This window comes from Streptomyces sp. BBFR25, assembly GCF_044590125.1.
Lineage (GTDB): Bacteria > Actinomycetota > Actinomycetes > Streptomycetales > Streptomycetaceae > Streptomyces > Streptomyces canus_D.
This window is the reverse complement of record NZ_CP172447.1, coordinates 1,657,501-1,771,750: the sequence shown is the minus strand read 5'-3', so window position 1 is coordinate 1,771,750 and position 114,250 is coordinate 1,657,501. Positions and strand designations below refer to the sequence as shown.

At 72.8% G+C, this 114,250-nt stretch carries 100 protein-coding genes, 2 pseudogenes and 1 riboswitch (2 of these 103 running past the window's edge); of the genes and pseudogenes, 75 read left to right on the top strand and 27 right to left on the bottom strand.

Translation table 11 applies throughout. The features are described from left to right. The 12 genes from alaS to nusB all read left to right on the top strand — a co-directional run. A protein-coding gene (gene alaS, locus ACGH52_RS07940) for an alanine--tRNA ligase (protein ID WP_059299532.1) crosses the window boundary here: on the top strand, positions 1-1,154 show its end. It extends 1,519 nt beyond the left edge of the window; 1,154 of the gene's 2,673 nt are visible here — the last part of the coding sequence; its start codon lies beyond the left edge, outside the window; the stop codon is at positions 1,152-1,154. A gap of 35 nt (positions 1,155-1,189) precedes the next feature. Next, positions 1,190-1,654, top strand: coding sequence for a Holliday junction resolvase RuvX (gene ruvX, locus ACGH52_RS07935; protein ID WP_046247773.1), 465 nt, complete (start codon positions 1,190-1,192; stop codon positions 1,652-1,654). A gap of 128 nt (positions 1,655-1,782) precedes the next feature. After that, positions 1,783-3,537: an endolytic transglycosylase MltG gene (gene mltG / locus ACGH52_RS07930; RefSeq protein WP_210976484.1), complete on the top strand. Its 1,755-nt coding sequence runs from the start codon at positions 1,783-1,785 to the stop codon at positions 3,535-3,537. Continuing rightward, positions 3,518-4,357: a shikimate dehydrogenase gene (locus tag ACGH52_RS07925; RefSeq protein WP_121702516.1), complete on the top strand. Its 840-nt coding sequence runs from the start codon at positions 3,518-3,520 to the stop codon at positions 4,355-4,357. Before mltG ends, ACGH52_RS07925 begins: the two co-directional genes overlap by 20 nt. Positions 4,358-4,404: 47 nt before the next feature. Further along, complete coding sequence (locus tag ACGH52_RS07920; RefSeq protein ID WP_076973489.1) at positions 4,405-4,776, top strand: hypothetical protein; 372 nt, start codon at positions 4,405-4,407, stop codon at positions 4,774-4,776. A gap of 197 nt (positions 4,777-4,973) precedes the next feature. Further along, on the top strand, positions 4,974-6,158 hold the full coding sequence (aroC, locus tag ACGH52_RS07915; RefSeq protein WP_059299528.1) for a chorismate synthase: 1,185 nt from the start codon (positions 4,974-4,976) through the stop codon (positions 6,156-6,158). Further along, the gene (locus tag ACGH52_RS07910) at positions 6,155-6,670 is read left to right on the top strand and encodes a shikimate kinase (RefSeq protein ID WP_059299527.1); all 516 of its coding nucleotides are present in this window, start codon (positions 6,155-6,157) and stop codon (positions 6,668-6,670) included. Before aroC ends, ACGH52_RS07910 begins: the two co-directional genes overlap by 4 nt. Continuing rightward, on the top strand, positions 6,667-7,758 hold the full coding sequence (gene aroB, locus ACGH52_RS07905) for a 3-dehydroquinate synthase (RefSeq protein ID WP_059299526.1): 1,092 nt from the start codon (positions 6,667-6,669) through the stop codon (positions 7,756-7,758). Before ACGH52_RS07910 ends, aroB begins: the two co-directional genes overlap by 4 nt. A 167-nt stretch (positions 7,759-7,925) precedes the next feature. Then, the gene (locus tag ACGH52_RS07900; RefSeq protein WP_210976485.1) at positions 7,926-8,822 is read left to right on the top strand and encodes a Pro-rich N-terminal domain-containing protein; all 897 of its coding nucleotides are present in this window, start codon (positions 7,926-7,928) and stop codon (positions 8,820-8,822) included. 190 nt (positions 8,823-9,012) lie between these two features. After that, positions 9,013-10,119 (top strand): aminopeptidase P family protein, encoded by a 1,107-nt coding sequence (locus tag ACGH52_RS07895; protein WP_059299524.1) that lies wholly within the window; start codon positions 9,013-9,015, stop codon positions 10,117-10,119. Between the two features lie 63 nt (positions 10,120-10,182). Continuing rightward, positions 10,183-10,749: an elongation factor P gene (gene efp, locus ACGH52_RS07890; RefSeq protein WP_059299523.1), complete on the top strand. Its 567-nt coding sequence runs from the start codon at positions 10,183-10,185 to the stop codon at positions 10,747-10,749. A gap of 2 nt (positions 10,750-10,751) precedes the next feature. Next, positions 10,752-11,180 carry a transcription antitermination factor NusB gene (gene nusB / locus ACGH52_RS07885; RefSeq protein WP_121702350.1) on the top strand — a complete coding sequence of 143 codons (429 nt, stop codon included), beginning with the start codon at positions 10,752-10,754 and terminating at the stop codon, positions 11,178-11,180. Between the two features lie 108 nt (positions 11,181-11,288). Here the strand turns inward: nusB and bldD are convergent, their stop codons facing one another. Continuing rightward, a complete protein-coding gene (gene bldD / locus ACGH52_RS07880) occupies positions 11,289-11,792 on the bottom strand; it encodes a transcriptional regulator BldD (RefSeq protein ID WP_007447547.1) in 504 nt (167 codons plus the stop codon). Between the two features lie 297 nt (positions 11,793-12,089). On the opposite strand from bldD, the gene pyrR reads away from it, so the two are divergent. The 14 genes from pyrR (at position 12,090) to ACGH52_RS07810 (ending at position 28,707) form a co-directional block, all read left to right on the top strand. Next, on the top strand, positions 12,090-12,659 hold the full coding sequence (gene pyrR, locus ACGH52_RS07875) for a bifunctional pyr operon transcriptional regulator/uracil phosphoribosyltransferase PyrR (protein ID WP_059299521.1): 570 nt from the start codon (positions 12,090-12,092) through the stop codon (positions 12,657-12,659). A 113-nt stretch (positions 12,660-12,772) separates the two neighbouring features. Then, positions 12,773-13,753, top strand: a complete 981-nt coding sequence (locus ACGH52_RS07870; RefSeq protein WP_121702351.1) for an aspartate carbamoyltransferase catalytic subunit — start codon at positions 12,773-12,775, stop codon at positions 13,751-13,753. A gap of 4 nt (positions 13,754-13,757) precedes the next feature. Beyond that, positions 13,758-15,044, top strand: coding sequence for a dihydroorotase (locus ACGH52_RS07865; RefSeq protein ID WP_121702352.1), 1,287 nt, complete (start codon positions 13,758-13,760; stop codon positions 15,042-15,044). Further along, positions 15,041-15,616 (top strand): hypothetical protein, encoded by a 576-nt coding sequence (locus ACGH52_RS07860; RefSeq protein WP_399938342.1) that lies wholly within the window; start codon positions 15,041-15,043, stop codon positions 15,614-15,616. The genes ACGH52_RS07865 and ACGH52_RS07860 overlap by 4 nt, the downstream gene beginning before the upstream one ends. Continuing rightward, complete coding sequence (gene carA / locus ACGH52_RS07855) at positions 15,613-16,755, top strand: glutamine-hydrolyzing carbamoyl-phosphate synthase small subunit (RefSeq protein ID WP_121702354.1); 1,143 nt, start codon at positions 15,613-15,615, stop codon at positions 16,753-16,755. Before ACGH52_RS07860 ends, carA begins: the two co-directional genes overlap by 4 nt. After that, entirely contained in the window at positions 16,748-20,056 is a 3,309-nt protein-coding gene (gene carB / locus ACGH52_RS07850; RefSeq protein WP_399938340.1) for a carbamoyl-phosphate synthase large subunit, read from the top strand. Before carA ends, carB begins: the two co-directional genes overlap by 8 nt. 78 nt (positions 20,057-20,134) lie before the next feature. Continuing rightward, positions 20,135-21,241 carry a quinone-dependent dihydroorotate dehydrogenase gene (locus tag ACGH52_RS07845; RefSeq protein ID WP_059299515.1) on the top strand — a complete coding sequence of 369 codons (1,107 nt, stop codon included), beginning with the start codon at positions 20,135-20,137 and terminating at the stop codon, positions 21,239-21,241. Then, entirely contained in the window at positions 21,238-22,083 is an 846-nt protein-coding gene (gene pyrF / locus ACGH52_RS07840) for an orotidine-5'-phosphate decarboxylase (RefSeq protein WP_399938338.1), read from the top strand. The genes ACGH52_RS07845 and pyrF overlap by 4 nt, the downstream gene beginning before the upstream one ends. Positions 22,084-22,306: 223 nt before the next feature. Continuing rightward, entirely contained in the window at positions 22,307-22,630 is a 324-nt protein-coding gene (locus ACGH52_RS07835) for an integration host factor (RefSeq protein WP_003977346.1), read from the top strand. 37 nt (positions 22,631-22,667) lie between these two features. Then, complete coding sequence (gene gmk, locus ACGH52_RS07830) at positions 22,668-23,261, top strand: guanylate kinase (protein WP_076973482.1); 594 nt, start codon at positions 22,668-22,670, stop codon at positions 23,259-23,261. A 62-nt stretch (positions 23,262-23,323) separates the two neighbouring features. Beyond that, complete coding sequence (gene rpoZ, locus ACGH52_RS07825; RefSeq protein WP_003977348.1) at positions 23,324-23,596, top strand: DNA-directed RNA polymerase subunit omega; 273 nt, start codon at positions 23,324-23,326, stop codon at positions 23,594-23,596. Positions 23,597-23,780: 184 nt separating this feature from the next. Further along, positions 23,781-24,983: a bifunctional phosphopantothenoylcysteine decarboxylase/phosphopantothenate--cysteine ligase CoaBC gene (coaBC, locus tag ACGH52_RS07820; protein WP_059299512.1), complete on the top strand. Its 1,203-nt coding sequence runs from the start codon at positions 23,781-23,783 to the stop codon at positions 24,981-24,983. A 239-nt stretch (positions 24,984-25,222) separates the two neighbouring features. Continuing rightward, entirely contained in the window at positions 25,223-26,431 is a 1,209-nt protein-coding gene (gene metK / locus ACGH52_RS07815; protein WP_059299511.1) for a methionine adenosyltransferase, read from the top strand. A gap of 125 nt (positions 26,432-26,556) precedes the next feature. Further along, a complete protein-coding gene (locus ACGH52_RS07810; protein WP_399938335.1) occupies positions 26,557-28,707 on the top strand; it encodes a primosomal protein N' in 2,151 nt (716 codons plus the stop codon). A gap of 192 nt (positions 28,708-28,899) precedes the next feature. Here ACGH52_RS07810 and ACGH52_RS07805 read toward each other — a convergent pair whose 3' ends face one another. After that, entirely contained in the window at positions 28,900-29,451 is a 552-nt protein-coding gene (locus ACGH52_RS07805) for a hypothetical protein (protein ID WP_210976489.1), read from the bottom strand. 316 nt (positions 29,452-29,767) lie between these two features. Here ACGH52_RS07805 and fmt point away from each other — a divergent pair, with 316 nt between their 5' ends. The 12 genes from fmt (at position 29,768) to ACGH52_RS07745 (ending at position 42,967) form a co-directional block, all read left to right on the top strand. After that, entirely contained in the window at positions 29,768-30,700 is a 933-nt protein-coding gene (fmt, locus tag ACGH52_RS07800; protein WP_399938333.1) for a methionyl-tRNA formyltransferase, read from the top strand. 80 nt (positions 30,701-30,780) lie between these two features. Beyond that, a complete protein-coding gene (locus tag ACGH52_RS07795; protein WP_076973478.1) occupies positions 30,781-32,208 on the top strand; it encodes an RsmB/NOP family class I SAM-dependent RNA methyltransferase in 1,428 nt (475 codons plus the stop codon). Positions 32,209-32,346: 138 nt separating this feature from the next. Then, the gene (rpe, locus tag ACGH52_RS07790; protein ID WP_059299506.1) at positions 32,347-33,033 is read left to right on the top strand and encodes a ribulose-phosphate 3-epimerase; all 687 of its coding nucleotides are present in this window, start codon (positions 32,347-32,349) and stop codon (positions 33,031-33,033) included. A 77-nt stretch (positions 33,034-33,110) separates the two neighbouring features. After that, positions 33,111-34,154, top strand: coding sequence for a sugar-binding transcriptional regulator (locus tag ACGH52_RS07785; protein ID WP_059299505.1), 1,044 nt, complete (start codon positions 33,111-33,113; stop codon positions 34,152-34,154). Positions 34,155-34,193: 39 nt separating this feature from the next. Continuing rightward, positions 34,194-34,547, top strand: coding sequence for a barstar family protein (locus ACGH52_RS07780; protein WP_210976491.1), 354 nt, complete (start codon positions 34,194-34,196; stop codon positions 34,545-34,547). Between the two features lie 108 nt (positions 34,548-34,655). Continuing rightward, the gene (locus tag ACGH52_RS07775) at positions 34,656-36,098 is read left to right on the top strand and encodes a GuaB1 family IMP dehydrogenase-related protein (RefSeq protein ID WP_059299785.1); all 1,443 of its coding nucleotides are present in this window, start codon (positions 34,656-34,658) and stop codon (positions 36,096-36,098) included. A 72-nt stretch (positions 36,099-36,170) separates the two neighbouring features. Then, positions 36,171-36,566 (top strand): hypothetical protein, encoded by a 396-nt coding sequence (locus tag ACGH52_RS07770; protein WP_076973475.1) that lies wholly within the window; start codon positions 36,171-36,173, stop codon positions 36,564-36,566. Positions 36,567-36,919: 353 nt separating this feature from the next. After that, entirely contained in the window at positions 36,920-38,410 is a 1,491-nt protein-coding gene (locus ACGH52_RS07765; RefSeq protein WP_399938329.1) for an amino acid permease, read from the top strand. A 15-nt stretch (positions 38,411-38,425) separates the two neighbouring features. Continuing rightward, positions 38,426-38,878 (top strand): Lrp/AsnC family transcriptional regulator, encoded by a 453-nt coding sequence (locus ACGH52_RS07760; protein ID WP_003977367.1) that lies wholly within the window; start codon positions 38,426-38,428, stop codon positions 38,876-38,878. Positions 38,879-39,072: 194 nt separating this feature from the next. Then, complete coding sequence (locus tag ACGH52_RS07755) at positions 39,073-40,269, top strand: MFS transporter (RefSeq protein WP_399938327.1); 1,197 nt, start codon at positions 39,073-39,075, stop codon at positions 40,267-40,269. A gap of 157 nt (positions 40,270-40,426) precedes the next feature. Then, positions 40,427-41,215, top strand: a complete 789-nt coding sequence (locus tag ACGH52_RS07750; RefSeq protein ID WP_399938325.1) for a carbon-nitrogen hydrolase family protein — start codon at positions 40,427-40,429, stop codon at positions 41,213-41,215. Between the two features lie 54 nt (positions 41,216-41,269). Continuing rightward, a complete protein-coding gene (locus ACGH52_RS07745) occupies positions 41,270-42,967 on the top strand; it encodes a flavin monoamine oxidase family protein (protein ID WP_399938323.1) in 1,698 nt (565 codons plus the stop codon). A gap of 18 nt (positions 42,968-42,985) precedes the next feature. Here the strand turns inward: ACGH52_RS07745 and ACGH52_RS07740 are convergent, their stop codons facing one another. Beyond that, positions 42,986-43,918 carry an LLM class F420-dependent oxidoreductase gene (locus ACGH52_RS07740; protein WP_210976496.1) on the bottom strand — a complete coding sequence of 311 codons (933 nt, stop codon included), beginning with the start codon at positions 43,916-43,918 and terminating at the stop codon, positions 42,986-42,988. A 136-nt stretch (positions 43,919-44,054) separates the two neighbouring features. Beyond that, a complete protein-coding gene (locus ACGH52_RS07735; protein ID WP_210976497.1) occupies positions 44,055-44,750 on the bottom strand; it encodes a DUF5995 family protein in 696 nt (231 codons plus the stop codon). A 173-nt stretch (positions 44,751-44,923) separates the two neighbouring features. Between ACGH52_RS07735 and ACGH52_RS07730 the strand changes: the two genes are divergently transcribed. Then, a complete protein-coding gene (locus ACGH52_RS07730; protein WP_399946670.1) occupies positions 44,924-46,066 on the top strand; it encodes a glycoside hydrolase family 6 protein in 1,143 nt (380 codons plus the stop codon). Here the strand turns inward: ACGH52_RS07730 and ACGH52_RS07725 are convergent. Further along, positions 46,048-47,481, bottom strand: a complete 1,434-nt coding sequence (locus ACGH52_RS07725; RefSeq protein ID WP_121703032.1) for a uracil-xanthine permease family protein — start codon at positions 47,479-47,481, stop codon at positions 46,048-46,050. The genes ACGH52_RS07730 and ACGH52_RS07725 overlap by 19 nt on opposite strands. A gap of 177 nt (positions 47,482-47,658) precedes the next feature. On the opposite strand from ACGH52_RS07725, the gene ACGH52_RS07720 reads away from it, so the two are divergent. Continuing rightward, positions 47,659-48,126 carry a thioesterase family protein gene (locus tag ACGH52_RS07720; RefSeq protein ID WP_121703033.1) on the top strand — a complete coding sequence of 156 codons (468 nt, stop codon included), beginning with the start codon at positions 47,659-47,661 and terminating at the stop codon, positions 48,124-48,126. On the opposite strand, the gene ACGH52_RS07715 is transcribed toward ACGH52_RS07720, so the two are convergent. Then, positions 48,086-49,297, bottom strand: a complete 1,212-nt coding sequence (locus tag ACGH52_RS07715) for an MFS transporter (RefSeq protein WP_076973466.1) — start codon at positions 49,295-49,297, stop codon at positions 48,086-48,088. The two genes, ACGH52_RS07720 and ACGH52_RS07715, sit on opposite strands and share 41 nt — an antisense overlap. Positions 49,298-49,409: 112 nt before the next feature. Between ACGH52_RS07715 and ACGH52_RS07710 the strand changes: the two genes are divergently transcribed. Further along, complete coding sequence (locus tag ACGH52_RS07710) at positions 49,410-50,609, top strand: ROK family transcriptional regulator (protein WP_210976499.1); 1,200 nt, start codon at positions 49,410-49,412, stop codon at positions 50,607-50,609. Here the strand turns inward: ACGH52_RS07710 and ACGH52_RS07705 are convergent. Both ACGH52_RS07705 and ACGH52_RS07700 read right to left on the bottom strand, forming a co-directional pair. Then, entirely contained in the window at positions 50,606-51,040 is a 435-nt protein-coding gene (locus tag ACGH52_RS07705; RefSeq protein ID WP_238696872.1) for a hypothetical protein, read from the bottom strand. The genes ACGH52_RS07710 and ACGH52_RS07705 overlap by 4 nt on opposite strands. Before the next feature lie 221 nt (positions 51,041-51,261). Then, positions 51,262-53,637 (bottom strand): chitinase C-terminal domain-containing protein, encoded by a 2,376-nt coding sequence (locus tag ACGH52_RS07700; RefSeq protein WP_399938319.1) that lies wholly within the window; start codon positions 53,635-53,637, stop codon positions 51,262-51,264. Between the two features lie 215 nt (positions 53,638-53,852). After that, a riboswitch (FMN riboswitch) is annotated at positions 53,853-53,983 on the top strand. Between the two features lie 147 nt (positions 53,984-54,130). Between ACGH52_RS07700 and ACGH52_RS07695 the strand changes: the two genes are divergently transcribed. The 9 genes from ACGH52_RS07695 (at position 54,131) to ACGH52_RS07655 (ending at position 61,463) form a co-directional block, all read left to right on the top strand. After that, positions 54,131-54,733, top strand: coding sequence for a riboflavin synthase (locus ACGH52_RS07695; protein ID WP_399938317.1), 603 nt, complete (start codon positions 54,131-54,133; stop codon positions 54,731-54,733). Then, positions 54,730-55,374: a nicotinamide mononucleotide transporter family protein gene (locus tag ACGH52_RS07690; RefSeq protein ID WP_210976501.1), complete on the top strand. Its 645-nt coding sequence runs from the start codon at positions 54,730-54,732 to the stop codon at positions 55,372-55,374. The genes ACGH52_RS07695 and ACGH52_RS07690 overlap by 4 nt, the downstream gene beginning before the upstream one ends. Beyond that, positions 55,371-56,660, top strand: coding sequence for a bifunctional 3,4-dihydroxy-2-butanone-4-phosphate synthase/GTP cyclohydrolase II (locus ACGH52_RS07685; protein ID WP_076973462.1), 1,290 nt, complete (start codon positions 55,371-55,373; stop codon positions 56,658-56,660). Before ACGH52_RS07690 ends, ACGH52_RS07685 begins: the two co-directional genes overlap by 4 nt. Positions 56,661-56,681: 21 nt before the next feature. Continuing rightward, positions 56,682-57,167 carry a 6,7-dimethyl-8-ribityllumazine synthase gene (gene ribH / locus ACGH52_RS07680; RefSeq protein WP_399938315.1) on the top strand — a complete coding sequence of 162 codons (486 nt, stop codon included), beginning with the start codon at positions 56,682-56,684 and terminating at the stop codon, positions 57,165-57,167. A 34-nt stretch (positions 57,168-57,201) separates the two neighbouring features. After that, on the top strand, positions 57,202-57,474 hold the full coding sequence (locus ACGH52_RS07675; RefSeq protein ID WP_059299784.1) for a phosphoribosyl-ATP diphosphatase: 273 nt from the start codon (positions 57,202-57,204) through the stop codon (positions 57,472-57,474). 50 nt (positions 57,475-57,524) lie between these two features. Beyond that, positions 57,525-58,382: an ATP phosphoribosyltransferase gene (gene hisG, locus ACGH52_RS07670; RefSeq protein WP_399938313.1), complete on the top strand. Its 858-nt coding sequence runs from the start codon at positions 57,525-57,527 to the stop codon at positions 58,380-58,382. Between the two features lie 41 nt (positions 58,383-58,423). Continuing rightward, positions 58,424-58,894, top strand: coding sequence for a PH domain-containing protein (locus ACGH52_RS07665; RefSeq protein ID WP_076973461.1), 471 nt, complete (start codon positions 58,424-58,426; stop codon positions 58,892-58,894). A gap of 203 nt (positions 58,895-59,097) precedes the next feature. Then, positions 59,098-60,429: a hemolysin family protein gene (locus tag ACGH52_RS07660; protein WP_121703036.1), complete on the top strand. Its 1,332-nt coding sequence runs from the start codon at positions 59,098-59,100 to the stop codon at positions 60,427-60,429. Beyond that, the gene (locus ACGH52_RS07655; protein WP_399938310.1) at positions 60,426-61,463 is read left to right on the top strand and encodes a hemolysin family protein; all 1,038 of its coding nucleotides are present in this window, start codon (positions 60,426-60,428) and stop codon (positions 61,461-61,463) included. Before ACGH52_RS07660 ends, ACGH52_RS07655 begins: the two co-directional genes overlap by 4 nt. A gap of 256 nt (positions 61,464-61,719) precedes the next feature. Here ACGH52_RS07655 and ACGH52_RS07650 read toward each other — a convergent pair whose 3' ends face one another. Together ACGH52_RS07650 and ACGH52_RS07645 are read right to left on the bottom strand one after the other, a co-directional pair. Then, positions 61,720-63,573 carry an AAA family ATPase gene (locus ACGH52_RS07650; protein WP_076973458.1) on the bottom strand — a complete coding sequence of 618 codons (1,854 nt, stop codon included), beginning with the start codon at positions 63,571-63,573 and terminating at the stop codon, positions 61,720-61,722. A gap of 429 nt (positions 63,574-64,002) precedes the next feature. Beyond that, positions 64,003-64,623, bottom strand: a complete 621-nt coding sequence (locus tag ACGH52_RS07645) for a uridine kinase (protein ID WP_171987088.1) — start codon at positions 64,621-64,623, stop codon at positions 64,003-64,005. 183 nt (positions 64,624-64,806) lie between these two features. On the opposite strand from ACGH52_RS07645, the gene ACGH52_RS07640 reads away from it, so the two are divergent. The 3 genes from ACGH52_RS07640 to ACGH52_RS07630 all read left to right on the top strand — a co-directional run bounded on the left by ACGH52_RS07640 (position 64,807) and on the right by ACGH52_RS07630 (position 67,202). Further along, positions 64,807-66,198 carry a peptidase C39 family protein gene (locus tag ACGH52_RS07640; RefSeq protein ID WP_399938308.1) on the top strand — a complete coding sequence of 464 codons (1,392 nt, stop codon included), beginning with the start codon at positions 64,807-64,809 and terminating at the stop codon, positions 66,196-66,198. Positions 66,199-66,316: 118 nt separating this feature from the next. Continuing rightward, positions 66,317-66,457, top strand: coding sequence for an SCO1431 family membrane protein (locus ACGH52_RS07635; RefSeq protein ID WP_107487783.1), 141 nt, complete (start codon positions 66,317-66,319; stop codon positions 66,455-66,457). A gap of 82 nt (positions 66,458-66,539) precedes the next feature. Beyond that, on the top strand, positions 66,540-67,202 hold the full coding sequence (locus ACGH52_RS07630) for a TetR/AcrR family transcriptional regulator (protein WP_076973454.1): 663 nt from the start codon (positions 66,540-66,542) through the stop codon (positions 67,200-67,202). An 89-nt stretch (positions 67,203-67,291) separates the two neighbouring features. Here the strand turns inward: ACGH52_RS07630 and ACGH52_RS07625 are convergent, their stop codons facing one another. Beyond that, positions 67,292-68,545 (bottom strand): glycoside hydrolase family 18 protein, encoded by a 1,254-nt coding sequence (locus ACGH52_RS07625; protein ID WP_210976504.1) that lies wholly within the window; start codon positions 68,543-68,545, stop codon positions 67,292-67,294. Between the two features lie 379 nt (positions 68,546-68,924). On the opposite strand from ACGH52_RS07625, the gene ACGH52_RS07620 reads away from it, so the two are divergent. Then, on the top strand, positions 68,925-70,100 hold the full coding sequence (locus ACGH52_RS07620; RefSeq protein WP_076973452.1) for an acyl-CoA dehydrogenase family protein: 1,176 nt from the start codon (positions 68,925-68,927) through the stop codon (positions 70,098-70,100). Here the strand turns inward: ACGH52_RS07620 and ACGH52_RS07615 are convergent. Together ACGH52_RS07615 and ACGH52_RS07610 are read right to left on the bottom strand one after the other, a co-directional pair. Then, positions 70,063-70,380, bottom strand: a complete 318-nt coding sequence (locus ACGH52_RS07615) for a hypothetical protein (RefSeq protein ID WP_076973451.1) — start codon at positions 70,378-70,380, stop codon at positions 70,063-70,065. The two genes, ACGH52_RS07620 and ACGH52_RS07615, sit on opposite strands and share 38 nt — an antisense overlap. Before the next feature lie 164 nt (positions 70,381-70,544). Next, positions 70,545-70,982 (bottom strand): hypothetical protein, encoded by a 438-nt coding sequence (locus ACGH52_RS07610; RefSeq protein ID WP_076973450.1) that lies wholly within the window; start codon positions 70,980-70,982, stop codon positions 70,545-70,547. A gap of 267 nt (positions 70,983-71,249) precedes the next feature. On the opposite strand from ACGH52_RS07610, the gene ACGH52_RS07605 reads away from it, so the two are divergent. From ACGH52_RS07605 to fxsA, 4 genes are all read left to right on the top strand, one after another. Continuing rightward, positions 71,250-71,690 carry an Lrp/AsnC family transcriptional regulator gene (locus ACGH52_RS07605; protein WP_019983923.1) on the top strand — a complete coding sequence of 147 codons (441 nt, stop codon included), beginning with the start codon at positions 71,250-71,252 and terminating at the stop codon, positions 71,688-71,690. 88 nt (positions 71,691-71,778) lie between these two features. Further along, positions 71,779-73,383 carry an amidohydrolase gene (locus ACGH52_RS07600; protein ID WP_399938305.1) on the top strand — a complete coding sequence of 535 codons (1,605 nt, stop codon included), beginning with the start codon at positions 71,779-71,781 and terminating at the stop codon, positions 73,381-73,383. Between the two features lie 525 nt (positions 73,384-73,908). After that, positions 73,909-74,874, top strand: coding sequence for a polyprenol monophosphomannose synthase (locus tag ACGH52_RS07595; RefSeq protein ID WP_076973683.1), 966 nt, complete (start codon positions 73,909-73,911; stop codon positions 74,872-74,874). A 46-nt stretch (positions 74,875-74,920) separates the two neighbouring features. Continuing rightward, positions 74,921-75,508, top strand: a complete 588-nt coding sequence (gene fxsA, locus ACGH52_RS07590) for an FxsA family membrane protein (RefSeq protein WP_121700988.1) — start codon at positions 74,921-74,923, stop codon at positions 75,506-75,508. A 111-nt stretch (positions 75,509-75,619) separates the two neighbouring features. On the opposite strand, the gene ACGH52_RS07585 is transcribed toward fxsA, so the two are convergent. From ACGH52_RS07585 to ACGH52_RS07570, 4 genes are all read right to left on the bottom strand, one after another. Further along, positions 75,620-75,994 (bottom strand): RNA polymerase-binding protein RbpA, encoded by a 375-nt coding sequence (locus tag ACGH52_RS07585; RefSeq protein WP_003977404.1) that lies wholly within the window; start codon positions 75,992-75,994, stop codon positions 75,620-75,622. Positions 75,995-76,271: 277 nt separating this feature from the next. Further along, a complete protein-coding gene (locus ACGH52_RS07580) occupies positions 76,272-77,627 on the bottom strand; it encodes an MFS transporter (protein ID WP_210976507.1) in 1,356 nt (451 codons plus the stop codon). 53 nt (positions 77,628-77,680) lie between these two features. Further along, positions 77,681-78,448 (bottom strand): glycerophosphodiester phosphodiesterase, encoded by a 768-nt coding sequence (locus ACGH52_RS07575; protein ID WP_121701763.1) that lies wholly within the window; start codon positions 78,446-78,448, stop codon positions 77,681-77,683. Then, a complete protein-coding gene (locus ACGH52_RS07570; protein WP_399938303.1) occupies positions 78,445-79,164 on the bottom strand; it encodes a YitT family protein in 720 nt (239 codons plus the stop codon). The genes ACGH52_RS07575 and ACGH52_RS07570 overlap by 4 nt, the downstream gene beginning before the upstream one ends. 102 nt (positions 79,165-79,266) lie before the next feature. On the opposite strand from ACGH52_RS07570, the gene ACGH52_RS07565 reads away from it, so the two are divergent. Further along, on the top strand, positions 79,267-80,769 hold the full coding sequence (locus tag ACGH52_RS07565; RefSeq protein ID WP_076973445.1) for a PLP-dependent aminotransferase family protein: 1,503 nt from the start codon (positions 79,267-79,269) through the stop codon (positions 80,767-80,769). Positions 80,770-80,893: 124 nt separating this feature from the next. On the opposite strand, the gene ACGH52_RS07560 is transcribed toward ACGH52_RS07565, so the two are convergent. Together ACGH52_RS07560 and ACGH52_RS07555 are read right to left on the bottom strand one after the other, a co-directional pair. Next, positions 80,894-82,654 (bottom strand): hypothetical protein, encoded by a 1,761-nt coding sequence (locus ACGH52_RS07560; protein WP_399938301.1) that lies wholly within the window; start codon positions 82,652-82,654, stop codon positions 80,894-80,896. Positions 82,655-82,707: 53 nt separating this feature from the next. Further along, entirely contained in the window at positions 82,708-82,902 is a 195-nt protein-coding gene (locus tag ACGH52_RS07555; RefSeq protein ID WP_003977410.1) for a hypothetical protein, read from the bottom strand. A gap of 201 nt (positions 82,903-83,103) precedes the next feature. Between ACGH52_RS07555 and ACGH52_RS07550 the strand changes: the two genes are divergently transcribed. The 4 genes from ACGH52_RS07550 to ACGH52_RS07535 all read left to right on the top strand — a co-directional run bounded on the left by ACGH52_RS07550 (position 83,104) and on the right by ACGH52_RS07535 (position 87,744). Further along, positions 83,104-83,496, top strand: a complete 393-nt coding sequence (locus ACGH52_RS07550; RefSeq protein ID WP_076973443.1) for an ankyrin repeat domain-containing protein — start codon at positions 83,104-83,106, stop codon at positions 83,494-83,496. A gap of 335 nt (positions 83,497-83,831) precedes the next feature. Then, entirely contained in the window at positions 83,832-85,250 is a 1,419-nt protein-coding gene (locus ACGH52_RS07545; protein WP_399938299.1) for a HEAT repeat domain-containing protein, read from the top strand. Positions 85,251-85,462: 212 nt separating this feature from the next. After that, positions 85,463-86,590, top strand: a complete 1,128-nt coding sequence (locus tag ACGH52_RS07540) for a glycosyltransferase family 4 protein (RefSeq protein WP_399938297.1) — start codon at positions 85,463-85,465, stop codon at positions 86,588-86,590. Beyond that, entirely contained in the window at positions 86,587-87,744 is a 1,158-nt protein-coding gene (locus tag ACGH52_RS07535) for a glycosyltransferase (protein ID WP_399938295.1), read from the top strand. The genes ACGH52_RS07540 and ACGH52_RS07535 overlap by 4 nt, the downstream gene beginning before the upstream one ends. Positions 87,745-87,809: 65 nt before the next feature. On the opposite strand, the pseudogene ACGH52_RS07530 reads toward ACGH52_RS07535, so the two are convergent. The 3 genes and pseudogenes from ACGH52_RS07530 to ACGH52_RS07520 form a co-directional block, all read right to left on the bottom strand. Continuing rightward, positions 87,810-87,893 (bottom strand): annotated as a pseudogene (locus ACGH52_RS07530) (hypothetical protein); the annotation flags it as partial. Positions 87,894-88,065: 172 nt separating this feature from the next. Then, the gene (locus tag ACGH52_RS07525; RefSeq protein ID WP_399938293.1) at positions 88,066-88,899 is read right to left on the bottom strand and encodes a putative hydro-lyase; all 834 of its coding nucleotides are present in this window, start codon (positions 88,897-88,899) and stop codon (positions 88,066-88,068) included. After that, a complete protein-coding gene (locus ACGH52_RS07520; RefSeq protein ID WP_399938291.1) occupies positions 88,896-90,218 on the bottom strand; it encodes an MFS transporter in 1,323 nt (440 codons plus the stop codon). The genes ACGH52_RS07525 and ACGH52_RS07520 overlap by 4 nt, the downstream gene beginning before the upstream one ends. Positions 90,219-90,347: 129 nt before the next feature. On the opposite strand from ACGH52_RS07520, the gene ACGH52_RS07515 reads away from it, so the two are divergent. The 4 genes from ACGH52_RS07515 to ACGH52_RS07500 all read left to right on the top strand — a co-directional run bounded on the left by ACGH52_RS07515 (position 90,348) and on the right by ACGH52_RS07500 (position 98,401). After that, complete coding sequence (locus ACGH52_RS07515) at positions 90,348-91,043, top strand: GntR family transcriptional regulator (protein ID WP_399938289.1); 696 nt, start codon at positions 90,348-90,350, stop codon at positions 91,041-91,043. Between the two features lie 139 nt (positions 91,044-91,182). Then, complete coding sequence (locus tag ACGH52_RS07510; RefSeq protein WP_399938287.1) at positions 91,183-92,709, top strand: hypothetical protein; 1,527 nt, start codon at positions 91,183-91,185, stop codon at positions 92,707-92,709. 88 nt (positions 92,710-92,797) lie between these two features. Continuing rightward, positions 92,798-93,679 carry a hypothetical protein gene (locus ACGH52_RS07505; protein ID WP_076973435.1) on the top strand — a complete coding sequence of 294 codons (882 nt, stop codon included), beginning with the start codon at positions 92,798-92,800 and terminating at the stop codon, positions 93,677-93,679. A 51-nt stretch (positions 93,680-93,730) separates the two neighbouring features. After that, a complete protein-coding gene (locus ACGH52_RS07500; RefSeq protein WP_399938285.1) occupies positions 93,731-98,401 on the top strand; it encodes a hypothetical protein in 4,671 nt (1,556 codons plus the stop codon). A gap of 26 nt (positions 98,402-98,427) precedes the next feature. Here the strand turns inward: ACGH52_RS07500 and ACGH52_RS07495 are convergent. Next, a pseudogene (locus ACGH52_RS07495) lies at positions 98,428-98,893 on the bottom strand (aromatic ring-hydroxylating dioxygenase subunit alpha); the annotation flags it as partial. 42 nt (positions 98,894-98,935) lie between these two features. Further along, a complete protein-coding gene (locus tag ACGH52_RS07490; protein ID WP_121701462.1) occupies positions 98,936-99,469 on the bottom strand; it encodes a hypothetical protein in 534 nt (177 codons plus the stop codon). Positions 99,470-99,888: 419 nt separating this feature from the next. Between ACGH52_RS07490 and ACGH52_RS07485 the strand changes: the two genes are divergently transcribed. Genes ACGH52_RS07485 through ACGH52_RS07470 form a run of 4 tightly spaced genes read left to right on the top strand, consistent with a single transcriptional unit; the run spans position 99,889 to position 104,101 of the window. Then, positions 99,889-102,609 carry a nitrate- and nitrite sensing domain-containing protein gene (locus tag ACGH52_RS07485; RefSeq protein ID WP_399938283.1) on the top strand — a complete coding sequence of 907 codons (2,721 nt, stop codon included), beginning with the start codon at positions 99,889-99,891 and terminating at the stop codon, positions 102,607-102,609. Next, positions 102,606-103,040, top strand: a complete 435-nt coding sequence (locus ACGH52_RS07480) for a roadblock/LC7 domain-containing protein (protein ID WP_399938281.1) — start codon at positions 102,606-102,608, stop codon at positions 103,038-103,040. Before ACGH52_RS07485 ends, ACGH52_RS07480 begins: the two co-directional genes overlap by 4 nt. A 10-nt stretch (positions 103,041-103,050) precedes the next feature. Beyond that, positions 103,051-103,446, top strand: a complete 396-nt coding sequence (locus ACGH52_RS07475; RefSeq protein WP_076973432.1) for a DUF742 domain-containing protein — start codon at positions 103,051-103,053, stop codon at positions 103,444-103,446. Positions 103,447-103,495: 49 nt separating this feature from the next. Then, the gene (locus tag ACGH52_RS07470; RefSeq protein WP_121700595.1) at positions 103,496-104,101 is read left to right on the top strand and encodes an ATP/GTP-binding protein; all 606 of its coding nucleotides are present in this window, start codon (positions 103,496-103,498) and stop codon (positions 104,099-104,101) included. A gap of 74 nt (positions 104,102-104,175) precedes the next feature. Here the strand turns inward: ACGH52_RS07470 and ACGH52_RS07465 are convergent, their stop codons facing one another. Next, on the bottom strand, positions 104,176-105,798 hold the full coding sequence (locus ACGH52_RS07465) for a GGDEF domain-containing protein (RefSeq protein ID WP_076973430.1): 1,623 nt from the start codon (positions 105,796-105,798) through the stop codon (positions 104,176-104,178). Positions 105,799-105,947: 149 nt separating this feature from the next. On the opposite strand from ACGH52_RS07465, the gene ACGH52_RS07460 reads away from it, so the two are divergent. Continuing rightward, entirely contained in the window at positions 105,948-106,772 is an 825-nt protein-coding gene (locus ACGH52_RS07460) for a M15 family metallopeptidase (RefSeq protein ID WP_076973429.1), read from the top strand. Between the two features lie 48 nt (positions 106,773-106,820). Beyond that, positions 106,821-107,357, top strand: a complete 537-nt coding sequence (locus tag ACGH52_RS07455) for an NUDIX domain-containing protein (protein ID WP_121700488.1) — start codon at positions 106,821-106,823, stop codon at positions 107,355-107,357. Here ACGH52_RS07455 and ACGH52_RS07450 read toward each other — a convergent pair. Beyond that, the gene (locus tag ACGH52_RS07450) at positions 107,348-109,726 is read right to left on the bottom strand and encodes a glycoside hydrolase family 31 protein (RefSeq protein ID WP_399938279.1); all 2,379 of its coding nucleotides are present in this window, start codon (positions 109,724-109,726) and stop codon (positions 107,348-107,350) included. The two genes, ACGH52_RS07455 and ACGH52_RS07450, sit on opposite strands and share 10 nt — an antisense overlap. Positions 109,727-109,939: 213 nt before the next feature. Between ACGH52_RS07450 and ACGH52_RS07445 the strand changes: the two genes are divergently transcribed. Then, positions 109,940-111,916, top strand: coding sequence for an acetoacetate--CoA ligase (locus ACGH52_RS07445; protein WP_399938277.1), 1,977 nt, complete (start codon positions 109,940-109,942; stop codon positions 111,914-111,916). Positions 111,917-112,037: 121 nt separating this feature from the next. Next, positions 112,038-112,940, top strand: coding sequence for a hypothetical protein (locus ACGH52_RS07440; protein WP_121700766.1), 903 nt, complete (start codon positions 112,038-112,040; stop codon positions 112,938-112,940). Positions 112,941-113,012: 72 nt separating this feature from the next. Here ACGH52_RS07440 and ptsP read toward each other — a convergent pair whose 3' ends face one another. Beyond that, positions 113,013-114,250, bottom strand: partial view of a phosphoenolpyruvate--protein phosphotransferase gene (gene ptsP, locus ACGH52_RS07435; protein WP_210976520.1) — the 3' portion only. It continues 433 nt past the right edge of the window; only the last 1,238 of its 1,671 coding nucleotides appear in the window; its start codon lies beyond the right edge, outside the window — the gene reads right to left on this strand; it ends in the stop codon at positions 113,013-113,015.

The following is a 114,250-nucleotide window of genomic DNA, read 5'->3' as shown; positions in this document are numbered from 1 at the left end:
CCGAGGGCGGCGGCCAGATCGGCGACACCGGCCGGATCCGGGTCGACACCGGCGCCGTGATCGAGGTCCGCGACTGCCAGAAGCCGGTCCCGGGCGTGTACGTCCACAAGGGCGTGGTCCAGGTCGGCGAGGTCACCGTCGGTGCCAAGGCCCAGGCCTCCATCGACGACCGCCGCCGCAAGGCCATCGCCCGCGCCCACTCGGCCACCCACCTCACCCACCAGGCCCTGCGCGACGCCCTCGGCCCGACGGCCGCGCAGGCCGGTTCCGAGAACCAGCCCGGCCGCTTCCGCTTCGACTTCGGCTCGCCGTCCGCCGTGCCGACGGCCGTGATGACCGACGTCGAGCAGAAGATCAACGAGGTGCTCGCCCGCGACCTCGACGTGCGCGCCGACGTCATGGGCATCGACGAGGCCAAGAAGCAGGGCGCCATCGCCGAGTTCGGCGAGAAGTACGGCGAGCGCGTGCGCGTCGTCACCATCGGCGACTTCTCCAAGGAGCTGTGCGGCGGCACCCACGTGCACAACACCGCCCAGCTCGGCCTGGTCAAGCTGCTCGGCGAGTCCTCCATCGGCTCCGGCGTGCGCCGCATCGAGGCCCTGGTCGGCGTGGACGCCTACAGCTTCCTCGCCCGCGAGCACACGGTCGTCGCCCAGCTCCAGGAGCTGATCAAGGGGCGTCCGGAGGAGCTGCCGGAGAAGGTCTCCGCCATGCTCGGCAAGCTCAAGGACGCCGAGAAGGAGATCGAGAAGTTCCGCGCCGAGAAGGTCCTCCAGGCCGCCGGCGGCCTCGCCGACTCCGCCAAGGACGTGCGCGGCGTGGCCCTGGTGACGGGGCAGGTCCCCGACGGCACCACCGCCGACGACCTGCGCAAGCTGGTCCTCGACGTGCGCGGCCGCATCCAGGGCGGCCGGGCCGCGGTCGTCGCCCTGTTCACGACGGTCAACGGCAAGCCCCTCACGGTCATCGCCACCAACGAGGCCGCCCGCGAGCGCGGCCTGAAGGCCGGTGACCTGGTGCGCACCGCCGCCAAGACCCTCGGCGGCGGCGGTGGCGGCAAGCCCGACGTCGCCCAGGGCGGCGGTCAGAACCCGGCCGCCATCGGCGACGCCGTCGACGCCGTCGAGCGCCTCGTGGCGGACACCGCCAAGTGAGCACGCCCGAGAACGGAGGGACGGACGGCCCGGCGATGCGCCGCGGCCGCCGTCTGGCCGTCGACGTCGGTGACGCCCGCATCGGGGTCGCGTCCTGCGACCCCGACGGCATCCTCGCCACCCCGGTGGAGACCGTCCCCGGCCGCGACGTCCCGGCTGCGCACCGGCGCCTGAGGCAACTGGTCGCGGAGTACGAGCCCATCGAGGTCGTCGTCGGTCTCCCTCGCTCCCTCAAGGGGGGCGAGGGCCCGGCCGCGGCCAAGGTCAGGCGCTTCACGCAGGAGCTGGCCAAGGGCATCGCGCCCGTCCCGGTCCGGCTGGTGGACGAACGCATGACGACGGTCACCGCCAGCCAGGGGCTGCGCGCCTCCGGAGTGAAGTCCAAGAAGGGCCGGTCCGTCATCGACCAGGCCGCCGCTGTGATCATCCTTCAGCAGGCCCTCGAATCCGAACGGGTGTCAGGCAGGCCACCCGGCGAGGGCGTCGAAGTGGTCATCTGATCGCGGTACGGTAACGTTCCGCGCGATGCGGAGGCATTCGAACAGCCACCGCACAGCAAGAGGCGGAACGGAAGCGAGCCCTTCGACACAGGTCGCGCCCCCCGTCGCCTCGCGGCTCTAGGGGATCGATGACTGAGTATGGCCGGGGCGGCCCAGGCTCCGAACCGTGGCATCCCGAGGACCCGTTGTACGGGGACGGAGGATGGGGCGGACAGCAGGCCCACGCGGGTCAGCAGTCCCCCTACGGCGGCCAGCCGCAGCAGTATCCGGAGCAGCAGCAGGCGCAGCAGGGTTACGGCGACTGGAGCAACGGCGGCCAGGCGCCGTACGAGGGCGGGCAGCCGCAGTACGACCAGTACGGCCACCAGCACCCCGAGCCGCAGTACGACCAGTACGGTCACCCGTACGACCAGCGGCAGTACGACCAGCACCAGTACGGTGAGCAGCAGTACGACCAGCAGTACGCGCCCCAGGCCCAGCCGCAGCAGGGTCACGACAACGGCTGGGGCGGCGGCACACACCCCCAGGCGCAGTACCCGGCCGACCCGTCCGACCCCTACGGACAGCAGGCCGGCGGCTACGGCGCCGAGCAGCCCGACTTCTACGGCACCCCCGAGGCGTATCCGCCGCCGGAGCCGCCCACCCGGCGGCGCGCCGAGCCCGAGCCGCAGCGCACCGACTGGGATCCCGGCCCCGACGAGGGGGAGCACGCCTTCTTCGCGGGCGGGGACACCGACGAGGACGACGACGCGCCGGGCGGCGGCCGCGAGGGGCGCAGGCCACGGGGTGGCGGCAAGCCCAAGAAACGCCGCAGCGGATGCGCCTGCCTGGTGGTGTGCCTGGTGCTCGGCGGCGGCGTGGCGGGGGTCGGATATTTCGGGTACCAGTTTTACCAGGATCGTTTCGGCACGGCCCCGGACTACGCGGGCGAGGGCAACGGCGAGCAGGTGACCGTCACCATCCCCAAGGGCGCGGGCGGTTCCACGATCGGCCAGGAGCTGAAGCGGCAGGGCGTGGTGAAGAGCGTCGACGCCTTCATCGCCGCACAGCAGAGCAACCCGCGCGGCAAGAGCATCCAGGACGGCGTGTACACGCTGCAGAAGGAGATGTCGGCCGAGAGCGCGGTCGTGCTCCTGCTCAACCCGAAGAGCCGCAGCAACCTGATCATCGCCGAGGGCAAGCGCAACGCCGCCGTCTACGAGCTGATCGACAAGCGCCTCGGAGTGAAGGCGGGCACCACCGCCGAGGTCGCCAAGTCCGACTACAAGGAACTCGGCCTGCCCGAGTGGGCGCTGAACCACAAGGGCGTCAAGGACCCCCTGGAAGGCTTCCTCTACCCGTCCAGCTACTCGGCGGCCAAGGGGCAGAAGCCCGCGGACGTGCTCAAGCAGATGGTGGCACGTGCCAGCGAGCAGTACGAGAAGATCGGCCTCGAACAGAAGGCGGAGGGCCTGGGCCTGGAGGGCCCGTGGGAGCTGCTCACCGCCGCCAGTCTGGTGCAGGCGGAGGGCAAGACGCACGACGACTTCCGCAAGATGGCCGAGGTCATCTACAACCGGCTCAAGGAGTCCAACACCGAGACGAACCAGAAGCTCCAGTTCGACTCGACGTTCAACTACCTGATGGGCCAGAGCAAGATCCACATCAGCGAGTCCGAGATCAACAGCAACATGGACCCGTACAACACCTACACCAACCGGGGTCTGCCCCCCGGGCCCATCGGCAACCCCGGCGACGAGGCCCTGCAGGCGGCGCTCAACCCCACCGAGGACGGGTGGATCTACTTCGTGGCCACCGACGGGGTGCAGAAGACCGAGTTCGCCAAGACGCACAGCGAGTTCCTGAAGCTGAAGGACAAGTTCGATGCCAGCTCCGGCAACTGACCGGCGCCGGGCCGCCGTACTCGGCTCCCCGATCGCCCACTCCCTCTCCCCGGTGCTGCACCGCGCCGCCTACACGGAGCTGGGCCTCGCGGACTGGACGTACGACCGCTTCGACGTCGACGAGGCGGCGCTTCCCGGCTTCTTCGAGGAGCTGGGGTCCGAGTGGGCGGGGCTGTCGCTGACCATGCCGCTCAAGCGGGCGGTGATCCCGCTGCTCGACTCGATCAGCGAGACCGCCGCCTCCGTGGACGCGGTGAACACCGTCGTCTTCGGTGAGGACGGCCGCAGGACCGGCGACAACACCGACATCCCCGGCATCGTCGCCGCCCTGCGCGAGCACGGCATCGAGAAGACCGAGACCGCCGCGGTCCTGGGCGCCGGGGCCACCGCGTCCTCCGCGCTGGCCGCGCTCGCCCGGATCTGCACCGGGGAGGTCGCCGTCTACGTGCGCAGCGCGGCCCGCGCCGACGAGATGCGCGGCTGGGCGCGGCGGCTGGACGTCGACGTGCGCATCGCGGACTGGGCCGACGCCGAGGAGGCGCTGCGCGCCCCGCTGGTCGTGGCCACCACGCCGGCCGGCGCCACCGACGCCCTCGCCGCCGCCGTCCCCGAAAGGCCCGCCACCCTCTTCGACGTGCTCTACGACCCCTGGCCCACCGCGCTGGCCGCCCGCTGGTCTGCCTACGGCGGTGCCGTCGTCAGCGGCCTCGACCTGCTGCTCCACCAGGCGGTGCTCCAGGTGGAGCAGATGACCGGCCGGGCTCCCGCACCGCTGGCCGCCATGCGAAAAGCGGGGGAGCGGGCGCTCGCGGATCGCTAGGATCCCTCGGGTTCCGCAGGGGGCGGAACGGGAGGGGAAGACGTTCCATGTACACAGGTGTGCCGCTGGCCTCGGCCAAGAGCCAGATCTTCGAGGCCGTCCTGGGCTTCCTGCCCGACTGGGTGCAGATCACGGTGCTCGCCCTGATCGTGCTCGCCGTCGTCGCGAGCTGGGTGGTCAAGGTGCGGCGCGGGATCGCCCGGCGGCGCGCGCGTCGCGCGGGCCAGGCGCTGCCCGGGGCGGCGCGGCCGGACCAGGGCACCGGCGCCGACCACCTCGGGCCCTACGCTCCGGCGCGGCAGGCGCAGAGCAGCGGGGCCGACTTCCTCGGCCCCTACGCTCCGGCGCGGCGGCAGGAGAGCGGGGCCGACTTCCTCGGTTCCTACGCCCCGCCGCAGCAGGGCAACCGACCCGTCTGACGCCGCCCGGGTGTGCCCGCGCGTCCGCGCCCGCGTCCGTCCGGGCGTCCGGCACATGGACCGGCGACCTGGTCCGGCGGCCGGACGTGGGAGGATCGGAGGCGGCGGACCGGGGCCGCGCACCCGGTCGGACCGTCGCGTACGCGGAGCAGACACGTACGCGGGGCATACCGGGGCGCGAGCATTGAGGAGCACCGTTGAGCAGGTTGCGCTGGCTGACCGCGGGGGAGTCCCACGGTCCCGCACTCGTCGCGACGCTGGAGGGACTGCCCGCCGGCGTGCCGATCACCACCGAGATGGTGGCGGACCACCTGGCGAGGCGGCGGCTCGGCTACGGACGCGGTGCGCGGATGAAGTTCGAGCGCGACGAGGTCACCTTCCTCGGCGGCGTCCGGCACGGTCTGACCATGGGCTCCCCGGTCGCCGTCATGGTCGGCAACACCGAGTGGCCCAAGTGGGAGCAGGTCATGGCGGCCGACCCGGTGGACCCGGAGGTGCTGGCCGGCCTCGCGCGCAACGCCCCGCTGACCCGGCCGCGCCCCGGCCACGCGGACCTCGCCGGCATGCAGAAGTACGGCTTCGACGAGGCCCGGCCGATCCTGGAGCGCGCCTCGGCCCGGGAGACGGCGGCCCGGGTCGCGCTGGGCGCGGTGGCTCGGTCGTACCTCAAGGAGACGACCGGCATCGAGATCGTCAGCCATGTCGTCGAGCTGGCCTCGGCGAAGGCGCCGCACGGGGTGTACCCGACGCCGGCCGACGTGGAGAGGCTGGACGCCGACCCGGTGCGCTGCCTGGACGCGGACGCGTCGAAGGCGATGGTCGCCGAGATCGACCAGGCCCACAAGGACGGCGACACGCTCGGCGGCGTCGTCGAGATCCTCGCCTACGACGTGCCGGTGGGCCTCGGCTCGCACGTCCACTGGGACCGCAAGCTCGACGCGCGGCTCGCGGGTGCCCTCATGGGCATCCAGGCGATCAAGGGCGTCGAGATCGGCGACGGCTTCGAGCTGGCCCGCGTGCCCGGTTCCCAGGCCCACGACGAGATCGTGAGCACGCCCGACGGCATCCGCCGGGTCTCCGGCCGCTCCGGCGGCACCGAGGGCGGCCTCACCACCGGTGAGCTGCTGCGGGTGCGCGCCGCGATGAAGCCGATCGCGACCGTGCCGCGCGCCCTGAAGACCGTGGACGTGACCACCGGCGAGGCCGCGCAGGCCCACCACCAGCGCTCCGACGTGTCCGCGGTCCCCGCCGCCGGAATCGTCGCCGAGGCCATGGTGGCCCTGGTCCTCGCCGACGCGGTGGCGGAGAAGTTCGGCGGCGACAGTGTGACCGAGACCCGCCGCAACGTCACCTCCTACCTCGACAACCTGGCCATCCGATGAGCGCGCCGCTGATCGTCCTGGTCGGACCGATGGGGGTCGGCAAGTCCACCGTCGGGCAGCTGCTCGCCGAGCGCCTGGGCGCGGGCTACCGGGACACGGACGAGGACATCGTCACCGCCCAGGGACGGACCATCGCCGAGATCTTCGTGGAGGAGGGCGAGGCCGCCTTCCGGGCCCTGGAGAAGGAGGCCGTGCGCAGCGCGCTCGCCGAGCACGACGGCGTTCTCGCCCTCGGCGGCGGCGCGATCCTCGACGCCGACACGCGGGCGCTGCTCACCGGACAGCGGGTCGTCTACCTCTCGATGGACGTCGAGGAGGCCGTCAAGCGCACCGGCCTGAACGCGGCGCGCCCGCTGCTCGCGGTCAACCCGCGCAAGCAGTGGCGCGAGCTGATGGAGGCCCGTCGGCATCTCTACGAGGAGGTCGCCACGGCCGTCGTGGCCACGGACGGCCGCACGCCGGAAGAAGTCACCCGAGCCGCCCTGGACGCAGTGGAGTGGAAAGAAGCATGAGCGAAGCAGTCACCCGGATCCAGGTCGGCGGCACCGCGGGGTCCGACCCCTACGAGGTCCTGGTGGGCCGTCAGCTCCTGGGCGAGCTGGGCGGCCTGATCGGTGCCAAGGCAAAGCGGGTCGCGGTGATCCACCCCGAGGCGCTCGCCGAGACCGGTGACGCGCTGCGCGCCGACCTCGCCGAGCAGGGCTACGAGGCGATCGCCATCCAGGTGCCCAACGCCGAGGAGGCCAAGACCGCCGAGGTCGCCGCCTACTGCTGGAAGGCGCTCGGCCAGTCCGGGTTCACGCGCACCGACGTCATCGTCGGGGTCGGCGGCGGTGCCAGCACCGACCTGGCCGGATTCGTGGCCGCGACCTGGCTGCGCGGGGTGCGCTGGATCGCCGTCCCCACCACCGTGCTGGCCATGGTGGACGCGGCCGTGGGCGGCAAGACCGGCATCAACACCGCCGAGGGCAAGAACCTCGTCGGCGCCTTCCACCCGCCGGCCGGTGTCCTGTGCGACCTCGCCGCCCTGGACTCCCTTCCGGTCAACGACTACGTCTCGGGCCTCGCCGAGGTCATCAAGGCCGGCTTCATCGCCGACCCCGCGATCCTGGACCTGATCGAGTCCGACCCGCAGGCCGCGCGCACCCCGGCCGGACCGCACACCGCCGAGCTGATCGTGCGTTCCATCAAGGTCAAGGCCGAGGTCGTCTCGTCCGACCTCAAGGAAGCGGGCCTCAGGGAGATCCTCAACTACGGCCACACCCTCGGCCACGCCATCGAGAAGAACGAGCGCTACAAGTGGCGCCACGGCGCCGCCGTCTCCGTCGGCATGCACTTCGCAGCCGAACTCGGCCGCCTCGCGGGCCGCCTGGACGACGCCACCGCCGACCGCCACCGCTCCATCCTCGAAGCGGTCGGCCTCCCGCTGCACTACCGCCACGACCAGTGGCCCAAGCTGGTCGAGAACATGAAGGTCGACAAGAAGTCGCGCGGCGACGTGCTGCGCTTCATCGTCCTGGACGGCCTCGCCAAGCCCACCGTCCTGGAGGGCCCCGACCCGGCCGTCCTCCTCGCCGCCTACGGCGAGGTGGGCGAGTAGTACCCCGGTGCGTCGTTCCGCCCGATTCGCCGTGCGGGACGGGCACTTCGAGCCGCCCCCGGCCGTTCACCAAACGACGGCCGGGGGCGGTACCGTTCGGTAGCAAGACGGCGGGCCCCCTTCCCGCCGTCAGCGCCCATCGCCTGTACGAGACGGAGTGGCACCGGATGCAGCACCCAGTGGGTTCTCCGCTGCCGCCGCCCCACCAGCCGGGGCACGGACCGGCCCTCGGCTGGTCCCCGGCCGCACACCACCCTGGCCCGCCCCAGGGACCCGCCCCCGTACCGCCTGCCGCGCCGGGGTACCCCACGGCGCCGCGGCAGGCGCCGGCCCCGCACCCGGGCCCCGGCCCGGCGCCGCACCCGCCGGCCCCCGCCCCGGCACCCCATCAGCCGGCTCCCGTGCCGCCCCCGCCGGACACCACCGGGCATGTGCCGCTGCCGCCCGGCGGTCCGGTGGCCGTGCCCAGCGTGCCCCACGCCACCGCCGCCGCGCCCGACCCCACCTCGGCCACCCTCGCGGTGCTGCTCATCGGCCCCGCGGGCGCGGGCAAGACCAGCGTGGCCAAGTACTGGGCGGACCACCGCCGGGTCCCCACCGCGCACATCAGCCTCGACGACGTGCGCGAATGGGTCCGCTCCGGCTTCGCCGACCCCCAGACCGGGTGGAACGAGCACTCGGAGGCGCAGTACCGCCTCGCCCGCCGCACCTGCGGCTTCTCCGCGCGCAACTTCCTCGCCAACGGCATCTCCTGCATCCTCGACGACGCGGTCTTCCCGGACCGCCCGGTCGTCGGCCTCGGCGGCTGGAAGCGGCACGTCGGCCCCGGCCTGCTCCCGGTCGTGCTCCTGCCGGGCCTGGACATCGTCCTGGAGCGCAACGCCGAGCGCAGCGGCAACCGACGCCTCACCGACGAGGAGGTCGCCCGCATCCACGGCCGCATGGCCGGCTGGTACGGCTCGGGCCTCCCCATCATCGACAACTCCCAACTGGACATCCCGGAAACCGCCCACCTCCTGGACGAGGTCCTCTCCCGCTCGATAGCCAGCCCACCCACCTGGTAAGCGCCCCGAAGGGGCGCGGGGCTGTATCGACATGCGGCTCCGCCGCGGGGGCGCGACCAGCCCCCACCGGCCGGTCACACGCCACACAACAGCAAGCCCCCACCCCACTTGGCGCACCCCGCGTCCCCCGGCCCCGCCCACTCGGCCCACCCAAGCGGCACACCACCCGGCGGAGCCATACGCTCGGCTCATGTCAGAGGTCTACGCGGCCCGCCGGACGCGCCTACGGGAACGCTGCAACGCGGGCGGCAGCGCGGCGGCGCTCGTCTCCCGGCCCGCCAACGTGCGCTATCTCGCGGGCGCCGCCCCGCACGGGGCCGTGCTCCTGCTCGGCAGGACCGAGGACCTGCTGGTCCGCCCGGGCCCACCGGACGACCGGCCGACCGAGGGCCGGCCCGACGAGTCGCTTCCGGTCCGCACCCTGCCCGGCCCCGGCGGTGATCCGGCCGTCACGGCCACCGGCCTCGCCGCGGACCAGGGCGCCGAGTCGCTCGCCACGGAGGACCACCACCTCACCGTGGTCCGGCACCGTGCCATGCGCTCGGTCGCGCCGACGCTGCGCCTGACCGACCTCGGACAGGCCGTCGAACAGCTCCGGGTGGTCAAGGACGAGGAGGAGATCTCCTGCCTGCGCATCGGCGCCGAGATCGCCGACCAGGCCCTCGGCGAGCTGCTGGAGTCCATCCTGGTCGGCCGCACCGAGCGGCACCTCGCCCTGGAGCTGGAACGCCGCCTCGTCGACCACGGCGCCGACGGCCCCGCCTTCCCCACCTCCGTCGGCACCGGACCGAACTCGGGACGCCGCGGCCACCGGCCCACCGACCGCCGGGTGGAGGAGGGCGACTTCCTCTCCGTGTGCCTGGGCGCGACGTACCGCGGATACCGCTGCGAGATCGGCCGCACGTTCGTCATCGGCACCTCTCCGGCCGACTGGCAGATCGAGCTGTACGACCTCGTCTTCGCCGCCCAGCGGGCCGGACGCGAGGCCCTCGCACCCGGCGCCGCCTGCCGTGACGTGGACCGCGCGGCCCGCCAGGCACTGGACTCGGCGGGGTACGCGGAGCACCTCCCGGCACTCACCGGGCACGGTGTCGGACTCGAAATCGACGAGGACCCTCAATTGGCCCCCGCGGCCATGGGTAAACTGGACGCTTGTGTGCCGGTCACCGTCGAACCGGGGGTCCACCTCCCGGGCCGGGGCGGGGTCCGGATCGATGACACGCTCGTCGTGCGCCCCGAGGCGGACGGCGGACCCGAGCTACTCACCATCACGACCAAGGAGCTGCTCGCGCTCTAGCCTCGCGCTGTGCGTACGCTCCCGGGTCGTCCACGTCAGTCCAGTCCAGGAGATTCCGCAACCGTGGCTTCCACGAACGACCTCAAGAACGGCCTGGTGCTCAAGCTCGAAGGCGGCCAGCTCTGGTCCGTCGTCGAGTTCCAGCACGTCAAGCCCGGCAAGGGCCCGGCCTTCGTGCGCACCAAGCTCAAGAACGTGCTTTCCGGCAAGGTGGTCGACAAGACCTTCAACGCCGGCGTCAAGGTCGAGACGGCCACTGTCGACAAGCGTGACATGCAGTTCTCGTACATGGACGGCGACTACTTCGTCTTCATGGACATGGAGACGTACGACCAGCTGATGGTCGACCGCAAGGTCGTCGGCGACGCCGCCAACTTCCTGATCGAGGGCTTCGAGGCCACCGTCGCGCAGCACGAGGGCGAGGTGCTCTTCGTCGAGCTGCCGGCCGCCGTCGAGCTGACCGTCCAGGAGACCGAGCCGGGCGTCCAGGGCGACCGCTCCACCGGCGGCACCAAGCCCGCCACCCTGGAGACCGGTCACCAGATCAACGTCCCGCTCTTCATCACCACCGGTGAGAAGATCAAGGTCGACACCCGCACGAGTGACTACCTCGGCCGGGTGAACAGCTAACCGTGGCTGCTCGCAACACGGCCCGCAAGCGCGCCTTCCAGATCCTCTTCGAGGGCGATCAGCGCGGCGCCGACGTCCTGACGGTGCTCGCCGACTGGGTCCGGCACTCCCGGTCCGACACCCGGCAGCCGCCGGTCAGCGAGTACACGATGGAGCTGGTCGAGGGCTACGCCGAGCGCGCCAGGCGCATCGACGAGCTGATCGCCCAGTACTCGGTCGACTGGACGCTGGACCGCATGCCGGTCGTCGACCGCAACATCCTGCGCCTGGGTGCGTACGAGCTGCTCTGGGTCGACGCGACCCCGGACGCCGTCGTCCTGGACGAGATGGTGCAGCTGGCGAAGGAGTTCTCCACCGACGAGTCGCCCGCGTTCATCAACGGGCTGCTCGGCCGGCTGAAGGAACTCAAGCCCTCGCTGCGCCGGGAGTAGCCACACGAGCCGTGCCCGCGCCGCACACACGCAAGAAACCGCCGGGGTGGCCGGAACCGAAAGGTTCCGGCCACCCCGGCGGCACGTTTCTGCTGAGGTGGGCGAGGCTCAGAGCTCCTCGTGGGACGCCACCGCGCGGCGCGCGTCCGCGTCCAGGACGCCCCAGCTGATCAGCTGCTCGGTGAGGACCGAGGGCGACTGGTCGTAGATGACGGCGAGTGTGCGCAGGTCGTCCTGGCGGATCGAGAGCACCTTGCCGTTGTAGTCACCGCGCTGCGACTGGATCGTGGCCGCGTACCGCTGGAGCGGGCCCGCCTTCTCGGCCGGCACGGTGGCCAGGCGCTCCAGGTCGAGGACCAGCTTCGGCGGCGGCTCGGCGGCCCCGCCCGGGGTGGTGCCCGGCAGCAGCTCCTGCACGGGAACGCCGTAGAAGTCCGCCAGCTCGGCGAGGCGCTGCACGGTCACGGCACGGTCGCCGCGCTCGTACGAACCGACCACGACGGCCTTCCAGCGGCCCTGGGACTTCTCCTCGACACCGTGGAGGGAAAGGCCCTGCTGGGTGCGGATGGCCCGGAGCTTGGCCCCGAGCTGTTTGGCGTATTCGCTGGACATATGGCTCCCCGGACAAGGTGTCGACGCGGCAGGCTGTGTTGTCGGCCGCGCGGCTGGTAACTCACTGTGAGGTTACGCAGCGTTACTCTGCTGCGTCAAGCCGAATGGTCCGCACCGACTCTTCCGTGGTATTCGCGATCCGTTACTCCGACCGGGTGATCGGGGTGCGGCAGAAGGGTGACGGGGGAGTGTCAGGGGGGCCTCCTGCGATGTTCTGTGGGCCTGCTACCGTAGGTGGCGCATATCCGACGTCCTTTAAAGTCCGTCCCGTGAGGCGGAGAAGGGGGTCCGTTTCGTATGGACAAGCAGCAGGATGCCCGGCCCGTCCTTGAAGGGCCCGACATCGCGCGGGTACTGACCCGCATCGCCCACGAGATCGTCGAACGCGCCAAGGGCGCCGACGACGTGGTGCTCCTCGGCATTCCGACCCGGGGCGTCTTCCTCGCCCGGCGGCTCGCCGACAAACTGGAGCAGATCACCGAGCGCAAAATGCCGGTCGGCTCGCTCGACATCACCATGTACCGCGACGACCTGCGCATGCACCCGCCGCGCGCCCTGGCCCGCACCGAGATCCCCGGCGACGGCATCGACGGCCGCCTGGTCGTGCTCGTCGACGACGTGCTCTTCTCCGGCCGCACCATCCGCGCCGCCCTCGACGCGCTCAACGACATCGGCCGCCCGCGCGCGGTGCAGCTCGCCGTCCTGGTCGACCGCGGCCACCGCGAACTGCCCATCCGCGCCGACTACGTCGGCAAGAACCTCCCGACGTCGCTGCGGGAGACGGTCAAGGTCCAGCTCGCCGAGGAGGACGGTCGCGACACCGTGCTGCTCGGTGCCAAGCCGGACGCCCCGGGCGCCCACCCCTAGCACCCGCGTACGCGCCCGTCCGTGCCGTACGCCTGCTCGGCGCGCCCCCGCACGCGCCCGGCCGCCCGAATTATCCCGCTCTTCCGCATGAATCGCCCTACGGAGCCTGACAGATGCAGCGTCATCTCATCTCGGCCGCCGACCTCACCCGCGACGACGCCGTCCTCATCCTCGACACCGCCGAGGAGATGGCCCGGGTCGCGGACCGGCCGATCAAGAAACTGCCCACCCTGCGCGGCCGTACCGTCGTGAACCTCTTCTTCGAGGACTCCACCCGGACCCGGATCTCCTTCGAGGCCGCCGAGAAGCGCCTGTCCGCGGACGTCATCAACTTCACCGCCAAGGGTTCCAGCGTCTCCAAGGGCGAGTCCCTCAAGGACACCGCCCAGACCCTGGAGGCGATGGGCGTCGACGCCGTCGTCATCCGGCACAGCGCCTCCGGCGCCCCCTACCGCCTGGCCACCTCCGGCTGGATCGACGCCGCCGTGGTCAACGCCGGGGACGGCACCCACCAGCACCCCACCCAGGCCCTGCTCGACGCCTTCACCATGCGCCGCCGCCTGGTCGGCCGCGACGCCGGGCTCGGCAAGGACCTGGACGGCCGCCGGATCACGCTCGTCGGCGACATCCTGCACAGCCGGGTCGCCCGCTCCAACGTCGACCTGCTGCACACCCTCGGCGCCGAGGTCACCCTCGTCGCCCCGCCCACCCTGCTGCCGGTCGGCGTCGAGACCTGGCCCTGCGAGGTCTCCTACGACCTCGACTCCACACTGCCCAAGTCCGACGCGGTGATGCTGCTGCGCGTGCAGCGCGAGCGGATGAACGCCGCGTTCTTCCCCACCGAGCGCGAGTACTCCCGCCGCTACGGCCTCGACGGCGACCGCATGGCGCGGATGCCCGACCACGCCATCGTGATGCACCCCGGCCCGATGGTGCGCGGCATGGAGATCACCGCCGAGGTCGCCGACTCCGACCGCTGCACCGTCGTCGAGCAGGTCACCAACGGCGTCTCCATCCGGATGGCCGTCCTCTACCTGCTGCTCGGCGGCAACGAGCCCGCCGTGTCCCACGCCCGCCCCACCGAGGAGAAGTAAGAAGATGAGCAAGACCCTGATCCGCGGTGCGAAGGTGCTCGGCGGCGAGCCGCAGGACGTGCTGATCGACGGCACTGTCATCGAGGCGGTCGGCCGGAATCTGTCCGACGAGGGCGCGGAGGTCGTCGAGGCGGACGGCAAGGTGCTGCTGCCCGGCCTGGTCGACCTGCACACCCACCTGCGCGAGCCCGGCCGCGAGGACTCCGAGACCGTGCTGACCGGCACCCGCGCGGCCGCGAGCGGCGGCTACACCAGCGTCTTCGCCATGGCCAACACCTTCCCCGTCGCCGACACCGCCGGCGTCGTCGAGCAGGTCTGGCGGCTCGGCCAGGAGTCCGGCTACTGCGACGTGCAGCCCATCGGCGCCGTCACCGTCGGCCTGGAGGGCGCCAAGCTCGCCGAGCTGGGCGCCATGCACGAGTCCGCGGCCGGTGTCACCGTCTTCTCCGACGACGGCAAGTGCGTGCACGACGCCGTGATCATGCGCCGCGCCCTGGAGTACGTGAAGGCCTTCGGCGGCGTCGTCGCCCAGCACGCCCAGGAGCCCCGGCTCACCGAGGGCGCCCAGATGAACGAGGGCGTCGTCTCCGCCGAGCTGGGCCTGGGCGGCTGGCCCGCCGTCGCCGAGGAGTCGATCATCGCCCGGGACGTGCTGCTCGCCGAGCACGTCGGCTCCCGCGTCCACATCTGCCACCTGTCGACCGCCGGGTCCGTCGAGATCGTCCGCTGGGCCAAGTCCCGCGGCATCGACGTCACCGCCGAGGTCACCCCGCACCACCTCCTCCTCACCGACGAGCTGGTCCGGTCGTACAACCCGGTCTACAAGGTCAACCCGCCGCTGCGCACCGAGCGCGACGTGATGGCCCTGCGCGAGGCGCTCGCCGACGGCACGATCGACATCGTCGCCACCGACCACGCCCCGCACCCGCACGAGGACAAGGACTGCGAGTGGGCCGCCGCCGCCATGGGGATGGTGGGCCTGGAGACCGCGCTGTCGGTGGTGCAGGCGACCATGGTGGACACGGGCCTGCTGGACTGGGCCGGCGTCGCCGACCGGATGTCCTTCAAGCCCGCGCAGATCGGACAGGCCACCGGCCACGGCCGTCCCGTCTCGGCTGGTGAGCCCGCCAACCTCACCCTCGTCGAGGAGGCATACCGTGGCCAGGTGGACCCCGCGGGCTTCGCCTCGCGCAGTCGCAACACCCCCTACGAGGGTCGTGAGCTGCCGGGCCGTGTGACGCACACGTGGCTGCGGGGCAAGGCCACGCTCGTCGACGGGAAGCTCACGTGACATCTGTAGCACCGGTAATCCTGCTGGCCGCCGAGAAGGAATCGGCGGAAGTGACCGACTGGGCCGCCCGCGTCGGCTGGGTCGTCGGCCTCGGCCTCTTCGTCGCGCTCGTCTACTGGCTGATGCGCGAGGGCTGGAAGTGGCGCGGCACGCTCCAGGGCGACCTCCCCGAGCTGCCCAGCGCGCCGGACGACCCGGGCGCGGCGAAACTGGTGCTGAGCGGCCGCTACCACGGTTCCACCACCGCCAGTCAGTGGCTGGACCGCATCGTCGCGCACGGCCTGGGCACCCGCAGCCGGGTCGAGCTGACCCTGACGGACGCGGGACTGGACGTCGTACGCCCCGGCGCCGCCGACTTCTTCGTCCCCGTCGCCGCGCTGCGCGAGGCCCGTCTCGACAAGGGCATCGCCGGCAAGGTCCTCACCGAGGGCGGCCTGCTGGTCGTCACCTGGGCCCACGGCGACAAGCTGATCGACTCCGGCTTCCGCTCCGACCACGCGGCCGAGCACAACACCTGGGTCGACACCCTGAACGACATGATCAACAAGACGGAAACGGAAGGCGCACGATGACGACCTCCAGCAGGGGAGCCCACCGGACTCCCGCCGTACTCGTCCTGGAGGACGGCCGGATCTTCCGCGGCCGTGCCTACGGGGCCGTGGGGGCCACCTTCGGCGAAGCCGTGTTCTCCACCGGCATGACCGGCTACCAGGAGACCCTCACCGACCCGTCGTACCACCGCCAGGTGGTCGTCATGACCGCCCCGCACGTCGGGAACACCGGGATCAACGACGAGGACATGGAGTCCAAGAAGATCTGGGTCTCCGGCTACGTCGTGCGCGACCCCGCGCGCGTGCCCTCCAACTGGCGCTCCACGCGCTCCCTCGACGAGGAGCTGGCCGCCCAGGGCGTCGTCGGCATCTCCGGCATCGACACCCGCGCCCTCACCCGCCACCTGCGCGAGCGCGGCGCCATGCGCGTCGGCATCTTCTCCGGCCAGGCACTCCCCGACGAGGGCACCATGCTCACCGAGGTCCGCCAGGCGCCCGAGATGAGCGGCGCCGACCTGTCCGCCGAGGTCGCCACCACCGAGGCCTACGTCGTCCCGGCGATCGGGGAGAAGAAGTTCACCGTCGCCGCCGTCGACCTCGGCATCAAGGGCATGACCCCGCACCGCATGGCCGAGCGCGGCATCGAGGTGCACGTCCTGCCCGCCACGGCGAGCGTCGACGACGTCTACGCCGTGGAGCCCGACGGCGTGTTCTTCTCCAACGGCCCCGGCGACCCCGCCACCGCCGACCACCCGGTCTCCGTCATGCGGGGCGTCCTGGAACGCGGCACCCCGCTCTTCGGCATCTGCTTCGGCAACCAGATCCTGGGCCGCGCGCTCGGATTCGGCACCTTCAAGCTGAAGTACGGCCACCGCGGCATCAACCAGCCCGTGCAGGACCGTACGACCGGCAAGGTCGAGGTCACCGCGCACAACCACGGATTCGCCGTCGACGCCCCGCTCGACCAGGTCTCCGACACCCCCTACGGCCGCGCCGAGGTCTCCCACGTCTGCCTCAACGACAACGTGGTGGAGGGGCTCCAGCTCCTCGACCGGCCGGCCTTCAGCGTCCAGTACCACCCCGAAGCGGCGGCCGGTCCGCACGACGCCGCCTACCTGTTCGACCGCTTCGTGAAGCTCATGGAGGGCCAGCGTGCCTAAGCGCACCGATATCCAGTCCGTCCTGGTCATCGGCTCCGGCCCGATCGTCATCGGCCAGGCCGCCGAGTTCGACTACTCCGGCACCCAGGCGTGCCGCGTGCTCAAGGCCGAGGGCCTGCGCGTCGTCCTGGTGAACTCCAACCCGGCGACGATCATGACCGACCCGGAGATCGCCGACGCCACCTACGTCGAGCCGATCACGCCCGAGTTCGTCGAGAAGATCATCGCCAAGGAGCGCCCCGACGCGCTCCTGCCCACCCTCGGCGGCCAGACCGCCCTGAACACCGCCATCTCGCTGCACGGCAACGGCGTCCTGGAGAAGTACGGCGTCGAACTGATCGGCGCCAACGTCGAGGCCATCAACAAGGGCGAGGACCGCGACCTGTTCAAGGAGGTCGTGGAGGAGGTCCGCAAGAAGATCGGCCACGGCGAGTCCGCCCGGTCCTACATCTGCCACTCCATGGACGACGTCCTCAAGGGCGTCGACGCGCTCGGCGGCTACCCCGTCGTCGTCCGCCCCTCCTTCACCATGGGCGGCGCCGGTTCCGGCTTCGCCCACGACGAGGAGGAGCTGCGCCGCATCGCCGGGCAGGGCCTCACCCTCTCGCCGACCACCGAGGTGCTCCTGGAGGAGTCCATCCTCGGCTGGAAGGAGTACGAGCTGGAGCTGATGCGCGACAAGAACGACAACGTCGTGGTCGTCTGCTCCATCGAGAACTTCGACCCGATGGGCGTGCACACCGGCGACTCGATCACCGTGGCGCCCGCCATGACGCTCACCGACCGCGAGTACCAGACTCTGCGCGACGTCGGCATCGCGATCATCCGCGAGGTCGGCGTCGACACCGGAGGCTGCAACATCCAGTTCGCGGTGAACCCGGCCGACGGCCGCGTCATCGTGATCGAGATGAACCCGCGCGTGTCCCGCTCCTCCGCGCTGGCCTCCAAGGCGACCGGCTTCCCCATCGCCAAGATCGCCGCCAAGCTCGCCGTGGGCTACACCCTCGACGAGATCCCGAACGACATCACGCAGGAGACCCCGGCCTCCTTCGAGCCGACCCTCGACTACGTGGTCGTCAAGGCCCCCCGGTTCGCCTTCGAGAAGTTCCCGAGCGCCGACTCCACCCTCACCACCACCATGAAGTCGGTCGGCGAGGCCATGGCCATCGGCCGCAACTTCACCGAGGCCTTCCAGAAGGCGCTGCGCTCGCTGGAGAAGAAGGGCAGCCAGTTCACCTTCGTCGGTGAGCCGGGCGACAAGAAGGCTCTGCTCGAAGAGGCCGTCCGGCCCACCGACGGCCGGATCAACGCCGTCATGCAGGCCATCCGCGCGGGCGCCACGCCCGAGGAGGTCTTCGAGTACACGAAGATCGACCCCTGGTTCGTCGACCAGCTCTTCCTGATCAAGGAGATCGCCGACGAGCTGGCCGCCGCGCCCGAGCTGACGAGTGAGCTGCTCGCGGAGGGCAAGCGGCACGGCTTCTCCGACCAGCAGGTCGGCGAGATCCGCGGGCTGCGCGAGGACGTCGTCCGCGAGGTCCGGCACGCGCTCGGCATCCGCCCGGTCTACAAGACGGTCGACACCTGCGCCGCCGAGTTCGCCGCGAAGACGCCGTACTTCTACTCCTCCTACGACGAGGAGAGCGAGGTCGCCCCGCGCGAGAAGCCCGCGGTGATCATCCTGGGCTCCGGTCCGAACCGCATCGGCCAGGGCATCGAGTTCGACTACTCCTGCGTCCACGCCTCCTTCGCGCTGTCGGACGCCGGGTACGAGACCGTGATGGTCAACTGCAACCCCGAGACCGTCTCCACCGACTACGACACCTCCGACCGGCTGTACTTCGAGCCGCTCACCCTGGAGGACGTCCTGGAGATCGTCCACGCGGAGCAGCAGGCGGGCCCGGTCGCGGGCGTGGTCGTCCAGCTCGGCGGCCAGACCCCGCTGGGCCTGTCCCAGGCGCTCAAGGACAACGGAGTGCCGGTCGTCGGCACCTCGCCCGAGGCCATCCACGCCGCCGAGGACCGCGGCGCCTTCGGCCGGGTCCTCGCGGAGGCCGGCCTGCCCGCCCCCAAGCACGGCACCGCCACCACCTTCGCCGGGGCCAAGGCCATCGCCGACGAGATCGGCTACCCGGTCCTGGTGCGGCCCTCCTACGTCCTCGGCGGACGCGGCATGGAGATCGTCTACGACGAGACCCGCCTGGAGGCGTACATCGCCGAGTCGACCGAGATCAGCCCGTCCCGGCCGGTCCTGGTCGACCGCTTCCTGGACGACGCGATCGAGATCGACGTCGACGCCCTGTACGACGGCGAGGAGCTGTACCTCGGCGGTGTCATGGAGCACATCGAGGAGGCCGGCATCCACTCCGGCGACTCGGCGTGCGCCCTGCCCCCGATCACGCTGGGCGGCTTCGACATCAAGCGGCTGCGCGCCTCCACCGAGGGCATCGCCAAGGGCGTCGGCGTGCGCGGCCTGATCAACATCCAGTTCGCGCTGGCCGGGGACATCCTCTACGTCCTGGAGGCCAACCCGCGCGCCTCGCGCACCGTCCCCTTCACCTCGAAGGCGACCGCGGTGCCGCTGGCCAAGGCCGCCGCCCGCATCTCGCTGGGCGCGACCATCGCCGAACTGCGGGCCGAGGGCCTGCTCCCGGCCACCGGCGACGGCGGCGAGCTGCCGCTGGACGCGCCGATCTCCGTCAAGGAGGCCGTGATGCCGTGGTCCCGCTTCCGGGACATCCACGGCCGCGGCGTCGACACCGTGCTCGGCCCGGAGATGCGCTCCACCGGCGAGGTCATGGGCATCGACTCCGTCTTCGGCACGGCGTACGCCAAGTCGCAGGCGGGCGCGTACGGGCCGCTGCCCACCAAGGGCCGCGCCTTCATCTCGGTCGCCAACCGCGACAAGCGCTCGATGATCTTCCCGGCCCGTGAGCTGGTCGCCCACGGTTTCGAGCTGATGGCCACCTCCGGCACCGCCGAGGTCCTGCGCCGCAACGGCATCAAAGCCACCGTCGTGCGCAAGCAGTCCGAGGGCACCGGCCCGAACGGCGAGAAGACCATCGTCCAGCTGATCCACGACGGCGAGGTCGACCTCATCGTCAACACCCCGTACGGCACCGGCGGCCGCCTCGACGGCTACGACATCCGTACGGCGGCCGTGGCCCGCTCCGTACCCTGCCTGACCACGGTCCAGGCGCTGGCGGCGGCGGTGCAGGGCATCGACGCCCTCAACCACGGCGACGTGGGAGTGCGCTCACTCCAGGAACACGCCGAATTCCTGATCGCCGCCCGCGACTAGCAGCCCCGAGGGGGACACCGGAAACGGTGTCCCCCTCTTCATGAGCCCCAGAGCACCGCAGAGGCTTCACGAGGACACATGTACAAGATCTTCTTCAAGCTCGTCTTCTCCCGCATGGACCCGGAGCAGGCCCACCACCTCGCCTTCCGCTGGATCCGCCTCGCCGTGCGCGTCCCCGTCCTGCGCACCTTCGTCGCCGCCGCGCTCGCGCCCCGGTACAAGGAGCTGCGCACCGAGGCCCTCGGCCTGCGCATGCACGGCCCCTTCGGACTCGCCGCGGGCTTCGACAAGAACGCGGTCGCGATCGACGGCATGGCGATGCTCGGCTTCGACCACGTCGAGATCGGCACCGTCACCGGCGAGCCCCAGCCCGGCAACCCGAAGAAGCGGCTGTTCCGCCTGGTGGGCGACCGGGCGCTGATCAACCGCATGGGCTTCAACAACGACGGCTCACTGGCCGTCGCGGCCCGGCTGGCGTCCCGTACGCCCGTCTTGCGGACCGTCGTCGGCGTCAACATCGGCAAGACGAAGGTCGTCCCGGAGGAGGAGGCCGTCGGCGACTACGTGAAGTCCGCCGAGCGGCTGGCCCCGCACGCCGACTACCTGGTCGTCAACGTCTCCTCGCCCAACACGCCCGGCCTGCGCAACCTCCAGGCCACCGAGGCGCTGCGCCCGCTGCTGAGCGCGGTCCGCGAGGCCGCCGACCGCGCGGTGACCGCCCGGCGTGTCCCGCTGCTGGTCAAGATCGCGCCGGACCTCGCCGACGAGGACGTGGACGCGGTCGCCGACCTGGCCGTGGAGCTGGGCCTGGACGGCATCATCGCCACCAACACCACCATCGCGCGCGAGGGCCTCGGACTGACCTCGTCGCCCGCCCTCGTCGGGGAGACGGGCGGACTGTCCGGTGCCCCCCTCAAGGCACGCTCCCTGGAGGTGCTGCGCCGCCTCTACGCGCGCGTGGGCGACCGGATCACCCTGGTGGGCGTCGGCGGCGTCGAGACCGCCGAGGACGCCTGGGAGCGCATCCTGGCCGGTGCCACGCTGGTCCAGGGCTACAGCGCGTTCATCTACGAGGGCCCCTTCTGGGGCCGAGCCATCCACAAGGGGCTCGCCGCGCGCCTGCGGCAGAGCCCGTACGCCACCCTCGCCGACGCGGTCGGCGCCGACGTGAGGAAGCACGCATGACGGTGATGGAGCCCTTCGGCGCCCGGCTGCGCCGCGCGATGGACGAGCGCGGTCCCCTGTGCGTCGGCATCGACCCGCACGCCTCGCTGCTCGCCGAGTGGGGCCTGAACGACGACGTGGCAGGGCTGGAGCGCTTCAGCCGCACCGTCGTGGAGGCGATGGCCGACCGGGTCGCCGTCCTCAAGCCGCAGAGCGCCTTCTTCGAGCGCTTCGGTTCGCGCGGCGTCGCCGTCCTGGAGAAGGCGGTCCAGGAGGCGCGGGCGGCCGGTGCGCTGATCGTCATGGACGCCAAGCGCGGCGACATCGGCTCGACCATGGCCGCGTACGCCGAGTCGTTCCTGCACAAGGACGCGCCGCTGTTCTCGGACGCGCTGACCGTCTCCCCCTACCTCGGCTACGGCTCCCTGAAGCCGGCCGTCGACCTGGCGCGCGAGAACGGCGCGGGGCTGTTCGTGCTGGCGCTGACCTCGAACCCGGAGGGCGGCGAGGTCCAGCACGCGGTGCGGGTCGACGGGCGCAGCGTCGGGGCGACCATGCTGGCGCACCTGGCCGCCGAGAACGCGGGGGAGGAGCCGCTGGGGTCCTTCGGCGCGGTGGTCGGTGCCACCCTCGGCGACCTGTCTTCGTACGACCTGCGCATCAACGGTCCGCTGCTGGCGCCGGGCATCGGCGCCCAGGGGGCCACGCCCGCGGACCTGCCGGGCGTGTTCGGCGCGGCGGTGCGCGACGTGGTGCCCAACGTCAGCCGGGGTGTCCTTCGTCACGGTCCCGATGTGGCCGCGTTGCGGAGGGCCGCGGACCGTTTCGCGGGGGAGATCCGGACCGCGGTCACGGCGTCCTGACTCTGGATACATCCTCAAATCAGAGGGAGTATGTCCTAAATGTCCGTCCTGACGGAGGCTGACCAGGACTTTTCCGCTGTTCTCGCTGACTCTGGCGGACTTGACCGCTAGTCTCCGTCGAGAGTCAACGGGCAAGCGTGTTGCTCGTGGCTCACCAGGTGAGGGGCGACTAGGTTCCTCACCGGTCCGTATCCGACAGTTCGACATCCGAGGTGACGTAGGCGTGGCTCTTCCGCCCCTTACCCCTGAACAGCGCGCAGCCGCGCTCGAAAAGGCCGCCGCGGCTCGCCGGGAGCGGGCCGAGGTCAAGAATCGACTCAAGCACTCCGGCGCCTCCCTCCACGAGGTCATCAAGCAGGGTCAGGAGAACGACGTCATCGGCAAGATGAAGGTCTCCGCCCTCCTCGAGTCCCTGCCGGGCGTGGGCAAAGTCCGCGCCAAGCAGATCATGGAGCGACTGGGCATCTCCGAGAGCCGCCGCGTGCGCGGTCTCGGTTCCAACCAGATCGCGTCCCTGGAGCGCGAGTTCGGCAGCACCGGCAGCTGAGTCCGGACCACTCCGGGATTGCTGGAATAATCGCTGCATGGCTGCAACACCCCGGGGGACGTCCCCCGTACCCCCGGACGCACGTCCGCGGCTGACCGTGCTCTCCGGCCCCTCGGGGGTCGGCAAGAGCACGGTCGTCGCCCATATGCGCAAGGAACACCCCGAGGTATGGCTGTCGGTCTCGGCGACGACCCGCAGCCCCCGCCCCGGCGAGCAGCACGGCGTCCACTACTTCTTCGTCAGTGACGAGGAGATGGACAAGCTGATCGCCAACGGCGAGCTGCTGGAGTGGGCCGAGTTCGCCGGCAACCGCTACGGCACGCCGCGCACGGCCGTGCTGGAGCGCCTGGAGGCCGGTGAGCCGGTCCTCCTGGAGATCGACCTCCAGGGAGCACGGCAGGTCCGCGAGTCCATGCCCGAGGCCCGGCTGGTGTTCCTGGCCCCGCCTTCCTGGGACGAGCTGGTGCGCAGGCTCACCGGCCGGGGCACCGAACCGCCCGAGGTGATCGAGCGCCGCCTCGCCGCGGCCAGGGTCGAGCTGGCGGCCGAGCCCGAGTTCGACCAGACCCTGGTGAACACCTCCGTCGAGGACGTGGCGCGCGAGCTGCTAGCCTTGACGAACGTCGTGTGATCGTCACTGGTCACCCTGGGGTCATCCCGACTGAATCTTTCCCATCCATCGGAAGGTAGAGCGTGTCCTCTTCCATCTCCGCGCCCGAGGGCATCATCAACCCGCCGATCGACGAGCTCCTCGAGGCCACGGACTCGAAGTACAGCCTCGTGATCTACGCGGCCAAGCGGGCCCGCCAGATCAACGCGTACTACTCGCAGCTCGGCGAGGGCCTCCTCGAGTACGTCGGTCCGCTCGTCGACACCCACGTCCACGAGAAGCCGCTCTCGATCGCCCTGCGCGAGATCAACGCGGGGCTGCTGACCTCCGAGGCCATCGAAGGCCCGGCGCAGTAGCACCAGCAGCATCGTCGGTCAGCGACATCGGCGGTAATATCTTCAGCCTTACGCTGACTTATCCACAGGCCCGGCAGTCCGACTGTCGGGCCTGTGGTGTGTGATGGGTCGTACACGCGGTCCGAGCGGCGGGTAGTCCGAGCGGCGCGTGGTCCGAGCGCGTTATCCGAACCGGGGAGAGACGGTGGACAAGCCCAAGGTCGTTCTGGGGGTCAGCGGCGGCATCGCCGCGTACAAGGCCTGTGAGCTGCTGCGCAGACTCACCGAGTCCGGGCACGAGGTCCGGGTCGTCCCCACCGCCTCCGCACTGCACTTCGTCGGTGCCGCCACCTGGTCCGCCCTGTCCGGCAACCCGGTGTCGACCGAGGTGTGGGACGACGTCCACGAGGTTCCGCACGTGCGGATCGGCCAGCACGCCGACCTGGTCGTCGTCGCCCCGGCCACCGCCGACATGCTCGCCAAGGCGGCCCACGGCCTGGCCGACGACCTGCTCACCAACACCCTGCTCACGGCCCGCTGCCCGGTCGTCTTCGCCCCTGCCATGCACACCGAGATGTGGGAGCACCCGGCCACCCAGGAGAACGTGGCGACGCTGCGCCGCCGTGGCGCCGTGGTGATCGAGCCCGCCGTCGGCCGCCTCACCGGCGTCGACACCGGCAAGGGCCGGCTGCCCGACCCGGGCGAGATCTTCGAGGTCTGCCGCCGGGTGCTCGCCCGCGGGGTGCGCGAGCCCGACCTCGCCGGACGGCACGTCGTGGTCAGCGCCGGCGGCACCCGGGAGCCCCTCGACCCGGTCCGCTTCCTCGGCAACCGCTCCTCCGGCAAGCAGGGCTACGCGCTCGCCCGCACCGCCGCCGCCCGCGGCGCCCGCGTCACCCTCGTCGCTGCGAACGCGTCGATGCCCGACCCGGCCGGCGTGGACGTGGTGCCGGTCGGTACGGCGGTGGAGCTGCGCGAGGCGATGCTGCGGGCCGCGGCGGACGCCGACGCCGTCGTCATGGCCGCGGCGGTGGCGGACTTCCGACCGGCGACGTACGCCACCGGGAAGATCAAGAAGAAGGACGACCAGGAGCCCGCGCCGATCACCCTGGTGCGGAATCCGGACATCCTCGCGGAGATCTCCACCACGCGGGCACGCTCCGGGCAGGTGGTCGTCGGCTTCGCCGCCGAGACCGACGACGTGCTGGCCAACGGCCGGGCCAAGCTGAAACGCAAGGGCTGCGACCTGCTCGTGGTGAACGAGGTGGGGGAGCGCAAGACCTTCGGCTCCGAGGAGAACGAGGCGGTGGTCCTGGGCGCCGACGGCAGCGAGACGCCGGTCGCCCACGGCCCGAAGGAAGCCCTGGCCGACACGGTCTGGGACCTCGTCGCCCGGCGGCTGGAGTAAATGACCCATTCGCTCGAAGGAGCCGCGAAGACGACGCATTCGAGCGTGGCGCCCCTGGCCAAGGACGCTTCCTTCTGGGCAGAATGCCCGTGCCGCAGGTCACAGGCCTCCCGAGAGCTGAGACAGGTGGGCCCGCGGCAGAGCGCGACCGATAAACTGTTCTCGGACGTCGCCGGGTGCAGCTCCCCGTGCCGTCCACAAATGATCAGCCAGCAGCCGCTGCAACCCCAGGGAGCGTTGTGTCCCGTCGCCTGTTCACCTCGGAGTCCGTGACCGAAGGTCACCCCGACAAGATCGCTGACCAGATCAGCGACACGATTCTCGACGCGCTTCTGCGTGAGGACCCGACGTCCCGGGTCGCCGTCGAAACCCTGATCACCACCGGCCTGGTGCACGTGGCCGGCGAGGTCACCACCAAGGCCTACGCGGACATCGCCAACCTGGTCCGCGGCAAGATCCTGGAGATCGGCTACGACTCCTCCAAGAAGGGCTTCGACGGCGCCTCCTGCGGCGTCTCGGTCTCCATCGGCGCCCAGTCCCCGGACATCGCGCAGGGCGTCGACACGGCGTACGAGAACCGCGTCGAGGGCGATGAGGACGAGCTGGACCGCCAGGGCGCCGGCGACCAGGGCCTGATGTTCGGCTACGCGTCCGACGAGACGCCGACGCTGATGCCGCTGCCGGTCTTCCTGGCGCACCGCCTGTCCAAGCGCCTGTCCGAGGTCCGCAAGAACGGCACGATCCCCTACCTGCGCCCGGACGGCAAGACCCAGGTCACCATCGAGTACGACGGCGACAAGGCGGTCCGCCTGGACACCGTCGTCGTCTCCTCCCAGCACGCGAGCGACATCGACCTGGAGTCGCTGCTGGCCCCGGACATCAAGGAGTTCGTCGTCGAGCCGGAGCTGAAGGCGCTCCTGGAGGACGGCATCAAGATCGACACGGAGAACTACCGTCTCCTGGTCAACCCGACCGGCCGCTTCGAGATCGGCGGCCCGATGGGCGACGCCGGTCTGACCGGCCGCAAGATCATCATCGACACCTACGGCGGCATGGCCCGGCACGGCGGCGGCGCCTTCTCCGGCAAGGACCCGTCGAAGGTCGACCGCTCCGCCGCGTACGCGATGCGCTGGGTCGCCAAGAACGTCGTGGCCGCGGGTCTCGCCGCGCGCTGCGAGGTCCAGGTCGCCTACGCCATCGGCAAGGCCGAGCCGGTCGGTCTGTTCGTGGAGACCTTCGGCACCGCCAAGGTCGAGCCCGAGAAGATCGAGAAGGCGATCGACGAGGTCTTCGACCTGCGCCCGGCCGCCATCATCCGCGACCTCGACCTGCTGCGCCCGATCTACGCCCAGACCGCGGCGTACGGGCACTTCGGCCGCGAGCTGCCCGACTTCACCTGGGAGCGCACCGACCGCGTGGACGCGCTGCGCGAGGCGGCGGGCCTGTAGGCACCCCGGGCGCGGTGCGCCCGACGGGCACGTGACGAGGCCCGGCGTCCCCGAGGGGGCGCCGGGCCTCGCCGCATGCTCCCGGCCCCGGCCGTGCTGTCAGTGGTCTTTGCGAGAATGCAGGCGTGAGCAGCGAGAACGGACCGGAGCAGGACGGCGCGCAGGACGCGCCGCCCGAGCAGCTCGCGCTCATCCGGGAGACCGTGCGCCAGGCGAAGACCCCGCGGGCCAAGCCGCGCACCTGGCGCGGGGCCGCGCTCGCCAAGGAGCTGCCGGTCGCCAGGGTCCTGGTCGACAAGGGCGTGCTCCACCTCGACCGGTACTTCGACTACGCCGTGCCGGAGGAGCTGGACGCCGACGCCCAGCCCGGCGTGCGGGTGCGGGTCCGCTTCGGCGCCGGACGGCACCGGGTGCGCGACGGGCGGCGCGAGGGCGGCGGGCTCATCGACGGCTTCCTCGTCGAGCGGCTCGCCGAGTCCGACTACGCGGGGCCCCTGGCCGCGCTCGCCCAGGTCGTCTCGCCCGAGCGCATCCTCGACGAGGAGCTGCTCGGCCTGGTCCGCGCGGTCGCCGACCGGTACGCGGGCAGCGTCGCGGACGTCCTCCAGCTCGCCGTACCACCGCGCAACGCGCGCGCCGAGAAGCGGGCCTCGCCGCAGCCGCTGCCCGCACCGCCCGTCCCCGAGCCGGGATCGTGGACGCGGTACGAGCAGGGGGCGGAGTTCGTGGCGGCCCTCGCGTTCGGCGGTGCGCCGCGCGCGGTGTGGAACGCGCTGCCGGGTCCGCAGTGGACCGAGGAGCTGGCGCGGGCCGTCGCGGCGACGCTGGCCTCGGGCCGGGGCGCCCTAGTGGTCCTGCCGGACGGCCGGGCGGTCGCCCGCGCCGATGCCGCGCTCACCGAGCTGCTCGGCGAGGGACGGCACGCGGTGCTCACCGCCGACGCCGGTCCCGAGAAGCGGTACGCGCAGTGGCTCGCGGTGCGCCGAGGTGCCGTACGGGCCGTGATCGGGACCCGCGCCGCCATGTTCGCGCCGGTGCGGGACCTCGGCCTGGTCGCCCTGTGGGACGACGGCGACGACAGCCACAGCGAACCGCACGCCCCGCAGCCGCACGCCCGCGAGGTGCTGCTGCTGCGCGCGGCCCAGGACCGGTGCGCCTTCCTGCTGGGCGGCTGGAGCTGCACCGTGGAGGCGGCCCAGCTCGTGGAGACCGGCTGGGCCCGCCCGCTGGTCGCCGCCCGGGAGCAGGTACGGGCCGCCGCGCCCCTGGTGCGGACCGTGGGGGACCAGGACCTGGCCCGGGACGAGGCAGCCCGCGCCGCCCGGCTGCCGACCCTCGCCTGGCAGGCCGTCAGGGACGGCTTGCGGCACGGACCGGTGCTCGTGCAGGTGCCCCGGCGGGGTTACGTACCGCGGATGGCCTGCGCGGCGTGCCGGACGCCCGCGCGGTGCCGGCACTGCGCGGGCCCGCTGGAGGGGCAGGAGGCCGGATCCGCGCTGCGGTGCGGCTGGTGCGGGCGCGAGGAGGGCGCCTGGCACTGCCCGGAGTGCGGGGCCTTCCGGCTGCGGGCGCAGGTCGTGGGTGCCCGGCGCACGGCGGAGGAGCTGGGGCGGGCCTTCCCGGCCGTGCCCGTGCGCACCTCCGGGCGGGAGCACGTGCTGGACACCGTGTCCGAGGCCCCGGCGCTGGTCGTGAGCACGCCGGGGGCCGAACCCGTGGCCGAGGGCGGTTACGCGGCGGCACTGCTGCTCGACGGCTGGGCGATGCTCGGCCGCCCCGATCTGCGCGCGGGGGAGGACGCGCTGCGGCGCTGGCTGGCCGCCGCCGCCCTGGTGCGTCCGCAGGGCGCCGGGGGCACCGTCGTCGCGGTCGCCGAGCCGACGCTGCGGCCGGTGCAGGCGCTGGTGCGCTGGGACCCCGTCGGCCACGCGCTGCGCGAGCTGGCCGAACGGGCCGAGCTGGGCTTCCCGCCGGTGTCGCGGATGGCGGCCGTGGCGGGGCCGCCGGAGGCGGTGACCGGCTTCCTCGACGCGGTCGACCTGCCGCGCGAGGCGGAGGTGCTCGGCCCGGTCCCCCTGCCGGTCACGGCACCGGGGCGGCCGCGGCGGGTGGGGGCGCCACCGCCCGGGGAGCACTGGGAGCGCGCGCTGGTCCGGGTGCCGCCGGGGCGCGGGGCGGCCCTGGCCGGTGCGCTGAAGGCCGCCCAGGCGGCGCGGACGGCACGCGGGAGCGACGCGGCGGTGTGGGTGCGGATCGATCCGCCCGACATCGGGTGAGGGGCGCACACGCCGCGGCCCTCCGTCTCCCGGGGGCAGGGAGGGCGGAGGGCCGGTGCGGGGTCGCGGCTCGGCCGGTGCGGCGGCCGGTGCGGATCAGTCCGTTCAGATCAGTTCGTGCAGATCAGTCAGTGCGGGTGAGTCCGCGGGTGGTTCCGTGCGGGTCGGGCAGTGCGGGTCGGGCAGTACGGGTCAGCCGTTGCGCGGGCCGGGGAAGGCGGTCGGGCGGACCTCGTCGCGCAGGGACGGGCTGCCCGACGTCGGCTGGGTCGGCATGGAGCGGGCCGCCGGGACCGTGGGTACCGGGGGGAGTCCCGAGCCCACGTTGACCGGGCGCGTGCCCGTCGGCTCCGGGGTGTGCTCGGTGGTCTCGGCGGCGGGCGCCGTCTGGGCCGTGGCGCGCCGGGAGCCGTAGCGCCGGTGCACCGCCTGCTTGGTGACGCCGAGCGCCGAGCCCACCGCGTCCCACGAGAAGCCGAGCGAACGGTCGAAGTCCACCGCCGCCGTGACCAGGGTCTCGACACTGTCCCGCAGTTCCTGGGCGAGACGGACCGTCGGGGCGGGGGCGCGTCCGTAGACGACGAAGCCCGTGGAGGGGCCGGAGCGGCGCGGGCGGTAGACGTTGCCCAACTGGGCGGTGAGGGTGCGCAGTGCGTCCACCTGCCGGCGGACCCGCTCGATGTCCCGCACCAGCAAGTGCAGGCTGGCCCGAGCCTGGGCGTCGTGGGTTGCGTGGTCGGCCATGAACAAGCCTCTCGAACCGGCGTTGAAAGGAATCGGGCCGCGCGGGCGGCCCGGTCAACTCTTCCTTGACCAACGTGTGGGTGCGGGCTTGGTCACGGGTGGGGGCGTGGGCGGTGAGTTGTGCGCCCCCTCGGCCTTCGGCCTCGGGGGTCTCCCACCCGCGCTCCACCCGTTTCCAGTGGGTCGAGAGGCTGAGCTCTCCCGTGGGGGTGTCGCGCCGTGGGGTGTCGCGCTGTCGGCGGCTTTCCGTGATCTGAGGGCTCGTAGACTGGTGCGTCGCCCGCCCACGTCCCCGCCCGAGAGGCCCGTCCCACCCATGAAGCTCGTCTTCGCCGGTACCCCCGAGGTCGCCGTCCCCGCCCTGGACGCCCTGATCGCCTCCGAGCGTCACGAGGTGGCCGCCGTCGTCACCCGGCCCGACGCACCGGCCGGGCGCGGGCGCCGACTGGTCGCCTCGCCCGTGGCCGAGCGGGCCGAGGAGGCGGGCATCGAGGTGCTCAAGCCCGCGAAGCCGCGCGACCCCGATTTCCTGGACCGGCTGCGCGAGATCGCCCCCGACTGCTGCCCCGTCGTCGCCTACGGCGCCCTGCTGCCCCGCGTCGCCCTGGACGTGCCCGCCCGGGGCTGGGTCAACCTGCACTTCTCGCTGCTGCCCGCCTGGCGCGGCGCGGCCCCCGTGCAGCACGCGCTGATGGCGGGCGACGAGATCACCGGCGCCTCCACCTTCCTGATCGAGGAGGGCCTGGACTCCGGCCCCGTGTACGGGACGGTCACCGAGACCATCCGTCCCACCGACACCAGCGGCGACCTGCTGACCCGGCTGGCCTTCGCCGGTTCCGGGCTGCTCGCGGCCACCATGGACGGCATCGAGGACGCCAGCCTGAAGGCGGTACCGCAGCCGGACGACGGCGTCACCCTGGCCCCGAAGATCACCGTCGAGGACGCCCGGGTCGACTGGACCGCCCCGGCGCTGCGCGTGGACCGGGTGGTGCGCGGCTGCACCCCGGCCCCCGGAGCCTGGACCACCTTCCGGGGCGAGCGGCTCAAGCTCGTGCAGGCCGTGCCCCTGCCCGACCGCACCGACCTCGCCCCGGGGCAGCTCGCCGCCGGGAAGAACAACGTGTACGTCGGCACCGGCTCGCACGCCGTCGAGCTGCTGTGGGTGCAGGCGCAGGGCAAGAAGCCGATGCGCGCCGCGGACTGGGCGCGCGGGGCGCGGATCACCGAGGGCGAGCGGGTCGGCGACTGACCGGCGCCCTCGCCACACCGTTCACCGGCCCGGCGTACGCTGGTGGGCGCACTTCATCCCACACCCGGAGCACCTTTTTCGTGAGCGAGCAGCCCCGCCGTCCCCGCAAGCCCGGCAAGCCGTACCGCAGGCCCCAGAAGGACCCCGTCCGCATCCTCGCCTTCGAGGCGCTCCGGGCCGTCGACGAGCGGGACGCGTACGCCAACCTCGTCCTGCCGCCGCTGCTGCGCAAGGCGCGGGAGAAGGAGGGCCCCGAGAAGTTCGACGCCCGGGACGCGGCGCTCGCGACCGAGCTGGTGTACGGGACGCTGCGCCGGCAGGGGACGTACGACGCGATCATCGCGGACTGCGTGGACCGGCCGCTGCGCGAGGTCGACCCGCCGGTCCTCGACGTCCTCAGCCTGGGCGTGCACCAACTGCTGGGGACGCGGATCCCGAGCCACGCCGCCGTCTCCGCCTCCGTGGAGCTGGCGCGGGTCGTGCTCGGGGACGGGCGGGCCAAGTTCGTCAACGCCGTGCTGCGCAAGGTGGCCCGGGACGACCTCGACGGCTGGCTGGAGCGCGTCGCCCCGCCCTACGACGAGGACCCCGAGGACCACTTGGCCGTCGTGCACTCGCACCCGCGCTGGGTCGTCTCCGCGCTGTGGGACTCGCTGGGCGGCGGCCGCACCGGCATCGAGGAACTGCTGGCCGCCGACAACGAACGCCCCGAGGTCACCCTCGTCGCGCGGCCGGGCCGGGCCACCCGCGAGGAGCTGCTCGGCGAGGAGGCCGCCGTGCCGGGGCGCTGGTCGCCGTACGCCGTGCGGCTCAGCGAGGGCGGCGAACCCGGGGCCGTCGAGGCCGTGCGGGAGGGGCGCGCCGGTGTGCAGGACGAGGGCAGTCAGCTGGTCGCCCTGGCGCTCGCCAACGCGCCCCTGGACGGGCCGGACCGCCGCTGGCTCGACGGGTGCGCGGGGCCCGGCGGCAAGGCCGCGCTCCTCGGTGCGCTCGCCGCCGAGCGGGGCGCCTTCCTACTCGCCTCCGAGAAGCAGCCGCACCGCGCCGGACTGGTGGCCAAGGCGCTGGACGGCAACCTCGGCCCCTACCAGGTGATCGCCGCCGACGGGACCCGCCCCGCGTGGCGGCCCGGGAGCTTCGACCGCGTCCTGGTCGACGTGCCGTGCACGGGACTCGGTGCCCTGCGGCGCCGCCCCGAGGCGCGCTGGCGGCGCCGCCCCGAGGACCTGGACGGCTTCGCCCCGCTCCAACGCGGGCTGCTGCGCGGCGCCCTGGAGGCCGTACGGGTCGGGGGCGTCGTCGCCTACGCGACCTGCTCGCCGCACCTCGCGGAGACCCGTGCCGTCGTCACGGACGTCCTCAAGCAGTTCCCCGACACCGAACTCGTCGACGCCCGTCCGCTTCTCCCGGGCGTCGACGACCTCGGCGAGGGTCCCGACCTCCAGCTCTGGCCCCACCTGCACGGCACCGACGCGATGTACCTGTCCCTGATCCGCCGCACCGCGTAAACGCAGGCCCACGCCGGCGCTCCGCAGGGGCGCAGGGAACTGCGCGACCAGCCATACACCGCCCGCGGCCGAAGAGCAACCGCGTCCCCTGGGGACCCATCCCGCCCCACCCCCGGAGGGCATGGCACGCTTAGGAGCATGGCCGCGCAGATCAACCCCAGCATCCTGTCCGCCGACTTCGCCCGCCTCGCGGACGAGGCCGAGGCGGTCGGAGGAGCCGACTGGCTCCACGTCGACGTCATGGACAACCATTTCGTCCCGAACCTCACGCTCGGCGTGCCGGTCGTCGAGTCCCTGGCCCGCGCGACCGACACCCCGCTGGACTGCCACCTCATGATCGAGGCCCCCGACCGCTGGGCGCCGCAGTACGTCGAGGCGGGCGCCGGTTCCGTCACCTTCCACGTCGAGGCGGCCGCGGCGCCGGTGCGGCTGGCCCGGGAGATCCGGGCCAAGGGCGCCCGCGCGTCCATGGCGCTGAAGCCCGCGACGCCCATCGAGCCCTACGAGGACCTGCTCCCCGAACTCGACATGCTGCTGATCATGACGGTTGAACCGGGCTTCGGGGGGCAGGCGTTCCTCGACATCATGCTTCCCAAGATCCGGCGCACCCGTGAGCTGATCAAGAAGCACGGTCTGGAGCTGTGGCTCCAGGTGGACGGCGGGGTTTCGGCGTCGACGATCGAGCGGTGCGCCGACGCCGGCGCCGACGTCTTCGTCGCGGGTTCGGCCGTGTACGGGGCGTCCGACCCGGCCGAGGCGGTACGTGCACTGCGCACGCAGGCCGATGCGGCCACCGCCAAGGCATCCTGGTCCTGCGACCACTGAGGAACAGAAAGTGAACGGCTCCCATCAGGGCTGATCAACAGCGCCGAATCTGCAAGGATGAACGGCGTATCCAGAGTGTGAACAGCAGTGAGGAGATCGCCGTGTCGGGTATGTCGGCGGGCCGTTCAGCCATGCGGATGGGACCCGCTGAGCTGGTCCAGGCGGCGGCCATGGCCCGCCGCTTCTACCTCGAGGGCAAGTCCAAGATCCAGATCGCGGAGGAGTTCGGCGTCAGCCGCTTCAAGGTGGCCAGGGTTCTCGAGACCGCCCTCGAGCGGGACCTTGTACGCATCGAGATCCGGGTGCCGGCCGAGCTGGACGCCGACCGTTCCGACGCGCTGCGGGCCCGCTACGGCCTCAGGCACGCCGTCGTGGTGGAGTCCCCGGCCGACGCCGAGGAGACGCCCGACCCGGAGAACCTGGGCGAGGTGGCCGCCGACCTGCTCGGCGAGCTGGTCAACGAGGGGGATGTGCTCGGGCTGGCCTGGGGCCGCTCCACCATCCACATGGCGGCGGCGCTCGACCGGTTGCCGCCGTGCACCGTGGTCCAGCTGACGGGCGTGTACGACGCCGGGACCGCCGAGCGCGGCTCGGTGGAGGCCGTCCGCCGCGCCGCCCAGGTGTCGGGCGGCGACGCCCACCCCATCTACGCGCCGATGCTGCTGCCGGACGCGGCCACCGCGCAGGCGCTGCGGCACCAGACCGGGATCGCCCGGGCCTTCGAGTACTTCGACAAGGTCACGGTCGCCTGCGTCTCCATCGGTTCCTGGGAGCCCGGCATCTCGACGGTGCACGACATGCTCAGCGACGAGGAGCGCGCGCACTACGCCTCGCTCGGGGTCGCCGCCGAGATGTCCGCGCACCTCTTCGACGCCGAGGGGCGCCGGGTCGGGCGGGACCTGGGGGAGCGGTGCATCACGGTCAAGGCCGACCAGCTCCGCCGTATCCCCGAGGTGGTGGCGATCGCGGGCGGGCAGCGCAAGGCCGCGGCCATCGACGCGGTGCTGCGCTCCGGCCTCGTCACCAGCCTGGTGACGGACACGTCGGCCGCGGACTACCTGATGACGGCGGGCTCGGCCCCGAAGTCGACGCTCAACCGGACCGACCCCGACGGGATCTGACGGCCGGTCGGCACCGACGAACAGGAAGAAGGGCGCGGCATGACCGAGGACCCCGCGGGGCGGCTCGTGGTCACACTGGACCTCGGCGGGGTCACGGACAAGGCGGGCCTGATGGACCGCTGCGCCCGTGACCTGGCGCTGCCCGACTGGTTCGGCCGCAACTGGGACGCGCTCGCCGACTCCCTCGCCGACCCCTCCGTCTGGCCCGAGGAGGCGGCCGAGCGGGGGCTGGTGCTCGTGGTGAAGGGGTGGCGGGCGTACGCCGAGGCGCGGCCGGACGAATGGGCCGTCGCCGAGGAGGTCTTCGCCGAGGCCACCGACCGCGGCCCGGGGCTCTTCGTCACCCTCGGCCCTGGAGGTTCCTCCAAGGGCTCCGCCGACCAGCCTGGATGATCTGCCCGGGGGTGGTCGGCCACCCGGCATGGGAGAATGAAGTACGTGCTCTTTCCCCCTGGCTGACCTGTCCGGGGGCCACCTCTGATCGACTGGGATGTGCAGCACGTGCGTTTCCTGAATGACATCCAGCCCTCGTACGACCTGACGTACGACGACGTGTTCATGGTGCCGAGCCGCTCCGCCGTCGGCTCCCGGCAGGGCGTGGACCTCGGCTCCCCGGACGGCACGGGCACCACTATCCCGCTCGTCGTCGCCAACATGACCGCCATCGCGGGCCGCCGGATGGCCGAGACGGTGGCCCGGCGCGGCGGGCTCGTGGTCATCCCGCAGGACATCCCGATCGAGGTCGTCACCGACGTCGTCTCCTGGGTGAAGAGCCGCCACCACGTCCTGGACACCCCGATCGTGCTGGCCCCGCACCAGACCGTCGCCGACGCGCTGTCGCTGCTGCCCAAGCGCGCGCACGACGCGGGCGTCGTCGTCGACGAGGACCACAAGCCGGTCGGCGTGGTCACCGACGCCGACCTGTCCGGTGTGGACCGCTTCACCCAGCTCGAAGAGGTCATGTCCAAGGACCTGATCCTCATCGACGCGGACCTGGACCCGCGCGAGGCCTTCAACACCCTCGACGCCGCCAACCGCCGCTACGCGCCCGCCGTGGACAAGGACGGCCGCCTCGTCGGCATCCTCACCCGCAAGGGCGCCCTGCGCGCCACCCTCTACACCCCGGCCGTGGACGCGAACGGCAGGCTCCGTATCGCCGCCGCCGTCGGCATCAACGGCGACGTGGCGGGCAAGGCCAAGCAGCTCCTCGACGCGGGTGTGGACACCCTCGTCATCGACACGGCGCACGGTCACCAGGAGTCGATGATCAGCGCCGTCAAGGTGGTGCGGGACCTCGACCCGCGGGTGCCGATCGTCGCGGGCAACATCGTCTCCGCCGAGGGCGTGCGCGACCTGATCGAGGCGGGCGCCGACATCATCAAGGTCGGCGTGGGCCCCGGTGCCATGTGCACCACCCGCATGATGACCGGCGTCGGCCGGCCGCAGTTCTCCGCCGTCCTGGAGTGCGCCGCCGAGGCGAAGAAGTACGGCAAGCACGTGTGGGCCGACGGCGGTGTCCGCCACCCGCGCGACGTGGCGATGGCGCTCGCGGCCGGTGCGTCCAACGTGATGGTCGGCTCCTGGTTCGCCGGGACCTACGAGTCCCCGGGCGACCTCCAGCACGACGCCAACGGCCGCGCCTACAAGGAGTCCTTCGGCATGGCCTCCGCCCGCGCGGTGCGCAACCGCACCTCGGAGGAGTCGGCGTACGACCGGGCCCGCAAGGCGCTGTTCGAGGAGGGCATCTCCACCTCCCGGATGTTCCTCGACCCGGCCCGGCCCGGCGTCGAGGACCTGATCGACTCGATCATCGCCGGTGTCCGCTCGTCCTGCACCTACGCCGGTGCCGCCTCCCTGGAGGAGTTCGCCGAGAAGGCCATCGTCGGCATCCAGAGCGCCGCGGGCTACGCCGAGGGCAAGCCGCTGCACGCCAGCTGGAGCTGATCCGCGGCCGGAACCGGACCGTGCGTGTCAGGTCTGCTTGACGTCAAGCAGACCTGACACGGCGCTGGACGCATGACCACACCGCAGAGCATCGAGCCGCAGCACACCCTGCTGACCGCCGTGGCCCGCCTCGACGAACTGCGCGCCCGCGAGTCCCTCGCCGGGTTCGGCAGCGACGACGAGGCCCTGGACCGCCCCCAGCTCCTCGAACTGCTCGCCCTGAGCGAGGTGGTCGCCCGCAAGGCCGCCTACGGGCGTCAGCTCACCGTCCGCGCCGCCCGCGAGGCGGGTGCCTCCTGGTCGCAGATCGGGGCCGCCCTCGGCACCAGCAAGCAGGCCGCCTGGGAGGCGCACATGCGCTGGATCGACGCCCAGGAGGAGGCCCGGGACCGACCCGGACAGATCGGCTTCGACACCGCGGACGCGGCCGAGGCCAGGGCCGTCGCGGGCGAACCGGACGGCCACTGACCGGCTCCGCCGGGGGCCGCACCGCCTCGGGCTCCGCCGTGCCGCCAGTCCGCCGGTCCTCGGTCGTAAGGGGGGCTCTGACCAGGCGTGATCCGTTGGCCGCCGAGCCTGGGCGCGACGCCGTACGCCCCCGGACGCAACGAACACCCGCGTCGTCCCGTGGAACGCAACGATCGTGCTCGGACGCGCAAGGTTGCTGCATTACCGGGGCACCGCCCCGCTCGTAGTGTTCTGCGCTGTACGTGGCGTGGCGGGGACCCCGCTCGGTGGGTTCCCGTTCTGCACGAGCGCGCCCGCCGGTCCCCGCCGCCCCCAGGCCCCGGCGCGACCGGCAGCGACAAAGGAGTCAACGCGTGCTCGACCAAGGCGCACCCCCGCACCACGACGCATCGGCCAGCCCACGGTCCCCGGGCCTGGCCGCGCGCCTCATGCGCCGCAAGCCCGTGGAGCACCTGGTCGCCGAGGGCGGCCAGGGCGAGGGCGGCAGCCTCCGCCGCTCCCTCGGCCTCTGGCAGCTCACGATGATCAGCATCGGCGCCACCCTCGGCACCGGCATCTTCGTCGTCCTAGGCGAGGCCGTCCCCAAGGCGGGCCCGGCCGTCACGCTCTCCTTCGTCATCGCCGGCCTCACCGCGCTCTTCTCGGCCCTGTCCTACGCCGAACTGGCCGGGACCATCCCGGTCGCCGGGTCCTCCTACTCGTACGCCTACGCCACCATGGGCGAGCTGGTCGCCTGGATCTGCGGCTGGTGCCTGGTCCTGGAGTACGGCGTGTCCGTGGCCGCCGTCGCCGTCGGCTGGGGCGAGTACCTGAACGAGCTGCTCGACGGCACCATCGGTGTCACCCTCCCCGCGGTCCTGTCCGCCCCGCCCGGCGACGGCGGCATCTTCAACCTGCCCGCGCTGATCGTCGTACTCCTGGCCATGACCTTCCTGCTCGGCGGCGCCCGCGAGTCCGCCCGGGCCAACACGATCATGGTCGTCGTGAAGATCGCCGCCCTGGTGCTCTTCTGCGCGATCGGCGTGCAGGGCTTCCGCTCCGGCAACTACGAGCACTTCATGCCGCTCGGCATGGCCGGGGTGAGCGCGGCCGGCGCGACCCTCTTCTTCTCCTACATCGGCTTCGACGCCGCCTCCACCGCCGGTGAGGAGGCGAAGAACGCCCAGCGCGACCTGCCCCGCGCGATCATGCTGTCCCTGGTCATCGTCACGGTGCTGTACGTCCTGGTCGCGGCCGTCGCCGTCGGCGCCAAGCCGTGGCGGACCTTCACCGACTCCGAGGCCTCCCTCGCGCAGATCATGACCGACGTCACCGGGCAGAGCTTCTGGGGCACCCTGCTGGCCTTCTGCGCGGTCGTCGCCATCGCCAGCGTCGTGCTGACCGTCCTCTACGGCCAGACCCGCGTCCTGTTCGCCATGTCCCGCGACGGGCTGGTGCCCAAGGTCTTCAGCAAGGTCCACGCCAAGACCGGCGCGCCCCGCGCCAACACACTGATCGTCTCGCTGTTCTGCGGGGTCCTCGCCGCCGCCATTCCGCTGGGGCAGCTCGCCGACGCCACCAGCATCGGCACCCTCTTCGCCTTCGCCCTGGTCAACGTCGCCGTCGTGGTGCTGCGCCGGACCCGTCCCGACATGCGCCGCACCTTCCGGGTGCCGCTGTCGCCGGTCCTGCCCGCCCTCGGCTTCGCGTTCTGCGTCTGGATGATGGGCAGCCTGTCCACCGTCACCTGGGTGGTCTTCGGTGTCTGGATGGCCGTCGGGCTCGTGTTCTACTTCGTGTACGGCCACCGCCGCTCCCGACTCGCCACACCGGACCCGTCCGAGGGCCGGACGCACCAGAAGTGAAGTGAACGACCCGCAGTGCTGAACGATCTCGACGAACGCATCGTGCACGCCCTCGCCGAGGACGCCCGCCGCTCCTACGCGGACATCGGGCAGTCGGTCGGCCTCTCCGCGCCCGCCGTGAAACGGCGCGTGGACCGGCTGCGCGCCACCGGAGCCATCACCGGCTTCACCGTACGGGTCGACCCCGCCGCGCTCGGCTGGGAGACCGAGGGGTTCGTCGAGATCTTCTGCCGCCGCAACACCTCGCCCGAGACCATCCAGCGGGGCCTGGAGCGCTACCAGGAGGTCGTGGCCGCGTCCACCGTCACCGGGGACGCGGACGCGGTCGCCCAGGTCTTCGCCTCCGACATGCGGCACTTCGAACGGGTCCTTGAGCGGATCGCCGGGGAGCCGTTCGTGGAGCGCACCAAGTCCGTGCTGGTGCTCTCGCCGCTGCTGCGGCGCTTCTCGTCGGGCTCGCCCACGTAATCCGATGGGCAGGGCCCACGCAATTCGATGGGCAGGGCTCACGCAATCCGATGGGCAGGGCGGCGTGCGCCGTCTAGCATCGGTGCCATGACCTGGCGACATTGATCCACCCGCGCCACCCCCGACGCCGCCTCCCGAGGGCCGCCCCGGACGCCGTACCTCCGGTGTCCGATCCGCCCCCTCGGGAAGGCCTCATGACCGTCTCACCTCCGCCCGAGCGTGCCGCCACCGCGCCCGCCGGTACCCGTCGGCTCGTGCGCACGCTGTACGCCTCCGCGTTCTGCGACGAGTTCGTCCTGCTCTACCCGGTGTACGCGCTGCTGTTCGGCGACACCGGTCTGTCCGTCTGGCAGACAACCTCACTGTTCGCGCTGTGGTCGCTGACCGGCGTCCTGCTCGAAGTGCCCTCCGGCGCCTGGGCCGACGCCGTCTCCCGGCGGCTGCTGCTCGTCCTCGGCCCGCTGCTCACCGCGGCCGGCTTCGCCCTGTGGGTGCTCCTGCCCTCCTACGGCGCCTTCGCGCTCGGCTTCCTGCTGTGGGGCGCGGGCGGCGCGCTCGGCTCGGGCGCGCTGGAGGCGCTGGTCTACGACGAACTCGACCGGGCCGGTGCGGCCCACCAGTACGCCCGCGTCATGGGCCGGGCCCGGGCGATCGGCATCGCCGCGACCATGTCCGCCATGGGCCTGGCCGGACCGGTGTTCGCCTGGGGCGGCTACGACGCGGTGGGCGCGGCGAGCGTGCTGGCCTGCCTGGCCGGGGCGGCGGTGGCGACCCGGTTCCCCGAGCACCGCACACCCACGGGCGGCGGCGAACGCTGGTCCGCGGCGCTGCGTGCGGGACTCGCCGACGCCCGCGCCGACCGGTCCGTGCGCGGCGCGCTGCTCCTCGTACCGGCGGTGACCGCGGTGTGGGGCGCGCTTGACGAGTACACGCCGCTGCTGGCGCGCGACACCGGGGTGGCGCCCGAGACCGTGCCCTGGCTGCTGCTGGTGATCTGGGCCGGTGCCACGGCGGGGAGCCTGCTGGCCGGTGCGGCGGAGCGGCTGACCACCAACGGGTTCGCCGCCCTGCTCACCGGCTCCGCGCTCGCCCTGGCCGTGGGCGGCCTGACCGGCACACCGGCCGCCCTGCTCCTGGTGGCGCTCGCCTTCGGCGGCTTCCAGCTCGCGACCGTCCTGGCCGACGCCCGCCTCCAGCAGCGCATCGACGACACCGGGCGGGCCACCCTGACCTCGGTCGCGGGCCTCGGCACCGAGCTGGGCAACCTCGCCACCTACGGCGCCTACGCGGCGGCGGCCACGACGTGGGGCCACGGCACCGCCTTCGCGCTGTCCGCGGTGCCGTACGTCCTGACGGCGCTGCTGCTGGCTGCCGTACGGGCCCGGTCCTGATCCTCCGCCGGAGGGAGCGCAACGAATCGCCGTCCGGTGCCGGACGCACGCAACGATCCGCTCACCGGCGCGCAACAGGTCCGTCTTGTCCGGCCGAGGCCGCCGACCGTACCGTCTATCTGGCCCCCGACCCCCTTCCTTCCGGTGAGGAACACGCATGCGCACCGCCCTGCTCCAGAGCTCCGGCCGCCCCGGTTCCACCGCCGAGAACCTCAAGGTCCTCGACGAGGCCGCGGGCCGCGCCGCCGCCGCGGGTGCCGCGCTGCTCGTCACCTCCGAGCTGTTCCTGACCGGGTACGCCGTCGGCGACGAGATCGGCGTCCTCGCCGAGCCCGCCGACGGCGACGCGGCCGACGCGGTCGCGGAGATCACCGGGCGCCACGGCCTCGCGATCGCCTACGGCTACCCGGAGCGGTCCGGGGAGAGCGTCTTCAACTCCGTGCAGCTGGTCTCCGCCGACGGCACCCGGCTGGCCGACTACCGCAAGACCCACCTCTTCGGCTGCTTCGAGCGCGACCACTTCACCCCCGGCGGGCAGCCCGTCGTCCAGGCCGAGCTGAACGGCCTCACCGTCGGCCTGATGATCTGCTACGACGTGGAGTTCCCGGAGAACGTCCGCGCCCACGCCCTGGCCGGCACCGATCTGCTGCTCGTCCCGACCGCGCAGATGCACCCGTTCCAGTTCGTCGCCGAGTCCGTCGTGCCCGTGCGGGCCTTCGAGAACCAGATGTACGTCGCGTACGTCAACCGCGTGGGTCGCGAGGGCGAGTTCGAGTTCGTCGGCCTGTCCACCCTCGCGGGGCCCGACGGCATCGCCCGCGCCCGCGCCGGGCGAGCCGAGGAACTGGTCGTCGCCGACGTCGACCCGGCCCTCCTGGCCGCCTCGCGCGAGGCCAACCCGTACCTCGAGGACCGCCGCCCCGGCCTCTACGGCTCCCTCGCCTGAGCCCCGAACCGCGCGTCCAGCCCCCGTTCCACCCGTGCAAGGAGTCCGTACCCCATGACGTCCACCGTGCCCAACGCGATCGAGCACGCAGACGAGCAGCAGCCGCCGATCACCATGTTCGGGCCGGACTTCCCGTACGCGTACGACGACTTCCTCGCCCACCCCGCCGGACTCGGCCAGATACCCGCGACCGGTCACGGCACCGAGGTCGCGGTCATCGGCGGCGGCCTGTCCGGCATCGTGGCAGCCTACGAGCTGATGAAGATGGGCCTCAAGCCCGTGGTGTACGAGGCCGACCGGATCGGGGGACGCCTGCGCACCGTCGGCTTCGAGGGGTGCGACCCGTCCCTGACCGCCGAGATGGGCGCGATGCGCTTCCCGCCGTCCTCGACCGCACTCCAGCACTACATCGACCTGGTGGGCCTTGAGACCCGGGCCTTCCCCAACCCGCTGGCCGAGGCGACCCCCTCGACCGTCGTCGACCTCAAGGGCGAGTCGCACTACGCCGAGACGCTCGACGACCTGCCGCAGGTCTACCGGGACGTCGCCGACGCCTGGGCGAAGTGCCTCGAAGAGGGCGCCGACTTCTCCGACATGAACCGCGCCCTGCGCGAGCGCGACGTCCCCCGCATCCGGGAGATCTGGGCGAAGCTGGTCGAGAAGCTCGACAACCAGACCTTCTACGGCTTCCTGTGCGACTCCGAGGCGTTCAAGTCCTTCCGGCACCGCGAGATCTTCGGCCAGGTCGGCTTCGGCACCGGCGGCTGGGACACCGACTTCCCCAACTCCATCCTGGAGATCCTCCGCGTCGTCTACACCGAGGCCGACGACCACCACCGCGGCATCGTCGGCGGCTCGCAGCAGCTGCCGCTCAGGCTCTGGGAGCGCGAGCCGGAGAAGATCGTCCACTGGCCGTACGGCACCTCGCTGAAGTCCCTGCACGCGGACGGCGAGCCCCGCCCGGCCGTCACCCGGCTGACCCGCACCGCCGGCAACCGGATCACCGTGACCGACGCCGACGGCGACATCCGCACGTACCAGGCGGCGATCTTCACCGCCCAGTCCTGGATGCTGCTCTCGAAGATCGCCTGCGACGACTCGCTCTTCCCGATCGACCACTGGACCGCGATCGAGCGGACCCACTACATGGAGTCCAGCAAGCTCTTCGTGCCCGTGGACCGGCCCTTTTGGCTGGACAAGGACGAGGTCACCGGCCGGGACGTCATGTCGATGACGCTCACCGACCGCATGACCCGCGGCACCTACCTGCTCGACGACGGGCCGGACAAGCCCGCCGTCATCTGCCTCTCCTACACCTGGTGCGACGACAGCCTGAAGTGGCTGCCGCTGTCCGCGAACGAGCGGATGGAGGTCATGCTGAAGTCGCTCGGCGAGATCTACCCGAAGGTCGACATCAGGAAGCACATCATCGGCAACCCGGTGACGGTCTCCTGGGAGAACGAGCCCTACTTCATGGGCGCGTTCAAGGCCAACCTGCCGGGCCACTACCGCTACCAGCGCCGCCTGTTCACCCACTTCATGCAGGACCGGCTGCCCGAGGACAAGCGGGGCATCTTCCTCGCGGGCGACGACATCTCCTGGACGGCCGGCTGGGCCGAGGGCGCCGTCCAGACCGCGCTGAACGCGGTCTGGGGCGTCATGCACCACCTCGGCGGCGAGACCGACCCGACCAACCCGGGCCCCGGCGACCTGTACGAGGAGATCGCGCCGGTGGAACTCCCCGAGGACTAGCTGGTCTCCGGCCGGGACCTAGATCCCGGCCGCCCTCGCCTTCTCGTAGACCTGGGCGGCGACGTCCTTGAGTTCCTCGGCGTCACGCGTGGTGCTCTGCAGGTCGACGAGGATCTCGTCCAGGCCGATCTCGGCGTGCGCGACCAGGTCCTCGACGATCTGGTCGACGCCGCCCTGGAAGGGCCGACGGTCGGAGCCTTCGTAGTTCGCCGCGCTGTAGCGCGTGTTGACCCGCAGCACCGTCCGGATCGGTTCCGTACGGCCCCGCTCGGCGGCCAGCTCGCGCAGCCGCCGCCACTGCTCGGCGACGGCCCCGGCCCCCATGCCGGTCGGCAGCCAGCCGTCGGCGTGGTCGACCAGACGACGCCGGGCCCGGCCGCTGTCGCCCGCCGCCAGCAGGATGGGGATCGGCCGGGCGGGTTTGGGTCCGACCACCGCGGACGCGATCTTCGTGACCTCGCCGTCGTACACCACCGGGTCGGGACCCCACACCGCCCGGCACACCCCGATCAGCTCGTCGAGGGCGGCGCCGCGCTCGGCGAACGGCCGTACGGACGCCGCCGCGTACTCGTCGTGCGACCAGCCGGTGCCGAAGCCCGCCACCACCCGGCCGCCGCTCGCCGCGTCCAGCGAGGCCAGCGCCTTGGCGAGCTGGAACGGCACGTGCAGCGGGGCGACCAGCACGCTCGTGCCCAGCCGGGCCCGCTCGGTGGCCGCGGCGGCGAGGGCGAGGGTGACCAGCGGCTCCGCCACACTCCGGTACGTGTCCGGCCAGGGCACGCCCTCGATGCCGAACAGCCCCTGGGTCGCGGGCTCCGGGAACAGCGCGCGCTCGAACACCCACAGGCTCTCGTAGCCCGTCCGTTCCGCCGCGCGCGCCACGTCGGGGACGTCCTTGCCGATGTCGTACTGCCGCATCTGGGGGAGGCCGAGTCCGAGCCGTGTCGTCATACCGGGTGCTCCTTCGCAGTCGGGTGCGATGTTGCCCATGGTTCCAACCGGTTTCAACGTACAGCGATCGGCCGGAGGTTCCGGGAGCGCACACCGCCGAGGCACAGCGCCGAAGCACACCGGGGGACCGGCCGGATCAGTCCGGCAGCGGGGTGAGCAGCATGCGGCCCGCGAAACCCACCGCGCCGTCCAGCCGTTCGGTGAACTCCCCGGCGACGTCCGGCAGCCGGCGCAGCGCCCACAGCGCGCGGGCCGCCGCCCAGGTGGCCTCACGGGCGCGCTCCAGGCTCCAGGAGCCGAGCAGATGGGTCAGCGGGTCGGCGATCTGGAGGAGGTCGGGGCCCGGCATCAGCTCGTCGCGGATGCGCTCCTCCAGCGAGACGAGCAGATCGCCCACGCGGTCGAACTCGTCCTCCAGCTCGACGGGTTCGCATCCGAGCGTACGACAGGTGTCCACCACGGCCAGCGCGAGGTCGTGGCCGATGTGCGCGTTGATGCCCGCCAGCGCGAACTGCAGCGGCCGTACCCCGGGATGGCGGCGGAACTGGAACAGGGGGCGCCAGCACGCGGGCGGACGGCGGTCCTCCTCCGCCGCGTCCACGGCGGCCAGGTAGCGCTCCGCGAACCGCACGTCCAGCGCGGTCGCGGCCGAGGCGTCCGGGAACCGGCCGCCGTCGATGTGCCGGTCGACGGCCTCCGTGACGGCCAGGTAGACGCGGTTGAAGACGGCGATCCCGTCCCGGGCCGGCAGCGCCGTGTCGAGGACGCGCATCCGGGACAGGACGGCGTCCACCGTCAAGGCGGCCGTCGGGACTTGCTCGCAGTGCGCCATGGCGGCAGCGTCGCAGCTTTAGGCTGACGGCTGTGCCGCCGGGCCCGACGCTTCCCCAGAACGGGGGAACGCGCCCGCCGCGCGGGGGAGGGGGACCGTACGTGTCAGGCCGTCGTGCCCGGGGCCGGGCCGCTCGCCGGGCCGAGCGCGGGCGTGCCGCCGGGCGCGGTGCGATGGTCGCCGCGGCGTCCGTCGTGGTCGCGGTGGGGGTCGCCGCCGGGGTACTCACCGCGCTCGGCAACCAGGACGGCGGCGGTGCCGGCACCGCCCGTCCGCACGTGACCCACTCGGTGCGGCTGGACGCCCTGCCCGTCTCGCCGTCCCAGTCCCTGCCCCCGTCGGCTTCACCGTCGCGCTCCGCGTCGCCGTCCCCGACCCCGACCGCCGGGAAGCCGACTCCCGGCCCTTCGCCGAAGCGGACCCCCGCCACGCAGGAGCCCCGGACCACGGCCGCCGCCGGGCTCTACCGGCATCCCGACTCCCAGGTCGCCGACTGGGTCCGGACCCACCCCGGCGACCCGCGCCAGGAGGTCATCGCGTCCCGGATCGCCGGGCACCCGGCCGCCGTCTGGTTCACCGACCACACACCGGCCACCCTCACCGCCCGGGTCCGCGCCGTCACCTCCGCGGGTGCCGACCAGGGCCGGGTGCCGGTCCTCGTGCCCTACGCGATACCCGACCGCGACTGCGGCGGCCACTCCGAGGGCGGCGCGCCCGACCTCGACGCCTACGACGCCTGGATCGACCGGTTCGCCGCCGGGCTGGGCTCCGGCGAGGTGATCGTCGTGCTGGAGCCCGACTCGGTCGCCCAGTCCGGGTGCCTGTCCGCCGGTGAGCGCGCCGACCGCTTCGCCTCCCTGGCCCGGGCGGGCCGGGGGCTGAAGGACGCCGGTCCCCGCGCCCGGGTCTACTTCGACGCGGGCCACTCCGGCTGGCACGCGCCCGCCGAGCAGGCGGCCTGGCTGAAACAGGCCGGGGCCGCCTCGGCCGACTCCTCCGACGGGATCTTCAGCAACGTCTCCAACTTCCACGCCACCGCCGACGAGGTCGCCTACGGCCGCGCGGTCCTCGACGCCCTTGGCGGCCCGGCGAGCCTCGGCGCCGTCATCGACACCAGCCGCAACGGCAACGGCGCCCCGCCCGACGGGGAGTGGTGCGACCCGGCCGGCCGCAAGCTCGGCCGCCCGCCGACCCTCACCACCGGCATGGGGCGCATCGACGCCTACCTGTGGGTCAAGCTGCCAGGAGAGTCGGACGGCTGCCGGGGCGAGCCCGGGACGTTCACCCCGTCGTACGCCTACGAGCTGGCGCGCTGAGCCCCGCCGGCGCCCTCGCCGCCGGAGCCGCCGCCGTCGTCGGACTTCGCGTCGTACGACGACGTGCCCTCGTCGAGCAGCGGCTGCTGCGTCTTGAGGTGGGCCGGGGCGAAGGCGCGCAGCGCGTGGTAGCCGGTGATGACGACCAGGGTGCCGAGCGCGATGCCGCTCAGGGAGAAGGTGTCGGTGAACTCCATGCTGACGTTGCCGACGCCGATGATGATGCCCGCGGCGGCCGGTACCAGGTTCAGCGGGTTGCGCAGGTCCACCTTGGCGTTGACCCAGATCTGGGCGCCGAGCAGGCCGATCATGCCGTAGAGGATGACGGTGATGCCGCCGAGCACGCCGCCGGGGATCGCGGCGACGACCGCGCCGAACTTCGGGCACAGGCCGAAGAGCAGCGCGAAGCCCGCCGCGGCCCAGTAGGCGGCCGTCGAGTAGACCCGGGTCGCGGCCATCACGCCGATGTTCTCGGAGTACGTGGTGTTGGGCGGACCGCCGACGGCGGTGGAGAGCACCGAGCCGATGCCGTCGGCGGAGATCGCCGTGCCGAGCTTGTCGTCCAGGTTGTCGCCGGTCATCTCGCCGACCGCCTTGACGTGCCCGGCGTTCTCCGCGATCAGGGCGATGACGACCGGCAGGGCGACCAGGATCGCCGACCACTCGAAGCTCGGCCCGTGGAAGGCCGGCAGTCCGATCCAGTCGGCCTGGCCCACGGCGGAGAAGTCCAGCCGCCAGTGGTCGGTGAGCTTCCCGCTGCCGTCCACCGAGTGGATCTTCCCGAAGATCCGGTCCAGGGCCCAGGACAGGACGTACCCGAAGACCAGCCCCAGGAAGATCGCGATCCGGGACCAGAAGCCGCGCAGGCACACCACGGCCAGCCCGGTGAAGAGCATCACCAGCAGCGCCGTCCACTGGTCCTGCGGCCAGTAGGTGGAGGCGGTCACGGGGGCCAGGTTGAAGCCGATCAGCATCACCACGGCACCGGTGACCACCGGCGGCATCGCGGCGTGGATGATCCGCGCCCCGAACCGCTGCACGGCGAGCCCCACCAGGAACAGCGCGACGCCGACGACGAGGACCGCGCCGGTCACCGTGGCGCTGGTGCCGCCCTGGGCCCGGATCACCGCGGCGACGCCGACGAAGGAGAGCGAGCAGCCGAGGTAGCTGGGCACCCGGCCGCGGGTGGCGAGCAGGAAGATGACGGTCGCCACGCCCGACATCATGATCGCGAGGTTGGGGTCCAGGCCCATCAGGACCGGAGCCACGAACGACGCACCGAACATGGCCACCACGTGCTGGGCGCCCAGCCCGGCCGTGCGGGGCCACGAGAGTCGTTCGTCGGGGCGGACCACCGCTCCGGGGGCGGGCACCTTGCCGTCCCCGTGCAGCTTCCAGCGCACGCCGAGGTCCATGGTGAGGTTTCGCTTTCTCTGTACCGAGGTCTGTCCGGACCATTGTCAGGGGTGCCCGGCCGTGCGGTTGACCTGCACCCTTCCCCGCGGGGTGTCCTGAGCGTCCGCTTAGGATGGTGGCGGTTCCCCCGTACGCCGACGCCGCGCGTACCCGCACGCACCACCCAGGAGTCCGCCGTGACCGCCGAAGCGCCCGCCGCCCCCGTCCCGCCCGCCGTGCCGTACGGGCGGCTCGTCCCCGTCACCGTCCACTTCGACGACCTGGACGCGCTCGGGCTGCTGCACAACGCCCGCTACCCGGTGATGGTCGAGCGGGCCTGGACGGAGCTGTGGGCCGGGTGGGGCGTCCGGTTCGAGGGCAACTGGGCGGCGGCCGGCGACGCCTGCAACGCGGTCAGGGAACTGGCGATCGGCTACGAGGCGCCGGTCACCCGGCCGGGCACGTACGGTGTCCACCTCTGGCTGGACCGGCTCGGCACCACCGGGCTGACCTACGGCTTCCGGTTCTGCTCGGCGGACGGCGCCACCACCTACGCCCGCGGCACCCGGGTGCTGGTCCGGCTGGACTCCCGGACGCTGCGCCCGGCGCCGTGGAGCGAGGCGTTCAGGACTGCCGGTCGGGCACTTCTGCGACCGGCGGACTGATCTTCGGGCGGTTGCGGTCCCCGGCCCGCAGCACCCGCGCGAACACCACCAGGCAGCAGGCCAGCAGGGTCACCAGACCGAACGACACCACCAGACTGGTCGCCTGGGCCAGACCGCCGATCGCGCTCGGCGCGACCAGACCGGAGGTGTACGTGATGGTGGCGACGCCCGCGATGGCCAGGCTCGGATTGGAGCCCGCCCGGCCGGCCGCGGCGAAGCACAGCGGGACGACCACGGCGATGCCGAGGCCCATCAGCGCGAAGCCGGTCATCGCCACCGCCGGATGGCCGGCGACCACGACGAGCAGACCGCCGAGAGCGGCCAGCACACCGCTCACCCGGACGGTGCGCACCGCGCCGAACCGGTCCACCACCTTGTCACCGGCCAACCGCGCCAGCGCCATCGTCAGCGTGAAGCCCGTCGTGCAGGCCGCCGCCAGACCGGCCGAGGTCTCCAACTCGTCCCGCAGATAGACCGCGGACCAGTCCAGGCTCGCGCCCTCCGCGAACACCGCGCAGAACCCGACCGCGCCGATCAGCAGCGCCGACCTGGGCGGCAGTGCGAAGCGCGGCGGCGGGTCCTCGTCCTCGGCGGGCTGGAGGTCCAGCACCCAGGTGCAGGCGACCAGGCCCGCCACGGTCAGCACCGCGGCGGCCAGGAGGTGGTGCGTCCGGGCGTCCGTGCCCAGGTGGGCGGCGAGCGTGCCCGCCGCCGAACCGATCAGCGCGCCCGCGCTCCACATGCCGTGCAGTCCGGACATGATCGACTTGTCGAGACGGTTCTCGATCTCGACGCCCAGGGCGTTCATCGCCACGTCCGACATGCCCGCCGTGGCGCCGTAGACGAACAGCGCGAGGCAGAGGGTGAGCAGGTTCGGGGCGAGGGAGGGCAGGACCAGCGCCAGCGTCCACAGGGCCAGCAGACCGCGCAGGGCGGTACGGGCGCCGAAGCGGTGGCTGACGCTCCCGGCCAGCGGCATGGCGAGGGACGCGCCGAGCGCCGGGAAGGCCAGCGCCAGCCCCAACTGGCCCGCGCTCACGTCGGCGTGGTCCTGGATCCACGGCACGCGGGTCGCGAAGGAGCCGGTGACGGAGCCGTGCACGGCGAACACGGCCGCCACGGCGTACCGGGCGTGCTTCACCTCGCGCCGCCCGTAGGTCGCTGTGCTCATGGTCCACCCCTCCGTGTCCTTCAGTCCGCGGCGTAAACTATCAGGGACCCTGCCTGATAGATAGCGGGTTACCGGCGTGGGTCCCGCGCCGCAGATCTGGAAGGATCCCGGCATGCCCGCATCCCCGAGCACCGCCCGGGCCATCAACGACCGGCTCGCCCTGCACCTCCTCCAGCGGGAAGGACCGTTGACGGCAGGGCAGTTGAAACAGCTGACCGGCCTGTCCCGGCCCACCGTCGCCGACCTCGTCGAACGCCTCACCGTCTCCGGACTGATCGAGGTGGCGGGGGAGTCGGGCGAGCAGCGCCGCGGCCCCAACGCCAAGCTGTACGGGATCGTCGCCGGGCGCGCGTACCTCGCCGCCCTCGACGTACGCACCGGGGGCGTCGCCGTGCTCGTCTCCGACCTGCTCGGCCGGGTCCTCGCCGAGGGCTCCGTGCCGATCGACGACCACTCCGGCACCGGTCCCGCGGTGGAGCGGGCGGTGGGCCTGGTCGAGCGCGCGGTCAAGGAGGCCGGCGCCGACCGGCTGCACACCGTCGGCATCGGCGCGCCCGGCCTGATCGACCCGGTCGGCGGCGAACTCCGGGACTCCAGCGGGCTGCCCGAGTGGCACCGTCGGCTGATGGCCGCCCTCCAGGAGAAGTTCCCCGAGGCGCGGGTCGGCGTGGAGAACGAGACCAACCTCGCCGCCCTGGCCGAACAGCGCGACGGCGCGGCCCGGGACCGCGACACCTTCGTCCTGCTCTGGCTCGGCCTCGGCATCGGCGCCGCCGTCGTCCTCGACGGCACCCTGCGCCGGGGTGTCTCCGGAGGCGCGGGCGAGATCGGCTTCATGCCGGTGCCGGGCACCGCGGGCCTGCCCTCCGCCACCGACTGCGACGGCGGCTTCCACTCCGTGGCGGGGTCGGCGGCGGTGACCGCCCTCGCGGCGGAGCACGGCGTGACGGCACGGCCCGACGGGCCCGAGCCGCACGCCGCCGCGCTGGTCCGCAAGGCGGTACGCGGCTCGGCGTCCGGTGACGACCCGGCCGCCGAGCGGTTCCTCGACGCGCTCGCCGACCGCGTCGTCCTCGGCGCCGCCGCCGTCGTCTCGGTCCTCGACCCAGGCTGCCTGGTCCTCGCCGGTGAGATCGGCCAGGCCGGCGCCGCCACCCTCGCCGACCGCGTCCAGCACCGCCTCACCCGGATGTCCCCGCTGGCCACGGAGGTACGGCCCAGCACCCTGGGCGGCGGCGCGGTACTGCGCGGCGCCCTGCTCACCGCCCGCGACCGCGCCCAGGACGACCTCTTCGCCCCGCCGGACCGCTAGCCCGCGGCGCTCGGGGCCGGGGGTTCCGGCTCGGGGAATGCCGACGGGGCCGCCGCCAGCCACACCAGTACCGCCGGGAGCAGTACCGCCGTTCCCAGCAGGGCCAGGAAGCCCGCGGCGCTCGCCGCCGAGAGGGGCTCAAGGTGCCGGGCGTGGAACAGGAGATGGGCGACGGAGGAGACCAGGTAGGCCACCAGGGCCGTCAGCACCAGGCGGCGTTCCATCGTCGCCACCGCCGCGCAGAGCACCACGGCCAGCGCGAGGCTCGCCCCGCCGAAGTCCTGGAGCAGATGCTCGTTGTACGGCGGCAGGTGCGACACCCACGGCCATTTCCAGAACTGCTCGGGCAGCAGCAGGATCCACAGCCCCAGCACCACCTGGCCGCCCGCGAGCAGTCCGAGCCCCGTCCGCAGCCACGTCCGTCTGCTCATCCGCGCCGCCCGCCCTCTCCGCCGCCGAACCGCCCCGCCGGGTACTCCTCGAACGCGCCCGTCCCGACCGCGCGGTAAGTCCTACCCGTCGAGCGGCGCGTTCACCACCGTCGCGCGGCTCCCACGGCACCGCACCCCGCCGGAGTGCGGCAGGGTGCGGTGGGGTGACCCGGCGGCGGGCAAGGGCCTTCGTCACCGCCGCCGGGCCCGTTCGGGTGGGGTCAGCAGGCGCCGAGGTCCTGCCAGACACCCCATTCGCCGGTGGTTCCGGGCTCCTCGCCCTTCGTCCACCACTTGGACTTCCACGTGTGCCCCCGATGGGACACGCTGATTCCGCCGCCGTACGACGCGGCCGCGTCCCAGGCCGGGGCGGCGCACGGCCCGGTGCCGTCCGTCGGGCTGGGGCTCGGCCCCGGCGACTGGGTGCCCGTCGGCGTCGGCGTGGGGGTCGGCGTCTGCGCCCCCGGGTCCACCACGGTCGTGCCCCGGGCGAGATCGCCGGTAAGGGCGTACGCCTTGCCGCCGATCGTCACCGTCCAGTTCGACGGCGTCGACACGGGCAGGTAGTAGTTGAACGACAGGTCGACGGTCGCGCCCGGCGCCAGCGACTGCCACGCCGGGAGCTTCAGCGCCACCCGGTGGAAGTCACCCTTCAGACCGCCCACGTTGCCGCCCGTGTGGTCGCTGCTGACGACCTTGGTGCCGAAACCGGACTGGTCGGAGGCGTTCCCGGGGGCCGAGGTCGCGTAGTCGAACCGGAACTCGGTCCCGCCCGGCAGCGCGGTCTTCGTGCGGTTCGTGATCCGCAGCCTGGGCGTGATCGGGTAGTTGGAGTCGCCCAGCTTGAAGTCCGTGAACTCCACGTCCACGTCCACGGCCTGAGCGGGCAGGTCCGCGTTCGACTTCCTCGCGCCGTACGGCGCGGCCGACTTGAACCTGTCGTACATCAGCGAGGTGAGGGTGTCGCCCGTCTCGTACTGGCCCTTGGCGGCGTCCCAGCCGTAGTCGCCGGCCAGCTCCCAGATCATCGTGCCGCCGATGCCGCGGTCCACCACGTAGTCGGCCTTGGCCCCGACCGACTGCTCGTCCTCGGTGGAGAGGAAGACCTTCTTCTCGGCGTTCCACAGCCAGGGGGCGACCAGCGTCGAGTCGTACTTGCGGGCGTACGTGCCGGTCAGCTTCGTGTCCGCCGGGAAGCCGTAGTCGGTGACGTAGTCGCCGACGATGCCCTTCTCCAGGTTCTTGGCGTGCCACATCGGGTTGGAGCCCGCCGGGGACTCCTTGCCGTTGGTGTCGAGGTCGTGCCAGAGGTTGTCGATGCCGACGGCGCCGTCACCGCACTTGGTCAGGCCCGAGCCCGCCGGACAGGAGGCGGCGGACGCCTTGCCCCACAGCCCGTCGGTCCCGCCCTGCACGTTCTTGTGGCCGCGGGTGTAGTACGGCAGGCCGATGTTGATGCGGCCGGCCGGCATCGAGCCGCGGAAGTAGTGGTACGCCCAGTCGGTGTTGAGGTAGCCGATGCCGCCGTACTGGGCACTGCCGTAGACGCCCGCGGCGGCCAGCTCGGCGTCCTTGCCGTCGTCGAAGAGGGAGGCGTTCGGGCCGACGTACTCGTTCCAGGCGCCGTGCAGGTCGTACGACATGATGTTGACGTAGTCCAGGTACTTCTGGACCTGGAAGGTCTCCATGCCGCGCAGCAGGTACCCGGAGGACGGCGCGGCGACGGAGAGGAGGTAGTGCCTGCCGTCCGCGGCGCCCGCGCGGTCGAGCTTCTCGCGCAGCGTCTTCATCAGCGCCGCGTAGCCCTTGACCAGACCGGCCCGGCGGCCGTTGGCGAAGGACCAGTCGAGCGGGTTGCCCGCGTCCTTCATCGTGGTCGGGTACTCGTAGTCGATGTCGACGCCGTTGAAGCCGTACTTCCGGACGAAGTCGACCGCCGAGTCGGCGAAGGTGTCGATGCCGGCCTGGTTGACGGAGCCGTCGGCGTGGGTGGCCATCGAGTAGAAGCCGCCCGAGTCCACGCGCGAGCCGTCGTCCGCGAAGTAGCCGCCCGTCTCGGCCCAGCCGCCCACCGAGATCATCGTCTTGACGTCCGGGTGCTGCTTCTTGAACTTGTTGAGCAGGTTGAAGTGGCCCTTGTAGGGGAGGGCCGGGTCCATCTCGGCGCCCGCGACCCCGGGCCAGGTCATGCCGGTCGCCGCGTTCTTCTCGCCGTCCGAGCCCACGGAGAGCCGGTTGCCGCCGTCGACGTGCGCGAAGGCGTAGTTGATGTGGGTGACCTTGTCCCACGGGATGTCCGAGGCCAGGTACGCCGGCTTGCCGTCCTTGCCCGTGCGCCAGCCGGTGAAGTACCCGATCACCCGGCGCGGGTGGTCGGCGCCCATCTTCTCCCGGCCCTCGGCGTCGTAGATCGAGCAGTGGGGGACGTCGGCACCGGGGGTCTCGTAGAGGCCGTCGGGGCGGCAGGACTCCTGGTCGGCGGCCTGCGAGGCGGTCGCCGGGAGCCCGGCGAACAGCAGGCCGGCGACGGCGGCGACGGCCGCGAACAGGGCGGGCCCCGCTCTGTGGCGGGATCTGGAGCGTGACGGGGAAGGCACAGTCGGTTCCTCTCCACGGAAGTTGCGCAGACCCTAGAGAGGACTAGACCAGTGCGTCAATAGGTATGGACCAATCTCGACACCGTCGGTTGACCGACCAGTTGGGGCGGTCGTGACCAGGCCCAGAGGCCTGGGCGAGCGTTCTGTGAGCCACTCCACACATTCCGTTCGCGTGGACGGGGATCAGTCGTGGCACACTGGTCGTGTACCAGAAGCAGCGCACTCCGGGGTCGGTGAAAGTCCGAACCGGCGGTTACAGTCCGCGACCCGGTCGCCTCCAGCGACCGGTTGACCAGGTGAAATTCCTGGACCGACGGTTAAAGTCCGGATGGGAGGCAGTGCGCGGCGGGCGAGCACATGTGCGCGCCGCCGATTTCTGGGCGTGCCCGTCACGGGTGCGTCCCGTCCGGCGTCGCTCCGGTGTCCTCGTTCGTGACTCTGTCGTTCCGACAGCCCCGGAGTCCGTGCCCGAAGAGGCAGGAGGACCCGGGAAGTGTTCACCGGAATCGTCGAAGAGCTGGGCGAGATCACCGCTGTCGAGACCCTCGGCGACGCCTGTCGCTTCCGCCTGCGCGGCCCCGTGGTCACCGAAGGTGCCCGGCACGGCGACTCCATCGCCGTCAACGGCGTCTGCCTCACGGTCGTCGACCACGAGGGCGACGAGTTCACCGCCGACGTGATGGCCGAGACCCTGAACCGCTCCAGCCTCGGCGCCCTCGCCGTCGGCTCCCGCGTCAACCTGGAGCGCCCGACCGCCGTCGGCGCCCGGCTCGGCGGCCACATCGTGCAGGGACACGTCGACGGCACCGGCGAGATCCTGGAGCGCAAGCCCTCCGAGCACTGGGAGATCGTCAAGATCTCGCTGCCCGCCGACCTCGCCCGCTACGTCGTGGAGAAGGGCTCCGTCACCGTCGACGGCATCAGCCTCACCGTCGTCGACGCGGGCCCCGACTTCTTCACCGTCAGCCTCATCCCCACCACCCTCGCCCTGACCACGCTGGGCCACAAGCAGCCCGGCGACCCGGTCAACCTCGAGGTCGACGTCATCGCGAAGTACGTCGAGCGGCTGCTCGGCACGCAGGGGAGCACCCGGTGAACTGGCTCAACTCCGAGGCGTTCACGCTCTTCGACCAGCACATCAAGTGGTCCGACATGATCGGCAACGTGATCGGTCTGCTCGGCCTCGCCCTCGGCTGGCGGCGCTCGATCTGGACCTGGCCCGTGCAGTTCGTCTCCGGACTCGTCCTCTTCGCGGCCTTCGCCACCGCCCACCTCTCGGGCAGCGCCGGCAAGCAGATCGTCGTCATGGTCGTCGCAGTCTGGGGCTTCTGGCAGTGGAACCGCGGCCGGCAGCAGACCCAGGACGGCTCCGTCGCCGTACGGTTCGCCACCTGGCGCGAGCGCGGCGCGCTGGTCGCCGCGGCCGCCGTCGGCACCCTCGCGGTGGGCGCCCTGTTCACCGCCTACCCCACCCTCTCCTGGGACCCCTGGCCCGACGCGTACATCTTCGTCGGCACCGTCGTCGCCATGTACGCCCAGGCCCGCGGCATGGTCGAGTTCTGGTTCGCCTGGCTGCTGGTCGACCTCGTCGGCGTCCCGCTGAACTTCGCCAACGGCTTCGCGTTCTCCGGCTTCGTCTACGTCCTCTACGGCGCGCTCGTCCTGTGGGGCCTGCGCGACTGGTGGCTGCGCTCGCGCAACGCGGCCCGCCCCCTCCCGGAAGGAGCGCCCGCATGACCACGGCACCCATCCTCTACAGCCCCGACGGCATCGACGACCTCTCCCTCGACCCGGTCGAGCAGGCCGTCGCGGACATCGCCGCCGGTCGCCCGGTCGTGGTCGTCGACGACGAGAACCGGGAGAACGAGGGCGACCTCGTCATCGCCGCCGAGAAGGCGACCGAGGAGATCGTCGCCTTCATGATGACCGAGTGCCGCGGCTTGATCTGCGCGCCCATGGAGGGCGAGGAACTGGACCGGCTCCGGCTCCCGCAGATGGTCGACGACAACACCGAGTCGATGAAGACCGCCTTCACCGTCTCCGTGGACGCCACCGCCGCCCACGGCGTCAGCACCGGCATCTCCGCCGCCGACCGCGCCACCACCCTCCAGCTCCTGGCGAGCGGCACCGCCGAACCCACCGACCTGGTCCGCCCCGGGCACGTCTTCCCGCTGCGCGCCCGCCCCGGCGGCGTCCTCGTCCGCAACGGGCACACCGAGGCCGCCGTCGACCTCGCCCGCCTCGCCGGACTGCGCCCGGCCGGTGCCATCGTGGAGATCGCCGGTGAGGACGGGCGCATGCTGCGGCTGCCCGAGCTGATCCCGTTCGCCCGCAAGCACGGCCTGACGATCATCTCCATCGAGGACCTCATCGCCTACCGGCGCAGCGAGGAACCCACCGTCCGCCGCGAGGCCGAGGTCCACCTGCCCACCCGGCACGGCGAGTTCACGGCGTACGGCTACCGCTCCACGGTCGACGGCGTCGAGCACATCGCCCTCGTGCACGGCGACCTCGGCGACGGCCAGGACGTCCTGGTCCGCGTCCACTCCGAGTGCCTCACCGGCGACGTCTTCGGCTCCCTGCGCTGCGACTGCGGCCCCCAGCTCGACGCCTCCCTGGACCGCATCCAGGCCGAGGGCCGGGGAGTCGTCGTCTACCTGCGCGGCCACGAGGGACGCGGCATCGGCCTGATGTCCAAGCTGCGCGCCTACGAACTCCAGGAGCGCGGCCGGGACACCCTCGACGCCAACCTGGAACTCGGCCTGCCCGCCGACGCCCGCGACTACGGCGCCGGAGCCCAGATCCTCCGGGACCTCGGGGTACGCGCCGTGCGCCTGATGACCAACAACCCGGACAAGAGCGAGGCCCTGGAACGGCACGGCATCACGGTCGGCGGCCGCGAGCCCATGCCCGTCCAGGCCGGCGAGCACAACCTCCGCTACCTGCGCACCAAGCGGGACCGGATGGGACACGACCTGCCCTGGCTGGACACGACCCCCGTGTCCACCTGCGGCAACCAGTAAGCAAGCACGACGAGGAGACACGTGAGCGGCAAGGGTGCACCGGAACTGTCCGTACGCAACGTCGGGGACCTCAGGGTCGCCGTGATCGCGTCGCAGTGGCACGACAAGGTGATGGACGGACTGGTGGACGGCGCCCTGCGCGCCCTGCACGAGCTGGGGATCGACGAGCCGACCCTGCTCAGGGTCCCCGGCAGCTTCGAGCTGCCGGTGGTCGCCAAGGTCCTCGCGGGCCGCGGCTACGACGCGGTCGTCGCCCTCGGCGTCGTCATCCGCGGCGGAACCCCCCACTTCGACTACGTCTGCCAGGGCGTCACCCAGGGCCTGGTCCAGGTGTCCGTGGAGACCGGCGTCCCCGTCGGCTTCGGCGTCCTCACCTGCGACACCGAGGAGCAGGCCCTGGACCGGGCCGGTATCGAGGGCTCCAGCGAGGACAAGGGACACGAGGCGGTGACCGCGGCCGTCGCCACGGCGGCCACGCTCCGCTCCGTATCCGAACCGTGGCGCTAGCCCGGCCGGCACTACGCGTAAAGTGGGCGGCACCATGTCCAAGAAGACTTTCGAGGAGCTGTTCACCGAGCTCCAGCACAAGGCCGCCAGCGGCGACCCCGCCACCTCCCGCACCGCCGAACTGGTGGACAAGGGCGTCCATGCCATCGGCAAGAAGGTCGTCGAGGAGGCCGCCGAGGTCTGGATGGCCGCCGAGTACGAGGGCAAGGACGCCGCCGCGGAGGAGATCTCCCAGCTGCTGTACCACGTCCAGGTGATGATGGTCGCCCGCGGCATCTCCCTGGACGACGTCTACGCCCACCTGTAAGTCACAGCACTGCCCTTCTCCCACCCCTTCACGCAAAGGAAGCCGACCTCATGCTGCGCATCGCCGTCCCCAACAAGGGTTCCCTGTCAGGCCCCGCGGGGGAGATGCTGCATGAGGCCGGCTACCAGCAGCGCCGCGAGGCCAAGGAACTGCGGATCGTCGACCCGACCAACGAGGTCGAGTTCTTCTACCTCCGCCCCCGCGACATCGCGATCTACGTCTCCTCCGGCAAGCTCGACATCGGCATCACCGGCCGCGACCTGCTGATCGACTCCGGCGCCGACGCCGAGGAGATCCTCCCGCTCGGCTTCGCCCGCTCCACCTTCCGCTTCGCCGGCAAGCCGGGCACCGCGAACGGCGTCACGGACCTCAAGGGCCGCACTGTCGCCACCTCCTACGAGGGCATCGTCGCCGCCCACCTCGCCGAGCAGGGCGTCGACGCCTCCGTCGTCCACCTGGACGGTGCCGTCGAGACCGCCATCGAGCTGGGCGTCGCCGAGGTCATCGCGGACGTCGTCGAGACCGGCACCTCCCTGCGCAACGCGGGCCTGGAGGTCTTCGGCGAGCCCATCATGAAGTCCGAGGCCGTCGTCATCCGCCGCTCGAAGGCGGAGCCCGACGCCACCAGCGAGCCCAAGGTCCAGCAGTTCCTGCGCCGTCTCCAGGGCGTCCTGGTGGCCCGGACGTACGTGATGATGGACTACGACTGCCGGGTGGAGCAGCTGGAGAAGGCCGTCGCCCTCACCCCCGGCCTGGAGTCGCCCACCGTGTCCCCGCTGCACAACGAGGGCTGGGTCGCCGTCCGCGCGATGGTCCCGGCCAAGGAGGCCCAGCGGATCATGGACGACCTCTACGAGATCGGCGCCCGGGCCATCCTGACCACGGCCATCCACGCCTGCCGGCTCTGACCCGCCGCCCGCCGTACCAGGAGCACGACCGGAGCCACACCATGCCCGACACCACGCCGGACGACCTGCCGGCCCTGCCCGTCACCTTCCGTCCGGGCCGCACCCGTGCCGTCCTGATCGTCCTCGCGGTGCTCGCCTTCGCGACCATCACGGCGGTCGGGATGGTGCTGCACGGCCTCGGCCCCGGTGAGCGCCTCAGCTTCGTGTTCACGGCCCTCGTCCTGGCCGCCGTGCTGCTCCTGCTGGCCAGGCCCCGGGTCGTCGCCGACGAGACGGGCGTGACCGTGGTCAATCTGACCGCCAGGCGCCACCTCGCCTGGCCCGAGATCCTCCGCGTCAACCTCCGGCAGGGCGACCCCTGGGTCTTCCTCGACCTCAGCGACGGCACCAGCCTGCCCGCGCTCGGCATCCAGCCGGGCATCGCCAGGCAGCGCGCCCTCGCCGACGCGCGCGCCCTGCGCGACCTCGTGGAGGCCCGGTCCGGTGCCCTCCCCGAGGCTCCGCGTGACTGACGCGGCGCCGCCGACCCTGCCGCGGGCACCCTTTTCGTGATTAATCTGGGAACGAGGACGCGGCCCGTCGCGTCCTCGCCCCGTCGCTCCGCCCGGTGCGCGGGGTTCCTGCTACCCGAGGAGTGACTCCCTCCGGCGATGGACGGACCGTCCTGCAGTACCTGCGCCGCCCCTTGTTGTGACACCCCACAGGCGGCGGCATCATGACCACCCCCCTGCTGCTCCTGGCAGCCGCGTTCCTGCTGATCCTCGCCAACGGCTTCTTCGTCGCGGCCGAGTTCGGCCTGGTGACCGTGGAGCGGCCCGACGCCGAACAGGCCGCCGCGGCAGGCGACCGGCGCGCCCACCGGGTCGTCGAGTCCCTCAAGGAGCTGTCCTTCCAGCTCTCCGGCACCCAGCTCGGGATCACCATCACCTCCCTCGTCGTCGGCATGCTCGCCGAACCGGCGCTCGCCCGGCTGCTCGACGGCCCGTTCACGGCGATCGGCGTCCCCGACGGCGCCGTGTCCGGCGTGTCGGTCGTCGTCGGCATGCTGCTGGCCTCCGCCGTGCAGATGGTGATCGGCGAGCTGGTGCCCAAGAACTGGGCGGTGTCGAAGCCGCTCCAGGTCGCCCGCTTCGTCGCCGGGCCCCAGCACGCCTTCGCCCGGCTCTTCCACCCGGTGATCGCCGCGCTCAACACCGTGGCCAACCGCCTGGTCCGCGCCCTGGGCATCGAACCCGCCGAGGAACTGGCCTCCGCCCGCACCCCCGGCGAACTGGTCTCCCTGGCCCGGCACTCGGCCCGGGCCGGCGCCCTGGAACAAGACACCGCCGACCTCTTCGTACGGACCCTCTCCCTCGGCGAACTGACCGCCCAGCACGTCATGACCCCCCGTGTGAAGGTCAGCGCCCTGCACTCCACGGCCACCGCCGAGGACGTCGTCAATCTGACCCGCGCCACCGGTCTGTCCCGCTTCCCCGTCTACCGGGAGAAGATCGACGAGATCGTCGGCATGGTCCACCTCAAGGACGCCCTCGCGGTCCCCGTGCACGACCGGCTGCGCACCCCGGCAGGCCGGATCGCCCGCCCCGCGCTGCTGGTGCCCGAGACCCTGCCGGTACGGCCGCTGCTGACCCGCCTGCGCAGCGAGCAGCCCATCGCGGTCGTGGTCGACGAGTACGGCGGCACGGCAGGCGTCGTCACCCTGGAGGACATCGTCGAGGAGATCGTCGGCGAGGTCCGCGACGAGCACGACGGCCTCGACGCGCCCGAACTCGCCCCCGCCCCGCCCGAGGACGGACGCCCCGCCTGGGACGTCGACGGCAGCTGCCGCGTCGACGTCCTGCGACGCGTCGGCCTCCAGGCGCCCGAGGGACCGTACGAGACGGTGGCCGGACTCGTCGCCGACCTGCTCGGCCGCATCCCGGCCGTCGGCGACCGCGCGGAACTGCCCGGCTGGCGGCTCTCCGTCCGCCAGGTCGGCCACTACCGCGCCGAGCGGATACGACTGGTGCGCACCGCCGCGGTCTCCGCGCTGGAGGCGGTCCGATGAGCGTCCTGCAACTCCTCTTCGCCGCGCTGCTCGTGCTCGCCAACGGCTTCTTCGTCGGCGCCGAGTTCGCCCTCGTCTCCGTGCGCCGCAGCCAGATCGAACCCCTCGGCACCGCCCGCGCCCGACAGGTGCTGTACGGCCTGGAACGGCTGCCGCAGATGATGGCCGCCGCCCAGTTCGGCATCACCGTCTGCTCGCTGACCCTCGGCGCCGTCGCCGAACCGACCGTCGCCCACCTGCTGGAGCCGGTCTTCGAATGGATCCACCTGCCGCACGGCGTGATCCACCCGCTCGGCTACGTCATCGCGCTGGCCGCCGTGGTCTTCTGCCACCTCGTCATCGGCGAGATGGTCCCGAAGAACCTCGCGATGGCCGCTCCCGAGAAGGCCGCGCTGTGGCTCAGCCCCGGCCTCGTCGCCTTCGCCCGCCTGTGCAGGCCCATCACCGTGGCGCTCGGCGCCTGCGCCCAGGGCATCCTGCGGCTCTTCCACGTCGAGCCCAAGGACGAGGTCGAGGCCGTCTTCACCAGCGAGCAGCTCAACCGCCTGGTGGAGGACGCCGGCCAGGCGGGGCTCCTCGACCCGGAGGAGCAGGAACGCCTGGAGGACGCCCTGGAACTGGGCTCCCGCCCGGTTACGGACGTCCTCCTCGGGCGCGAGTCCCTGGTGACGGTCAGCCCCTCGGTCACGCCCGGGGAGATCGTCGCGCTCACCGCCCGCACCGGGTACTCGCGCTTCCCGATCGCGGTGGACCAGGGTGCCTTCATGGGCTACCTGCACGTCAAGGACGTCCTCGACCTGGAGGAGTCCGACCGCGCCGTCCCGCAGCACCTGTGGCGCCCGATGACCACGCTGCGCCCCGAACTCCCCCTGGACGACGCCCTCACGGTGATGCGCCGCGCGGCGACCCACCTGGCCCAGGTCACGGACGCGTCCGGGAGGGTGCTCGGCCTGGTCGCGCTGGAGGACGTACTGGAACTCCTGGTCGGCGAGGTGCGGGACCCGGCCCACCGGGAGGTGACTCTGGCCACCTAGGGGGTGTCGTTTGGATCTTGCCGGGGTCGCGGGGTCTGGCACGCACATCTGCGGCGTTGTCGTCGGTTGCCAGGGCTCCGCCCTGTCGCCCTCCTCCGCCTTGCAGCTGCACGCTCCCCCACGCTCGGCTTCGCTCGCGCGGGAGGGACCCCCATCGCCCCCGCTCGGGTCGGCAACAAGGCGCCGTCAACCGGAGCCGGCCTGATCCAAACGACACCCCCTAGCCCCAGCCGCGGGCAGCCGTTGGGGCCGGGGGCTACGGGGCAGGTTCCCCCGGCCCCCGCCCCGACAGCACCTCTCCGTACGCCTGCATCAGATCCGGCAGCCGCAACGTCGCCAGGTCGTCCCGGGTCAGCACCCCGGGGTACACGGACAACCGCAGATCCCGGTACGCACAGCTCTTCTCGTACAGCGTCCGCAGGAACCGCCCGTTGCCCAACTCGTCGATCCACCCCTGGTCCACCACGTGCCCGGCGATCGACCGCAGCTCGTCCAGCGCCTCCTCGTCCCACCCGTCCCCGTTCTCCGCCGCGAGCACCTCACCGATCGAGGTCAGCTCCAGCGGCCGGTACGACGGGAAGTCGACCCGGGTGGTGAAGCGGGAGGACAGCCCCGGGTTGGCGCTCAGCAGCCGGTCCATGCCCTCCGGATAGCCGGCCAGGATCACCACCAGGTGGTCCCGGTTGTCCTCGGCCCGCTTCAGCAGCACCTGGAGCGCCTCGTCGCCGTACGCGTCGCCCTTGCCGTAACCGGAGTTGGACAGGGAGTACGCCTCGTCGACGAAGAGGACACCGCCGAGCGCGGAGTCGATCAGCTCGTTCGCCTTCACGGCGGTCTGGCCCAGGTACTCGCCGACCAGATCGGCCCGCTGCGCCTCCACCAGGTGGTCGCCGCCGAGCAGTCCGAGGGCGTAGAAGACCCGGCCCAGGATGCGGGCCACGGTGGTCTTGCCGGTGCCGGAGGGGCCGGAGAAGACGAAGTGACGTTTGGGCGGCTGCACGGGCAGCCCCTGCCCGGCCCGCAACCGCGCCATGTTCAGCTGCGCGGACAGCGCCTTGACCTGCCGCTTCACCGGTTCGAGGCCCACCATCCGCTCCAGCTCGGCGAGCGCCTCCTCCAGCAGGGCGGGATCGGTGGGCCCGCTGGGCAGGGACGGATCGGGTCCGCCCGCCTTCTCGCGCACCGACGGCCCACCGAGCGGGGGCAGCGGGGCGGACAGCGGGGACTCGGACACGGAGAGCTTGACGTCGCGCTCCTCGGTGCCGAAGAGGGGGTCGAGCCCCTCCAGGCCGTCCGACCCCGCTCCCGCCTGCGCGAGTCCCGCGAAGTCGGCCGCGTCGTCGTAACCGTCGCCCTCGGCGATCGCGGCCAGCCGGGCCGAGGTGTCCATGAACGCGGGGTCGACGCGGTGCACCGCCCGGTACAGCGGGAGCGCGGCGGCGCTGCGCCCGGTGCCCTCGTGGGCCCGCGCCAGCCAGTAGCGCAGCTCCTTGCGCTGCGGCTGCTCGCTGCGGCACCGCATCAGGGCCGCCGAAAGCAGCGGCTCGGCCTGCCCGTACATCTCCAGGCGGACCCGGGCCATGCCGCTGAACAGGCCGGCCTCGATGCCCAGTAAGGGGTCGCCGAGCAAGGGGTCGGTGTGCCGGACGAGCTGCTCCCAGTCCTTGACGAGGTAGGCGCGGCACGCGTGCAGGAAGCGGACCTGGGGGTCGGAGTCCACCGGAGGCAGCCCGGCCAGGGCCCGGTCCAGCTCCGGGACGTGCCGGCCGTCCAGCCAGTGCGAGGCGTGCGCCAGCAGCAGGTCGCGCGGGTTCTCCAGCACCGGCTGTACCCACCAGCCCAGCCAGTACCAGGAGTTGAGCGTCCGACGATGGCGGGCCCGCTGTTCGCCGAAGCGGTCGCGGTTGCGGAACATTCGCAGGAGCGCGTTCGTGGTGTCCACGCGCAGCGCGTGCAGTCCCAGCCAGCCGTCGGCCATCGTGGGATCGATGCGCACCGCGGTCCGGAACTCCTCCTCCGCCTGCGGGTAGGCCCCCATGGTGTAGGCGTCCACGCCGCGCAGCCAGGCGAGTTCGGCCGGGGCCTGTGGGCCCTGCGTGCCGAAGTCCATCACGTCCCCCACCTACCGTGCCCCCGTCGGTATGCCGCCGAGCCGTCGCTCGTCGGCCGCCTCGGTCAACGGCTGTACCGCGGACCGGAGTTGCAGGTGCGTGCGGCAATCTCCCGTAGGTCGCACCGAGGGCATCGTACCCGCGGCGGTCTTTCCTCCGAAGGGTGCGGGAGGGGTCGTTCCACGAGGTGGGAGCGGGTGGGCCGCACGGTCGGAAGGTGACTGTGGGTGAGCGTGCGGCGTCGCGGAGCAGCCGGAAAACGGGCTCAGGGCAGAACGAAGCCCCCGATCACGGGGGAACAACCGGGGGCTTCGCGTCTGTCGGCGGCTTCGAACTACCGCACATTCAGAACGTAAGACCTGTACGGCCCCCGGGTCAAGCGAAGTTGGGGCACGTCGGCGGGTCGCCGGTGCGCGATCTTCACGAGTTCAACACATTGCGGAAGGTCCGTCACCCTGCGTGAGGAAGTGGGCTCCGGAGGCGGTTCCCGCGGGCCCCGGCAGCACCTCGTATCCCTGTTCGCACTGTCGTACCAGAAGGTGCGCGAAGGGGCGCGAGGGGTCTTCGGCGAAGTGCCGGCGCTCGGCCGGGATCCACCCGTCCCAGAACGACCGCTGTTCCGCTCCGTCGCGCGCCCGTCCGCGGGCCCACGCCCGCTCCCGCGGCAGGTCCATCCAGAGCAGCCCCGCCAGGTGGGGCCGCAATGCCGCGCGACCGGCGCCGACGCCCTCGACCAGGATCACGGGCGCGGGCGGCAGCGGCTGCGGGGCGCCGAAGCGCCGGGCCCGCCAGTCGTAGGGGGCGTATCGGGCCGTGTCGCCGCGCCGCAAGGGCTCGATCACCTGGTCGAGCAGGCGTGCGGTCCAGTCGAACAGCTCGTCGTGACTGGCGATGTCGTCGAGGTGCAGCACCGGCGCACCGCCCAGCTCGGCCGCCAGGCGCCCGGCGAAGGTGGACTTCCCGGACCCGGCGTGCCCGTCGACACCGATCAGACGCACGGGGCCGCAGGAGGGGGGAAGCCGGCGGAGCCGGGCTGCTAGGTCGAGGATGACGGGTCCTGGGGGCGGGAGGGGCGGACGGGTTCACCCGCACTCTAGCCAGTGGTCGACACCAATATTGGTGGCGTGGCGTGCGTGGAAGTGCTGGCAGGAGCGGGCGGCTGCGGCCATAGTTGGCGCACGACCGTGCAACGACGGACCCGCCCGACCCGGACACCTGGGGGTCTCCCGCCCATGAGCAGAGTCGAACAGCCGTCCCGCAGAGCCCTCCTGGCCGCGGCCGTCGCCGCGGCCGCCGTGGCGGGCGGCGCGATCCCGGCCGTGGCCCAGCCCGCGCCCGGCGCCGGCCCCGACGCCGGTGGCGGCGCGGACCCGGACCGGGCCGGCGCCCGGCCGGTGGACTACCACGCCTGGACCACGTACGGCGACTGGCGGCGCGGGACCGTGCGCGGGGCCCGTCCCGTCGCGGGCGCCCGCCCCGGCGTCGTGATCGGCGCCCCGGCCGGCACCACCGACTACACCGACCCGCACACCGGCACCACCGCCGCCTGGGAGTACGCGACCTGGACCTCCCCGGTCCACCGGCTCACCGTGCCCGCGACGGAGGTCATCGCCTCCTGGAACGCGCACACGCCGACCGGTACCTGGGTCCAGGTCGAACTGAAGGGCACCTACTCCGACGGCACGGACACGCCCTGGTACGTCATGGGCCGCTGGGCGGCGGGCGACGGCGAGCGGGACATCCGGCGGACCTCGGTCGACGACCAGGGTGACGGCAAGAGCAGCATCTGGACCGACACCTTCTCCGTCGACGACGCCTCCACCGGTCTGCGCCTGGTCTCCTACCGGCTCCGGCTCACCCTCCACCGCCGCCCCGGCACGCGCACCACGCCCACCGTCTGGCGGCTCGGCGCGATGGGCTCCGACGTCCCCGACCGCTTCACCGTGCCGGCCTCCACCCCGCGCCACGCCGGGGAGCTGCGCGTCCCGCGCTACTCGCAGGAGATCCACAAGGGCCAGTACCCCGAGTACGACAACGGCGGCGAGGCCTGGTGCAGCCCCACCTCCTCGCAGATGATCATCGAGTACTGGGGCGGGCGCCTCACCGAGGAGCAGCTCGCCTGGGTCGACCCCTCCTACGCCGACCCGCAGGTCTGCCACGCCGCCCGGTACACGTACGACTACCAGTACGCCGGATGCGGCAACTGGCCCTTCAACGCCGCCTACGCCGCCACGTTCGAGGGCCTCCAGGGCGTGGTCACCCGTCTCGGCTCCCTCGCCGACCTGGAGACGCTGATCGCGGCGGGCATCCCGGCCATAACGTCCCAGTCGTTCCTGGAGGAGGAGCTGACCGGGGCGGGCTACGGCACCTCGGGCCACCTGATGACCGTGGTCGGCTTCACCGCCGACGGCGACGTGATCGCCAACGACCCGGCCTCGGACGACAACGAGGCCGTGCGCCGCGTCTACCGGCGGCGCGAGTGGGAGAACATCTGGCTGCGGACGAAGCGGTACAACGCCAGTGGCAAGGTCGTCTCCGGCACCGGCGGCGTCTGCTACCTGTACTTCCCGGCCCACCCCAGCCCGCGGCAGCGCAAGGCCCTCGCGGCGGTGGGCGTGCGCTGAGCGACCGCACCGCTCCGCTGTGACCAAGCTCTCGGCCGCAAAAGCCGCTCACGGTGGCAAGGTGGACACCGTGAGCGGGGGGATCCGCCCAAGCCGAACCCGAGAGCAGCGAGACGCCATGACCGCACACACCGCAGCCACCACCCGTGTCCGCACCGGCGGACCCAAGGACGACGGCCCGAAGATCCTGGAACACGTCATGGGCTGGACGCTCGTCGTGGTGGTCGCGATGCTCGTGGTCCAGCTGGGCCTGCTGTGACGTGACCCGGGTGTGACCTGCTCCACGACCCGACCTGCCATACTGCGGAGGTCCTGCCGCCCGTAGGAGACCAGGGTCGAAATTGAATATCAGTCAACAAGGTGCCGACGTCCGTCCCCGGGCGCGCGGCACCGAGCGTTCGCTGGCGCGCCGCGCCGAACTCATCGCCATCGGGCGGAAGTTGTTCGCCGACACGTCGTACGACGCGCTCTCGATGGACGACATCGCCCGCCAGGCGCATGTCGCCAAAGGGCTGATCTACTACTACTTCCAGTCCAAGCGGGGCTACTACCTGGCGATCATCCAGGACTCCGTCGCCGACCTCGTCACCACCGCCGCGCGGGGCACCGAACTGCCGCAGGTGGACCGCGTCCACCGCACCATCGACGGCTACCTGCGCTACGCCGAGCACCACCAGGCCGCCTACCGCACCATCGTCAGCGGCGGAGTCGGCTTCGACGCCGAGGTGCATGCCATCCGGGACGGGGTGCGCGAGGCGATCGTCGGCACCATCGCCGAAGGGGCGTACGGGCGCTCGGACATCGGGCCGCTGGCCCGCATGGGCCTGCTCGCCTGGGTGTGCGGCGTCGAAGGCGCCACCCTGGACTGGATCGGCCGCCCGGAACTGCCCCGCGAGCGCATGGGCGAGCTGCTGGTGAAGTCGCTCGGCGGCACGCTGCGCGCGATCGAGGAGCTGGACCCCGCCTACCCGGCCCCCGCCCCGGCCCGCCGGGACGACGCCTGACGGCGCCTGTGAAGCTCGATGAAGCTTGACGAAGGGGCGGAGACCCGAGCCGGTCTCCGCCCCTTCGCCCCCCGTGCGCGCCGGGTGGTTCAGTCGATCGCCTTGATCAGCTCGCCGTTGGCGGTGTCCCCGCTCAGCTCCCAGAAGAAGGTGCCGCCGAGACCCTGCTCGTTCTTGTACGCCATCTTGGTCGCGATGGTCTGCGGAGTGTCGTAACTCCACCAGTCGCTGCCGCACTTGGCGTAGGCGGTGCCGCCCACGGTGCCGGTCGCCGGGCAACTGGTCTTCAGCACCTTGTAGTCCTCGATGCCGTTCTCGTACGTGCCCTTCGCCGGTCCGGTCGCGGTGCCGCCCGGTTCCGCCTGGGTGACACCGGTCCAGCCGCGGCCGTAGAAGCCGAGTCCGAGCAGGAGCTTCGAGGACGGGATGCCGAGCCCCTTGAGCTTCGCGATCGTCGCCGAGGTGTGGAAGTCCTCCTTCGGGATGCCCGGGTAGGAGGTCAGCGGCGAGTGCGGAGCGGTCGGCCCGGTGGCGTCCCAGGCGCCGAAGAAGTCGTACGTCATCGGGTTGTACCAGTCGACGTACTGCGCGGCGCCCGCGTAGTCCGCCGCGTCGATCTTGCCGCCGGCCGTGGCGTCGGCCGTGATCGCCGCGGTGACCAGGTAGTCCTGGCCGAACTTGGCGCGCAGGGCGCTCATCAGCTTCGGGAAGGCGTCCCGGCCGCTGGTGTCGCAGCTCAGGCCGCAGGCGTTCGGGTACTCCCAGTCGATGTCGATGCCGTCGAAGACGTCGGCCCACTTGGAGTTCTCGACCAGGTCGTAGCAGGACTGGGCGAACGCCTCCGGGTTCTGCGCGGCCTGCGCGAAACCGCCGGACCAGGTCCAGCCGCCGAACGACCAGAGGATCTTCAGGTCGGGGTGCTTCTGCTTCAGCTTGAGCAGCTGGTTGAAGTTGCCGCGCAGCGGCTGGTCCCAGGTGTCCGCGACGCCGTCCACGGAGTCGGCGGCGGTGTAGGCCCGGTCGGTCGCCGCGTAGGCGTCGCCCATGGCGCACTTGCCGCCGGTGACGTTGCCGAACGAGTAGTTGATGTGGGTGAGTTCGTCGGCGGAGCCCGACGACTCGATGTTCTTGACGTGGTAGCCGCGGTCGTAGACGCCCCATTCGGTGAAGTAGCCGACGACCTTGGACCCGGCCGCGGCCTGCGCGGCGGGTGCCTCGGTCTGCGCGGCGGTGGCCGTGGCCGGGCCGGCACCGGCCAGCAGCCCGGCGCCGAGGGCGACGGTGCACAGGGCGGAGAACAGCGTCCGGATGGGGCGGACGCGGGGGAGGTGCGGGACGTGCATCGGGTGTCTCCTCGTGGGGGAAGAGGGAAACGCGCGCCGATTGGCATGAACGCGGTGAGGCGTTCGATCCGTCACCGTAGGAGGACTAGACCAGTGTGGTCAATGGTTCGGACCATTCTTGGGTTCCGGAGCGGGAATCAGAGTGGGAATCCCGGCTTCCGGGACCCGGCCGGGCCCATTCTCCGAATTCTTTGAGTAAGCGGTCGTTAACTGGTGACTCCGTGCCTCCGATCGGGCATACTCACAGCGCACAGCCGCTGGTCAGCCGCTTCCGCGACCCGGAAGTGCGAGCATCGGCCAGGCCCGAACGACCCGGCGGAGCCGCCTCCACCCAAGGCGCACGTCCGCCGATGTGCCCGACAGGGAGGAGAGCGTCGCCATGCCCGACCGCGCCCCGCAGCCGGTGGACCGGCAACTGCCCACGGACGAGGCACGGGACCTGATCTCGCTCGTCCGCGACATCGCGCAGCGTGAGATCGCCCCGAGCGCGGCCGAGGAGGAGGACGCCGGACGCTTCCCGCGCGAGGTCTTCACCCTCCTGTCCGACTCCGGCCTGCTCGGACTGCCCTACGACGCCGAGTTCGGCGGCGGCGAGCAGCCGTACGAGGTCTACCTCCAGGTCCTCGAGGAGCTGGCCGCGGCCCGGCTCACCGTCGGCCTCGGCGTCAGCGTGCACACGCTCGCCTCCTACGCGCTGGCCGCCCACGGCACCAAGAGGCAGCAGGCCGAGTACCTGCCCGCGATGCTCGGCGGCGGCCTGCTCGGCGCCTACTGCCTCTCCGAACCGGCCTCCGGCTCCGACGCCGCCTCGCTGCGCACCAAGGCCGTGCGCGAGAGCGGCGGAGACTGGGTGATCACCGGCACCAAGGCGTGGATCACGCACGGCGGCATCGCCGACTTCTACACGGTCATGGCCCGTACCGGAGAGGACGGGCCGCGCGGCATCACCGCCTTCCTGGTGCCCGGTGACGCCGAGGGGCTGAGCGCCGCGGTGCCGGAGAAGAAGATGGGGCTGAAGGGCTCGCCCACCGCGCAGATCCACCTAGACGGCGTGCGGGTCCCCGACGCCCGCCGCCTCGGCGACGAGGGGCAGGGCTTCGCGATCGCCCTGTCCGCGCTCGACTCCGGCCGGCTCGGCATCGCCGCCTGCGCGATCGGCGTGGCCCAGGCGGCGCTGGACGCGGCGGTGTCCTACGCGGCCGAGCGGCGGCAGTTCGGCAAGCCGATCGCCGACTTCCAGGGGCTGCGCTTCATGCTCGCCGACATGGCGACGCAGATCGAGGCCGGCCGCTCCCTGTACCTGACGGCGGCACGCCTGCGCGACGCCGGAGCGCCGTTCGCCAAGCAGGCCGCCATGGCCAAGCTGCACTGCACCGACACGGCGATGCGGGTCACCGTCGACGCCGTGCAGATCCTCGGCGGGTACGGCTACACCGCCGACTTCCCGGCCGAGCGGTACATGCGCGAGGCCAAGGTGCTGCAGATCGTCGAGGGCACCAACCAGATCCAGCGGATGGTCATCGCCCGTCACCTCGCGGGTCCCGAGGAGCGGTGAAGTCGGCGGCGACGGCGAAGTCGCCGCTGACGCGGAAGTCGCCGGTGGTGAAGGAGTCACCGGTGGCGAAGAAGTCCCCGAGTCCGCGCGGGGGTTCCGCGAGCCTGACCCACTCCGGGTCGTGGCGCCCCGGCAGGGTGCGGCCGCCGTCGGCCCAGGTCCGCATCAGCTCGCGGTAGATCGGCGGGTCGGGGATCTGCGGGGCCGGGGGAACCGGTCCCGCGGACACCGGTACGAACACGCGGCGCCGACTCCCGGTCGACGAGTACGTGGGGGTCATACCCGGGCAACGCGGCGAAGTGCGGACGGGTCACCGGCGGACGCAATCGAGAGTGAGTTCGTGCGCGTCCACCACCGACCCGCACCACGGCATGCTGCGAGCCGTGGCGCGGGCGGGGTGACGGCAGAGGTGGGCGAGCCCCGTGAGCCGGGTGCCCGGGCTCCTCAGGCTGCTTCGTGCCGCATCGTCGGCACCCGCATCGGGCGTGAGCCCGGGCCGCCGACGTGGGAGAAGGGCTGGGTCCGCCAGTCGAGGCCCCGGGGGAGCGTCAACAGCAGGGCGGTGTCCTGCTCGTGGGGCTGGAACGACTCGTCGGCGGGGCGGGCCTCGGTGGCCCGGCGGCCGGTGCCGGCGCAGACCGTGAGCCCGAACGGGTTCCACGGCGAGGCGCACAGCGCGTGCTCCGGCAGCGTCTCCTCGTCCGCCAGCAGGGCGATGGGCTGCGCGCAGTCCGGGCACAGCACCCGGTACATCTCGAAGGTGTCGTAGGCGTCGAAGTCCTCGTCGTCGTAGGCGTCGGGTTCGACGCCCTCCGATACGGGCTCGACGACCGGCTGCTGCCGCTTGGGCGCGGTACGACCAGGGCGCTTAAGACTCTGCATGGGATTCTCCCCCTCGGGCTGGGTCGTGACGGCACTGCGGCCTCGACCACAGCAAGCACTTCCCGTCCCCCCTCCGGGGTAATCACGAGAGCATCACGGAGAACGTTCAACCAGTGTGGTGTTCGTCACATGCCGCTCGCAGATGCCCCGTGCGGCGGGTTTGTCCCCGCCCGGCCGTCGTCCGACACCCCGTCACATCACGAACGGGACATGACCCGGACAGCTCAGGTATCCGAGGAGATCAACCGCACTGTAGGTTCTTGCGCCATGGAGGAGCTGGACCGACAGATCGTGCAGCTGCTCGTCAAGGACGGGCGGATGAGCTACACCGACCTGGGCAAGGCCACGGGCCTGTCCACGTCGGCCGTGCACCAGCGGGTGCGGCGGCTGGAACAGCGTGGCGTCATCCGCGGTTACGCCGCGGTCGTCGACCCGGAGGCCGTCGGGCTGCCGATGACCGCGTTCATCTCGGTGAAACCGTTCGACCCCAGCGCCCCCGACGACATCGCGGACCGCCTCGCCGGGGTCCCCGAGATCGAGGCCTGCCACAGCGTCGCGGGCGACGAGAACTACATCCTCAAGGTCCGCGTGGCCACCCCGCACGAGCTTGAGGAACTGCTCGCCCGGGTCCGCTCGCTGGCGGGCGTGTCGACCCGTACCACCGTGGTCCTCTCGACCCCCTACGAGTCCCGGCCGCCGCGGATCTGACGGCGCCCGCACGGGAGCGGGAGCCACCGGCGACGGCCGGGCCGCCCCGGCTGCCGGACGGCGCCCGCGAGGGGCGAGACTGGTGTCCATGAGTGAGTCCACCACCCCGTCCTCGACCGTCCTGCTGCGCCGCGGCGAGGTCCACAGTCCCGCCGACCCCTTCGCGACGGCCATGGTCGTCGAACGCGGCCAGGTCGCCTGGGTCGGCTCGGAGGGCGCCGCGGACGCCTTCGCGGACGGGGTCGACGAGGTGATCGACCTCGACGGCGCGCTGGTCACCCCGGCGTTCACCGACGCACACGTGCACACCACCGCCACGGGCCTCGCCCTCACCGGGCTCGACCTCTCCGGCGCCCCGAGCCGCGCGGCGGCCCTCGCCCTCGTACGGGACTTCGCCGCCGCCCGCCCGGACGACCGAGTGCTCCTGGGCCACGGCTGGGACGCCGCCCGCTGGCCGGACGGGCAGCCCCCGACGCGCGCCGAACTGGACGCGGCCACCGGTGGACGTCCCCTCTATCTCAGCCGTATCGACGTCCACTCGGCCGTCGTCACCACCGCCCTGCTCGAGCTGGCACCCGGTGACGTCGACCGCGCGGACGGCCCGCTCACCGGCGACGCCCACCACGCCGTACGCGCCGCCGCCCTCGGGGCCGTCACCCCCGCGCAGCGCGCCGGGGCCCAGCGCGCCGCCCTCGCGCACGCCGCCTCCCTCGGCATCGGAACCGTTCACGAATGCGCAGGCCCGGAGATCTCCTCCGAGGACGACCTCACCGGCCTGCTGCGCCTGTCCGCCGCGGAGCCCGGACCGCGGGTGATCGGCTACTGGGCCGAACAGGACGTCGACAAGGCGCGGGAGCTGGGTGCCGTCGGGGCCGCCGGTGACCTCTTCGTCGACGGCTCCCTCGGCTCGCACACCGCCTGTCTGCACCAGCCCTACGCCGACGCCGGGCACACCGGCACCGCCCACCTGGACGCCGCCGCCGTCGCCGCGCACGTCGTCGCCTGCACCGAGGCGGGCCTCCAGGCGGGCTTCCACGCCATCGGCGACGCCGCCGTGAGCGCCGTGGTGGAGGGGGTGCGCGCCGCCGCCGACAAGATCGGCCTCGCCCGTGTGCGCGCCGCCCGCCACCGGATCGAACACGCCGAGATGCTCACGCCGGAGACGGTCGCGGCCTTCGCCGAGCTGGGTCTGACCGCCTCCGTGCAGCCCGCCTTCGACGCGCTCTGGGGCGGCGAGGAGGGCATGTACGCCCGGCGTCTGGGCGCCGAGCGGGCCCGCACGCTCAACCCCTTCGCGGCCCTGCTGCGGGCCGGCGTGCCGCTCGCCTTCGGCTCCGACAGCCCGGTCACGCCCCTCGACCCGTGGGGCACCGTCCGGGCCGCCGCCTTCCACCGCACTCCGGAGCACCGCGTCTCCGTCCGCGCCGCGTTCACGGCGCACACGCGCGGCGGCTGGCGGGCGATCGGCCGCGACGACGCGGGCATCCTGGTGCCGGGCGCGCCCGCGGACTACGCCGTGTGGCGTACCGACGAACTGGTGGTCCAGGCCCCGGACGACCGGGTGGCGCGCTGGTCGACCGACCCGCGCTCCGGCACCCCCGGCCTGCCCGACCTCACCCCCGGCCGGGACCTGCCCGTCTGCCTGCGTACGGTGGTGGGCGGCCGGACCGTCTTCGTACGGCCGGGCGAGTGATCTCCACGGCCGACGGGGCGATGATCTTCGCGCGGCCACGACCTGCGTCTCCTCCGCGCTGACCTGCGCATTGGTGTCAAAGGCGCAGGTGGAACGACTGTTGACAGGCGACGGCGGGGGGCCGGTAGGTTCGGCCGGGTCCACCACCGGACGCCCGACCGGCGAACCTTCCGCCCATGCGTCGTGGCGCCGCTGAGTCAGGGACGGTGTGCCGCACCGGGGCACCGCCACTGGGAGCCAGGCTCAGTGCCCGCACCGCGACGAGGGAACGTTCCGGCCGGTCGGGAGGTGTGACCCGGGTGGGGCCCGGGCGCTCAGTAGACAACGGCCCAGGTCGACCCGCAGCCGGCGGGTCCCGGGCCGGCCCGAAGGGCGCCGGGCCCCCATCCGTCGCACAAACGGCCTGAATCGGCCATCCCTACCCCGGTTCCGGGAAAACGACACCACCGTACGGCCGTCCTGCCACGTCGGCGCAGGCCGCGGCGATTATGGTGGTCCTCTGTGGACGGACACGAAGGGGCAGTGGTGAACGACGGCGACGGGACGACCGCGGCTGCGGGGCGGGAGAGGCGGTTCGGCCCCCTGGGCACGGCCCTGGTGATCATCCCCACCTACAACGAGGCGGAGAACATCAAGGCGATCGTCACGCGCGTGCGCGAGGCCGTCCCCGAGGCGCACGTTCTCGTGGCCGACGACAACAGCCCCGACGGCACCGGCAAGATCGCCGACGAACTGGCGGCCGGGGACGACCACGTCCAGGTCATGCACCGCAAGGGCAAGGAAGGGCTGGGCGCCGCCTACCTGGCCGGCTTCCGCTGGGGCCTGGAGCACGGCTACGGCGTGCTGATCGAGATGGACGCCGACGGCTCCCACCAGCCGGAGGAACTGCCCCGTCTGCTGACCGCCCTCAAGGGCGCCGACCTCGTGCTCGGCTCCCGCTGGGTGCCCGGCGGCCGGGTGGTGAACTGGCCCAAGTCCCGCGAGATCATCTCGCGCGGCGGCAGCATGTACTCGCGGATCGCGCTCGATCTGCCGCTGCGCGACATCACCGGCGGCTACCGCGCCTTCCGCCGCGAGACCCTGGAGGGGCTCGGCCTCGAGGAGGTCGCCTCCCAGGGCTACTGCTTCCAGGTCGACCTCGCCCGCCGTGCGATCAAGGCCGGCTACCACGTCGTGGAGGTGCCGATCACGTTCGTCGAGCGCGAACTCGGCGACTCCAAGATGAGCCGCGACATCCTGGTGGAGGCCCTGTGGCGGGTCACCACGTGGGGCGTGGGGGAGAGGGTCGGCAAGGTCCTGGGCCGCGACAGGCGGCCCGGTACGGCGGCCGACGGGCAGGCGGCCTCCGGCGACACGCCCGCCAAGTCCGGTGCTGAGTCCGCGAAGTCCGGCGACGGGTCGGTGCAGTCCGCCGACGGCGCCGCGAAGTCCGGTGACGAGTCGATGAAGTCGGGCGACGGGGCCGCGAAGGCGTCCGACAGCAAGGCCTGACCGCCCGCTTATGCCGCACTGAGCCGGGGCCAGGCACACTGGGGGTATGACGACTGGCGCTCAGACCCCCAGGTCCCCCGCCCGGCCCCCGCGCTCCCGGCTGCGCACGTTCCTGCCGCTGGGCGTGGCCGCGTGGCTGGTGCTGGAGATCTGGCTGCTGACCGTGGTCGCGGGGGCGTCCAGCGGCTTCGTGGTCTTCCTGCTGCTGGTCGCCGGAGTGGTCCTCGGGTCCGTGGTCATCAAGGCGGCGGGCCGCCGGGCCTTCCGCAACCTCACGGAGACGATCAACCAGCAGCAGTCGGCCATGCAGTCGGGCCCGCCGCCCGAGGCCGCCCGCCCCAACAGCGAGGGCAACGGCCTGATGATGCTGGGCGGTCTGCTCCTGATCCTGCCCGGTCTGATCTCGGACGCGCTCGGCCTGCTCATGCTGCTGCCCCCGGTGCAGAAGGCCGTCAGCCGGTACGCCCAGCGGACGGTGGAGCGCAAGCTCCGCGACGCTCGTCCCGGCACCCTGGGCGACGCCTTCCGGCAGGCCCGGATGCACCGCCCGGACGGCAAGGTCGTCCAGGGCGAGGTCATACGGGACGACCCGGACGACGCCCCGCAGGACCCCCGCCCCCCGCTGACGCGCTGAGCCTCGGCCTGCGCCGAGGATGCCCCGGGACACGACAAAACCGCGGGTGCCGTACATGAAGCTCATGTACGGCACCCGCGGTTGTTCGGTTGTGTCGCCTACGGATTCCCGCTACGCACTCTTGCGGCTGTCTCGCGGATGGACCGCGATGTTCATCGCGCCGGAGCGCAGAACGGCCAGCCGCTCCTCGAGGACCTCTTCGAGTTCCTCGCGGGTGCGTCGCTCCATCAGCATGTCCCAGTGCGTACGCGCGGGCTTGGCCTTCTTCTCCTCAGGGCCGTCGCCGTCAACCAGGAGTGCCTGGGCCCCGCAGACCTTGCACTCCCACTCCGGCGGGATCTCCGCCTCGACCGAGAAGGGCATCTCGAAACGATGCCCCTTCTCGCATGCGTACTCCACGGCCTGGCGCGGGGCCAGGTCGATGCCGCGGTCCGTCTCGTAGCTGGTCACCACGAGGCGCGTGCCGCGAAGAGCTCGCTCACTCATGAATCGTGCCTCCCGGGCTTGTCGCCCACAGGACAGGTGTCGCTGTCGTCGTCATCCGGTCAACGTCCGGGCGGCGGTAAAGATTCCCGTCCCGACTCCCGATCCGGGCCCTGCGTCGCCGTCGCAGCCGCAGCCTTGCAACCAGTGCAGTACCCGCCGACGTCCGGTTTGTCACCTCTGCTGGCAGGTGTGACATAGCGATTCGGCACCTTTGACGCGCAGTAACGGTACGCCTGGCAGGCCAAACGCGTACACTACAGCCCTTTCGCGCCGAGTGCTAAATCCTTTCGGGTACCGGATTGCCCGCGTCGCCGATCGCCCGCCGCACCGGGACCCGCGCGAGCAGTGCGAACCCGATGACGAAGAACGCCACCAGCGAGATGATGGCGTCCCGGTAGCTCCCGGTCAGCTGGTAGGTCAGCCCGAAGAGCAGGGGCCCCAGCCAGCTCATCCCGCGGTCGCTCAGCTCGTACGCGGAGAAGTACTCCGCCTCCTTGCCCGGCGGGACCAGGTGGGAGAACAGGGAGCGGGAGAGCGCCTGGCTGCCGCCCAGGACGAGCCCGATCCCGGCGGCCAGCACGAAGAACCACGCCGGTGCCCCGGCCGGCAGGAAGTACCCGGCCGCGAGGGTCACCGTCCAGGCGACCAGCGATCCCAGGATCGTGCGCTTGGCCCCGTACCTGCGGGCCAGCCGTCCCAATCCCAGCGCGCCCGCCACCGCCAGCACCTGGACCAGCAGGACCGCCACGATCAGCGTGGACTGTCCGAGGTCCAGCTCCTCGGAGCCGTAGACCGAGGCCTGGGAGATCACCGTCTGGATGCCGTCGTTGTAGACCAGATACGCGAGCAGGAAGGCCAGTGTCAGCGGGCGGCGCCGCATGTCCCGGACGGTGGCCGCGAGCTGCCGGAAGCCGGGCAGCGCGGCCTCCCGGGCCACCGCGCGCCGGTCGCGCAGCCGCCGGAGCGGAATGAGGGCGAAGGCGCCCCACCACAGCCCCGCCGACGCCAGACAGATACGGACCGCGGCGCTCTCGCTCAGTCCGAAGGAGTCGTGGCCCGTGTAGAGGATCAGGTTGACGATCAGTACCAGGGAGCCGGCCGCGTAGCCGAAGGCCCAGCCGCGGGAGGAGACCGCGTCGCGCTCCTCGGGCGGGGCGATCTGGGGCAGGTAGGAGTTGTAGAGCATCATCGCGACCGACTGCGCCGCGTTGGCCACGACCAGGAGCAGGCCGCCCAGCAGATAGCGGTCGCCGTCCAGGAAGAACATGCCGGTCGTGGCCGCGGCGCCGGTGTACGCGGCGGCGGCCAGCAGCGGCTTCTTGCGGCCCGAGCGGTCGGCCGCCGCGCCCACCAGCGGCATCACCAGCACCGCCACGATCACCGACAGCGACACCGAGTACGCGAAGAACGACCCGGCACGCACCGGGATGCCCAGCGGGTGGACGTAGCCGTCCGCGTCCGCCGCCGACTCGGCGACCGAGGTGAGGTAGGGCCCCAGGAACACGGTGAGCACGCTCGTCGAGTAGACGGAGCAGGCCCAGTCGTAGAAGTACCAGCCGCGCTGCTCGCGCCGCCGTTCGGCCGCTGGGTCGGCCCCGTCTGCCGCGTCCGTCCGCAGGGTGTCGGTGCCCACCGTGCCCTCGCCTTCCCCGTGAACGCGCACCGTCCCCGGGGCACGGCCGGGGCTCATCCCCAGACGCCGCGGTCCTCCATGACCTTGCGCAGTGTGTCGATGTGATCGGTCATGATGCCATCCACTCCCAGGTCCAGAAGCCGGTGCATGCGGTCCGGATCGTTCACCGTCCAGACGTGCACCCGCAGCCCGCGCGCGTGGGCCGCGCACAGGAAGCGGTGGTCCACCACCCGGATGCCCGACTGCGCCTCGGGGACCTGTGCGGCCACCGCCGAGCGGCGCAGCGCGGCCGGTACGCCCCAGGAGCGCAGCCGCAGACCGAGGACGCCCCGGGTGCCGTACGAGGTGGCCAGGCGGGGGCCCGCGAGGCGCTGGGCGCGGACCACGCGCGCCTCGGAGAACGAGCCGACGCAGATCCGGTCCCAGGCGTCGGTCCTTCCGATCAGCTCCAGGAGGGGCCGCAGCGCGGGCTCCGCCTTCACGTCGATGTTCCAGCGCACCTCGGGGAAGGTCTCCAGCAGCTCCTCGAAGAGCGGCACCGGTTCCTCGCCCCCCACGCGCGCGTGGCGCACGTCCTGCCAGGGCAGGTCGGCGATCCGCCCGGCCCCGTCCGTCACCCGGTCCAGGGTCGCGTCGTGGAAGGCGACGAGCTTCCCGTCCCGCGTGGCGTGTACGTCGGTCTCGATGTACCGGTAGCCCGCCTCGACCGCGCGGCGGAACTGCCGCAGGGTGTTCTCCAGGCCGTCCGCCGCGCCGCCCCGGTGGGCGAAGGCGATCGGGCCGGGATGGTCGAGGTAGGGGTGGCGTATCGGCGTGGTCACCGACGCAGTATCGCGCGCCGTGGCCGACCGGCGGCGACCACCGTGCTGCCGTGCGGTGACGGCGGCACGGCGAACACGCGCAGGAACACCTGGGCGAGCGGGCCGATCGACACGGCGTAGAGCAGGGTGCCGACGCCGACCGTGCCGCCGAGGGCGAAGCCCGTGACCACGACGGTGATCTCGACGACGGTCCGCACCAGGCGCACCGACAGTCCGGTGCGCCGGTTCAGCCCCGTCATCAGCCCGTCGCGCGGGCCCGGACCGAAGCGCGCGGCGATGTACAGCCCGGTCGCCGCGCCGTTCAGGACGATGCCCGCCACCATCGCGGCGATCCGCAGTGTCCAGCCGTGGGCGTCCGGGACGACGCCCAGCGTGGCGTCCATCGCGGCGCCGATCACGAGCACGTTGGAGACGGTGCCGAGGCCCGGCCGCTGGCGCAGTGGGATCCACAGCAGCAGGACCGCCGCACCGACAATGGTCAGCACCACGCCCATCGACAGCCCGGTGTGCTCCGCGAGGCCCTGGTGCAGCACGTTCCACGGCTCCAGGCCGAGCCCGGACCTGACCAGCAGCGCCGAACTCGCGCCGTAGAGCGCCAGACCGCCGTACAGCTGGGTCAGCCGCCGCGCGAGTCGCCTAAACGGTTCGGGCTGCTCGGACGGTTCGGACTGCTCGGGCTGCTCGGACTGCCTGGACTGCCTGGACTGCCTGGACAAGAGGTGCCCCCCTGGGTGGTGGTCGTGGCCTGCCACGTGACACCCTGTGGCTTGAGAAGATGAGTCAACCAGGGCCAATTCGGGGAAGGTGGACTGATTTCCATGGCGCAGTGGACCTCGGCCGTCGGGGCGGGTCAGCTCGCGCGGCTGCTCGCCTCCCAGCAGGACCGCCCGGCCGGGCCCGGCACGCGCCGCCCGCCGGCCTACCGCGCGCTCGCCGACGGGATTCGGCTGCTGGTGCTGGAGGGCCGGGTTCCGGTCGCCGCCCGGCTGCCCGCCGAACGCGAACTGGCCCTCGCCCTGACCGTCAGCCGCACCACCGTCGCCGCCGCCTACGAGGCGCTGCGTGCCGAGGGCTTCCTGGAGTCCCGGCGTGGTGCGGGCAGCTGGACCGCGGTCCCGGCCGGGAACCCGCTGCCGGCCCGCGGGCTCGAACCGCTGCCGCCGGAGGCCCTGGGCTCGGTGATCGACCTGGGCTGCGCGGCGCTGCCCGCACCCGAGCCCTGGCTCACCCGCGCGGTGCAGGGCGCCCTCGAGGAGCTGCCGCCGTACGCGCACACCCACGGCGACTACCCGGCCGGACTGCCCGCGCTGCGCGCGATGATCGCCGAGCGGTACACCGCGCGGGGCATCCCCACCATGCCCGAGCAGATCATGGTGACCACCGGGGCGATGGGCGCGATCGACGCCATCTGCCATCTCTTCGGCGGCCGCGGCGAGCGCATCGCCGTGGAGTCGCCCAGTTACGCCAACATCCTCCAGCTGATGCGTGAGGCCGGGGCCCGGCTGGTGCCCGTCGCGATGGCCGAGGGGCTCACCGGCTGGGACGTGGACCGCTGGCGCCAGGTGCTGCGCGACGCCGCGCCCCGCATCGCCTACGTCGTCGCCGACTTCCACAACCCCACCGGCGCGCTCGCCGACGACGACCAGCGGCGGCGGCTGGTGGACGCGGCCCGGTCCGCGGGGACGGTGCTCGTGGCCGACGAGACGATGAGCGAGCTGTGGCTGGACGACGACGTCGAGATGCCGCGCCCCGTGTGCGCCTTCGACCCGGCCGGGTCCACCGTGATCACCGTCGGTTCCGCGAGCAAGGCCTTCTGGGCCGGAATGCGCATCGGCTGGGTCCGCGCCGCGCCCGACGTGATCCGCAGCCTGGTCGCCGCGCGGGCGTACGCCGACCTGGGCACACCGGTGCTGGAGCAGCTCGCCGTGAACTGGCTGTTCAGCACCGGCGGCTGGGAGCAGGCCGTGAAGGTGCGCCGCGAACAGGCCCGGCGGAACCGGGACGAGCTGGTGGCGGCGGTACGGCGGGAGCTGCCGGACTGGGAGTTCGCGGTGCCGCGCGGCGGGCTCACCCTGTGGGTGCGGACCGGGGGCCTGTCGGGTTCCCGGCTCGCCGAGGCGGGGGAGCGGGTGGGCGTCCGCGTCCCGTCCGGGCCGCGCTTCGGGGTCGACGGCGCCTTCGAGGGGTACGTCCGACTGCCGTTCACGGTCGGCGGAGCGGTGGCCGAGGAGGCGGCGGTACGCCTGGCCGCCGCGGCCCGGCTGGTGGAGAACGGCGGCGTCGGAGGTGGCGGCGAGGCGCCGCGGACTTTCGTGGCCTAGGGCCGGTCCGGCGGGGCAGGGCACGGGGGAGTCAGGGGTGCCGCCCGTGAGCGGGATGCGGACCGGTGGCGGCTGCGCGCGGGGCCGGAGCGGGGCGATGGGTCGTGCCGCCCCGGCCACGGGGTCAGGAGGTCTCCGCCGCGACGGCCTCGGCGGGGACCGGTTCAGCCGGAGTCGGCTCGGTCGGCGTCCCGGCCGTCGCCTTCTCCACCGTCACCGGGGTCGGCTCCGCGTCCACCGCCGTCTCCTCCCGCTCGCTCGCGGCCACGGTGTTCGGGGTGTCCTTCTTTTCCATGGAGACGGTCTTCGCCCTCGCTTCCGCCTCCGCCTCGGCCTCCGCCTCCGGAGGAAGGGGCGCCTGCTCCCCGTCCGCCGGTGTCGTGCGCGGGGGGAGCAGGTCGAGCACCGCCTGCCGGTGTGCCTCGCTCGTCGCGTCGTCGTAGGGGTCGGGCGTGGCCGGGACCTGGAGACGGTGCACCGGGCCGGTGCCCAGTCGGGCGTATCCGCGCCCCGGCGGGACCTGCTCGAGGGGCGTGGTGTGCGGGGGAGCGCCCAGCGCCTTCGCCAGCTCCTCCGCGGTGGCCGGGCCGAGCACGACACGCGCGCGCGTGTGCTGGCGTACGGCGTCGGTGAGACCGTCCAGGGCGTCCAGCTGGTCGGCGACGACCACGGTCACGTTCGCGGCCCGGCCGTGCCGCAGCGGGATCTGGAGCAGGGTCTGCGGGTCCCGGCGGCCGCTCGTGGCGGCCAGGTGCGTGAACGCGGTCGGACGGTCCACGAAGACCCACAGGGGCCGCCGGGTGTCGTCCGGCGCGGCCTGGCCCTGCTGACGGGCCTGATTCACGGCGATCAGCCGCCGTTCCGTCTCGGCGGCGGCCCACTCCAGGCTGGTCAGCGCGCCGGTGAGACCGCACTCCACGGCCAGGACGCCGTCCCGGCCGACCAGGCAGGCGTACTCCCCGGTGCCGCCGCCGTCGACGATCAGCAGGTCGCCCTGGTGCAGTGCCTGGAGGGCGACCGAGCGCAGCAGGGTGGACGTGCCGGTGCCGGGCTGCCCCAGGACCAGCAGGTGGGGCTCGGTCGAGCGGATGCCGGTGCGCCAGACGACCGGCGGCACGTCCCGCTGCTCCACGCCGTGGGTGAGCGGGAGCGTGCGCTGGACCCGGGTCGGGTCGGTGAAGCCGAGGACGGTCTCGCCGGGCGCCGTCACGAAGCGCTGGGCGGCGATGTCGGTGGGCAGCGGCGCGAGCACGTCGACGCAGAGGTGGTTGGCCTCCTCGTCCCACGTGAAGTGGTACTCCCGGCCCCGGCCGGACTTCGCGGTGAGCAGGTGCTCGATCCGGGCCCGGGACTCGGCCTCGCCGTCGGTGAAGTAGGCGGGGTAGCGGATCACCAGGTGGGCGACGCGGCCGCCGTCGTCGAACTCGTACGCCGGGAACGCCTTCTCCCAGCCGCCGCCGTGGGCGTACAGAGGATCGGGGTCCTCCGCGAGGGAGAAGTACGGGACCAGCGCCTCGTAGAGGGACTGCAGGCGCCGGGTCTGGGAGTCGTCGGGGCCCGCGGGCGCCGCCGGGGTGCGCTCCCTGCCCTGCCAGGCTGCCGCCGCCATCAAGGCGATGACGGCGAGCAGCGGGCCGTACGGCACGAGCGCCACCACCAGGACCACCGAGGCCACCAGGAACAGCAGCGCGCCGCGCCGGTCCTTGGGGGTCTCGGTCCATCTGCGCCGCGCGGCCGCGGCCAGTCGGCGCAGACCGCGGGCGATCGTGATCAGCGGCTGGAGGACGTCGGTGGCGCTGTCGGCCGCCGTCCGGGCCAGCTCCCGGCTCCGGGCGAGCTGTGCGCCGCCGTTGCTCAGAATGCGGGGGAGGGGCCGCCGGGCCACTGCTGCCTCCTGGAGGTGCGTACGTGCGGATGTCGGGCGGGGGGAGCGGGCCGTCAGAACTTGATGCCGCCGAGCAGGCCCGCCAGGCTCTCGCCGCCCGCCTTGATGCTCGGGGCGATGGCCGTGCTCGCGAGATAGAACCCGAACAGGACGGCGACCAGCGCGTGCGAGGCCTTGAGGCCGTCCTTGCGGAAGAAGATGAAGACGACGATGCCGAGCAGGACCACGCCTGAGATCGAGAGGATCATGTGAGTTCTCCTGGTTCACGGGGACAGTCACCATGAGTACTTCCAGGCTCACAGCATGTATCCATACGATAAAAGGTGCAAATGGGGGAAATTCGACCGAATTACCTCAGGTGGCGGAGCGCTCCTTGGTCCGCTCGGGTGCCCCGCGAGCCAGTACCCTGGCGATTCGCCGAAAGTTCGCAGTGAGAGGTGGTCCGCCCGATGAGCGAAGCCCCCGACCCCGAGGTCGTGGAGCTGGCGACCAAGATCTTCGATCTGGCCCGGCAGGGGCGGACCGAGGACCTGGTCGCGTACGTGGACGCCGGGGTACCGGCCGACCTCACCAACGACCGCGGCGACTCCCTCGTCATGCTCGCCGCCTACCACGGGCACGCCGACGCGGTGCGCGCGCTGCTGAGCCGCGGCGCCGACGCCGACCGCGTCAACGACCGGGGTCAGACGCCGCTCGCCGGAGCCGCCTTCAAGGGTGAGACGGAAGTGACCAAGGCGCTGCTGGAGGCCGGCGCGGACCCGGCGGCGGGCACCCCGTCGGCCGTCGACACGGCGCGGATGTTCGCCCGGACGGACCTGCTGGAGCTGTTCGGCGCCCGGTGAAGGGACGGTGGAGGCGGTTCCGTCCGGACCGCTCCACACTTTTTCTGACCAGGGAAAACACTGAAAACGGGGGAGGCGGTACAGGGCCGCCGAAATTTCGGTCGCGGCAGATGTGACCGCCGGGCCATCATGACGACGTGGTTCACGGACGTGATGGCTGGGCAGATGTTGCCGCACCGCGCGGGCCGTGACACGGCTCGCAAGGGCCACCGACGAGAGGCAGAGGAACATGGTCTTCAGCAAGCAAGAGACGGCGGGCGCTTCGACGTGTTGGCGCACGGCCAGGTAACGCGTGCTCCCCGGTTGCGTCGACGCTTGATGTGAGGCTGTTTCCCATGTTCGATCCGGTCATAGCGCCCAGCGGTACGCTGCTCGGCCTGCTTCAGCGGGGTCGCGGCGACGGCACGCTGCACGCGCTCACCGCTCCGCGCGCCGAAGCGCTCGCGGCGCTGAACCACTGTGTGCTCCACGACCCCCGCCACGACTGGCAGGTCGAGAACCGCTCCCTCTACTACGCCCGCCTCTACCTCGACCTCAACGGCGAGCTGGACGCGATCGAGGCCCACCTCTTCGACCCCGAGGACGTCCTGGACGCCGACGAGTCGCGCACCGGGCTGGCCCTCGCGGTCCTCGGCCACCTCGCCTCCTACGGCAGGCTGGACGCGCTCCAGCTGTTGCGCCGGTACGCCGCCCACGGCGTCAACTGGGCGTGGGCCCTCGACGAACTGGCGCTGCGCGACGACGACGCGGGACTGCGCGCCCTCGCCGCGCCCGTCCTGGCCCGCTTCCCGCGCGACGCCGAGGGCGAGGCCGAGCTGGCCGCCGCGGTCCGGGACGCCTTCGAACCCCGGCCCTGGCGCCTGTGGGCCGACGACCCCCGCGAATCGATCGCCACGCGCGTGCGTGCCGCCCGGGAGACGGGCTGCTTCGACCGCTGGCAGCGCCAGATGAACTCCTCCGGACCGCGTCCCGGCTGGAGCGTGCGCGCCGTGTTCGAGTGGGCCGAGCAGGGCGTCGAGCGCGGCACCCCGCTCTATGTGCCGGCCGCGCGCTGCCTCACGGCCGTCGCCGGGCCCGAGGACCGGCCCGAGATCGTCGAGGCCGCGCGCGCGGGCACCGAGGGCGCCCGCTGCACGGCCCTGCGCTATCTCGCCGACAGCAATGATCCGGACGTCCTCGACCTGGTCGAGGGCGCCGTGGCCACGGGCTCGACACCGGTCGTGGAGGCCGCCGTCGCCGCCTACGAGCGCATGCGCAGCCTCGCCGCCGTCGACCGGGCCCGCGGCTGGGTGCACCGGCCCGACGCCCTGGGGGCCGCCGCCGGACGGGTGCTCGCCTGCCGGGGCGCCGCCCAGGACCGCGATCTCGTGCTCGCCGCGCTGCGGGAGGCGGTGCGCGGCGAAGGCCCCGACGCGCCGACCCTGTGGACCCTCGTCGACGGCACCGGACGGCTCGGCATCACCTGCGCGGCGCCCGTACTGCGCCACATCTACCGCGAAACCGCCTCGTCCCACCTGCGTGGCCGGGCCGCCCGCGCGCTGGCCGCCACCGATCCGTCCTTCGCGGCGGGCTTCGCCATCGAGTGCCTGTGGGACTGCGAGGAGACCACCCGCGAAGTCGCCGCGCGCCATGCCGAGACCGGCGACAACCGCGTCGTCGAACGGCTGCGCAGGCTCGCCGCCGACCCGGCCGAGGAGGACGAGGTCCAGACGGCGGTCCGCAGCCGCTTCGGACCGGACGCGCCCGCCGTGTGACCGCCACGAGTGCCGGCGCGGCCGCGCGCCGCGCCGGCACCCGCCCACGGCCCGCGGCCGGCCCCTCTCGGTGAACGGCGGATGGACCGCGGCTCAGGCTGGCGTGGCCGTGGCCCGGCTCGCCGGGTGGCCGCGGCAACGCTCACGGGACGTTCCTCGGCCGGAAAGATCGACGTTGACGCGGGCACGTCCAGTGCGGCGACAACACCGGTATGCGTGTCGTCATCGTGACCGAATCCTTTCCCCCCGATGTCAACGGCGTCGCCCACTGCGCGCTCCAGACCGTCCGGCACCTCGTGGGCCGCGGTCACGACTGCGTCGTCGTCGCGCCGGCCACCTCCGCCGCCGACGAGGCGGACGCGTACGCTCCGTGCCGCGTCGTCCGGATCCCCTCCCTCCCGCTCCCCGGCTACCCGCAGGTACGCGTCGCCCTGCCCAGCCGACGGGTCGCCGCCACGATCGCCGAGCACCGCGCCGACCTCGTCCACCTGGCTGGCCCCTTCGTCCTCGGCGTCCGGGGCATGGCCGCCGCCGCCCGGCTCGGCGTCCCCGCCGTGGCCGTCTACCAGACCGACCTCGCCGGCTACGCCCGTACGTACATGGGGGCGGGCGAGGCGGCCGCCTGGCGGCGCATCCGCTCCGTGCACGCCGCCGCCGACCTCACCCTCGCCCCGTCCAGCGCGGCCCTGCGCGACCTGGAGGCGCACGGTGTGCCCCGGGTCGGCCTGTGGCCGCGCGGAGTGGACGCCGTCCGCTTCCGGCCCGACCGGCGGGACGAGACGCTGCGCCGCGCCCTCGCCCCGGACGGTGAGCTGATCGTCGGTTACGTCGGCCGCCTCGCCCCCGAGAAGCAGGTGGAACTGCTCTCCGGCGCCTGCGCCCTGGACGGCGTGCGCGTCGTGGTCGTCGGCGACGGACCCAGCCGCCCCGGCCTGGAGCAGACGCTGCCGGGCGCCGTCTTCCTCGGCCGCCGCACCGGCGTCGAACTCGCCCGGGTCTTCGCCTCGCTGGACGTCTTCGTGCACACCGGCCCCTTCGAGACGTTCTGCCAGACCGTGCAGGAGGCCATGGCGAGCGGTGTGCCCGTCGTCGCGCCCGCGGCGGGCGGACCGCTGGACCTCGTGGCCCACGGGCGCACCGGGCTGCTCGTGCCACCGCGCGACGCCGCCGCCGTACGGGACGCCGTGTGGTCCCTGTCCGCGGACCCTGGGCTGCGGGGCGCCTACGGCGCGGCCGGGCGGGCCGCCGTGCAGGGGCGCACCTGGGCTGCCGTCGGCGACCGGCTGATCGGGCACTACACGGACGTACTCGCCTCCCGGAAGGCGGTGCTGGCGGCATGAGCGCGCTGCGGATCGTCCGGCTCGCCAACTTCGTCGCCCCCGCGTCCGGCGGACTGCGCACCGCGCTGCGCGAGCTGGGCCGCGGATACCGCGCGGCCGGGCACGAGTCCGTACTCGTCGTCCCCGGCCGGTACGCCGACGACCGGGAGACCGGGCAGGGCCGGGTGATCACCCTCCCGGGGCCGCTGCTGCCGGGTACCGGCGGCTACCGCGTCCTGACCGACAGGCGGGGCCTGGCCACCCTGCTGGAGGAGCTGGCTCCCGACCGCCTGGAGGTGTCCGACCGCACCACCCTGCGGTGGACCGGCAGGTGGGCCAGGCGGGCCAGGGTCCCCGCCGTGATGGTCTCCCACGAGACCACCGACGGCGTGCTGCGCACCTGGGGCCTGCCCGAAGGCGCTGCCCGGCGCACCGCCGACGCCCTCAACGTCCGTACGGCGCACGCCTACGCGCGCGTGGTGTGCACCACGGAGTTCGCCGAGCGGGAGTTCGTCCGCATCGGGGCCCGGAACGTCGTACGGGCCCCGCTCGGCGTCGACCTCACCGGACGGCACCCCGGGCTGCGCGACCCGGGGCTGCGGGCCCGCTGCGCGCGCGGGGACGAGACGCTGCTGGTGATGTGCTCGCGGCTGTCCGTGGAGAAGCGGCCCGGCACCGCGCTCGACGCGCTGACGGAGCTTCGGCGGCGCGGCGGGCGGGCGGTGCTGGTGGTGGCCGGGGACGGACCGCTGCGCCCGCGGCTCGAACAGCGGGCGCGGGCTCGGGACCTGCCGGTGACCTTCCTCGGCCACGTCGCCGACCCCCGGTTGCTCGGCGCCCTCCAGGCGTCCGCCGACGTGTGTCTGTCCCCCGGACCGGCCGAGACTTTCGGGCTCGCCGCACTGGAGGCGATGGCGTGCGGCACGCCCGTGGTGGCGAGCGCGTCCTCGGCACTGCCCGAGGTGATCGGCGCGGCCGGAGCCGTCGCCGCCGATCACGGGGGCTCCTTCGCGGACGCCGTGGAACTGCTCCTGACCCGCCGCGAATCGGACCGGCGTGCGGCGGCACGCGCGCGTGCGGAGTGCTTCGGCTGGAACACGGCCGTCGAGGCCTTCCTGGCCGCCCACGACGCGACCTTCCCGGCGCACCCTGTTCTGCCGGAGACCGTGTCCTGAGCCGCGTCCGCCGCGCGGTCCTGGGAGCCGGTGGGGCGGGGGGCTGTGGTGGCCGCGAGGGGCGGCAGGTCGGTGGAGCGGCTGCCGAGGACCGGCTCGACGAGGACGCCGCCGGAGACGGCCACGTAGGAGTGCACCCCGGAGTCCGAGGCGACGTTGGCGCTGGTGACGACGGACAGCCGCCCAACCCTCGTCGTCGGTCAGCGCCCAGCGGCCGGAAACCCTCGCCGAGGTCCGTGTTCCGGTCCATCGAGGTCATGCCTCCGGTGTCCCCGGTGCCGTGGCCGCGAGCGGTCCCGGCACCGTGCCGCGGCAGCCGGATCACGCCACGCGGTACTGCTCGTCACGGGCGTCGGTGAGGAACATCTGCCCCGGCGCGTGGGTGAGCGCGAAGGGCGGCCGCGAGGCCATGACCGCCGCCTGCGGGGTCACGCCGCAGGCCCAGAACACCGGGATGTCGTCCGGCTCGCGGTCCACGGCGTCGCCGAAGTCGGGCCGGTCCAGATCGGCGATGCCCAGCGCCGACGGGTCGCCGCAGTGCACCGGGCTGCCGTGCACCGCCGGGAGCAGACTGCTCTCGTGGATCGCCGCCGACAGGTGCGCGGGCGGCACCGGACGCATCGACACCACCATCGGCCCGCGCAGCCGCCCGGCCGGACGGCACCGGCGGGAGGTGACGTACATCGGGACGTTGCGGCCCTGCTCGACGTGGCGGATCGGGACGCCCGCCGAGGCCAGCGCCCACTCGAAGGTGAAGCTGCACCCGATCAGGAACGTCACCAAGTCGTCCCGCCAGTGCTCGCGCACGTCCGTCGGCTCCTCCACCAGCTCGCCGTCCCGCCACACCCGGTAGCGCGGCAGATCGGTGCGCAGGTCCGCGCCGTCGGCGAGCACGGTGGTCCGGGACCCGGGGTCCGTCACGTCCAGCACCGGGCACGGCTGCGGGTTGCGGGTGCAGAACAGCAGCATGTCGTACGCCCAGTCGGCGGGCACCGAGATCAGGTTCGCCTGGGTGTGGCCGGCGGCGACCCCGGCCGTGGGGCCGGTCAGCCCCTTCCGGAAGCGGGCGCGGGCCGTTTTCGGGTTCCACGCGTGCGCGTGCTCGTCGACCAGGGCGAGCGGCCGGTCCCCGGTCGCGGGGTGCGGGTGGTTCATGCCAGTTCCTTTCCGCGTGTCTCCGGCAGCTCGAGCAGGGCCAGTGCCGCGATGCCGTACCCGATGGCGCCGAAGACCAGCGCGCCGCCCACGCCCCAGCTGTCGGCGAGGAAGCCGACCGTGGTGGGGAAGACGGCGCCCACGGCGCGTCCGGTGTTGTACGTGAAGCCCTGGCCCGCGCCCCGCACCGCCGTCGGGTACAGCTCGCTCAGGTACGAACCGAACCCGCTGAAGATGGCCGACATGCAGAAGCCGAGCGGGAAGCCCAGCACCAGGAGCAGGGTGTTGGCGCCGCTGGGGATGTTCGCGTACGCCAGGATGCAGACCGCCGACAGCAGCGCGAAGAGCCAGATGTTGCGCCTGCGGCCCAGCACGTCGGTGAGCACGCCTCCGGTGAGGTAGCCCAGGAAGGCGCCCGAGATGAGGAAGGTCAGGTAGCCGCCGGTGCCGACGACCGACAGGTCGCGCTCGTCCTTCAGATACGTCGGCACCCAGGTGGCGAGGGTGTAGTAGCCGCCCTGGACCCCGGTGGAGAGCAGACTCGCGAAGAGCGTGACGCGCAGCAGCCCCGGTGAGTCCGCCGTGCCGGGCTTGAAGATCGCCGCGAACGAACCCTTGCCGGCGCCCTTCTCCCGGACCTCGGCGGCTCGCGGCGCGTCGTGGACGCTGCGCCGTACCCACACCACGAGCAGGGCGGGGAGCGCGCCCGTCCAGAACAGGATGCGCCAGGCCAGGTCGTCACCGGCCAGCGAGAACACCAGCGTGTACACGAGCACCGCGAGCGCCCAGCCCACGGCCCACGAACTCTGGACGGCGCCGAGCGTGCGCCCGCGGTGCCTGGGGCTCGCGTACTCGGCGACCAGGATCGCGCCGACCGCCCACTCGCCGCCGAAGCCGAGGCCCTGCAGGGCGCGGAAGACGAGCAGTGTCTCGTAGTTGGGCGCGAAGCCGCAGGCCACCGTGAAGACGGCGTAGGTGATCACGGTGAGGAGCAGTGCCTTGACCCGGCCGACGCGGTCCGCCAGCACGCCCGCGAGCGCGCCGCCGATGGCCGAGACGACCAGCGTGACCGTCGTGAGCAGGCCGGTCTGACCGCTGTCCAGGCCGAAGTACGCGGCCAGCGCGACCATGGTCAGCGGCAGCGTGAAGTAGTCGTACGAGTCGAGGGCGTAGCCGCCGAACGCGCCGCCGAAGGCGCGGCGGCCCCGCGGGCCGAGGGCGCGCAGCCAGCCGAACGGGCCGTCTTCCGCGGCGTGTTCGGCGGTACCGGGAGGGCGGGTGTCGGCGGGGAGGGTCGGCGGGGAGGGGGGTGTGCTCATGGTGCACCTCGCTGTGGGAGGACGGAGAGTGCGGATCGAGCGGGAACCTGAAGGCACCGTAGGGGATCGTTCAACGATCCCTCAATACCCCTGTTGTTTCGTTCTGGTATCTGCGATTGAATTCCGGGCATGGCAGAGCAGTTGACGGGACTGGCCGACGATCGCGCCCTCCTCGGGCGGACCAGCACCGCCGAGCGGGTCTCGGACATCCTCAGGAGCCGGATAGCAGAGGGCTACTTCCCGCCCGGGACCCGGTTGTCGGAGGACAGCATCGGCGGCGCCCTCGGCGTCTCCCGCAACACCCTGCGCGAGTCGTTCCGCCTGCTCACGCACGAACGCCTGCTCGTCCACGAGCTGAACCGGGGCGTCTTCGTCCGGGTCCTCACCGTCGAGGACGTCGAGGACATCTACCGCACCCGCTCCCTCGTCGAGTGCGCCGTCGTCCGCGGCCTCGGCGAGCCGCCGTACCCGCTGGACGGGCTCGCCGAGGCCGTCGAGGACGGGCGGCGGTCGGCACGCGAAGGTGACTGGAAAGGCGTGGGTACCGCCAACATCCACTTCCACCGGGAACTGGTGGCCCTCGCGGGCAGCGAACGCACCGACGAACTGATGCGCAGTGTCTTCGCCGAACTGCGCCTCGCCTTCCACGTCGTGGACGACCCGCGGCGCCTGCACGAGCCGTACATCGCCCGCAACGCGGAGATCCTCGCCGCCCTGGAGAGCGGCGAGCGGGAGAAGGCGGCGCGGCTGCTCGCGGTCTACCTGGAGGACTCGCTCAAGCGCGTCGTGGAGGTCTACCTGCGGCGGGTCGGGGACGAGGGGTAGGGCCGGTCCGCCGAGCAGGCAGGCGCCAGGGCTCGCGAGCAGGCACGAGGCTCGGCGGCACGGCGTCCGGCCCCGTGCCCGCGGGGGCCCATCTGCGCCGTTTGGGCCGATGTCAGACCGAGGACCTAGTCTGTGCACCGTGACTTCGCCTGCATCGACGGACAGCGTTCCGCCCCAGCTCAGCGCGGGGCCGCGCCCCGCACCGGGCCCGGCCGCCGACGAGGGGCTGGCGCGGCGGCTGCGCGCGCTCGCCTGCACGGCGCCGCTGCACGACCTCGACGTGCGCAAGGCCAACCTCGCCGGCGAGTACTCGGTGTACGGCATGGCGGAGGTCGCCCTCGCCGCCATCGACCTCGTCACGCTGAACATGGACTTCGACACGGGCGCCGACCACGACCAGATAGTGGCCAGGCTGATCCCGCGCGTCGCCGCCCAGGCCCCGCGCCGCCCCGCCGTCGAGCACGAGCGGGTGGCCCGCTGGGTCCTGGAGAACCTGATCAACGTCGGCAGCGTGGACCGCGGCTTCCGCGCGGTGTACGGCACCTTCGGACCGGACGGCACGTACGTACGGCGGGACTACGACTTCAAGCTCCTCGAAGAGGTCCCGGGACCCGGCGGCACCGTCTACCTGCGCACCACGGACGAGGCGGTCAACGTCCTCGTCGGCGCCCTGGACACCGACGTCACCAGCGCCCAGATCGCCGCCGAGGTCAAGCTCGAGGTGCTGATCAGCCGCGGCCGCCTCGCCGACGCCCAGCTCGCCGCCGAACAGGCCCGGTACCGCACCGTCCAGTACTCGGAGACCCTGCGCCGCGCCCTGGACGCCACCCGGCGCAATGTCCGCGCGGTGGACTGGCTCAGCGCCGTCCCCGACATGATCGCCGAGGCCCTGGACCACGTCGCCGACCGCTACCGGCACGAGAACGCGATCCTGACCAACATCCGCAAGGCCCGCGACGAGACGGAGGACGCCGAGCACAAGCGCCGCGCCGCCGAACTGGTCGACATCGTCAAGGACTGCATCCGCCGCCACACCCAGCTCCAGTCCCGCCTCCTGGAGGCCGGCCCGCTCTTCCGCGCCGAGCAGGACCGGCAGGCCTTCGCCACCCCCCTGACCACCTCCGGCCTCGACCTGTACGGCCATCTCGTCGCCCCCGTGCTGCCGTTGCCAGTGGAGCGGGCGCTCCGCGTCACCGACGCCTTCTTCACCCAGGGCACCGGGCTGCGCACCCCCGTCTCCGTCCGGGTCGGCGACCTCGTCGACATACTCCTCACCCCGCCGGTGGAGCGGGAGCACCTGGGCGCCGAGATGCCGGAGCCCGACCTGATCGCCACCCCGGACGACAGCCGTTTCAGCGAGGAGCAGCTCGCCGCGGCCATGGAACTGCTCGACCTGCCGCACGACGCCCCGCGCCGGCTGTCCGGACTGCTCGCCGACGCCCGTGCCCGCGACGCCGAACTGCCGTACCTCGTCGCCCTGCTCGCCGTCCACGCGGCCAGCCCACCGGTCGGCACCGCCTACCGCCAGGGCGAGCCGAAGCTGCTGTTCGCCGTCGACGACGGCACCGAACTGGACGACCCCGAGTTCGGCGGCGCCGACCTCATCGTCGGCACGGCACTGCTGGACGCGGCGGGAATGGCGGCGGACCGGACGGAGGCGGCATGACCGGACGGCACCACCCCTGCGACCGTCTCACCCACCACCACAGCCAGCACCCCAGTCCCGAGCGACAGCACAGCGAGGAGTACCGACCGTGACCGAGCACGCCGACCGGAGCGAGCCGGAGGCGGGTGCCGCGCCGACCACCGCGGCCGTCACGCCCGCCGACGCCGCCGACGCGGCGCGGCTCGTCGCCTTCGGGCTCCAGCCCAAGCTGCTGCCCGCCCGCGACCAGGAGTACGCCGACCTGCTGCGCCGCTACCGCGAGGACCCGCCCTTCGCCCGGCTCGCCGACGCCGTGGCGGCCGGTCTCGGACTGATCGTCCTGGAGGTGTCCCCGCGCGCGGGGATGGCCGTGGCCGCCGCCGAGGACTCGGTGTTCGCCGTCCGCATGGGCGACTACGCGCGCCGTGCCGCCACCGACTCCGGTGACCGCTTCCTGCACGGCCTCGCCCACCTCGCCCTCGCCGCCATGGCCTATCCGCGCCCCGAGGACCTCGCCGACGACGGCTACATCGGCCGTGTCACGGTCAACGGCGTGGACGCGTTCGTCCGCCAGGCCTGCCGCAGGCTCGAAGAGCGCGCGGAGGAGCAGGGCGAGAACACCGACCCGGCCACCGACGCCCCGGGCCTGGAGGCCGCCTGGCGGATCTGGGTCAGGCGCAGCGCGACCGGCGCCACCAAGGACGCGCGCAGACTCCCGGGCTCCACCACCGGCATCGTCGGCAAGGCCGCCGCGTTCCTCACCGAGTCCGGCTTCCTCCAGCGCACCGGCGACGACCACGGCGGCACCTACCGCACGACGGCCCGCTACCAGCTCCAGGTGCGCGACATGGCGGGCAGCGCCGCCATGACCGAGCTGCTCGACCTGGGCGTCGTCCCGGTCACCGACGGCACCGCGACGCTGCTGCCCGCCGAGGAGACGGACGACCTGGAGCTGGTGGCCGACGCCGGCCTGCCCTTCCACTCCTCCTGACCCCGCCCCGCCCGACCGTCCCCGACGTCCGAAGACTTACGAGAGTCCGCCATGTACGAGCTGTCCCGGGTCCGCCTCTACTCCATCGGACCCGCCGGTGCGCGCTACGCCGACACCGTGCTTGACCTGCGCGGTGTGGGCGAACCCGTGCCCGATCCCGCGCCCACGCAGGCGGAGTTCTTCGAGGAGGAGCCCGTCGGCCCGCCGCGCCGGCCCGCGCCCGCCGGTGTGCTCTTCCTGGAGAACGGCGGCGGCAAGTCCGTGCTCCTCAAGCTGATCTTCTCGGTGATGCTGCCGGGCCACCGCAACACCCTGGGCGGCGCCAGCTCCGGCGTGCTGCGCAAGTTCCTGCTCGCCGACGACTGCGGACACGTGGCGCTGGAGTGGCAGCACGTGCAGACCGGCGAGTGCGTCGTCGTCGGCAAGGTCAGCGAGTGGCGCGGACGACAGGTCTCGGGCGACCCGCGGAAGTTCGCCGAGGCCTGGTACTCCTTCCGCCCCGGCCCCGGACTCACCCTGGACAACCTGCCGGTCGCCGAGGCCACCGCCGTCCGCCCGCCCGTCGAGGGCGCCTCCGGCGCGCAGGGCAGGCGGCGCACGATGAAGGGCTTCCGGGACGCGCTGACCGAGGCCGGCAAGGCCTACCCGCATCTGGAGGTGCACTGGGAGGAGATCCACGACCGCTGGATCGAGCACCTCGGCGACCTCGGACTCGACCCCGAACTCTTCCGCTACCAGCGCGAGATGAACGCCGACGAGGGCGAGGCCGCCGGCCTCTTCGCGGTCAAGAAGGACTCCGACTTCACCGACCTGCTGCTGCGGGCCGTCACCGACACCCGCGACACCGACGGCCTCGCCGACCTGGTCGGCGGCTTCGGCAACAAGCTGGGCCGACGTGCCGAGCTGATCGCCGAACGCGACTTCACCGCCGGGTCCGTCGACCTCCTCGGCCGGATCGTCGAGGCCGCCGAGGCACGCACCCGCGCGCGCGACATCCACACCGCCGCCGAACGCCGCACCAGGAACCTGGCCCGCCGCCTCACCGCCCGAGGCGCCAAGGAGCGGGTCCGCGCGGGTGACCTCGCCCAGCGGGTCACGGCCGCCGCGTACGCCGTCACGCACGCCGAGTCCGCCCGGGGCCGCAGCAACCTCGTCGCCGCCGAACTCGCCTACCGGCACGCCTCCCTGGCCCTGGCCGGCGCCGAGAAGTCCGCCGCCGCGCAGAAGCGCGAACTGGCCGAGGCCCGCACCCTGCACTCCGCCTGGCAGGCCGCCGAGGCCGTCCTGCGCCACCGCGCCGCCGCCGACCGCGTCGCCCGCGTGTCGGCCGCCATCCAGGTGGCCGAACGGGACGCGGCCCCCGCCCTCGCCGCCCGCACCAAGGCCGCCGTCGACCTCGTCCGCGCCCTGCACGCGGCGGCCGCGAAGGCCGAGGACCACGCCAACGAGGAGGAGGAGCGGTCCGCCGCCCTCCAGGAGGTCAGCGACACCGCCCACCGCGACTCCACCACCGCCGCCACCGAGGCGCAGCGCGCCCGCAGCGAGGCCGGGCACCTGCGCCAGCGCCTCACCGAGGTCGAGCAGGAGACCACCGAAGCCGTCCGCGCCGGCTGGCTGGACGACAGCGCCCCCGACGCCGACCCGGCCCGCGCCGCCCTCGCGGCCAGCGACGCGGAGAAGACGGCCGTCGCCGCCTGGGACACCGCCCGCGAGGCGGCCCGCCGGGCCACCGAGCACGCCCGCGAGACCGCCGCCGCCGAGAGCCGCGCCGAACTCACCGCGGCCCGCGCGGCGGACGCGGCCACCGCGGCCGAGCGCGCCCACCAGGGAGAGCGGCGCACCGCCGAGGCACTGGCCGCGGAGGAACGGCTCGCCGAACTGCTCGGCCTGGCCACCGAGGCCCGCCCGGGCATCCCCCAGCCCCGCCGGGACGCCGACCGCGACGACCGGGCAGCCGCTCCCACCGCGACCGACGGCGCGCTCACCCCCGAGGAACTCGACCGCTTCGCCGACGAACTGCGCGAACTGCTCGACGACACCGTCTCCTTGGCGGAACGCCAGCTGTTCGAACTGCGCACCGCCGCGGCCGACGACTCCCGTATCCTCGGCGCGCTCGGTGACGGCGGCCTGCTGCCGCCGGGACCCGACGTGCTGGCCACCGTCGAGTTCCTCGGCGAGCACGGCATCCCCGCCCTGCCCGGCTGGCGCTACCTCGCCCAGGCCGTCGACCCCGCCGACCACGCGCGCGTGCTGGCCGCCCGCCCCGAGCTGGTCGACGGCGTGATCATCACCGACCCGGACTCGCACACCCGCGCCCGCGAGGTCCTCGGCGACGCGGCCCTGCTGCCGCGCTCCGCCGTCGCCGTCGGCACGGCCGCCGCCCTGCTCGCACCGACCCCGGCCCCCGAATCCGGTACCGGGGACGTCTTCCTTGTACCGCCGAACCCGGCCATGCACGACGAGCAGGCCGCCGACGAGGAGCGGCACGCCCTGCGCGCACGGGCGGGCGAGCGGGACGAGGAGATCCGCAGCCTCGCCGCCCGCCTCGGCAAGGACCGTGAGCTGGCGGCCCGGCTCGCCTCCTGGCGCACCGGCTGCCCGGCCGGACGCCTCGCGGAACTCGCCAGGACCGCCGAGGAGGCCCGTGCCTTCGCCGAGGAGACCGAGGCCGAGCTGACCGAGGCCCGCACCCTGCGGGCCGAGGCCGACGAGAGCGCCGCCGAGGCCGTCCACCTGCGGGACGAGCGGCAGGAGGCCGCGCAGAAGGCCCGCCGCGCCGCCGACGCCCTCGCCGGACTCGCCTTCCGACTGCGCGAACGCGCCGGCTGGCAGGTCAGACTCCGTGAACTGGCCGACGAGGCCGCCGAGTCCGAGGCCCGCGCCCAGGCCTGCCTGGAGCGGGCCCGTGCCGCCGACGAGGACCGGCGCGCCGCCCAGCGCGCCGCCGACGACGCCCGCCGCACCGCCCGCGCCCTGCGTGCCGAGCGCTCGGAGATCGCCGGTGCCCCCGACGACGTACCGGAAGCGGCTCCCGGGGACGGCGCGCGGGCGCCGAAGGCGAAGGCGTCCCTGCCCGACCTGCGCGAGGCCTACCGCGCCGCCTCCCAGGTGTACGAGAAGGTCGGCGTCGGCGCCGACCTGCGCGCCGAACAGGCCCGCGCGGAGAGCGACGAGAGCGCGGCCCGCGCGGATCTCGACCGGCTCAGCAACAAGGTCCGCACCCGCGCCGGACAGCTCCTGGAATCGCCCGACGGCTCCGACGGGCCGTCCCGGCAGGCCGCCGCCGCCCGCGCCGAGGAACTGGTGCAGCTCCTGGAGACCCGCATGTCCAGCGCGAGCGAACAGCTCGGCCGGCTGCGCGGCGAGGCCGAACGGCACGCGCCCGAGGACGGCGACACCCACACCGACCTCCCCGAGGAACTCCAGCCGCGCGACGCCGAGCACGCCCAGACCCTGCTGCGCACGGCGACCACCGAACTGGCCGCCCGCACCGAGGCGCTGGCCCAGGCCCGCGAGGCCCACGCCGGACTGCTCGACGCGCACCGCGCCGCCGAGGACGCGGCCGGCGGCTTCGACGAGATCGCCGCGCTCCTCCGCGACCTGCTGCGCGAGCACCCCCCCGAGGAGGAGCAGGAGGAGCCCGAGCCCTACGCCGGAGACCTGGAGGAGGCCCGCAGGGCCGCCGCCGAGGCCCGCCGTTCACTGCGCGGCTGCGCCGCAGACCTGTCCGCCGCCGAAGCCGCCGTGCGCGAGGCGAGCGACGTCCTCGTCCGGCACGCCAACTCCACCCGCTACGAACAGGTCCGCACGCCCGCCCGCCAGCAGATCCGCGAACTGCCCGCCGCCGCGCTGCCCGAGCACGCCGCCAAGTGGGCCGACGCCTTCGCACCCCGGCTCCGCGTCCTCACCGACGAGCTGGCCCAGCTGGAGCGCAACCGCGACTCGATCGTGGACCGGCTGCGCGGCCTGGTCGAGTCCGCGCTGGCCACCCTCCGCTCCGCCCAGCGGCTGTCCCGGCTGCCGGAGGGGCTCGGCGAGTGGTCCGGGCAGGAGTTCCTGCGCATCCGCTTCGAGGAGCCCGACCAGGCCACCCTCACCGAGCGGCTCGGCGAGGTCGTCGACGAGGCCACCCGCGCGGCCGTGAAGAAGAACTCCGACCTGCGCCGCGACGGCATGTCCCTGCTGCTGCGCGGTGTCGCCGCCGCCCTGCAGCCCAAGGGTGTCGCCGTCGAGATCCTCAAGCCCGACGCCGTACTGCGCGCCGAGCGCGTCCCCGTCGGCCAGATGGGCGACGTCTTCTCCGGCGGCCAGCTGCTCACCGCGGCCATCGCCCTGTACTGCACGATGGCCGCGCTCCGCAGCAACGACCGGGGCCACGACCGGCACCGCCACGCCGGGACCCTGTTCCTCGACAACCCCATCGGCCGGGCCAACGCCACCTACCTGCTGGAGCTCCAGCGGGCCGTCTCGGACGCGCTCGGCGTCCAGCTCCTGTACACCACCGGCCTGTTCGACACGACCGCGCTGGCCGAGTTCCCGCTGGTCATCCGGTTGCGCAACGACGCCGACCTGAGGGCGGGACTGAAGTACATCAGCGTGGAGGAGCACCTCAGGCCGGGCCTGCCGCAACCGACTCCGGCCGTCGAGGGGGAGGGCGAGGCGGTGCACAGCGAGATCACCGCGACCCGCATGTTCAAGCGCCCCGCCCAGTCACCGGCCTAGGCGGGCTGTTCACCGAGCCGGCCGAGCAGCCAGTCGTGGAAGACCCCGATGCGGTGCTCGGCCAGCGAGAACATGCGGTGCAGGATCACGTGGTCCGGCACGCGGTTCGCGAAGACCGTCGGGCGCACGGTGACGGCGTAGTAGCGGCGGTCCTGGCCGCCCGGCACCTCGGGCAGCCTGCCGAAGCCCTCACTGCCGTACCGCTCGATGGCGGCCGGATCACCGAGCCGTTCGACGGCCGCGCACCGTCTCCTCGAAGGAGGGCGGCTCCTCGGCCAGGCACACCCAGGCGTAGCCGAGCCACTCGCGCAGGGCGACCTCGACCAGGCCGTACTCGGACCGGTCGAAGTCGGGCATCTTGGTCAGGTTGGGCCCGGCGACCGGCCTTCCGTCGAGGTCGTACGTCCAGGCGTGGTACGGACACTGGAAAGTGCGGCGCACCTCGCCGGACTCCTCCAGGCACAGCCGGGCGCCGCGGTCCCGACAGACGTTCCCGCGCGGGCCGCGGTCGAGCACGGGCCGCCGCCCGGCCGCTCAGGAATGCGACAGCTGACCCGCGCCGCCCCGCCGGCCTATCCGCCCCTGGCCCCGCTCGGCGGCCCGGGCCTGACGCCTCGCCCGGCGACGCTCGCGACGCACGGACCGCGCGGTGCTGCTCGGCTCCGACACGACACCGTGCCGCTGGTTCCACACCTGCCGGGTCACCCACACGTCCAGCACGCCCCAGGTGGCCACCACCGTGCCCGCGACACTGCCGAGCACCATCGGGAACGCCAGCCACGACTCCGCCAGCGTGCACAGGAAGGCCACCATCGCCAGTATCAGCGTCACCGCGACGACCAGCACCGCGCGCACGGCCGCCGTACGCACCGGATCCGGCAACCGGCGGCGCCGCGCGGGCTCCTCGCGCCACAACGGCCGGTACACCGGCTGCCGTTCAGTCGCCCGGGGCTCCGGCCCGGTCACCGGAATGTCGCGATCCGGCGCCTCGGGAACCGCCGACGCGGTCACCTCGGTCGCATCCTCGTCCGCGGGCGCCCCGCTCCGCTCCGCCGTGCCCATCAACATGTCACTCCCCACCGCCAGCAGACAGCTCGTCCGAGTCCGAAGACACGGCTCCCCTCTGGCTGCCCGGCTTGCGCTGCTTTACGCCGCCCAGGGGCGGGATGCGGCTCCTGTGGCCGATTCCGCCTCCCATTCCCGTAGTGAAGGACGAACGACGGGCCCCCAAGATTCCCGGAAATCCCGCGCAGTCGAATAATTTCGGCCAATCCGCCCGTCACGCCCTCACCACGGCCCCGCGTCCGTCGGCTGATCCAGGGAGGCAATCTCCCGCAATGACCGGACAACTGACCATCGCCGACCCCGGGTGCGGAAGTTCGCCGTCCGGACGGGTCTTCGAGTTACCTGTGCGTCAGTAGTAGGCTCGCGCCGTTTGTTGACGCACATGTGTACCCCCGCCGGTGGGGGACGAGCTGGGGGAGGCCATGCGCTTTCGCGGGAAGTCGATCCGCCGGAAGATCGTGGCGCTGCTCCTCGTGCCGCTGGTGTCCCTGACCGCGATCTGGGCCTTCGCCACGGTGCTGACGGGCCGTGAGGCGGCCCGGCTGTTCAGCGTCTCCAACGTCGTCGAGGAGATCGGCTACCCGGTCGAGGACACCGTCCGCGTCCTCCAGCAGGAACGCCGCCAGACCCTCGTCCACCTCGCCGACCCCCGCGCCTCCGACGGCCTCGCCGCCCTGGAGCGCAGCCGGACCGCCACCGACGAGGCCGTCGCGGAGATCCGCCGCAACGCCGCCGACGGCGACGTGCGGGACGACCTCGGACAGGCCGGTCAAGAACGGCTCACCGCCGTCCTGGACGCCTTCGACGGCCTCGGCTCCCTGCGCCGCAGCGTCGCGGACGGCACCGTCGACCGTGCCCAGGCCCTCGGCCTCTACAACCGCCTGGTCGACCCCTGCCACGACCTGCTCGCCAACCTCAACGTCGTCGACGACGTGGGTCTCGACAAGCAGTACCGCGCGCTCGTCAACGTCTCGCGCGCCCGTGAACTGCTCTCCCGCGAGGACGCCCTCCTGGGCTCCGCCCTGGTCACCGGGCGGCTCACCCGCGCCGAGGTCCGGGACGTCTCCGACCTCGTCGCGCAGCGCACCGTGATGTACGACATCAACCTGCCGCTGCTGCCCGCCACCGAACGCGGCCGCTACCAGCGCTTCTGGAAGAACGCCTCCTCCGCCCCCCTCCGGGTCGCCGAGCAGGCCGCCGTCTCCTCCGGCACCGGCACGCCGAGCGGAGTCACCGCCCAGAGCTGGGACACCGCGGCCGGGAACGTCCTCGCGGAACTCGGCGAACTCGACGACAACGCCGCCGACCGCTACCAGGACCGCGTCGACCCGGTCGCCACCAGCACCATCGCCAAGGCCGTCGTCGCCGGAGCGCTCGGCCTGATCGCCCTGCTGTACTCCCTGTTCCTGTCCGTCCGCGTCGGCCGCTCCCTCATCCGCGACCTCAAGCAGCTGCGCCTGGAGGCCCACGAGGCGTCCGGCGTCCGGCTGCCCAGCGTGATGCGCCGCCTGTCGGCGGGCGAGGAGGTCGACGTCGAGACCGAGGTGCCGCGCCTCGAGTACGACCGGAACGAGATCGGCGAGGTCGGCCAGGCCCTCAACACCCTCCAGCGGGCCGCCGTGGAAGCCGCCGTCAAACAGGCCGAACTCCGCGCGGGCGTCTCCGAGGTCTTCGTCAACCTCGCGCGCCGCAGCCAGGTGCTCCTGCACAAGCAGCTCACCCTGCTCGACACCATGGAACGCAGGACCGAGGACACCGAGGAACTCGCCGACCTGTTCCGCCTGGACCACCTGACCACCCGGATGCGCCGGCACGCCGAGGGCCTGGTCATCCTCTCCGGCGCCGCGCCCTCCCGGCAGTGGCGCAAGCCCGTCCAGCTCATGGACGTGGTGCGGGCCGCCGTCGCCGAGGTCGAGGACTACGAGCGCATCGAGGTCCGCAGGCTGCCGCGCGTCGCCGTCACCGGACCCGCGGTCGCCGACCTCACCCACCTGGTGGCCGAACTCCTGGAGAACGCCACGGTGTTCTCGCCACCGCACACCGCGGTGCAGGTGCTGGGCGAACGCGTCGCCAACGGCTTCACCCTGGAGATCCACGACCGCGGCCTCGGCATGGCCGCCGACGCCCTGCTCGACGCCAACCTCCGGCTGGCCGAGACACCCGAGTTCGAGCTGTCCGACACCGACCGGCTCGGCCTGTTCGTGGTCAGCCGGCTCGCCCAGCGGCAGAACGTCCGGGTCTCCCTGCAGCCCTCGCCGTACGGCGGCACCACCGCGGTCGTCTTCGTCCCCGACGCGCTGCTCAGCGACGACGCCCCAGACACCAACGGCGTCGGCTTCCGCCTCGACCGCCCCCAGCACGTCAAGGACAAGGAGCGGGAGGAGAGCCGCCGTTCCGCCCTCTCCCACGTGCCCGCGCGGCTCCCCGAGCGTCCCGCCGCGCTGCTGGACGGCCCCGTCGAGCTGGAGGCGCCCGTCGACCTGGACGCCCTCGACGACCTCCCGGGCGCGCTCGACGACCAGGACGGCGAACGCGGCGGCCTGTTCCGCCCCCGCCGCTCCCTGGCCGCGGCCGACGACGACCAGTCCGCCCGCCGCACCGGACCGCGCCGCCCCGACACCCGGCACGGTGACGAGCCCGCGGCCGAGGAGGGGAGCGAGGCGAACGCGCCGGTCGCGCTGCCCCGCCGCCGCACGCCCAAGCTGGTCAGCTCGCACGGGCGCCCCGTCCCCGAACGGACCGCCCGGAACACCGCCGACGAACTCCCCGCGCTGCCCGCTCGCCGACGCGGGAAGGACACCAAGGACACCGCCGATCGCACCGCCGAACACGGCGGCGGCGCACCCTCCGCGCGCGCGGACGCCCCGCCCGCGGACGCCGGGACCGCGGACGCGGGGTCCGGCGCGCTGCCCCGCCGCGTACGCCAGGCCAACCTGGCCCCGCAGCTCCGGCAGAGCCCCGAACCGGCCGCCGAGGACCGCTCCGACCCCGCCGACCGCGACGCCGACGAGGTACGCAGCCGTATGGCCTCGCTCCAGCGCGGCTGGCAGCGCGGCCGGAAGGAGAACGCCGCGGGTGACGACCCACCCGGCGGCACAGCACCATCAGCACCACGAGGAACGACTAAGGGGGACGGTCGATGACCGCACCGAAGGCGACCGGCCACACCGCGACCAAGTCCGGGGAGCTGAACTGGCTCCTCGACGACCTGGTGGACCGTGTCGCGAGCATCCGCAAGGCCGTCGTCCTGTCCGGGGACGGCCTGGCAACGGGCGTGTCCAAGGACCTGACCAGGGAGGACAGCGAGCACCTGGCCGCCGTGGCGTCCGGGTTCCACAGCCTCGCCAAGGGTGTGGGCCGCCACTTCGAAGCGGGCAGCGTCCGGCAGACGGTCGTCGAACTCGACGACGCCTTCCTGTTCGTCACGGCCGCCGGTGACGGGAGCTGCCTGGCCGTCCTGTCCGACGCCGACTCCGACGTCGGACAGGTCGCCTACGAGATGACTCTGCTCGTCAAGCGGGTCGGCGTGCACCTGGGCACCGCGCCGCGCACCGATGTGCCCTCGGGCGGGTAAGTGGGATGACATGAGCGCAGACGGTCAGGGAAGAAACCACTGGTTCGACGACGAGGCCGGCCCCGTCGTCCGTCCGTACGCCATGACGCGCGGCCGCACCACCAGCGCGGCCCAGCACCGCCTCGACCTGATCGCGGTGGTCGTCACCGAACCCCACGCGGACGACCCGGAGGCGGACGTCACCCTCTCCCCGGAGCACGTGGACATCGTCGGCCTGTGCCGGGACACCCCGCAGTCGGTCGCCGAACTCGCCGCCGAACTCGACCTCCCCGTCGGGGTCGTACGGGTCCTGGTCGGCGACCTCGTGGACATCGAACTCGTCCACGTCAACCGGCCCGTGCCCCCGGCCGAACTGCCGGACGAGAACATCCTGCGCGACGTGATCAACGGGTTGAGGGCACTGTGAGCCGGCCCCCGGGCACGTCGGGCGGCGGCAGGTTAAGGAGAAGAGACCGATGATCTTCGGGCGTTCCCAGCGCGGCAAGCCGCCGGTCGAGCCCGTCACGCTCAAGATCCTGGTGGCCGGCGGGTTCGGCGTGGGCAAGACCACCCTCGTCGGCGCGGTCAGCGAGATCAGGCCGCTGCGCACCGAGGAACTGCTCACCGAGGCCGGGCGGCCCGTCGACGACGTCCGCGGGGTGGAGGGCAAGCACACCACCACCGTCGCCATGGACTTCGGGCGGATCACCCTGCGCGAGGACCTGGTGCTGTACCTCTTCGGTACGCCCGGCCAGGAGCGGTTCTGGTTCATGTGGGACGAGCTGTCCGAGGGCGCGCTGGGCGCCGTCGTGCTGGCCGACACCCGGCGCCTGGAGGACTGCTTCGCAGCCGTCGACTACTTCGAGCGGCGCTCCATCCCGTTCGTGATCGGCGTCAACTGCTTCGAGGGATCGGCGCGCTACCCGGCCGACACCGTCCGCCAGGCCCTCGACCTCGACGAGGACGTGCCCCTGGTGATGTGCGACGCCCGGGACCGGGAGTCCGTCAAGGAGGTCCTCATCGGCGTCGTCCAGCACGCGATGGCCCAGGCGGCGGACCGCCGCCGGGCCGTCACGACGTGAGGGACTGCTGAGTCGCCCTCCGAGGCGGCTCAGAAGGCCGCGGGTGTACGGCGGTCGCGGTCGCGGCCGGCCGCTCAGCCCGCCGGCGCCGTCGTCCGGTCCGTGCCGCGCCGGACCTCGTGGCCCGGTGCGTCCGCCCGGCCCAGCACCCAGCTCGCCCCGCGCAACGCCTTCGCCGCCTTCTTCAACGGCGCCAGGCACGCCGCCGCCCGCCGGTGGTCCGGCACGCTGCCCGGCGCGCACAGGACCGTCGCCAGGGACAGCGTCACGGGCCGCCCGCCGGCCGACCACGGCACGTCCAGCACCGAGGCCGCAAGCGGATCCAGCCCGTCCGGATCGGTGAGCACCAGGAAGTCGTCACCGCCGATGTGCCCCACCCGCATCTCCCCGGCCGCCGCCTGGAGCAGCGCCCGCCCGACCGCCCGGATCAGCTCGTCGCCCGCGGCGAACCCGGCCCCGTCGTTGACCTCCTTGAAGCGGTCCACGTCGAGCCAGCTCAGCGCGAACGCCCGCCCGGCCGCGACGCGCCGGTCCACCTCGGCCGTGATCGCGTCCGAACCGGGCAGCCGCGTCAGCGGATTGAGCCCGGCCGCCTCCTCCACCCGGCTCTCCGCCAGCGCCCGCACCAGGTCCGCGAGCCGCACGACGCCCACGCACCGCCCCCGCGCGTCCACGACGGCCACGTCGTCCGACGTACGGTTCGGGCCGCCCACGGCCACCACGTCCAGCACCTCCCAGGCCGTCGCGTCGACGCCCACCGTCCGCGGCGGGTCGCCGAGCTTGGCGGCGGGCCGGTCGGCGTACAGGGCGTGTCCGTAGCGCCCCGACATCGACAGCAGGAAGCGCGAGCGGTGCACCGAGCGCACCGGAACCCCGTCCCGGTCCACGAGCAGCACTCCGGACACGTCCGGCGACCCGGTCAGCAGTGCCCGCACCCGCCCCGCCGAGGCCGTCGCCGGCAACAGCGCGGCCGGCCGGACGAACTGCCGCACCGACGGCCCCGACCGCGGCGGCACGAGGCCGGGGGAGCCGGGCGGCACGTAGACGTCCACCGTCGGCAGCCGCGCGGGCGGCGCGAACAGCTCGCCCTGCGCCAACTGCGCCCCCGCCGCCCGCGCGACGGCGCACTGCGCCTCCGTCTCCACGCCCTCGACGGCCAGCAGCGCCCCCGACTCCTCGCACAGCACCCGCATCGCCCGCACGGCCGCCGGCCGAGCCAGCAGCGAGGCGTCGAGCTTCACCAGCTCCGGCGCCAGATCCGTCAGCAGCCGCAACGGCGCGTCCCCGTCACCGACCCCGTCCGCCGCGATCCGGAACCCCTGCCGCCGCAACACCGCCACCGCGTCGAGCAGGGCCCGCCGCGGCACGTGCGTGTAGGGCGGACACACGTCCAGCGTCACCTCCCACGGGAGCCGCCCCGCCTCCCGCACGGCGTCGTGCAGGGGCTGGAGCCCCCCGAGGTCGGCGAGCGTGCCCGCGAACACGTTGACGTGCAGCGGCAGCAGCGTCTCCCGGCGCACCGCCGCACGCAGCGCCGACACCGCGAGCAGACCGTCCAGTTCGGGATCGCGTCGCGCCTCGGCGAGCACGTCGCCGCTCTCCGGCCGGGCCAGTATCTCCAGCGCCGCGACCCCGCCGGTCATCAGGTTGACCACCGGTTGGAAGGCGAAGCGGAGAGTGTCCGTCCAGGAGCGCACGGGAGCAGGATGGCGCGGCGGCCTCCCGCCCGGGCCCAGTTCACGCGACGTTCACGCAGGATTCCGACGCGCTCAGGCGGCGCGGGTCCGGCGCGTCACGGGCCCGCCCACTTCCCTCACGGCACCCGACCCTGATAGATGCAGGGGACATGACACGACTCTCCAGCGCGCTCCGCGGTCTGGTCACCGCCCTCGCCGCCCTGCTCGCCGCCACCGCCCTCCCCGCCGCGGCAGCCCCCGCCACCGCGCAGGCACGGCCCGAACCGAGGGCCCCGGAGGACTTCGTCGCCCTGCGGAGCGTCGACCCGACGATCATCGAGGAGATGCGCTACGTCACCGCGCACAACTTCGTCGGCGAGCCCGTCGACGGTTACCGGCAGCCCCTGTGCATCCTCACCCGCCCCGCGGCCGAGGCCCTCCACCGCGCCCAGACCCGGCTGCTGCGCCAGGGCTACTCCCTCAAGGTGTACGACTGCTACCGGCCCCAGCGCGCCGTCGACCACTTCGTGCGCTGGGCCGAGGACCTCGACGACCAGGACATGAAGGCCGAGTTCTACCCGGACGTCGACAAGACCCGCCTCTTCGCCGACGGCTACATCGCGGAGAAGTCCGGCCACAGCCGCGGCTCGACCGTGGACCTCACCCTCGTACGGCTCCCCGCCAGGCCCACCCGCCCGTACCACCCCGGGCAGCCCCTGGTGCCCTGCTTCGCGCCGCAGGGTGAGCGCTTCCCGGACAACTCCGTCGACATGGGCACCGGCTACGACTGCTTCGACACCCGCTCGCACACCCTGGACCCCCGCATCCAGGGCGCGCAGCGCGCCAACCGGCTGCTGCTCAAGAACACCCTGGAGGACGCCGGCCTGGTCAACCTCCCCGAGGAGTGGTGGCACTTCACCTACAAGCCCGAGTCCTACCCGGACACCTACTTCGACTTCCCGGTCTCCGCGAAGTCGCTCGCCGGCCGCCGCTGACCGGCCTGCCGGAGCCGCCCCCTCCGCTGATCGGATACAGTCCGCCGCGTGTCCGAAAATGAAACCTCCGTTCCCAACTCCGCGCCCGACTCCCACTGTTCGAGCTGCGGATCGCCCTACGGAGAGGGCGTCTCCGGCTGGCCCCGCACCTGCCCCGCGTGCGGCACGGTGGCCTACCGCAATCCCCTGCCGGTCGCGGTGGCCCTCCAGCCCGTGTACGACACGCAGGGCACCGCCCTGGTCGTCATCACCCGCACCGTGACCCCCGCCCTCGGCGGCGTCGCCCTGCCCGGCGGCTACGTCGACGACCGCGAGGACTGGCGGCAGGCCGTCGTCCGCGAACTCAAGGAGGAGACGGGCATCGACGAGGCGAGCCGCGACGTCCGCCTCGCCGACGCCATGAGCTCGCCCGACGGCCACCTGCTGCTCTTCGGGCTGCTGCCCGAGCGGCCGGCCCAGGGACTGCCGCCGTCCACCGCCACGGACGAGACCGAGGGGTGGCACCTGCTGCGCGGACCGGAGGAGCTGGCCTTCCCGCTCCACACCCGGGCCGTACGGGCCTTCTTCGAGGGCCGCTACATCTGAGCCGCGCGCTCGGCCAGCCCCCGGACGCGGACCGGGCAGGACGGCTCGCTCACACCGTCCTCGCCCTCCCGCTCCACGACCACGCGATGCCCCTCCCAGCGGCACACGTACCGTTCGATCTCCGGTTCCACCCAGCCGTCGCCCGCGTCCGGCACGACCAGCCCACCGCCGGTCCGCCCCGGCGCGGGCGCCCACACCTCGAGCTCCGGCGCACCGTCCCGACCGCGCACCGCAAGCACCGCTCCCGCGCGCGCGAACACCGGAATCCGCGCCCAGGAAGCGTCGACCAGCACCTGCGCCGGCCCCTCGTACGCCCGCTCCGTCGCCACGTCGTACCAGCGCCCCCGCGGCAACCGCACCGCACGCCGGTCCGTCCCGGCGCCGAGCACCGGGGCCACCAACAGACAGTCGCCCAGCAGAAAGGCGTCCTCGCAGTCCCGCAACGCCCGGTCCTCCGGCGCCTGCCACCACACGGGGCGCACATAGGGAGCACCCGTACGCCGGGCCAGATGCGCCAGCGTCACGAAGTACGGCAGCAGCCGCCGCCGCTCGACGAGCGCCACGCGCGCGTGCTCCAGCACCTCGTCCCCGAACTCCCACGGCTCCTGCCGCCCCGCCGGCGATCCGCCGGAGGTGCGGAACAACGGCAGGTAGGCGGCCAGCTGGAACCACCTCAGATAAAGCTCGGGCGACACATCCCCGTCCGCCCCGCCGACCTCCGGTCCCGTGTACGGCACCCCGCACAGCCCGAGCCCCAGCACCCGCGCCAGCGACGCCCGCAACCCCGGCCAGCCCGTGGCCACGTCCCCGGACCAGGCGCCGCCGTAGCGCTGCAGGCCGGCCCATCCGGAACGGGAGAGGACGAACGGCCGCTCGTCGGGCGTCGACGCCCGCAGCCCCTCGTACGCGGCCCGCGCCATGCACAACGCGTACACGTTGTGCGCCTCCCGGTGGTCACCGCCCCTGCCCTCCAGCGCATGCCGGGCCGACAGCGGCAGCGTCGGCTCCCCGAAGGCGGCGAACGACGTGGGCGCGTCCAGGTCGTGCCAGACCCCGGCGAACCCCCGCCCGAGCCGCTCCTCGTGGAGCCCACCCCACCACGCGCGCGCACCCGCGTGCGTGAAGTCCGGGAAGACCACGTCCCCGGGCCGCCCCACACCCCGCACGACCGCCCCGGTGGCATCCCGCACGAACACGTCCGCGCCCGTCCCCTCGTCGTACACCGCGTAGCCGGGCGCGGCCGCGACCGCCGGCTCGACGGCCGACACCAGCCGGACGCCCTCCCTGCGCAGCTCCTCGGCGAGCACGGGCAGCTTCGGGAACCGCTCCTCGTCCAGGGTGAACACCTGCCGGGCGGCGCCGTGCCCGATGCCCAGATGCACCGCGTCCAGCGGCAGATCACGCTCCTGATGGCCCGCCACGACCCGCCTCAGATCCTCCTCGTCGCCAGACCCCCCGTGCGCGTGCTGATGCCCGAGCGCCCACGCCGGCGGCAGCGCGGGCGCCCCGGTCAGCGACGCCCAGGTCAGCAGCACGCGCGCGGGCGTGCCCACCGCCACCCAGCACCGCAGCGGACCGCCGGCCATCCGCAGTACGCTCCGCCCCGGCCGGTCGTGCCCCGACCCGGCCCCCTCCGCACCCTCCCGCAACGCCACCGTGCCGTCCCACGGGCTGTCGTGGAAGACCAGGTGCGTCCCCGCGTCCGCCACCACCAGCTGAACCGGCATCGTGACGGACGACGCGTCCTCGGCGGCGGTGGACGGCAGGCCGGGACCGGTGTTCCACAGCCGGTACGTGCCGTCGCGCAGCCGGGGACCCGCGGACCGTCCACCGAGCCCGAAGAACCGGGCGTCGGCCGCCACCTCCGAGCGCTGCGTCCACCGCGCGGGACCGCCGTCTATCGGCTCCCACCAGCGGGGCGGCAACTCACGACGCAGCACCACACCCCCGGGCGTACGCACCTCGACCGCGCCGTGCCGGGACACGGCCACCGTCGCCCGCTCCGCCACCACCCGCCAGCCGCCGTCCTTGTCCGGCTCCAGCACCGCCCGCGGATCCGGCTCCGGACAACGTCCCGCCAACGCGTACGAAGGCTCCGGCCCGGCCCCGTCCCAGCCCCAGAACACGGCTCCGTTCACCGCCACGAGGATGCGCAGCTCCGAACGGCCGAACCGGACGACACCACCCCCGGGCCCCGGCTCCACCTCCCGCATCGGACCCGGCACCCGCGCCCGCTCCGCACCGCGCGGCGGCAGCCCGACCGCGTCGACACGCCGTCGGCGCCACGCCGCCCGAACCGTACGCAACCCCTGCGCCATGCCCGCGGAACCGACCGTCTTCATCGAACGCACCAGGTCACGACCGTCCATGCCGCTCACCCTGCCATCGACCAGCGAGCACAGGGGCGTCGTTCAACTGCCGTTCACCCGTGACCGGACCACATCTTCATGTCACCGACTATGTGGGGCGTGCCCTGGTGTGGAAGTCGATCACGTGGCATCGTCCCTGTCAGCCGCGTCACGCGCACACCCCAGCCCGTGCGCGGAGGACGCACACGACGCGCACAGCCCGGGAGCCGCCCCATGCCGACCGAGAACCCCCAGCCGCTCTGGCAGCCGGATGCCCAACGCATCGCCCGGGCACGCATCACCAGGTTCCAGACCTGGGCGGCCGAGCACCACGGGGCCCCCGCCGAGGGCGGGTACGCCGCCCTGCACCGCTGGTCCGTCGACGACCTGGACACCTTCTGGAAAGCCGTCACGGAGTGGTTCGACGTCCGCTTCTCGACCCCCTACGCGCGCGTGCTGGCCGACCGGTCGATGCCCGGCGCCCAGTGGTTCCCCGGCGCCACGCTGAACTACGCCGAACACGCCCTGCGCGCGGCGGACACCCGCGCGGACGAACCGGCCCTCCTTTACGTCGACGAGACCCACGAGCCGACCCCTGTCACCTGGGCCGAGCTGCGCCGCCAGGTCGGCTCCCTCGCCGCCGAACTGCGGGCCCTCGGCGTACGCCCCGGCGACCGCGTCAGCGGCTACCTCCCCAACATCCCGCAGGCCGTGGTCGCCCTCCTGGCCACCGCCGCCGTGGGCGGCGTCTGGACCTCCTGCGCGCCCGACTTCGGCGCCCGCAGTGTCCTGGACCGCTTCCAGCAGGTCGAACCCGTCGTCCTGTTCACCGTCGACGGCTACCGCTACGGCGGCAAGGAGCACGACCGCCGCGACACCGTCGCCGAACTGCGCCGGGAACTGCCCACCCTCCGCGCGGTGATCCACATCCCGCTCCTCGGCACCGAGGCCCCCGAGGGCGCGCTGGACTGGGAGACCCTGACCGCCGCGGACACGGAACCGCTCTTCGAGCAGGTGCCCTTCGACCACCCCCTGTGGGTGCTCTACTCCTCCGGCACCACCGGCCTGCCCAAGGCCATCGTCCAGTCCCAGGGCGGCATCCTGGTCGAACACCTCAAGCAACTCGGTCTGCACTGCGACCTCGGCCCCGAGGACCGCTTCTTCTGGTACACCTCGACCGGCTGGATGATGTGGAACTTCCTCGTCTCCGGCCTGCTCACCGGCGCCACGGTCGTCCTCTACGACGGCAGTCCCGGCTTCCCGGCCACGGACGCCCAGTGGCGCATCGCGGAACGCACCGGCGCCACCCTCTTCGGCACCTCGGCCGCCTACGTCATGGCCTGCCGCAAGGCCGACGTCCACCCGGCCCGCGACCTGGACCTCTCCGCCGTCCAGTGCGTCGCCACCACCGGCTCCCCGCTCCCGCCCGACGGCTTCCGCTGGCTGCACGACGAGTTCGCCGCGAGCGGCGCCGACCTGTGGATCGCCTCCGTCAGCGGCGGCACCGACGTGTGCTCCTGCTTCGCGGGCGCCGTCCCCACCCTCCCCGTGCACATCGGCGAACTCCAGGCCCCCAGCCTCGGCACCGACCTCCAGTCCTGGGACCCGAGCGGCAACCCCCTCACCGACGAGGTCGGCGAGCTGGTCGTCACGAACCCCATGCCCTCGATGCCCATCCGCTTCTGGAACGACCCCGACGGCAGCCGCTACCACGACAGCTACTTCGACACCTACCCCGGCGTCTGGCGGCACGGCGACTGGATCACCCTCACCTCACGCGGCTCCGTCGTCATCCACGGACGCTCCGACTCCACCCTCAACCGGCAGGGCGTCCGCATGGGCTCGGCCGACATCTACGAAGCCGTCGAGCGACTCCCCGAGATCCGGGAATCACTCGTCATCGGCATCGAACAGCCCGACGGCGGCTACTGGATGCCGCTCTTCGTGCACCTCGCACCCGGGGCCGCCCTGGACGACGCCCTCCTCGACCGCATCAAGCAGACCATCCGCGCGAACCTGTCCCCGCGCCACGTCCCCGACGAGGTCATCGAGGTGCCCGGCATCCCGCACACCCTGACCGGCAAACGCATCGAGGTCCCGGTCAAGCGCCTCCTCCAGGGCACTCCGCTGGACAAGGCCGTCAACCCCGGCTCCATCGACAACCTCGACCTGCTCCACTTCTACGAGAAGCTCGCCCGCGAACGCTCCTGACCAGGACACCGACGAGCCGGCCGCCCCGGGCGGCGGCCGGCTCCGCGCCCCCGCCCGGAGCCGTTGTCAGTGCCGCCGATTACTGTGAGTGAGCATTGATCGACCGTGCACAGGGGGAAACATGGCGCACACCGCCCAGACCGACCACACCATGCGACGCGTCCTGCGCCGCGAGATCGCGGGCACCATCGGACTGCTCACCGACGAACACGACTTCCGCGCCATGCGGCGCTACCGCAGCTTCACCTTCCACGACCACGCCGCCTACCTCCGCCAGGTCGAAGCCCTCCTCAGGGCCCGCGCGGCACAGGGCACCCACACCACGGTCGCGCTCTTCGACCCGGAGGAGTACGCCGCCTTCTGCACGGCTGCGGGCCTCGACCCCGACGCCTCCGCCAGCCGCGCCCGCTTCACCGCCGAACTCGCCGCCCACGGCCCCACCGTGCCCTACGAGGGCCAGCCCCTCACCGACCTGCTCCCGGCCCTCGTCGACGAGGCCGTACGCCAGGCCACCTGGGAGTACACGTCGAGCCTGCTCGCCCGCCTCGGCAGCTGCGCCACCTGCGGCGAGGACCTCGGCCGCGCCGCCTTCACCCGCGCCTCCCGCCTCCTCGGCCGCGTCCTCGAAACATCCCCACCGGGCAGCCGGCACCTGGTCTGCAGCGTCTCCGGCCACCCGGACGAAACCCTGGTCGCCGCCCTCCTCGTCGACGAGGAGACCGACGGCACCCCGCACTTCGACGAGGCCGAGGCACTGGAGTTCACCAGCGTCCTCGCCCTCGGCCTCGCGACCCACAGCCCCGGCGGACTCGTGATGCGCATCAGCCCACCCACCGGCCCCGACCGCATCCACGGCTGGCGCCTGCGGGGATACGGCCTCGAACCGCTCACCGCCGCCGAGGTCTTCGACGCCTACTGCACCGACGTCGAGTCCGGCGACCTCGTCTCCCCGGAATCCAACGTCGACTACTGCGCACCGCCCGACCTCGGAGACGACCGCCTGCCACCGGGCCACCACCACTGAACGCGTGCGGGGCGCCCCACCCGAAGGTGGAACGCCCCGCACCGCGGTGACAACGGCAGCCGCACCCGGCCCCTACTCGCCGGACAGCACCGCCTGCGCGGCGGTCCGCGCCTCCTCGGCACTGTCCGCCGCCCGAGCGGCAGCCGCGGCACGCTCGCACTGCGCCAGCGTGAACTTGGCCAGCGTCGCCCGCACGTACGGCAGCGACGCCGCACCCATGGACAGGGAGGTGACACCGAGACCGGTCAGCACACACGCCAGCAGCGGATCAGAAGCGGCCTCACCACAGACACCGCAGCTCTTGCCCTCCGCCTTCGCCGCCTCCGCCGACAGCGCGACCAGGTCGAGCAGCGCGGGCTGCCACGGATCCTGCAGCCGGGACACCGCGCCCACCTGACGGTCGGCGGCGAAGGTGTACTGCGCGAGGTCGTTCGTCCCCAGCGACAGGAACTCGACCTCCTGCAGCACCGAACGGGCCCGCAGCGCGGCCGACGGGATCTCCACCATCGCACCGAACTTCGCCCGCAGCCCGGCCTCCCGGCAGGCATCCGCGAACGCCTTGGCATCGGCCCGGTCCGCCACCATCGGAGCCATGACCTCGAGGTAGACGGGAAGCCCCTCCGCCGCCTTGGCCAGCGCCGTCAGCTGCGTACGCAGCACGTCGGGGTGGTCGAGCAGCGTCCGCAGGCCCCGCACACCGAGCGCGGGGTTCGGCTCGTCACCCGGGGTGAGGAAGTCCAGCGGCTTGTCCGCGCCGGCATCCAGCACCCGCACGACGACCCGGCCCTCCGGGAACGCCTCCAGCACCTGGCGGTAGGCGGTGACCTGCTTCTCCTCCGACGGCGCGTTCTCACTGTCGTCGAGGAACAGGAACTCGGTCCGGAACAGGCCGACGCCCTCCGCGCCCGCCTCGACCGCCGCGGGCACGTCGGCGGGACCGCCGATGTTCGCCAGCAGCGGCACCTTGTGACCGTCCGAGGTCGCGCCCGGCCCCGTCGCGGCGGCCAGCGCGGCCTTGCGCTCGGCGGCCTCGGCCGCCAGCCGTGCCTTCTGCTCCTCACCGGGGTTCACGAAGATCTCCCCGGTGCTGCCGTCGACGGCGACGACGGTGCCCTCGGGAAGCTCGCCCGCGCCCGGCAGAGCCACCACGGCGGGCACGCCGAGCGCCCGCGCGAGAATCGCACTGTGACTGGTCGGCCCACCCTCCTCGGTGACGAAACCCAGCACGAGCGTCGGGTCGAGCAGCGCGGTGTCGGCCGGCGCCAGATCCCGCGCGATGAGAACGTACGGCTCGTCGCTGTCCGGGACCC

What these genes read in the sequence shown, in the direction of transcription:
- ACGH52_RS07740 (WP_210976496.1), bottom strand. Translation starts at nt 43,918, where the DNA reads ATGACGACACGGCTCGGACTCGGCCTCCCCCAGATGCGGCAGTACGAC.
- ACGH52_RS07515 (WP_399938289.1), top strand. Translation starts at nt 90,348, where the DNA reads ATGGCAGAGCAGTTGACGGGACTGGCCGACGATCGCGCCCTCCTCGGG.
- ACGH52_RS07470 (WP_121700595.1), top strand. Translation starts at nt 103,496, where the DNA reads ATGATCTTCGGGCGTTCCCAGCGCGGCAAGCCGCCGGTCGAGCCCGTC.
- ACGH52_RS07870 (WP_121702351.1), top strand. Translation starts at nt 12,773, where the DNA reads ATGCAGCGTCATCTCATCTCGGCCGCCGACCTCACCCGCGACGACGCC.
- ACGH52_RS07485 (WP_399938283.1), top strand. Translation starts at nt 99,889, where the DNA reads ATGCGCTTTCGCGGGAAGTCGATCCGCCGGAAGATCGTGGCGCTGCTC.
- ACGH52_RS07710 (WP_210976499.1), top strand. Translation starts at nt 49,410, where the DNA reads ATGCCCGCATCCCCGAGCACCGCCCGGGCCATCAACGACCGGCTCGCC.
- ACGH52_RS07660 (WP_121703036.1), top strand. Translation starts at nt 59,098, where the DNA reads ATGACCACCCCCCTGCTGCTCCTGGCAGCCGCGTTCCTGCTGATCCTC.
- ACGH52_RS07500 (WP_399938285.1), top strand. Translation starts at nt 93,731, where the DNA reads ATGTACGAGCTGTCCCGGGTCCGCCTCTACTCCATCGGACCCGCCGGT.
- fxsA (WP_121700988.1), top strand. Translation starts at nt 74,921, where the DNA reads ATGACGACTGGCGCTCAGACCCCCAGGTCCCCCGCCCGGCCCCCGCGC.
- ACGH52_RS07490 (WP_121701462.1), bottom strand. Translation starts at nt 99,469, where the DNA reads ATGTTGATGGGCACGGCGGAGCGGAGCGGGGCGCCCGCGGACGAGGAT.
- ACGH52_RS07715 (WP_076973466.1), bottom strand. Translation starts at nt 49,297, where the DNA reads ATGAGCACAGCGACCTACGGGCGGCGCGAGGTGAAGCACGCCCGGTAC.
- ACGH52_RS07685 (WP_076973462.1), top strand. Translation starts at nt 55,371, where the DNA reads ATGACCACGGCACCCATCCTCTACAGCCCCGACGGCATCGACGACCTC.
- ACGH52_RS07900 (WP_210976485.1), top strand. Translation starts at nt 7,926, where the DNA reads ATGCAGCACCCAGTGGGTTCTCCGCTGCCGCCGCCCCACCAGCCGGGG.
- ACGH52_RS07635 (WP_107487783.1), top strand. Translation starts at nt 66,317, where the DNA reads ATGACCGCACACACCGCAGCCACCACCCGTGTCCGCACCGGCGGACCC.
- ACGH52_RS07640 (WP_399938308.1), top strand. Translation starts at nt 64,807, where the DNA reads ATGAGCAGAGTCGAACAGCCGTCCCGCAGAGCCCTCCTGGCCGCGGCC.
- ACGH52_RS07770 (WP_076973475.1), top strand. Translation starts at nt 36,171, where the DNA reads ATGACCACACCGCAGAGCATCGAGCCGCAGCACACCCTGCTGACCGCC.
- ACGH52_RS07780 (WP_210976491.1), top strand. Translation starts at nt 34,194, where the DNA reads ATGACCGAGGACCCCGCGGGGCGGCTCGTGGTCACACTGGACCTCGGC.
- ACGH52_RS07730 (WP_399946670.1), top strand. Translation starts at nt 44,924, where the DNA reads ATGGTCGCCGCGGCGTCCGTCGTGGTCGCGGTGGGGGTCGCCGCCGGG.
- fmt (WP_399938333.1), top strand. Translation starts at nt 29,768, where the DNA reads ATGAAGCTCGTCTTCGCCGGTACCCCCGAGGTCGCCGTCCCCGCCCTG.
- ACGH52_RS07665 (WP_076973461.1), top strand. Translation starts at nt 58,424, where the DNA reads ATGCCCGACACCACGCCGGACGACCTGCCGGCCCTGCCCGTCACCTTC.
- ACGH52_RS07735 (WP_210976497.1), bottom strand. Translation starts at nt 44,750, where the DNA reads ATGGCGCACTGCGAGCAAGTCCCGACGGCCGCCTTGACGGTGGACGCC.
- carA (WP_121702354.1), top strand. Translation starts at nt 15,613, where the DNA reads ATGACGACCTCCAGCAGGGGAGCCCACCGGACTCCCGCCGTACTCGTC.
- ACGH52_RS07450 (WP_399938279.1), bottom strand. Translation starts at nt 109,726, where the DNA reads ATGGACGGTCGTGACCTGGTGCGTTCGATGAAGACGGTCGGTTCCGCG.
- ACGH52_RS07650 (WP_076973458.1), bottom strand. Translation starts at nt 63,573, where the DNA reads ATGGACTTCGGCACGCAGGGCCCACAGGCCCCGGCCGAACTCGCCTGG.
- ruvX (WP_046247773.1), top strand. Translation starts at nt 1,190, where the DNA reads ATGCGCCGCGGCCGCCGTCTGGCCGTCGACGTCGGTGACGCCCGCATC.
- ACGH52_RS07750 (WP_399938325.1), top strand. Translation starts at nt 40,427, where the DNA reads ATGCGCACCGCCCTGCTCCAGAGCTCCGGCCGCCCCGGTTCCACCGCC.
- ACGH52_RS07480 (WP_399938281.1), top strand. Translation starts at nt 102,606, where the DNA reads ATGACCGCACCGAAGGCGACCGGCCACACCGCGACCAAGTCCGGGGAG.
- bldD (WP_007447547.1), bottom strand. Translation starts at nt 11,792, where the DNA reads ATGTCCAGCGAATACGCCAAACAGCTCGGGGCCAAGCTCCGGGCCATC.
- ACGH52_RS07600 (WP_399938305.1), top strand. Translation starts at nt 71,779, where the DNA reads ATGAGTGAGTCCACCACCCCGTCCTCGACCGTCCTGCTGCGCCGCGGC.
- gmk (WP_076973482.1), top strand. Translation starts at nt 22,668, where the DNA reads ATGGCTGCAACACCCCGGGGGACGTCCCCCGTACCCCCGGACGCACGT.
- ACGH52_RS07805 (WP_210976489.1), bottom strand. Translation starts at nt 29,451, where the DNA reads ATGGCCGACCACGCAACCCACGACGCCCAGGCTCGGGCCAGCCTGCAC.
- ACGH52_RS07525 (WP_399938293.1), bottom strand. Translation starts at nt 88,899, where the DNA reads ATGAACCACCCGCACCCCGCGACCGGGGACCGGCCGCTCGCCCTGGTC.
- ACGH52_RS07535 (WP_399938295.1), top strand. Translation starts at nt 86,587, where the DNA reads ATGAGCGCGCTGCGGATCGTCCGGCTCGCCAACTTCGTCGCCCCCGCG.
- pyrR (WP_059299521.1), top strand. Translation starts at nt 12,090, where the DNA reads ATGGACAAGCAGCAGGATGCCCGGCCCGTCCTTGAAGGGCCCGACATC.
- ACGH52_RS07460 (WP_076973429.1), top strand. Translation starts at nt 105,948, where the DNA reads ATGACACGACTCTCCAGCGCGCTCCGCGGTCTGGTCACCGCCCTCGCC.
- ACGH52_RS07745 (WP_399938323.1), top strand. Translation starts at nt 41,270, where the DNA reads ATGACGTCCACCGTGCCCAACGCGATCGAGCACGCAGACGAGCAGCAG.
- hisG (WP_399938313.1), top strand. Translation starts at nt 57,525, where the DNA reads ATGCTGCGCATCGCCGTCCCCAACAAGGGTTCCCTGTCAGGCCCCGCG.
- ACGH52_RS07705 (WP_238696872.1), bottom strand. Translation starts at nt 51,040, where the DNA reads ATGAGCAGACGGACGTGGCTGCGGACGGGGCTCGGACTGCTCGCGGGC.
- rpe (WP_059299506.1), top strand. Translation starts at nt 32,347, where the DNA reads ATGGCCGCGCAGATCAACCCCAGCATCCTGTCCGCCGACTTCGCCCGC.
- ACGH52_RS07585 (WP_003977404.1), bottom strand. Translation starts at nt 75,994, where the DNA reads ATGAGTGAGCGAGCTCTTCGCGGCACGCGCCTCGTGGTGACCAGCTAC.
- ACGH52_RS07550 (WP_076973443.1), top strand. Translation starts at nt 83,104, where the DNA reads ATGAGCGAAGCCCCCGACCCCGAGGTCGTGGAGCTGGCGACCAAGATC.
- ACGH52_RS07625 (WP_210976504.1), bottom strand. Translation starts at nt 68,545, where the DNA reads ATGCACGTCCCGCACCTCCCCCGCGTCCGCCCCATCCGGACGCTGTTC.
- aroB (WP_059299526.1), top strand. Translation starts at nt 6,667, where the DNA reads ATGAGCGAAGCAGTCACCCGGATCCAGGTCGGCGGCACCGCGGGGTCC.
- ACGH52_RS07725 (WP_121703032.1), bottom strand. Translation starts at nt 47,481, where the DNA reads ATGGACCTCGGCGTGCGCTGGAAGCTGCACGGGGACGGCAAGGTGCCC.
- ACGH52_RS07895 (WP_059299524.1), top strand. Translation starts at nt 9,013, where the DNA reads ATGTCAGAGGTCTACGCGGCCCGCCGGACGCGCCTACGGGAACGCTGC.
- ACGH52_RS07545 (WP_399938299.1), top strand. Translation starts at nt 83,832, where the DNA reads ATGTTCGATCCGGTCATAGCGCCCAGCGGTACGCTGCTCGGCCTGCTT.
- ACGH52_RS07475 (WP_076973432.1), top strand. Translation starts at nt 103,051, where the DNA reads ATGAGCGCAGACGGTCAGGGAAGAAACCACTGGTTCGACGACGAGGCC.
- pyrF (WP_399938338.1), top strand. Translation starts at nt 21,238, where the DNA reads ATGACGGTGATGGAGCCCTTCGGCGCCCGGCTGCGCCGCGCGATGGAC.
- ACGH52_RS07920 (WP_076973489.1), top strand. Translation starts at nt 4,405, where the DNA reads ATGTACACAGGTGTGCCGCTGGCCTCGGCCAAGAGCCAGATCTTCGAG.
- ACGH52_RS07605 (WP_019983923.1), top strand. Translation starts at nt 71,250, where the DNA reads ATGGAGGAGCTGGACCGACAGATCGTGCAGCTGCTCGTCAAGGACGGG.
- ACGH52_RS07565 (WP_076973445.1), top strand. Translation starts at nt 79,267, where the DNA reads ATGGCGCAGTGGACCTCGGCCGTCGGGGCGGGTCAGCTCGCGCGGCTG.
- ACGH52_RS07845 (WP_059299515.1), top strand. Translation starts at nt 20,135, where the DNA reads ATGTACAAGATCTTCTTCAAGCTCGTCTTCTCCCGCATGGACCCGGAG.
- ACGH52_RS07675 (WP_059299784.1), top strand. Translation starts at nt 57,202, where the DNA reads ATGTCCAAGAAGACTTTCGAGGAGCTGTTCACCGAGCTCCAGCACAAG.
- ACGH52_RS07755 (WP_399938327.1), top strand. Translation starts at nt 39,073, where the DNA reads ATGACCGTCTCACCTCCGCCCGAGCGTGCCGCCACCGCGCCCGCCGGT.
- ACGH52_RS07440 (WP_121700766.1), top strand. Translation starts at nt 112,038, where the DNA reads ATGGCGCACACCGCCCAGACCGACCACACCATGCGACGCGTCCTGCGC.
- ACGH52_RS07445 (WP_399938277.1), top strand. Translation starts at nt 109,940, where the DNA reads ATGCCGACCGAGAACCCCCAGCCGCTCTGGCAGCCGGATGCCCAACGC.
- ACGH52_RS07865 (WP_121702352.1), top strand. Translation starts at nt 13,758, where the DNA reads ATGAGCAAGACCCTGATCCGCGGTGCGAAGGTGCTCGGCGGCGAGCCG.
- ACGH52_RS07910 (WP_059299527.1), top strand. Translation starts at nt 6,155, where the DNA reads ATGAGCGCGCCGCTGATCGTCCTGGTCGGACCGATGGGGGTCGGCAAG.
- ACGH52_RS07520 (WP_399938291.1), bottom strand. Translation starts at nt 90,218, where the DNA reads ATGAGCACACCCCCCTCCCCGCCGACCCTCCCCGCCGACACCCGCCCT.
- ACGH52_RS07615 (WP_076973451.1), bottom strand. Translation starts at nt 70,380, where the DNA reads ATGACCCCCACGTACTCGTCGACCGGGAGTCGGCGCCGCGTGTTCGTA.
- ACGH52_RS07925 (WP_121702516.1), top strand. Translation starts at nt 3,518, where the DNA reads ATGCCAGCTCCGGCAACTGACCGGCGCCGGGCCGCCGTACTCGGCTCC.
- ACGH52_RS07655 (WP_399938310.1), top strand. Translation starts at nt 60,426, where the DNA reads ATGAGCGTCCTGCAACTCCTCTTCGCCGCGCTGCTCGTGCTCGCCAAC.
- ACGH52_RS07610 (WP_076973450.1), bottom strand. Translation starts at nt 70,982, where the DNA reads ATGCAGAGTCTTAAGCGCCCTGGTCGTACCGCGCCCAAGCGGCAGCAG.
- ACGH52_RS07540 (WP_399938297.1), top strand. Translation starts at nt 85,463, where the DNA reads ATGCGTGTCGTCATCGTGACCGAATCCTTTCCCCCCGATGTCAACGGC.
- ACGH52_RS07620 (WP_076973452.1), top strand. Translation starts at nt 68,925, where the DNA reads ATGCCCGACCGCGCCCCGCAGCCGGTGGACCGGCAACTGCCCACGGAC.
- mltG (WP_210976484.1), top strand. Translation starts at nt 1,783, where the DNA reads ATGACTGAGTATGGCCGGGGCGGCCCAGGCTCCGAACCGTGGCATCCC.
- ACGH52_RS07555 (WP_003977410.1), bottom strand. Translation starts at nt 82,902, where the DNA reads ATGATCCTCTCGATCTCAGGCGTGGTCCTGCTCGGCATCGTCGTCTTC.